This is a genomic window from Agrobacterium rosae (genome assembly GCF_002915175.1).
GTDB lineage: Bacteria > Pseudomonadota > Alphaproteobacteria > Rhizobiales > Rhizobiaceae > Agrobacterium > Agrobacterium rosae.
This window is the reverse complement of sequence record NZ_NXEJ01000008.1, coordinates 1-115,343: the sequence shown is the minus strand read 5'-3', so window position 1 is coordinate 115,343 and position 115,343 is coordinate 1. Positions and strand designations below refer to the sequence as shown.

Genomic DNA, 115,343 nt, shown 5'->3' with positions numbered 1-115,343 from the left:
GAACTGATTGAGGGGAAAAGTGGCTGAGTGAATGCGATATCCCGGAGGTAGTATTATGAAAACGCATGGCACCGTATGTGCCATGCGTTTCCATCGTTTTACTTACCTTGCTGTGCGCAGCTGCAGGCGCGATACGCCAGCTGCTACATTCAGGCCAAGGCCAGCCTCGGCACTTAGTGGCTGCAAACCGAAGTTCTTGTTGTTGCCTCCAACGAGTGCGTTGGCTCCAAGGCCGACGCCAACCGAAGCGCGGGCAGATGCACCGACATAGGTGCCTGCAAGGCTGCCCTGACCGATTGTTGTCGGTTCGGTGTTGACGACGATCCAGCTGAGATAGGACTTGCCGGTGACGCCGACGTCAAGGCCGAGCTTGCCGATTGTGCCGGTGTAGCGTTCCACCTTACCGGTGCGCTGCTTGAACTGGCAGTCAACCGCGCGGCTGGAGCCGACCAGAAGGCCGATGCCGCCTGCGACTTCGCACGACAGTGTGCCAAGGCGCTGCTTCGGCTGTGAGACCACCTTTTCAGCAGGCTTGCGGTTGTGATGCATGCTGGCAGCAGAAGCGGCAGAAGTCATGGCCATTGCGCCAGCAAGCGCGAGGATGAGTGTCTTTTTCATTTTGTGTCTCTTTTCATGTGAATAATTTTGCCGGATGTCTTTCGATCCTTTTTGAGGTCGAAGGCAGGCGGTATGGGTGGGGTCAGGCAAGTCTCGCGCACATCGATGTCGCTGAAGACGGGCCTTGATGAGACGTCGGCGGCAATCCCTATCGCCTTGTCCACGGCGGCGTTGCATGATGCTTTGCCGGTGAGTGTGACGATACCAAAGGATACCTCAACGTCGATCTGACAATCTTCTAGACCGTGTGCGTAGGCCAATAACGATTTGATCGCGGCACTGGTTGCACACTGGCCAGAAGATGGTGCTGATGGCGCTGAGACGACGGGAAAAAACATTGCGGGATTGCCTCCTATGATCCGACCTGCCAGCGGTGGCAGGCCGGATTGGTGGATTAACGCTTACTTCAGCGCGCCCTTGACGGCATCGACGCCCTTGCCAACGGTGCCCTGCACTTCGCCAGCGAGTTTTTCGCCCCGGCCCTCGGCTTCTAGCTTCTTGTTGCCCGTCAGCTTTCCGGCTGCCTGCTTGATCGTGCCCTTCAGTTCCTTGGCGGCACCTTCGATACGGTTCTTATCCATGATGTATCCTTCCTAAGACTGTGTTCTTAATCATCCGGCGTCGGTGGGAGCCAACGCCATGCCACAGGAGATACAGCCGCAAACCAAGCTTTTGCAGAGCGGGAAGTACTATTCGAATTGGTAGAAAATGACCTTTTTACCGAATTCTGTCTAATTTTAGATTATTTTTTAGTCTTGGCCTTGGCTTCCGTCACTCCGGTGAAGCCTCGCTCGCGCGCCCAGATCACTGCCGCAGCGCGCCGGTTAACGCCGATCTTGCCGTAAAGGGACGCGATGTGATTGCGGATGGTGTTCTTGGAAAGATGCAGCGTCTCTCCCATCTCAGCGTCACTTTGTCCGTTGCAGATAAGGCCCAAAATTTCCCGCTCTCGGTCGCTCAGTTCCATCAATTGCGCCGTGGGTGCCGCCGTTGACTGGTGTTTGAGTGTTGCCAGGCGATCGACGATGGAACGGCTGAACCACGACGTGTCGGCCATTACACTCTCGATGGCTTCTACCAATTGCGCTTCGCTACGCCTGCGTTCGGTCACATCCTGAAGCGCCCAGATGACGCATTGCTCGTCATTGATTTCAACCCGTTCGGCGGAAACAAGGCAATCGGCCATGCCGCCATCCTTCTGACGCATGCGCAGGGTTTCGTTGCGAACGAAAATATTGTCGCGCAGCTTTTCCTCCAGAGCGCGGCGTGCAGCCACATCTTCCCACAGGCGAAGATCGCTTGCCGTGCGGCCGGTAATCTCGGTCGCGCTGTAACCGGAGACTTGCAGAAACGCATCGTTGACTTCGGTAAAGACGAAGTCGTCCAACCTAGAAACGGCAGCAGGTGCTGGTGAAAGCTTGAAGGATTTGGAAAAGCGTTCCTCGCTCTGGCGCAGGGCATTTTGCGCTTTTCGCCGGGCATCGAGATCGGCGAAAGTGAAGAGCATACAAGGCTCTTCGACCACGGAGATCGGTTCGCCGGCCACGATGACCAGTCGGTCGCCGCCATCCGGTAGCGGCACCAGCGCTTCGCGATGGCGGATAACCCGGCCTTCCACCAGCTTGGTCAGTGCATCCTCGCCGGTGTCGCAGTTCGAAAACAGACCGATCGCCTCCACGGTCTTGCCAACCACGTCTTCCTTGGAAAACCCCGTCATCTCAAGGAAACCCTCATTGACGCGGATGAAACGGTGGTCATCCAAGCGGCAGATGAGGCCCGGCGCAGGGTTGGCATTGAACGAGCGCTCGAACCTCTCCTCGGCTTCAAAACGCGGCGTCTCGTCTCGCAGGATCAGTGCCAAAACGTCTGGCTTGTCGGTGCCGTCGGAAATGATCATGCTGCGTACGGTGTGCACCCAAACCAGATCGAGATCGTTTGCAGGCGAGATTTCCACCGTTACGTCGTCTATCGTCTCACCCGACAGCAAACGCTCAAGCGGGTACTGGCCTTCTTCCAGAAGATGGTTGTTGCGGTAGCGTAGCGTGAACCGTCGGCGGTACTCCTTGGCATCCGCCCCCAGCGCTTCGATGCGATCGACGCGGTGCATTCCGAGCGCTGATTCATTGGCCCAGGCGATATCACCAGTCGGCTCCAGAAAGATGATTCCGTCGCTCAAGCCCGCAATCAATTCCTGAAGACTGCCTCGGTTGATCCTGGGGGGCTTGGGAGCGTCGTTCATGTCACCTCAGAAAGGTTGTGATTGAAGATCTTACATCAATACAAGCTTAATCCCTTATAATCTAATGTTCGGAAAAACAACGGACAGAGAGAGTTTACCAATGCCGACACAATGCGATGGTTGCCGCGATGGCGCGGCGTTCAATGTGCCATTTTCAATGGCGTTTCAGCCCATTGTCGATATCACGACCGGCGCTGTGTTTGCACATGAGGCATTGGTGCGTGGGCCGAATGGCGAAGGAGCCGGTTCGGTTCTGGGGCAGGTGAGGGATGACAATCGCTACGCCTTTGATCAGCAATGTCGAGTCAAGGCGATTGAACTGGCTTCCAGCCTCTACGACCCGGCTGACAATGTGAAACTCTCGATCAACTTCATGCCGAACGCCGTCTATGAGCCACGGGCCTGCATTCGCCTGACACTCGCAACCGCCATGAAAACCGGATTTCCGCTGGATCGCATCATCTTCGAGTTCACGGAAAACGAAGTGCTCGATACCAAGCATGTGCTTCATATCTTGAGAACATACCGGGATATGGGGTTCAAGACCGCAATCGACGACTTTGGCGCGGGTCATTCGGGATTAGGCCTTCTCACCCATTTTCAGCCTGATATCGTCAAGCTCGACATGGACATGATCCGCGGCATTGATACCGATCCTGTTCGGCGCACGATCGTCAAACACACGTTGAATATGCTGGAGGATTTGTCAATTGTGCCGTTATGTGAAGGTGTTGAGACGGTTGATGAGCTCGCAGCTTTAAAAGACCTCGGCGTATCCCTCATTCAAGGCTATGTGCTGGCAAAGCCAAGCTTTGAAACTTTGACAGTCACTGTTGCGCCGACAACGCTTCTTCCCCAAGTCGCGTGAGTTGGCGTTCCGCTGCTCGTAGCGTGATAGCGTCGCTCACGGATACTGCGCACCCGTGGCTGCCACATAAATCGAGTAGAGCGACTTCGTCGCCGTGATGAACAGCCTGTTCTTACGTGGGCCGCCGAAGGTGAGATTCGCCACGGTCTGCGGTATCTTGATCTTGCCCAGCAACGTGCCCTCGGGTGAGAAGCAGTGCACGCCGTCCCCTGCACTTGTCCAGAGATTACCGGCGACATCCAGACGAAAACCGTCCGGCAGGCCATTGTCCAGAGCGCAGAATTCCCGCCCGCCCGTCAGACGCTTGTCATCGACAACATCGAAAACGCGGATATGGCGTGGACGGGTAATATCGTGACTGGATGAGGAATCGGCGATGTAAAGTTTGGTTTCATCGGGTGAGAAGGCAAGTCCGTTGGGTTGGCCGAAATCATCGACCATGATCTCGATTTCACCTGTCGAAGGATCAAGCCGGTAAACGTTGCGCGTTTGCTGTTCGGGTTCGGATTTGTATCCCTCATAATCGGAAAGGATGCCGTAGGTCGGATCGGTGAACCAGACGCTACCATCGGAACGGACGATGACATCATTGGGCGAATTCAGCCGCTTTCCGCGATAGCTATCCGCGAGCACGGTGATTGAACCATCCACCTCCGTGCGTGTCACGCGCCGTGTGCCATGTTCGCAGGAAACTAGCCTGCCCTGCCGGTCGCGCGTGTGGCCATTCGCGAAATTGGAGGGCTGGCGAAACACCGAAACGCCGTCTTCCGGCACCCAACGTAATATCCGCTGATTGGGAATATCGCTCCACAACAGGCAGTTGAGATCGGAAAACCACACGGGACCTTCGGCCCAGCGGCAGCCGGAATGCAGCTCTTCAAGCTCGGCATTGCCGACAATGAACTGGCGGAAACGTTCGTCGCGAATGTCGTAAAGCGATGATGTGTCTGTCGGCATGGGTCTATTCCGAAAATGAGGGTTCGCGTTCAGCGCAGCTTTTTGGGGCCGCTTGCCAGAAGAATGACGGAGATGATGATGAGGCCGGTAAGAATGAGGCGGATGCCCGCACCGAAACCGTAGGTGTTGAGCATAGAAACAACGAGGAACATGAAGAGCGATGCGCCCCAAATGCCGGGCACGTTGGAATCACCACCCGCAACAGCCGTTCCGCCGATAACAACCACTGCAATCGACATCAGCAGATATTCCGCGCCCATATTGAGAGCGGCACCACCGGAGAAGCTGGCCAGTAGATAACCGGCTATGGCGGCCAAGACGGCGCACAGCAAATAGGTGATGAACCGCGTGCCATCCACAGGGATGCCGGTCATTCTGGCTGCGAAAGTGCTCTGGCCGATGGCGGATATCCAACGTCCGTAAAAGCTGCGGTCGAGAAGAAGCCATGCGATTGCTGAGAGAAGGAGTGCGACCAGCGCGACGTTGGGAATGCCGAAGGTGCTGGAAATGGCGAAATCGGCCAGCATTTGCGGCGGTTTGACGCGCAGGCCACGGTTGGTCCAAATGGCTGTGGATTGCACGATGAAGCTCATCGATAAGGTTGCGATGATGGGCGGAATGCGCAGGAGCTTGATGAGCGCATAGTTGCCGATGCCGACCGCCACACCGATACCGATGGCGACCAGCAGGCCCGGTAGGATAAGATGATCCGACACATCCATGAATTTCAGCGCAATGGTGCCAGACAGCGTCATGGTGGCGGGGACGCACAGGTCGATATTGCCAGGCCCAAGCGTGATAACGAACATCTGGCCGATGCCAACGATGACGGAGAAGGCCGCGAATGTCAGTGCCGCATGCGAAAGGCCAAAGGAACTGGCACCACCGGTGAACAGGACAGTGATGATCCATACCGAAATGGTGGCGACAAATGACCATATCCACGGTTTCTTCGAAAATCTCTGCAAGGCACTCATTGGTTTTTCTCCCGCTTTTCGAGGCGGTTCAGGAGCAGGCGAAGGCCAAGCACGACGATCAAGATCGCGCCCTGCGCGCCAATTTGCCAATCCGGCGAAATGCGCATGAAGGATAGGAAGGAGCCGGCAAGCGTCAGCGTCAAAGCACCGATGACGGCACCGATCGGCGATACGCGACCGCCGACGAACTCTCCGCCGCCAAGAATGACGCCGGCAATCGACAGCAATGTGTAACGCAATGCGATATTGGCGTCGGCAGAGGTCGTCAGGCCGACCAGCGCAATACCTGCCAATACCGCGAAGAAACCGGCAAGAGCAAAGGTGGCGGCGCGAATGCCGATGACGGACCAGCCGGAACGCTCAACGGACCGGAAGTTACCGCCCACACCGCGCATCAGCACGCCAAAAGAAGAGCGCATGACGACGTAATGCGCGACCGCTGCAATCACGATGCTGGCGACGATGGCCATGGGAATGAAAGGAGGCTTGGCGATCATGATGGCGCGGATCCAGCCCGGAGCTTCACCGCCCGGTGATGGCAGCAGCAAAACCGCAAAGCCGCCCCAGACGAAGCTCATGCCAAGGGTGACGACGATGGACGGCAGCGCCCGGATGTGAATGATCGCCCCCATCGCGGCATAAACTGCAATCGCGGCCGCGAAAATGAGAATTCCGACCAGCGGCGAACTTTGCAGGAAGGTCGCGGTGACGCAGGCGCAGAAACTGACGAAGGTTCCCATGGACAGATCAAGATCGTTGACTGACATGATCAGCATCTGGGCAATGGTGGCGAGTGCAATGGGAACGGCCAGATTGAACAGCAGGTTGAGGCCCGTATAACCCATGGCGCGGGGCTGCATGTAGAAGACCGCAATCAACAGAACCGCAAGCGAAGCTGCCGGAATGATGAGGCGCAGGGTGTTTGACGATAGCTTCATGTGCGCGCGTCTCCGGAAAAAGATGCAGCAAGCACTGCCTGTTCGTTGATCTGATCGCCGGTGAGTTCGGCCTGGATGATACCATCGCGAAAAACATAGACGCGGTCGCACAGGCTGATTTCATCCATTTCGGTCGAGTACCAGATGAAGGTGCGGCCACTGGCGGCTTCGGTGCGCAGAATTTCGTAGACCTCCTGTTTGGTGCCGATATCGACGCCGCGCATCGGGTCATCCATCAGAACCGTCTTGGCGGTTGTTGCCAGCGCACGGGCAAACAGCACCTTCTGCTGGTTACCTCCGGAGAGAGACAGGATCTTGTTGCCGAGATCGGGCGTGCGGATTTCGATGCGCTTCTTCCAGCTGGCGCCGAGTTCGTCTTCTATGGCGCGATTGACTAGGCCGGCCGGTGAAAGATCGCGCAGCGACGCGATGCTGAGGTTTTTCAAGATGCTCCATAGCGGGAATGTGCCGTTGAGGCTTCGGTCTCCGGCAACGAAGGCGATATCCTTATGCCGGGTTGGAAACCAGGCGCTGTTTCGTGAGAGATAGAGGTCAAGCAGCGCTTCGGTCTGCCCGTGACCACCCAGGCCGGCAAGGCCGATGATCTCGCCGCGATAGGCTTCGAAGGGTAATCCTTTGCCTTTACGAGACGGCATGGAAAGAACTTTGGGCCCGGTCTTGCGCTCCACTGACCGCTTGCCACGCTGTTCTTTCACCACGCTGCCCATGGCTTCGACGAGAGTTTTGTTGGTGAATTCCGCTGCCGGACGGTTGGCCACCACCCTGCCGTCCTTCATCACCACCACGCGGGTGGCTGTGGACAGGATTTCACCGAGAATATGGGAAATCAGCAGCACCGCGCCACCTTTGCGCACAAAGCGGCGCACATAATCCATCAACTGCTCGGCAAGACCGGCATCCAAAGAGGATGTCGGCTCATCCAAGATCACGAGTTTCGGCTCTTCACCGACCCCGGCAAAATTGATGGCAATTTCCACCATCTGCCGTTCGGCGATAGACAGGTCTGAAATGGTTACGTCGCAATCGATGCCGTGGCCGGGAAATATCTCGTCCAGCTTGGCCGCGATCAAAGTCAACGCACGGGCGCGCCAATTGCTGCCCTTCATCTCGGTGTGCATGATGCGGACGTTTTCGTTGATTGTCAGATTGGGACACAGTGACAGCTCCTGAAAGACGCAACGTACGTCGCTGGCACGTGCTGCCGCAATGCCATAGGTGCTGGGCTTTCCGCCGTAGGAAACGGACCCTTCATGGGGTGTCAGGCCACCATTGATAACATTGACGATGGTGGATTTTCCCGCACCATTGTGTCCGACAAGGCCAAGGCATTCGCCGGAGCGGATAACGAGGTCGGCACCATCCAGAGCCTTGACGGCACCGAACACCACCTTCACGCCGCGCGCTGCGACAACTTCCTGTGTGGATATCACTTCGTTCATGAGCAGTTACGCCAGTTTTGCGGCCTTGCGCCACGGCTTCACATCCATCGCAGCGCCGTTAAACGGCACTGCGATGTCATGGTGTTGTGGAGGCTCGACGCTTACTTGGCGGCGGCGATGACGTTCTGTGCGTCTTCCAGACTGTATTCGACGTTTGCAACGCCACCCTTCTGAGTGTTCTTGAGGTTGTCCTCAAGATTGGCTTGATCGATGCGAAGGAAAGGGACCGTGAGGTCCTTCTTCACATCCTTGCCATCCAGAATCTGCTGTGCGACCCAGAAGGCGAGCGTGGAGACGCCGGGTGCGATGGAAACCGACATGGTCTCATACCCGCTGGCATCCTTCTGCTGCTTCCACCACTGCAACTCGTCTTCACGGTTGCCCATGACGATGGTTGGTGTCGGGCGCTTGGCTGCGGCAAATGCCTGTGCGGCACCATAACCATCACCACCCTGCGTGACGACGGCCGCCACTTCCGGCAAGCTTGGCAGAATGCCGGCGACAGCACGCTGAGCGACGTCCTGCGCCCAGTCACCATTCACCGAACCGACGATCTTGAACTGCGTGTTCTTGGCGACACCAGCGGCAATACCTGCGTGGATTTCGTCATCGACGGACACGCCGGCCAGACCTCGAATCTCAAGCAGATTGCCGCCCTTCGGCATCTTCTTGGCGAGGTAATCGATCTGGCTTTCGCCCATGGCCTTGAAATCGACCGCGATGCGCCATGCGCAAGGTTCGGTCACGGTGCCGTCGAAGGATACGACGGTAATGCCCGCGTCACACGCTTCTTTGATCGCGCCGTTCAGCGCAGTCGGTGAAGCGGCGTTGATGACGATTGCATCATAGCCTTGCAGAATAAGGTTCTGGATCTGAGCCGCCTGTTCGGTTGCCTGGTTTTCTGCCGTCGTGAACGGGTCGGCAGCGGCAACGGTGCCAGCCTTGACGGCGTCCTTGGTGATCTTGTCCCAGCTTGTCAGCATGGCCTGACGCCATGAATTGCCTGCGTAATTATTCGAAAGCGCAATTTTTTTGGCGGATGTATCCGCATGTGCAGTCATCGGTAACGTCGCACACGCGACCGCAACCGATGCCAGAAGCATCTTCCTGATAGCCATTGATTTTTCCTCCCTAGTGGCCCACCCGTCTCCGGGGAAAGGAACCTTTGCCGCGTCTCCTCGACGTTCAGCCCAGTTTCCCGTTGCACTGAGGCTCCTTTCCCCAGTACTAATTAAGCATGAACGGGAAAGTCGTTGCTGTATAGGCTATTCCGAGCAATCTGTTTGCGGGTTCCCGCAGAATTTATGCGGGTTTCCGCAGGACGTAGCCACTGCTACGGCGCAAGATACGCAAGGCTGACGCCGACACCGAATGTCAGTCTTATTGCAGACGCTTGGGAGGGCGTCCGCCAATGCTCGACACACCAAGATCCTCGCTTTTTCACCACTATTTGGGCATTTCGAGACTGCTAGCCGGTCAGCTGGAATTCAATTCCATCATTCAGGCTGTGGCCACCGAAATCACCCAGATTATCCCGCATGACCATCTGGATGTCTGCATCAAGCTCATCGATGGCAAATATCATATTGCCTATGAAAGCGGCATGGATAGCGCGTGGAGCCAGCAGCCGCCAGCACTACTGACCGGAAGCCCCATCCGCTCGCTTCTGGCAGGAGAGGTGGATTTCCTGTTGAGCGGCGATGCCTGCTCCGATCCGCGGTTCCATTTCGAAGGCTCCTTCTCCAGCCCCATCATCGAACTTGGCCTGCACAGCCGTCTGCATGTTCCCATGAAGGTCCATGGCGATATCATCGGCGCGCTCAGTTGCTCGTCGCTGGAAGCCGATGCCTACACCATGGAGGATGTGGCCAACGCGCGCGCCGTGGCTGATCTGCTGGCACCCTATTTCTTCGCCATCCGCGCCGCCGATCAGGCCAAGCGATCCGCCATCGTTGAGGCCGAGGCCCATGCCCGTGAAGAAGGGCTGCGCCTAGGTGCGCTGAAACTGACGCAGGCGCTGGAGGCAGAGCGCCAGCGCATCGGCATGGATCTGCATGACCAGACCCTTGCCGATCTGACCCGGCTGGCGCGGCGCATTGAGCGGATGACCCATATTTCCGATCTCTCCGGCGAAATGCTGGAGCCACTGGTGCGAAGCCTCCAGCATTCCATGCAGGACTTGCGGCAGATCATCGAGGAGGCAAAGCCCTCGATCCTTCAACTGTTCGGGGTCGTTCAGGCGATCGAGAACGATCTGGACCGCTCGGTGCGCGACAGCGGCCTTGCCATCGACTGGTCGGTGATCGATGAAACGGATGGCCGGGTGGAAGCGCTGGAGCTGACGGTGGCAACGTCGGTTTTCCGCATCGTGCAGGAAGCCGTCAACAATGCGATCCGCCACGGACAGCCGCAGAATATCACGGTCACGATACGCCATATCGACAGTCATCTGCGCATCGTCGTCAGTGATGACGGGAGCGGGTGCGGCAAGCACACCTCCATGCACGGCCATGGCATAGGAAATATGAAGACCCGTGCACGATTGATTTCCGCCCGCTTTGAAATGGGGCACAACCGAACCGGTCCTGGGACGTTTGTTAGCATCACTTTGGCCGATAGCACGCAGATATTCTAGGAGATGTGAGATGGAAGTTCTGATCGTGGAAGACGACGTTCTGCACCGCTCCTACCTGAATGAAGCGGTGCGCGCCGCACTTCCGGAATGCAATCATGTTATCGAGGCAGAAAACGGCAAGGTCGGCGAAAAGCTCGCACGCGAAAACCGCTCTGCCCACATCGTCATGGATTTGCAGATGGGAGAGCGCAATGGCATCGAGGCCGCTCGCACCATCTGGAAAGAACGCCCCGACACCCGCATTCTCTTCTGGTCGAATTATTCGGACGAAGCCTATGTGCGCGGTGTCTCCCGTATCGTGCCTGATGGTGCGGCTTACGGCTATGTTCTGAAATCCGCTTCCGACGACCGCCTGCGCCTTGCATTGCGTAGTATCTTCATCGAGGCGCAATGCGTCATCGACCGCGAAGTGCGCGGGATGCAGGAGAAAAGTCTGGGCCGGGTCAGAGGTATGAGCGATTCCGAATATGAAATCCTGATCGATGTTGCACTCGGCTTGACGGACAAAACAATTGCGCGCCGTCGAAATTTATCGCTCAGAAGCGTCCAGAACCGCCTTCAAAGCCTGTATGAGAAACTGAACGTCTACCAGGCTTTGAGGGATAGTGACTCTGATGGTCAGTATAATCTGCGCACGCGTGCGGTAACGGTCGCCTTTCTGCGGAAACTCCTCAATCACAGCGCTTTAGAGCGCGCTGAGCAGGAACTCGCCAACTGGACCGCCGGACGCTAAGTCGATCCCTGACGATGTACGCGTTGCCTCGTTTTCCATCATTTTGTAAGTTGCCGAAAAAAGTGGCTTGACCAAGCGGTATCAAAGCGCTTCATTGAACCAATTGTAAATTGGTACGAACCATTGGACCAGAGTTCAACACCTCCGCCTTTTGAAAACTCCAACTACGCTCTTGAGCGGCTGCGTGAACTGTTCAGTGTCACGACGCTTGCAGTAGATGGGAAATTGCCGACAGAACGCGCTCTTTCGGAACGCTTTGGCGTTGGCAGGCGGGAAATCCGGCGCGCATTGGAAGTTCTAGAGGCGGAAGGTTTGATCTGGCGCAAGCAGGGCGCGGGTACGTTTCTGGGGCAGAGGCCAGATAGCTGGAGCGATCACGCAGCCACTCTGGTGACGGGAACCAATTTCATGGAAATCATGGAAGTGCGTTTGCGATTGGAGCCGCAGCTTGCGCAATTGGCTGCGTTGCGCGCCAAAGACTCCGATATCGACCGCATGCGAGATTTGCGAGACAAGATTTACGAGCGTACCGATGCTGACTGGCGCGAGCTTTGGGATGGGTCTTTGCACCGGTTGATCGCCCAGTCTGCCGGCAACCAGCTTTTCTTGTCGCTTTTCGACGTCATCAACCGTGTCCGGCAGGACCCGGCCTGGCAATTGGTACGCGAACGGGCGCGCAGGCAACACAAGACAATTCAAGAATCACGAGACCAGCACACTGACATCATCGAAGCCATTGCTTCGCGAGACCCGGCGCGGGCGGGAGAGGCCATGCGCACCCATCTTCTGACGCTTCAGGAACGGTTGATACGCCAGACATCGATGGACCAAAGCGACCAGTCTGCACCCATTGAGGAAACCGCCAAGATCTAGCCTTGCCTACAACACGAAAAAAAGACCGGAAAACCGGCTTGTTTAAAAATCACCAGAGGAACGAACATCATGACACGATTGACGAAACTTTCCGGACTTCTTTTTATCAGCTCTTTGATGGCGACATCAGCTTTGTCCGCTGACTTGCGGATCGGCCTGATGGACGATGCCGACGTGCTTGACCCCGCACAGTCACGCACATTCGTGGGCCGCATCGTCTATACCAGTCTTTGCGACAAGCTGGTTGATCTCGACAATAATCTGTCGGTCATTCCGCAGCTTGCGACCAAGTGGGCATGGGGCGACAATGGCGGCACATTGACGATGGATCTGCGCGAAGGTGTGGTGTTCCACGATGGTACGCCGTTCAATGCGCAAGCGGTTGTCTACAATATCGACCGCAACATGACGCTGCCGGAATCCCGTCGCAAGAGTGAACTGGCATCTGTGGCCAAGGTTGAAGCGACCGGTGATTATCAGGTCAAGTTTACGCTGAAGAGCCCCGATGCCAGCCTGCTGGCCCAGCTTTCCGACCGTGCCGGGATGATGATTTCGCCGACCGCTGGCAAGGAGTTGGGCGCGAACTTCAGCAAGAAGCCGGTGTGCTCCGGTGCCTTCAAATTTGTCGAGCGTATCCAGCAGGACCGCATCGTTCTTGAGAAGTTTGCCGATTATTGGAACAAGGATAATATTTTCATCGACAAAGTCACGTTCCTGCCAATCCCTGATACGACCGTGCGCCTAGCCAACCTGCAATCGGGCGATCTCGATCTCGCAGAGCGCATTTCCGCGTCCGATGCGGCTACCGTCAAAGCGGATCCGAAGCTCAATTACGGCGAGATCGTTGGGCCTGGATACATGGCGATGTATGTAAACATCGGCAACGGCGCGAAGGCCGATAATCCTTTCGGCAAGGACAAGCGTCTGCGCCAGGCCTTCTCGCTGTCCATCGACCGGGAAGCGATCAATCAGGTGGTGTTCGAAGGCACCGCCATGGCTGGCAACCAGGCATGGCCTCCAACCAGCCCATGGTACAACAAGGATATTCCCGTTCCTGCTCGTGACGTGGAAAAGGCAAAGGCCCTGATGAAGGAAGCCGGTTTCGACAAGTACGAAATTGAACTTCAGCATGCCAACAACACCACACAGACGCAGGCGATGCAGGTTATCCAGTCCATGGCAGCCGAAGCCGGATTTGACGTGAAGCTGAAGGCTACCGAGTTCGCAACGCTGTTGTCCGAGCAGACAGCAGGCAACTACGTCCTTTCGCGCTCTGACTGGTCCGGTCGTTCCGACCCGGATGGTAACATCCACCAGTTCGTGACCTGTAAAGGTGGCATCAACGACACCAAATATTGCAACCCTGAAGTCGACAAGCTGCTGAACGAAGCCCGCGCGTCCACCGACAACGCCGTTCGCAAGGTCAAATATGATGCCGCGACGAAAATCCTGGATGAGGATTTGCCGCTGATCTACCTCGGTCATCAGGCTTATCTCTATGCCTATTCCAAGAAGATCACCGGTTTCACCCCCTCCGGTGACGGTATGATCCGCCTGACAGGCGTCAAAAAAGAGGACTAAACCTGTCCTGCGCACTTTGTGGGGCGCACCTCTACGCGTCCCGCAACCCTTACTCGAAGCATAGCCCGTATAAGGACCTGCTTTCATGCATATCTACATCGCCAAACGGCTGCTGGTCGCAATACCGACGCTGCTGATCATATCCGTTTTTGTCTTTTCGCTTCAAAAGCTCCTGCCGGGCGATCCCATTCTCGCCATGGCGGGGGAGGAACGGGATCCGGCCGTCATCGAACTGCTGCGTGAGAAATACAGGATGAACGATCCGGTCGTGTATCAGTATTTCTACTGGCTTGGTTCCGTGGTGCAGGGAGATTTCGGGGTATCGCTGCGCACCAATCAACCGGTTTTGGAACTGGTTGCCGAAAAGCTTCCGGTGACAATCCAACTGGCTTTGATGTCGATGTTTTTCGCCTTCGCGATCGGTGTGCCGATGGGCATTCTGGCGGCTGTGAAGCAAAACACGTGGATCGATTATCTTGCCAATATCGTCGCACTATCTGGGCTTTCCATCCCCAATTTCTGGCTGGGTATCATGCTCATCCTGCTGGTTTCCGTTCAACTCGGATGGCTTCCGGCCTCGGGTTACGAATCGATCTTTGTCGATCCCGTGCGCTCGCTGCAAACGATGATCATGCCATCCTTCGTACTGGGTACGGGACTCGCGGCAACCCTCATGCGGCATACGCGCTCATCCATGCTTTCGGTGATGAAGTCTGATTATATCCGCACCGCACGCGCCAAGGGACTGTCCACCCGCGAAGTTGTACTCAGCCATTCCTTCCGTAATGCGCTCCTACCGGTGATAACGCTCACCGCGCTGCTGTTCGGCGAACTGCTGGCCGGTGCCGTTCTGACCGAACAGATTTTCACCATTCCCGGCTTCGGCAAGCTGATTGTCGATGCGGTTTTCAATCGTGATTATGCGGTGGTGCAGGGTGTTGTGTTGTGCACGGCTGTCGGTTTCATCTTCATGAACCTGCTCGCAGATGTCGTGACCGTTCTTCTCAACCCGCGCATGAGGGCAGCCATATGAGTATGCCTGCACAGGCCGTTCCTGCCGAGAAGCCAAAGGCACGCCAAAGCCGCGCCTGGAAAAAGATGAAGCGTAATCGCAGCGCGATTGCTGGCCTCATCATCATCGCTTTCTTCACGCTGCTGGCGGTTGCCGCACCGCTCTTGCCGCTGGCCGATCCGCTCGCCACGAGCTGGGGTGCTATTCGCAAAGCCCCCTCGGCAGCTCATTGGTTGGGCACCGATGACATTGGTCGTGACGTTCTTTCCCGTATGATCTGGGGCGCACAGGCTTCTTTGATGGCCGGTGTCGTTTCCGTTGCCATTGCCGCATTGCTGGGTGTCCCTTTTGGACTCATCTCCGGCTATTTCGGTGGTTGGGTCGATCAGGTCATCTCGCGCGTCACCGAAGCGTTTCTCGCCATGCCGTTCCTCATCATGGCGATCGCCTTGGCCGCCTTTCTCGGGCCGAGCCTGACCAATGCGATGATTGCCATCGGCCTCTCTGCCATGCCGATCTTCGTGCGGCTCACCCGTTCCCAGGCGCTGTCCGTCAAGACGGAGGATTACATCGAAGGTGCCCGCTCCATCGGGCTTGGCCACGGCGATATCATGCTGCGTTACATCCTTCCCAATATCGTACCGCCGATCATCGTACAGGCCACGTTGACGGTCGCCACCGCCATCATCGCAGAGGCAAGCCTGTCCTTTCTCGGGCTTGGCCAGCAGGCTCCGGCTCCAAGCTGGGGTTCGATGTTGAACGTGGCCAAGAACTTCCTAACGCAGGCACCATGGATGGCGATGTGGCCCGGTGCTGCCATCTTTTCCGTCGTGATCGGTTTCAATCTGCTTGGCGACGGTCTGCGCGATGCGCTCGATCCACGCGAAAACTAAGAATTCCAAAGGATACTGCAATGACCACTTTCACAACCCGCCCTGAAATTCTTGGTACGTTCGGCGTCGTCACATCCACGCACTGGATTGCCTCGGCTGTCGGCATGAGCATTCTCGAAAAAGGCGGCAATGCTTTCGATGCCGCCGTCGCGACCGGTTTCGTGCTGCAGGTTCTGGAGCCGCATCTGAACGGTCCCGGTGGTGACATGCCCGCCATCATCTATTCGAAAAAGAAAGACAAGGTCGAAGTCATCTGCGCGCAGGGTACCGCACCGGCAGCGGCGACCATCGAACATTACACGGCAGAAGGTATCGATCTCATTCCGGGCGATGGCTTGCTGGCCACCGTCATTCCCGGTGCCTTTGACGGCTGGATGCTGATGCTGCGAGATTACGGCACCATGACCGTTCGCGATGTGCTGGAACCCTCCATCTACTATCTCGAAAACGGTCATCCGATGCTGCCGCGCGTGTCCGCGACCATCAAGGGGCTGGCGGATTTCTTCCAAAAGGAGTGGCCGACTTCCTATGAGACGTGGTTGCCGGGCGGTGCAGCACCGGAATCGCTTTCAAGCTTCAAGAACCCGGTTCTGGCTGAAACGTGGAAGCGCATCATTTCCGAAGCAGAGGCGAAACCCGGCCGTGAGGCTGGCATCGATGCCGCACGTGACGCGTTTTATCGCGGCTTCGTTGCCGAGGCGATCGGCGACTATCTCAAGACCGCAGAGGTCATGGATGCCAGCGGCAACCGTCACAAGGGCGTGCTGACGGCACAGGATATGGCCAATTGGCAAGCCACCATCGAAGAACCTACGACCTATGATTATCATGGCTGGACCATCGCCAAGACCGGGTCCTGGGGGCAGGGCCCTGTTCTGCTGCAATCGCTGGCTCTGCTCAAGGGCATCGATATCGGTTCGATGGACCCGGCGGGCGTGGATTTCGTCCACACCGTTGTGGAAGCCATGAAGCTTTCCTATGCCGACCGCGAAGTCTATTACGGCGATCCGGAATTCTCGCAAATCCCGATCCAGACCCTTCTCTCGGATGGATATAATGACGAACGCCGCAAGCTAATCACCGACAAGGCTTCGATGGACCTGCGCCCCGGCAGAATTCCCGGTTTCGATGCACAGCATGACCTTACCATTGGTATGCTCAATTCCATGGCAGGCATCGGTGCCGTCTATGAGCCGACCATGTCGCACCTTACCGAGAAGCGCGGCGATACCGTGCATATCGATGTCATCGACCGCGAAGGCAATATGGTATCGGTTACGCCATCCGGTGGCTGGTTGCAGTCTTCGCCCATCGTGCCGGGCCTTGGTTTCTGCCTCAATTCTCGTGCGCAGATGTTCTGGATGAAGCCGGGCCTGCCTACATCTCTGGCACCCGGAAAGCGCCCCCGCACGACGCTGACGCCCTCGCTTGGCCTGTTCGAGGGCAGGCCGACGCTTGCTTTCGGGACGCCCGGCGGTGATCAGCAGGACCAGTGGCAACTAGCTTTCTTCCTGCGCTATGCACATTTCGGCATGAATTTGCAGGAGGCAATCGATCTGCCGCTGTTCCATACGACGCACTTCCCCGGTTCGTTCTATCCACGCACTCGCCAGCCCGGCAATGTGATGATCGAGCGCAGCATTGGTGATGCTGCACTTTCCGCTCTCCGGGCGCGTGGACATGATATCTCCGAAGCCGACCCGTGGACAGTTGGTCGCCTGACCGCAGCGCGGCGAGATGCCGATGGTCTTCTGCGTGCCGCAGCAACCCCGCGCCTGATGCAGGCCTATGCGGTTGGAAGGTAGTTCCATGACCGAACCTGTCAAAACATCGTCAGATACCGTTCTCTCGGTAAAAAATCTTACCACGTCGTTTCTGGTGGATGGTGAATGGAAGAGCGTCGTTCGTGATCTGTCGTTCGATGTGAAGGCCGGTGAAACGGTGGCTATCGTCGGTGAAAGTGGATCGGGCAAAAGCGTTACCTCGCTCTCTATCATGCGCCTACTCGAAGCACGCTCCAGCCGCATCGAAGGTAAGGTTTTGCTGGGTGGGAGAGATATTCTGGGCATTTCCGAAAAGGAGATGCGGACCGTGCGCGGCAACGATATGGCGATGATTTTTCAGGAGCCGATGACATCGCTCAACCCTGTCTTCACCATTGGTCGGCAGATTTCCGAAGTCCTGACGCGTCACAAGGGCATGAATAAAGCGCAGGCACAGGTAGAGACTATTCGGCTTCTGGAGAAGGTTCGCATTCCGAACGCTGAGAGCCGCTTCGATGAATATCCGCACCAGTTTTCCGGGGGAATGCGCCAGCGTGTTATGATCGCCATGGCGCTGGCGTCCAGACCGAAGCTTTTGATAGCCGACGAGCCGACAACCGCGCTCGACGTCACAATCCAGGGCCAGATCCTCGACCTCATCAAGCAGTTGCAGGAAGAAGAGGGCATGGCCGTTCTTTTCATCACGCACGATATGGGTGTCGTTGCTGAAATCGCCGACCGCACCATCGTCATGTTCCGTGGCGACCAGGTCGAGACCGGTGAAACGGCCGATATTTTCCATCGCGGACAGCACCCCTATACCCGCGCCTTGCTTGCAGCCGTGCCGAAACTCGGCTCCATGGAAGGGCGCGAATGGCCGCTCCGGTTCCCGCGAGTGGATATGGCTAGTGGCGAGATTTCCGAGGCAAAAGAGGTGCCGAATACCGTCGAGGGGGGCAAGACGCCCGTTCTTTCAGTTAAGAATCTCGTGACACGTTTTGATATTGGTTCGGGCCTTTTTGGCCGAACGACCGGTGCCGTCCATGCCGTAGAGAATGTTTCCTTTGATCTGTTTCAGGGCGAAACCCTGTCTCTTGTCGGCGAATCCGGCTGTGGAAAATCCACCACTGGTCGCTCCATCGCCCGTCTGGTGGAGCCACGCAGTGGAAACGTGACCCTTGACGGTTTCGATGTTCTGAAGCTGGATCAAGTCGCGCTCCGCAACATGCGCCGCAGCGTGCAGATGATCTTTCAGGATCCTTTCTCCAGCCTCAATCCCCGCATGACTGTAGGTTACGCGGTGGCGGAACCGATGATCAAGCACAAGATTGCCACCTCATCGGAGGCAAAGCAGATGGCTGCCGATCTGCTGGAACGCGTGGGCCTCTCCGCCTCGATGATGGACCGCTATCCGCATGAATTTTCCGGCGGCCAGCGCCAGCGTATCGCTATTGCCCGCGCGTTGGCACTCAATCCCAAGGTCATCATAGCCGATGAAAGCGTGTCGGCTCTCGATGTGTCGATCAAGGCGCAGGTATGCAATCTGCTGCTCGATTTGCAGGAGCAGTTCAAGATCGCCTTCCTGTTTATCAGCCATGACATGGCTGTGGTGGAGCGGGTGAGTCACCGGGTGGCGGTCATGTATCTGGGGGAAATCGTGGAGATCGGTCCGAGGGCTTCGATCTTTGCAAACCCGCAGCATCCTTACACCAGAAAACTGATGGCAGCGGTGCCTGTACCCGATCCTGCGCGAAGAGGCTTCCGCCGTAACGCCCCAATCGATGAACTCCAGAGCCCCATTCGACTGACCGGGTATGTCCCGCCCCGACGGACCTATCAACTGGTATCGCCGGGACATGAAGTTTTGATCTGACAGTCTGGTGGTGGGGCACCCAATCACGATTTGCATCAAGATGCGTATTTGTTAGGCAATGACAGAAAATTGTTCAACAGTATGGACATTATTGTCCTACTTTAGTAGCGTCTTTGTCAGAAGCTAGGGTCTGTTGCGTCAAGTCTGAAGCGTTAAGTGCGGGGGCAATTGCATCCCTTGTTCGACCGTCGATCGACAGCGCGACACTTGCCTAGGCCAGACTGCGCAAGCGCCGACGGAGACGCACACATGATGAACGCAATTGACAAACCCACGCCGCTTCTTTCGGTCGAAGGGTTGAGTGTCGAGTTTGGCAGCAGTCGCGTCGTTGATGATCTTTCCTTCTCGGTCGCCGCAGGAAAAACCGTCGCTGTCGTGGGTGAGTCGGGGTCAGGGAAGTCGGTAACATCGCTTTCGACCATGCGCTTGGCCGATATGATGGGCGCAAAATTTCCCAGCGGCCGGATCATGTTCGGTGACAAGAATTTGCTTCAGGTCTCGCAAAAGGACATGCGTTCCATCCGTGGTAAAGACATTGCCATGATTTTTCAGGAGCCGATGACCTCGCTCAATCCTGTTTTCACCATCGGTGATCAGATTTGCGAGGTGCTCATCCTTCACGAGAAGATGGGCAAAGCGGCCGCCTCGGCAGAGGCGCGCAGGCTTCTCGATATGGTGCGCTTGCCAGATTCTGCCGCACTTCTGGATCGCTATCCGCACCAATTGTCGGGTGGAATGCGACAGCGCGTCATGATTGCCATGGCGCTGGCCTGCCGCCCGAAGCTCCTGATTGCAGACGAGCCGACCACGGCTCTCGACGTCACCATCCAGGCGCAAATCCTCAACATCATGCGTGACCTGCAAAAAGAACTTGGCATGGCCATGGTCTTCATCACGCATGACATGGGTGTCGTTGCCGAAATGGCCGATGACGTCGTCGTCATGTGGAAAGGCAAGAAGGTCGAGGAAGGCCCTGTCGGCCAGATATTTGCCAACCCGCAACACCCCTATACCCGCATGCTTCTCTCAGCCGTGCCACGTCTTGGCAGCATGACGGGCGAAGATTTCCCCAAGCGCACGCCGCTGACGGTGCTGGAAGATGGCAAGCCAAAAATAATTGGAGATGAGCGGGTTCAGGACACTGCAAAGTATGACCAAAAGCCGCTTCTGTCGGTCAAGGATTTGCTGGTTCGGTTCGATGTGAAGAAGAACCTGTTTGGCAAGGCGACCCACCGTCTTAGTGCCGTCCAGAATGTTAGTTTTGACATTCATCCGGGGGAGACATTGGCACTGGTTGGTGAATCCGGCTCCGGCAAATCGACCATCGGTCGCACGATCCAGCAGCTTCAAACGTCGATGGGCGGCGAGATCGCCTTTGCCGGGCGGACATACTCATCCATGTCGGCAGCGGAACGTTTTCGCATGCGACAGGAAGTCCAATACATTTTCCAAGACCCATTTGCCTCGCTCGATCCGCGCAAGACGATTGGTTTTTCGATTGCCGAGCCGATCAACACGCACGGCCTGATCTCCGGCAGCAAGGCCGTTCGTCGTCGGGTCGACGAACTCCTCGAACGCGTTGGCCTGAGCTCCGCCGTGGCCGAGCGCTACCCTCACGAGTTCTCGGGTGGCCAGCGCCAGCGCGTCTGCATCGCGCGTGCATTGGCATCTGATCCGAAGCTGATTATCGCCGACGAAGCGCTATCTGCGCTCGACGTGTCCATTCAAGCGCAGATCATCAACCTGTTTATGGATTTGCAGGCCGAGCGCGGTCTCGCCTACCTGTTCATCAGCCATGACATGGCTGTGGTTGAGAAGATCAGCCACCGCGTTGCCGTCCTCTATCTCGGCCAGATCATGGAGCTGGGCAGCCGCCGACAGGTCTTTGAGACACCGACGCATGATTACACGCGCCGGTTGCTGTCGGCAGTGCCGGTCGCTGATCCCGCAGCCGTCAGGCAAACGGCAATGATCGAGGGCGAAATTCCCAATCCAGTCCGTCGCGTTGGCGATGAACCAGCCATTCTCGTTCACGAGGAAATCAATCCAGGCCACTTCGTTGCAAGAAGCGCCTGAAAAACCGCGAAAAATCGCATCTATCTGAGAGGAACAGATCAATGACCAGAACAAACAGGGGGCTGACGGCCTTCGTGGCGCTTGCCCTGTCAAGCGTGGCTTTTGCTGCCGCACCGGCACTCGCAGCCGGAAAAATGACGATTTCCACGCCACAGGACCCGGGCAGCTGGGACCCCATCGATACGTTTCTGGTCCAGTGGGCTGCCGTTGCCACCAACATTTTCGATGGCCTGACCTATCGCGGCCCTGACCTGAAGCTCGTACCGGGTCTTGCTGAGTCTTGGGAAGAGCTGGACGAAGGCAAGCGCATTCGCTTCAAGCTTCGCCAGAACGTTAAGTTCCACAATGGCGAGCCATTCAACGCTGAAGCTGTCAAGTTCACCTTTGATCGTCTGCTTGGCGAACAGGGTGCGAAGGGTCCACAGCGTTCCAACTATACCGCCATCGAAAGTGTCGAGATCATCGATGAAAACACCGTGGACATGAAGCTGAAGGCTCCTGATCCCGTTCTTTTGACCAAGCTTGCCGGATACGGTGCCATGATCGTGCCGCCGAAATACATCCAGGAAAAGGGTGAAGACAACTTCAACACCAATCCGGTCGGGACAGGTGCGTTCAAATTCGTGTCCTATGCGCCGAAGGTGAACATCAAGCTCGAAGCCAACCCCGATTACTGGGGCGGCGCACCGAAGCTTTCTGAGCTCGATTATCGCTTTATCTCCGAACCGGCGACAGCCGTTGCCGAGCTTCAGGCTGGCCGTGTCGATCTCGTCATTCCGCCGACAATCCCTATTGGCATGCTGCCGGTCATTCAGGGCGATTCCAATCTGGAAATCGTGAGCGTTCCCGGCCCAACCGTCGACGCCCTGCGTTTCAACACGCGTGATGGCATTACTGCCGACCCGAAGGTTCGCAAGGCGATCATTATGGCAGTGGATCGTGCGACCATCGTCAAGTCGATCCTAGCAGGGCAGGGCGCTGAAATCGCAAGCTTCCAGGGCGCACTGTCCTTCGGTTACGACCCCGAACTAAAGCCGCTTCCTTACGATCCGGAAGGAGCAAAGAAGCTTTTAGCTGAAGCTGGCGTAAAGCCGGGTGCAACGGTTCAGATCGATATTCGCGGCAATGATGCGACGATGAACGAGGTTACGCAGGTTATTGCCAGCTATCTCCAGATGGTCGGCATTACCGCGACGATCAAGCCTTATGAAACCAACGTTCTGCTGAATGACATCATTCCGCAGGGCAAGACCGGTGCCATGTTCCAGCAGAAGTGGGGTGGCTGGACCTTCGATTACGATAACACCGCTTATTCCATGTACCACTCCGGTGAAAAGTGGAACCCTTACGAAAAGGACGCAGCACTCGACAAGTTGCTGGAATCCCAGCGCCCACTGACGGACCGCGCAGAGCGTGAGCGCATCCTTAAGGAAATCGGCAAAGCGACTGCCGAGAAGGCCCTTGAGCTGCCGCTTTACAATACCAACGCGATCTACGGCGTCAGCAAGAAGGTCAAAGGCTTCATCGCCCCACCGGATAACCGCCTGAAACTGACCGACGTCACCGTCGAGTAAGAATGAATGTTTGACGCCGCTCTCACTGGGCGGCGTCACCGTCCCCATTGCAAGGAAAAGAACGTGGCCGGTTTCCTCATCAAGCGATTGTTGCAGGCGTTATTCGTCGTCATCGCCATCACGCTGCTCGTCTCATTCGCCATTCGCCTGACCGGCGATCCCGCCGTTACTATGTTTCAGGGCGGTGGCAGCATGACGGAAGAAGATTTGATGCGCATTCGTGTCGCGCTGGGCACAGATCAGCCGTTCTTCGTGCAATACATGAACTTCTTAAAAGGCCTTGTCACGTTAGACCTTGGCAAGAGCTTCATCGGTGGCACGCCAGTCTCGCGCCTGATCGGTGATGCACTGCCAGCAACGCTAATGCTGGCCTTCATCTCCATGGTTGTCTCGATTGCGCTGTCGATCCCATTGGGCATCAAGGCGGCGACCTCGAAAGGGAAGGGTATCGATCAGGCCATCAGGATATTCTCGCTTCTCGGCCTGTCCTTTCCAAATTTCTGGCTTGCGCTCATGCTTGTCCTGCTGTTCTCGATCACGCTCGGCTGGCTACCGCCCAGCGGCAAGGGCGGCTTTGTCAGCTACATCATGCCTGCGGTGACGATGGGCGTTATTCTCACAGCCACGAATGTTCGCCTCGTTCGCACAGCAATGCTCGACACGCTGCAATCGCAATACATCATGGTTGCGCGCGCCAAAGGGCTTAGCGAAAGCAAGGTTCTGTACAAACACGCTTTGCGCAACTGCGCTATTCCGCTCATCACCTATTTCGGCCTGCAGTTCGGCGGGTTGCTGGGCGGCATCGTCGTCATTGAGCGGGTGTTCAACTGGCCTGGCATGGGGTCGTTGGCATTCGATGCCGTTGGCGCGCGCGATTATCCCGTGTTGCAGGCCGTCATTACCGTGCTGTCGCTGATGATCGTCGGCATCAATCTTCTGGTCGATATTGCCTATGGGCTGGTCGATCCCCGTATCCGCACGGAGTAAAAGACATGGCAACCAAAACCTTCCGCCTTTCGCGGTTCTACAGCCTTGAATTCGTGCTCGGTGCAACCTTGACCGTCGTCATCTGCGCGGCCGTGCTTCTGTCCGACGTGCTTTTCCCCGGCGGTGCGGAAAAGATTGATCTGATGGCAAGACTGGCAAAACCATTTGCCAGCGCGGCACACCCATTCGGCACTGATCCACTCGGCCGTGATGTTCTGGCGCGTGTCGTGGCAGGTGGCAAGATTTCGCTGCTGGTGGGCTTTACGTCCGTCATCGGTGCCGTCGTGTTTGGCGTTCTGATGGGCCTGATCGCAGGCTACTATCGCGGCTTCTGGGACATGGTCGTCATGCGCTTTGCTGATATTCAGCTTGCCATGCCCTTCATTCTGCTGGCAATCACCTTCATTGCCATTGTAGGCGGCAGCCTCACCAACACCATCATATTGCTGATCGTGTCGCAGTGGGTCCAATATGCGCGCCTCGTGCGCGGCTCGGTGCTCACACTGCGTGAGCGGGAATTCATCCTTTCGGCGCGCGCTATCGGCGTCAAAGACTGGCGCATCATTTTCCAGCACCTGCTGCCAAACCTCGTTGGGCCGGTCATCGTGCTGATGACGCTGAATGTGGCCAACAACATCCTGCTGGAAAGCAGCCTGACCTTCCTCGGCATGGGCGTCGATCCGACCATTCCAAGCTGGGGTGGCATGCTGGCGGATGGTCGCACCTATTTGCAGATTGCATGGTGGGTCAGCGTCTTCCCAGGCCTAGCGATTCTTTTCACGGTGCTTGGTCTCAATCTTTTGGGCGACTGGCTGCGCGATAGCCTCGATCCGACCGGCAGAACTTCGAGGTAAATGCGATGACAGAGATTTTCAGCCAGACATTCGAGCGCACTCTTGATGATTTGGTCGAACAAGCGGTTGCCGGGCAGTCCTTGGAAGCATGGACCTTCGATGACGTGAACAGCAGGCGTGATGCCGAGCGCCGCCTTGCAGAAAGAGGCGTCACGGCACGCATCCGCAGTGCCTACAAGCCGTTGCTCCACAGCTTGCTGGAAGATATCGATCTGGAAGGCGTCGAGAGCATTCAGATCGCATATCCGGTTCACCCCGACGCTCCCGCAAATCGGTTTCGGCTTGAAGCTTATCCGTTGGCCGCTTTGGTCGGAAAGATCAAAATCGACTTTGTGCCGCGTGAAGATGCTGCGTTTTTCTATGACGTTTCTCTGAAACGGGCAGCTGGTACCGAGACACTGAAGGTGCTCGCGCCAAATCGTGTCCATATCGATATTGTTGGAGAAACCAATGTTTCGCCAACCGGCTGGCTGCGCCACGGGGAGCTTAGTGAGCGGCTTGAAACGGACTACGAGCGCTTGTTCGAAAGCGCCATTAACGCAGTCGCAAGACACGATTGGGGAAATGAAGAGCCCTATTTCGATGAGCTCAATATTCGCGTCCTTTATCCTTCCGAGGATCTGTCGCTTGCCATTGGCGATGAGATGGTCAGTCTGCGGGAAGCCCTTCATGAGGATTTGTACTTCTCGCTTCTCGAATTCTTCCAGAAAAAATCCGGTCGTCCACTCGGTGATCGTGGCTTGAAACCCGGCCAGATCGTTCCAGAAGTCATCAAAAGTGATGCGGGAATTTCGGTGCGTATCGAAACCCGGCCATTGGGCAAGGCATTTCTGGATAGCGCGAACCAAGTAATCGAAACAGCCGCTGCCCCGCTATCGACAGATCAGATATCAAATCAGTTGACCGAAATAGGTGGCGACGAGTTCACTGCCCGCGCCAGATCAGGCAGGCAAGTGACGGCACGATATTTCAGCGGAAGCGACGCTGCCGTGATGATCAGTGGCGGACAACACCCGAATGAAACGACAGGCATCGTCGGTGCTCTCCGTGCGGCCCGTGAATTACAGACGAAGGCAGGTGCCCATTTCACCATTTCGCCGCTGGAAAACCCTGATGGTTACGCCATCCATCAAAGGCTTCGCGTCGATAATCCAAGACACATGCATCATGCCGCGCGCTATACCGCGTTGGGAGATGATCTCGAGTACCGGACATTTGAGAATTCGGGAGCGTATCTCAACGAAAAGGAAATCCGTTTTAAAGCGCAGGACTTAAGCGGTGCCACCCTGCACGTCAATCTGCACGGTTATCCCTCGCACGAATGGACCCGTCCGCTCTCGGGTTATGTGCCGCGTAATTTCGCGATGTGGACTTTGCCAAAAGGCTTCTTTCTCGTCGTGCGTCATCACGCTGATTGGACCGAACAGGCCGAGGCCTTGCTCGACAAGGTTACCCGCCATCTTGGTACGATCCCCGGTCTGCTGGAGTATAATGATCGCCAGATCGCGCTCTACGAAATCCACGCCGGCGAGACCGGGTTTCGCATCATCAACGGGTTTCCGTGTCTTTCATCGATTGATGATCGACACACGGTACCAATGACGTTGATAACCGAGTATCCCGACGAGACGATCTACGGAGACGATTTCATCGCCGGTCACACCGCGCAGATGCACACTGTGATGTCTGCTTATGAGGCATGGCAGGAAATTATGGTGTCTATGTCCCTGCCAGTAGGTGTCTAACGCCACGGGTTTCGGCTTGAATGCTTTTAATCGACCTTCGCCCATAGTCGACAATCAAGCCGCGGCAACCGGCTTGATTGTCCTCAATTTTGGATGACCAACTTTCCGCGCGATAGCCACGAGCTTCGTCGGCGTGGTTGGAGTCAACGACAGTTTTGCTGCCTCGTTCAACGACATCGCGACAAAGTCGGCACCTATCTCATCGGCGGCGATTTGCGCGTAGTTCTGGCCGTTCGCGGTGGGTATGAGTATTCCCACCCGTATGGAGGGATTGATGCGTTTGAGACGACGAACGATCTGGCGTGCATGGGATTTGGAGTTGCCATTGAGGAATGAGACGACAGCTGTGTTGACGCCGTCGATATTCAGTTTCAGCGAGGTCCTGACAGCCAGGTCGGCATAACTTGCAGACGTGACTGCGGCTCCCTGCACCTCGATGATTTGCGACAACATCAAGGATGCGGCGTCATCAATGGCTCCGCGACCGCCAAGGCATAAAACCGATTGGCCTTTACCATCGGGCAAATCTGTTTCGTCCGGCAGCGTCGGTGTTATCTCTGCGGTATCGTCCAGCTCTTCGTTTTCCTCCTCATCAGCGATGTCTGAAAGATTTTCGACCAACGTCATGGAACTTGAAGAAAACAATTCGATCTGCGAATCCGACATCACGCCGCGCTGCCGGTCCATCTCGCCGAGAAGAAGAGCAGGGAGCCCTACCTTGTCGTAATAATCGACGAGATATTCCTGCTTGAGATATTCCTCGGCATTGTCGGTAGCTTCATTCGGATCGCCAGCCAAAAGCCTCTGATAGAGTTTTTCATGGAGCTCGAGGACAGGCTCGTTCCCGAGGAGAACGTCAAGAAATCCGAACTGCGGAACGTAGCGACCAAGGACAACCAGGCAGACGGTCAACGGTGTCGATAGCATCAAACCAATCGGTCCCCAGAGCCAGGACCAGAAGATCGCCGAGACGATGATTGCCAGGGGGGACAATCCCGTGTGCGAGCCATAAAGCCAAGGCTCAATGACGTTGTTGCTTACCAGCTCCGTCGTCAAAAACAGAGCCGCGACCCAAGCAACGAGCGACCAGCCCGGGGCAATTGCCAGAGCCAGAAAAAGTGGAAGGATCATACCGATGACCGGGCCGATATATGGGACGAACCGGAGGACCAGCGTGAGAAGACCCCACAGAATCGCATTGGGTATTCCCAGAAGCCACAAGCCAATGGTGATAGGCAGGGCGTAGAGAGCATTGACGACCAATTGCATGAGCAGATATTTGCCCACTCTTTTTCCGGCATCTTGAAGTGCTGCGGTCGTTCGGTGCAGGTCGCTCAAGCCGACAAGCCGAATGAACCTGTCGCGCAGATCTTCACGCTCCAATAGTATGAAGATGACCAGCACAATGACGAGACCTGCCGTCGCGAACGGACTGATGAGGGGCAGGATAAGGTTGCCGAGGGTTTGCAGCGGATTGGTGCGGGAAATGATCTCGACCGGCATAGGCTCCCGAGCCGTGATTTCAGGCGCTGGTGCGTCCTGACTCTCGGTGGCTCTTGTCTGTATCTCAGCGCCGACCTTTTCCACCACCTTGCTGAGATGGTCGAGGATGCCATTACCAGAGCCTGCCTGAGCGAGCAGCTGGACCTTGCTGACGATATTGCGCTGATAGGTGGGAATGTTCTCGGCAAGGTTTGCAACTTGCGTGGCAACGATGAAGCTGAAAATGGCTATGGCACAAAAAGCCGATGTCACGGCGAGAATAACCGCCAAAACTTTTGGGATATACCGCTTTCGGAGGAACGACACGATTGGAGCAAGGGTGAAGGAAAGAAGAAGCGACAGCGCCAGCGGAACAAAGATTTCCTGGCCGACCCGCAAAAGAAAAGCCACGCCGATCAGGATGAGTACGGTTCGACCCGACAGTATGGTGCTCGATGCCGTGTCGGCGCTGGGATAAGTCACCCTCGGCTGCAACGGATTGATTGTCTTTAGACTTGCCATTCTTCTTCCCGCCATTTGACCATCAGGTTCACCATGTGGACAACGGCGACAAAGGGCACCAGCGGATGTGCAATAGCTTTGGCGAGCAGCCTTACTCAGTGAAGCGCATGCAGCTTGAGTGCTGCTGCGACGCGTGAACGCACGTGTTGATATCCAGTTCCTTATATACGCTTATAGGCGAGGTCGTTGATGCATATGGCGTGGTAGTTCAGGCACAGCCCGTGGTCATGAGTTGCGGATAAGCAACGCTAAATGGCAACATTCAACGACAGACGTGAATTTATGCTAAATTACTTAGACATCACGCTCGTCCGGTGACTTCTATAGGGAACGGCGGGGGCCGATTCTTCTGAAAGGTCTACCGAAATGCAAAAAGTCGTTAAATTGGCAGGCTTGCTGGCTCTTCTGGCATCATCCGCAACTGCCGCTGATATCATTCAGAATGAGCCTGTTGTCGTTGCCGATAAAAGCGGTTTTTACCTCGGCTCGGTCAGCAGCCTGACGTTCCCGGATAATACAAATTACACATTTGGCGGCACGTCTTACGACGCTGACTACGATTTTGGTTTTTACAGCGGATTGCGCGCCGGTTACAGCTTCGGATCATACGGTTTTGTTTCTCCGCGCCTCGAGCTTGAAATCGGTTACGGTACAGCAGATGCCGACGAAATCAGCGGTGGTGGCGTAAACTTCGGGTCGGACTCGTTCGGTGACGCGCGTACCATTCAGGGCTTCGTCAACGCCTACCTCGACATCCCCACAAACACCGCTTTTACGCCGTATTTTGGCGGTGGTATCGGTGCGATGAACCTCGAATTGCGTCGACAGGGTGTGTCTACGACTGGCGTGGCAATGGATGACGACGATACGAAATTTGCTTATCATCTTGATCTCGGCGTCGGTATCGATCTCAACACGATCTCGTTCTTCAGAGATAGCACGCTGTTCAGCAATACGACGTTCGATATCGGTTATCGCTACACGGCAGCAGATGACTTCGACTTCACTGCGCGTGATGGCTCAGTATCGAGCACTGATTTCAGCAGCCATGCCGTTGTTGCTGGTTTCAGACGCCAGTTCTAAGTTCAGCCCGATACCTGAAAAAGCCGCTCTCGTAGCGGCTTTTTTGTTTTTACTCTACCGAGCTCTCAATCCGTCCATGACCAGGCGAACAATCCTGTTTGCCCGCTCGCGCCAGTCCGGGCCATCGGGAATTGAGTAAATGCCGAACAGCGCGTTCAAAACGTCTGCCGCTTCTATGTCGCCTTTAATAGACCCGGCCTTGACTGCTTTGTCGAGAAGTTCACCGAACGCTGTATGCAGGATTCTTGATCCGTCGGCAAAAAGAGTGGAATTGGATGTGAAAAGCAGTTTCAAGCTGCTCGCCATGCCGCGCTTGGCGGCCATATACCCGACAAACCGGCTCATCCACTCCTCCAGCGCAACATCTGGCTCTTTCTCCGCGATCAGGTCCGTGGCAGCGGTGGCAATTAGTTCCAGTTCTCGACGGTAAACGACTTCGACCAGATGCTCCCGGGTTGGGAAATGCCGGTAAAGCGTGCCTATGCCCACACCGGTGCGCCGGGCGATGTCTTCGAGTGAGGCGGCTGCACCTTGCTCTGCGAATGCCAATGCTGCGACTTCAATCAGCCTGTCACGGTTTCGGCGTGCGTCGGCGCGCAGTTTGGGCTGGACACCCGATTGCTGTGGTCGCTCCTGCGGCACTTTAAATTCTCTCCACACGAAAAGGCTTGACGAATGATCGCAAGTCACTAGATTAAACGGAGGCTCCTCCGTTTAGTCGGAGAGCTCCTAAATCTTTAGTTCAGATGTGGGGTGGCTGTCATGCCAAATCATATCACATAGCTGATGAATGGCTGTGAAGTCGGAACCAACCGACCGTCTTGAGGTTTAGCGTTTAATTCAGATCGAAAGCAGGAGCCGTTATGACGCAATCGATCCTTCCTACTTTGCAAAACAGCCTCGGCAGCAAATCGTTCCCTCTCTCTCGGCAGGCCTTAACGGCACGGCTTGGCGAAGATAAGCCTGTGCCAAAAAAAGCCCTCTCAACCGACAGCGCAATCGACGTTCTCGATTTCGCTGTTCGAATGGTCGAGGCCGGCTATCAGATGGCGCTGTGTACCTTGGTCGAAATCCGCGGCGGTTCGTCCCGGCCGCTTGGAGCACACATGGCTGTCGCCGATGATGGTCGCTATTGCGGCTATGTGTCTGGAGGCTGCACGGAGGCGGCTATCGCGGCTGAAGCGTTAGAAGCATTTGCCAGTGGTCATGACCGTTTTGTGATGTTGGGGGAAGGGTCTCCTTTTTTTGATATCATCTTGCCCTGTGGGGGCGGCATCACGGTTGCAATCCATATGCTTCGCGACATCGAGCCGATCTGTTCCGTCGTTACGCGAATGAGGAATCGTCAGGAAGCCAGTCTTTCATACGCTTCAGGCAATGAGCAGCTCTCATTCGGTGCCAATGGCCCTCACACCGGATGGGACGGGGATGTCTTCGTGACGTGTTATCGCCCAGCCGTACGCGTTTTGCTGTCCGGGCGGACTTTGGAAGTCGAAGTCGCTGCGCAGGTTGCGGAGGCGGCGGGTTATGAGGTTATCCTTTACGATCAAGCCGGGGTTGGGGGTCTCGACCCATCCATGATCGATGCAGACACGGCCGTTGCACTACTTCAGCATGATATCGAACTGGAAATGCCGGTGCTGAACGCTGCACTCAACGCGAACCCGTTCTACATCGGTGCTCTGGGCAGCTCCCGCACGCACGAAAGACGCGTGGAGCGGTTGCGGGAGATTGGACATTCCAGTGACGTTATCGGGAGGATCAAAGCGCCAATCGGGCTGTTCGGACGGGCGCGCGATGCGCATTCTCTGGCGCTCTCGGTCATTGCGGATATTGCGGCCTGTCGGCAGTCCAGTCTGACGTCGACCTAAAAGATCGCAACGCGAAACGGTTCGATCAGGGCCGTTTGGCACTACAGCAAGCAGACATGTCCTCGCCGGAGGAACAACTGAATCCGCAGGCATATCATGGTCTGCGATCCACCATCACCAATGCGTTTAAGCCAAGGGAGATGTCCTATGCGTTTTACCATCAATGGAGAACAGATCGAGGTGGATGCGGATATCCGCACATCGCTGCTTGATCTTATGCGAAACTATCTGGGGTTTACCGGAACCAAGAAGGGGTGTGATCAGGGTGCCTGCGGTGCGTGTACCGTTCTGGTTGATGGTGAACGCATCAATTCCTGTCTGGCGCTCGCGGTTCAATATCAGGGCCGTAGCATCACCACGGTCGAAGGGCTTGCCGCCAACGGCAATCTTCATCCCTTGCAAAAAGCATTTATCGAACATGATGGTTTTCAATGTGGCTACTGCACGCCGGGGCAACTCTGTTCCGCCGTCGGGATGGCAAGCGAGATCGAACGCAACATCCCGAGTGCCGTGACCTGCGATCTGTCAGCGACCAGTGTTGCGGTTGACGTTACAGAAATCCGTGAACGCATGAGTGGCAATCTCTGTCGGTGCGGTGCCTATAACGGCATCGTCGAAGCGATTTCCGAGACACTGGCCCATCAAGCAGTCGCGCCGACCGAGGGAAGGGCACGGGCATGAACATATTTTCCTACCATCAGGCATCGGATGCCGCTTCCGCCATCACACTCAAGCAAGCTGGTCCTGCCGCCAAATATCTCGGCGGCGGCACCAATCTCGTCGATCTCATGCGTGAGACTGTCGAACATCCGGAAACACTTGTCGATATAACGCATCTACCCGGCACCATCGAGCAGCGCGCCGATGGCAGCCTGCTCATCGGTGCAGGTGTGAAAAACACCGCACTGGCATCCCATGATGCCGTGCGTGCTCATTTCCCGCTTCTGTCCCGAGCTATTCTGGCTGGGGCGAGTGCACAGATCCGCAATGTCGCGACCGTCGGTGGCAACATCCTGCAACGTACCCGCTGCCGGTATTTTTACGACAATGCGGCCCGCTGCAACAAACGCCAGCCACACGCTGGCTGTGATGCAATGGAAGGGTTCAATCGCTATCACGCAATTCTCGGCGCATCTGACGCCTGTGTCGCCACCCACCCTTCCGACATGTGCGTAGCCCTCGTTGCGCTGGATGCCGTTATTCATCTGCAAGGACCGGCAGGCACGCGCAGCATGCCGTTGCGCGATCTGCACCGTTTGCCTGGCGATCGGCCCGATGTGGAAACCGAACTACAACCAGATGAGCTGATTACGGCGGTCGAAATTCCATCGCTCGCCTTTGCGAAACAATCCACCTACCGGAAGGTCAGAGATCGTGCGAGCTACGCTTTCGCACTCATATCCGTTTCCGCGGCGATTGATATTGATGACGCCGGTGTGGTGCGAGACGTGAGGCTGGCGCTTGGTGGCGTTGCCCATAAACCTTGGCGCGCTCTGAAAGCCGAGGCGGCGTTGAAGGGCCAGAAGGCAAGTGCCGACAGTTTCCGGGCTGCTGCTGAGGCTGAACTGGCAGATGCCGTTGGACTGCGAGACAACGCGTTCAAAATCGAACTTGCGAAACGCACCATCGTTGCGGTTCTCGATGAGTTGAAGGGAGAAAACGCATGAGCGCCGAAACCCAAACAAAGCCAGAGGCTAGCAAACCGGGCCGCTGGCAGCCAGCCATTACGGCTGATCCGATGTTGCGCAAACATGGAGCGCTCGGGCAGCCCGTATCCCGCATCGACGGGCCGATGAAGGTTCAGGGAAAGACGCGGTTTGCAGCCGAGTTTCCGTATGAGAACATCAGCTATGCGGCTCTTGTCTTCAGCACCATCGCGCGCGGGCGCATTGTCGATCTCGATGTGAAGGCGGCGGAAGCGGCGTCTGGCGTCGTGCTCGTGATGACCTATCACAATGCGCCGCGCATGAAGGCACCCTCGCTGATGATGTCGTCTCCATCAGCCGCAGGTGCCAGCGATCTGCCCGTCATGCAGACCGATGAAATCCACTGGAACGGCCAGCCGGTCGCGGTCGTTCTGGCGGATACGCAGGAGCAGGCCGATTATGCGGCTTCGCTCGTCAAGGCAACATATGCTTCACTGCCGGCGGTCACATCGTTCGAGGAAGCGAAGAAAACGCCACGACAGCTGGAAACGCTGCTTGGCCAGCCGCCGATCCTTGAAATTGGCGATGCGGAAAAAGCGCTGGCTGATGCCGCAGTCAAGGTGGACGTCATTTACAGGACGCCGCGCCACAATCACAATGCCATCGAGCTGCATGCCGCCACCGTGGCATGGAACAATGACGAATTGCGCGTACACGATGCCAGCCAGCTGTTGGATCTGACAGCAGGCCAGCTCTGTGACATCTTCGGCCTTGAGACCGGCAAAGTCCATGTAACATCGCCCTATGTCGGAGGCGGTTTCGGCGGAAAATGTCTTTGGGACCATCAAATCCTCGCCTGCGCCGCATCCAAGCTCGCTGGGCGGCCAGTGCGTATCATGCTGTCGCGCGAAGGCGTGTTTCGCATTGTCGGTGGTCGCACAGTGACCGAACAGCGTGTGGCACTGGGGGCAAACCCCGACGGCACGCTCGATGCGTTGATCCATACCGGCACGGCAGCGATGACGCTGCACAACTCCTGCCCGGAGCAATTTACTTTTCCGGCCCGTCATCTCTACGCGGCAAAGACCTTCCGTTTGGCGCAGGATGTCGCCGACATGGATATGTTGGTGAACACCTTCATGCGAGCGCCGGGCGAATCCGTCGGCACATTCGCGCTTGAATGCGCACTGGATGAACTGGCCGATAAGCTGGTGATGGACCCCATAGAACTTCGCCGCCGCATCGAACCGGAAAAAGACCCGACGACAGGTAAGCCTTTCTCATCACGCTACCTGATCGAGGCCTATGAAAAAGGAGCCGAGCGCTTCGGCTGGTACCGTCGAAGCCAGACGCCGCGCCAGAGGCGAGAGGGCGAATGGCTGATTGGCATGGGCTGTGCAACCGCAACCTATCCCTACCATCGCTTCCCCGGTGGGGCGGCGAGAATCCGACTGACGGCAGAGGGCCATGTCACTGTTTCCACGGCTGTTCACGATATGGGAATGGGAACAGCCACCGCACAGGCTCAGCATATCGCTGTTCGTCTTGGCGTGCCTTTGGAACACGTCACCTTCGAATATGGCGACAGCAGCCTTCCGCGAGGTGTGATTGCCGGAGGCTCGACGCAGACCGCCTCGATTGGTGGCGCTGTAATTGCGGCAACGGAAGTCTTCGTGGAGGAACTGATCAAGCTTGCGGGTAACGATTCGCCACTGGCGGGGCTGTCGCTTGCCGAAGTCGAGCCGAGAGATGGTGGACTTGGACACATGGAAGATCATAGTCGTTTCGAAAGCTATCAATCCATCCTGCGCAGGGCAGGGCGCGATGAGTTGGTTTGCGAAGCTGAAGGCTCAGCACCTGCAGAGATGGAAGCCTTTTCGATGCATTCCTATGGCGCTCAGTTTTGCGAGGTTCGCGTGAGCGCTATCACGGGAGAAACAAGGGTGTCGCGCTTCCTTGGCTCCTTCGATGCCGGGCAGATACTGAATGCCAAGATGGCGACCAGTCAGTTTAAGGGTGGCATCATCATGGGCATTGGTCTTGCGCTCACAGAAGAAACCAACTTCGATGAACGGACCGGTCGTGTCGTCAACGCCTCACTGGCTGACTACCACGTCCCAGTGCAGATGGACGTTCCGCCGATTGACGTCATGTATACCAACAAGCCGGACCCGCAGGCACCGATGGGCGCGCGCGGCATCGGCGAAATCGGCATTACCGGCGTCGGCGCTGCCATTGCCAATGCCATCTACAACGCAACAGGCGTCCGTATCAGAGATTTGCCCATCACGCTGGACAAGGTGATGGCAGGGCTGGATTGACGTTGGGTAGCGGCGGTTCATCCGGCGCAGACCTCTATGGATGAGCGGGTGAAGTATCGACGTGGGAGGGATCATATCTCCGCCCACGTCGATGTTCGCAACGACGTTTTCTAGGTCAAGTGTGAATGCCTTGACTTTTTGTCAGTCCCCGGACTTGGGTTTTTCGTGATGACCACCGAAGGCAAAGCGCATCGCCGAGAGCATCTTGTCCGCATAAAGAGACTCGCCTTGTGAACTGAACCGCTGGAACAGCGCCGACGAAAGGACAGGTGTTGGCACACCCGTGTCGATTGCCGCCTTGAGCGTCCAGCGACCTTCGCCGGAATCGGAAACCCGACCACCAAACGCTGCCAGTTCGGGATCCTGTCTCAGGGCATCGGCCGTCAGGTCCAGAAGCCAGGAGCTGATGACGCTACCGTGTCGCCACACTTCCGAAACCGCAGCCATATCGATATCGAACTGGTAATATTGTGGCGTTTGCAGCGGGCTGGTTTCGGCATCCACATCCCGGGCCTTTTTGCCGGCATTGGCGGCCTTCAGAATATTCATGCCCTCCGCATAAGCGGCCATCATGCCGTATTCGATACCGTTATGGACCATTTTTACGAAGTGGCCTGCACCTGTTGGCCCGCAATGCAGATATCCAAGATGCGCAGTGCGCAATCCTTCACTCGATGCCTGTGCGTCTGGTGTATTGCCTGGGGCAAGGGTTGCGAAAATAGGATCGAGATGGCGTACGGCATTGTCGGGTCCGCCAATCATCAGGCAATAGCCGCGTTCAATACCCCAGACACCACCGCTGGTGCCGACATCCACGTAATCGATGCCTTTGGCGCGCAGCTGCTCGGCCTTATCGACGTCATCATGGTAATAGGAATTGCCACCATCGATAATGATGTCGCCGGTCGTCATGAGTGCTGCAATCTTGTCGACATTCGCACCCGTGATCGCCGCTGGCAGCATCAGCCAGGCGCAGGCTGGTTTTTGCAGCTTGGAAACGAAGTCCTCGACTGAACTCGCACCAACTGCTCCTTCGGCGACCAAGGCTGAAACGCTTGCTGGGTTGATATCGAAAACGACGCACTCGTGGCCGCCCTTCAACAGGCGCCGGACCATGTTTGCGCCCATCCTGCCCAGTCCCATCATTCCGATCTGCATGTGATTTTCCTTATGGTGAAGTCGATGATTTCTAGATGTTTGGTGTGTTCAGATGTGTGGCCTGTTGGGACAATTTGAGGATTATCCTTTTGGGCGCACTGCTCGTCAGAATAAATCACATATAACCGGCGGAGGTTCCAGCAGCGCTGAATGATACAGTGATCACGAGTTCAAATCTGTGGCTGCCATAAAGCAGTTGAGCCAAACCTCATGAGCAATTGCGGCATCTCCACGGCGCACGTGTCGGACTGTGCGCCGATTTGTCATCCGATAAACAAAGAACACGTGGGAGTGTTGGAACATTTAGTGGTGGGATGCCCTTTTTAACAGTGACGCCGCAACAGCGCGCATGTCGAGGAGTATCCCAATGCCGGATCAATCAACCGTTCCCACTCATAAATCCGTTCCGCCACCGCGTGATCCGCATTTGCGCGAGCTTGCCAATTGTATCAGGTTTTTGTCGATGGACGCCGTACAGCAAGCAAAAAGCGGCCACCCGGGCATGCCAATGGGCATGGCAGATATTGCGACAGTGCTGTTTTCCGAATTCATGACGTTCGATCCGCAGGAGCCCCATTGGTTCGACCGGGACCGCTTCATCATTTCCAACGGTCATGGCTCCATGTTGCTCTATAGCCTGCTGTATCTGACCGGATACGGAGACATGACGCTGGATGAGATCAAACGTTTTCGTCAAATCGACAGCCGAACAGCAGGCCACCCTGAATATCATCACGCGACCGGCATTGAGACCACGACCGGGCCGTTGGGGCAGGGGCTTGCGAACTCTGTAGGCTTCGCCTTTGCCGAGAGAATTATGAATGCCTCCTTCGGAGACGATCTCGTCGATCACTTCACTTATGTTTTTCTGGGTGACGGATGCTTGATGGAGGGTATCAGCCAAGAGGCGATATCGTTTGCTGGCCACCGCAAACTCGGGCGATTGATTGCATTCTTCGACAACAATTCGATTTCCATTGATGGTGCTACCAAGCTTGCGGAATCCGATGACCAAACCGCCCGTTTCCGAGCCTCCAATTGGCACGTAGTGGAAATTGATGGCCACGATACGGATGCCATAAGGGCAGCTATCATCGAAGCAAGAAATGTCACCGACAAGCCAACACTCATCTCCTGCCGGACCATCATTGGTTTCGGGTTCCCAACCAAGGCTGGTACACAGAAAGCCCATAGTGATGCGCCGGGAGAGGAAGAAATTGCGGGTGCCCGCCAGTTGTTGGACTGGCCCTCGCCACCATTCGAAATTCCGCAGCACTTGCTTGATGACTGGCGCAAGATTGGCGCGAAAGGTCGCACAAAGAGGCTTGAATGGTCAAAGCGGGTTGCTGAAACAAAGGGCGAAATCGGTGACGCCTTCAAACGGCGTCTGGAGGGGGAACTCCCTGCGGGATGGCGTGATGCTATAGCGGATGCGAAGACTGAACTTTTACAGAGCGAAAAGGACCTCGCATCTCGTCAAGCCAGCGGTGTCGTGCTCAATCACCTTTTTGATGCGGTTCCAGAGATGCTCGGCGGTTCCGCCGATCTGACGCCGTCCAATAACACCAAGGCAAAAAATCAGATCGAGATCGTGCCAGGAGAATTTTCCGGGTCCTACGTCCATTACGGTGTTCGCGAACACGGAATGGCGGCGATCATGAACGGTATCGCCCTCCATTGTGGTCTTATCCCCTACGGCGGAACATTTCTGACATTCTCGGATTATTGCCGTCCTTCTATTCGTCTGGCTGCCATGATGGAAATCCGCACCATTTTCGTGATGACTCATGATTCCATCGGTCTGGGTGAAGATGGGCCAACGCATCAGCCGATAGAACATCTGAGCGCCCTTCGCGCCATACCGCAACTTGCGGTCTATCGTCCGGGCGACTCGGTCGAGACAGCGGAGTGCTGGGAATCCATTCTCGACGCGCCGAGGCAAGCCGCGCTCATCGCCCTTTCTCGACAGCCATTGCCTTTGCTCAGACAAGACGCGGGACGTGACAATCTTTCGGCTAAGGGCGGATATGTCCTGCTGGATGCGGAGGGTGGTGAGCGCAAACTGACGATTTTCTCATCTGGATCGGAGCTGCAACTAGCCGTGAAGGCCCGGGATATTCTTCAGCAAGAGGGCGTGCCAACCGCCGTCGTGTCCATGCCGTGCAGGCTGTTGTTTGAAAGACAAGACGATGTTTACCAACGCTCCGTCATCGGCAAAACCCGCGCGCGCGTCGCCGTTGAAGCGGCCGTTCAGGATTCCTGGGATCGATATATCGGCCTCGATGGCAAGTTCATCGGCATGCATCGCTTCGGTGCGTCTGGAAAGATAGAAGACGTCTACAAGAAGTTTAACATCACGACCGAAGCGGTTGTTAATGCTGCACGAGATGTCCTCGAGCAGCTGGAAAACTGATTTCACTTCCGCCTCGCCCGTATCGATGGAAACATGGGCGAGGCGGCAGTCATAAGGGCGATGTGAGCTGATAGCGGTTGTTGACCTGGTTTCTCGGTCAGCACGAAGTTTCAGATTTACTTTCCGCGCACCGATCCGCGCCATATCAATTCCGGTGCCAGTTTGGAAAGGTGCTTCGCATCTGCCGGCTCCGCCGACTGGCTGAGCCACGCAACAGCCTCACGGGCGATGACCTGTACCGGCTGCGCAAATGTCGTCATGTCATAGGATTCCCAAGATGCTTGCTCGATGTCGTCGAAGCCGATGACGCAGAGTTCTGACGGGATATCGATCTTGAACTGGTGGCGGGCGGAATCCATGAAGCCGCAGGCCAGAAGATCGGTGGCGCAGAACACGGCATCCGGTCGCTTGGCGCGAGTCATGAAGCGTTGTGCCAGAACAGTGCCGCTCTGGTATGAGGTCGGGCCGAACCGTTCGACGCTGACCACAATGCCGTGTTCAAGACCGGCGGCCACAAAGCCTTCTTCACGCGCCATCAGACTTGGGGTCATCGCCTGCGAATTGGCAAATCCGAACTCGCGGCAACCGGCGCGTAGGAAAGCGGTAAAGGCGCGCCGCGCCGCTTCCCGGTCGTCAAGATTGATGCGCAACGGACCGGCCTGTTCATCGGCGCGGTTGATCAGCACAAGTCTTTGACCATTGCGCAGACAGAGGTCGGTGATCGACTTGTCCGGCATGCCCGAAAGAATGATCGAGGCATCGGCACGGTAGCGAATGGCTTGCCGCAGTGCCAGCTCGACGCTGTCATCCGAGCGGTCAGTATTGATCAGCATCGCAACCTTTGCATTGGCCTGCAACTGCTGGGTCAGAGCCTTGATCAACCCGGCGCGGTAGGGCGTATCGAGTTCAGACACGATTAAACAGACGATGACGCTTTCGTTGCGCATCAGCCCACGGGCGAGGTGGTTAACGTGATAACCAAGCGCCTCTGCCGCCTCTGTCACCTTGCGGCGAGTTTCTTCCGAAACACTGGCACCCGCGGTAAATGTTCGCGACACCGCTGAGCGTGAAACGCCTGCGCGGTCTGCGACATCCTTGGCACTGACAAAAATCTTACGCTCACCCATCACAACCTCGCTTGTGCATTCATTGCACATCATTGCAACTGTGTGCAACAGGGTGATGACAAGCTTATACCCCCAAAATTAGCGATATCGCAGATTATTGGTTGACATTGCAGCCATGATCATCAAGTCTTTGCACACGCTTGCAAAGCGTATGGCGTGGAGGCGTCATTCCAAAACGGGAGGAATAATCATGGGTGCAGCGCATCTTGCAGCGGCTGGCTTTGCGGCTGGTCTAGCCTTTAGTGCATCGACGGCTCTGGCGGCTGGCGATCTGAATCTCATCTGCTCGGCCGACGTGGTCATCTGCGAGCAGATGAAGGATATGTTCGAGAAGGACAACAGCATCAAGGTTAATATGGTCCGCCTGTCGTCCGGCGAGACCTATGCCAAGATCCGCGCCGAGGCTCGCAACCCCAAGACCGACGTCTGGTGGGCAGGAACGGGTGATCCGCATCTCCAGGCCGCATCGGAAAACCTGACGCTGGAATACAAGTCGCCCATGCTCGATCAGTTGCAGGACTGGGCAAGGAAGCAGGCGGAAAGCTCAGGCTACAGGACGGTCGGCGTTTACGCTGGTGCTCTTGGCTGGGGCTACAACACCGAAATTTTCAAGACCAAGGGATACAAGGAGCCCAAATGCTGGGCCGATCTTCTCGATCCTGCCTTCAAGGGCGAGATCCAGATCGCCAATCCGAATTCGTCGGGGACTGCTTATACGGCACTCGCTTCGCTGGCCCAGATCATGGGTGAGGACAAGGCGTTCGACTATCTCGGTAAGCTCAACGCCAATATTTCCCAATATACAAAGTCCGGTTCCGCACCGGTAAAGGCTGCGGCGCGCGGTGAAACGGCAATCGGCATCGTCTTCATGCATGATGCCGTTGCGCAGACAGCCGAAGGTTTCCCGGTCAAGTCGATCGCGCCTTGCGAAGGCACAGGCTACGAGATCGGCTCGATGTCGATCGTCAAGGGTGCGCGCAATCTGGAAAATGCCAAGATCTGGTATGACTGGGCGCTGAAGGCAGAGGTGCAGTCGCATATGAAGGACGCCAAGTCCTTCCAGCTGCCCTCGAACAAGAATGCCGAAATTCCCAAAGAGGCACCGAAGTTCGAGGATATCAAGTTGATCGATTACGACTTCAAGACCTATGGCGATCCTGAAAAGCGCAAAGAACTGCTGGGCCGCTGGGACACCGAGATCGGTGCCAAAGCCAACTAATTGCTGTTCACAATAGCATCACTGCGCGGCCCTGATCTGTGGCCGCGCATCTCCCGACATTGTGCTCAATTGACATCGAAGGATGCGCGACCGCTATGGACAATCGCAACCGAAGGCTGGACCTGACGCTTGCTGCTGGCATTGCAGCGTTCCTCATCCTGCCATGGTACCGGATCGAAGGCGGCTTTCTGTCATTCAAATGGATTGCTGCTTTCTTCAGCGACGCCGCCAATGGCCCCGGCCTGTTGCAGATTTTCAGCCATGGACGGTTATGGCTCGTGGTTGCGCTGTTGGCGCTGCTGGCCGCAATCGCTGCGCGGTTCATTGCCAATCCCATGCTACGCGGAAAAATCCTCGCCCTGGCAGGTGGTACAGGTGTGGTCTTTCTGGCGCTACAAGGCCTAGCAATCGGCTTTTCTGGATGGAACTGGACAATCACCGAAACCCTGTTCGGCACGCTTGCCAATGGTCAGCCGGCGATGGGCGCGGGGGCCATGCTGTCGGCCTTTCTCTTCGTGCTTATCTTTTCGTTCGGTCTTGCGGAACGCGGTGTCATGAAGGGCGATGCCTTCGTGGTTGCCACCATATCACTGCTGGTTTTTCTGGTGGCGATCTTCGTCTTTTATCCGATCGGCAGCATGTTCGTCGGTGGGTTTCAGGATTTCGACGGCTCGTTTAATGCAACGGGTTTCGCGCGCAACATTCAGGATCCGTCCATCTGGAGCTTGAGTTGCGTGATCGGAGGAGATCGCTGCGGTCTGGCCTGGCGCACCCTATGGCTAGCGATCATGACCGCGACGGGATCGACGTTGCTTGGTCTCGCATTTGCGCTTGTCGCCACCCGCACCCGCTTTCCGTTCAAGAAGGGCTTGCGTTTGCTGACCGTGTTGCCGATCATCACGCCGCCTTTTGTGATCGGTCTGGCGCTGACGCTGCTGTTCGGGCGCGCCGGAATGGTGACGATGGGGCTTTCAGACCTCTTCGGAATTGAACCCAGCCGCTGGCTCTACGGCCTGACCGGCATCTGGATTGCTCAGGTACTGTCGTTTACGCCGATCTCGTTTCTGGTGCTGATTGGCGTTGTCGAAGGCGTCAGCCCATCAATGGAGGAAGCATCGCAGACGCTGCGTGCGGATCGCTGGCGCACCTTCTGGCGCGTCTCGCTGCCGCTGATGAAGCCCGGATTGGCTAATGCCTTCCTGATCGGCTTCATCGAAAGCATGGCGGATTTCGGCAATCCGCTGGTGCTGGGCGGCAGCCATGGCGTGCTATCGACGGAGATATTCTTTGCCGTTGTTGGCTCGCAGAACGATCCATCGCGTGCCGCTGTGCTCGCCCTCATTCTTCTGTGCTTCACGCTCTCTGCCTTTCTGGCGCAACGCTTCTGGCTGGCTGGAAAGAATTTCGCCACCGTCACAGGTAAAGGGGATTCCGGATCGCATATCGCGCTGCCGAAATCACTGTCCATCTTTGTCCATGCACTGGTCATTCCATGGATGATCTTCACCGTAGTGGTTTACGGCATGATTGCCTTCGGCGGCTTCGTCAAAACCTGGGGTCTGGACAATTCGCTGACGCTGGACCACTACGCGCGTGCCTTTTCGTTCAGTATCCGCGATGGCGGCATTGCCTGGACGGGCGTTGCCTGGAACTCGTTCTGGACGACGATGGAGATCGCACTGATTTCCGCACCATTGACGGCCGCCGTAGGTCTGGCGACGGCCTATGTCATCGTGCGGCAGAAGTTTGCCGGACGAGGGCTGTTCGAATTCGCGCTGATGATGAGCTTTGCCATTCCCGGCACGGTCATCGGCATCAGCTACATCATGGCCTTCAACCTGCCACCGCTGGAAATGACCGGCACGGCGCTGATCCTCGTCGCCTGCTTCGTGTTCCGCAATATGCCGGTTGGTGTGCGTGGCGGCATCGCGGCCATGAGCCAGCTCGACAAGAGCCTGGATGAAGCGTCGATGACGCTGCGTGCCAACAGTTTCCGCACCATCCGCAAGGTCATTTTGCCGCTGCTGCGCCCCGCCATCACCGCTGCGCTTGTGTATTCATTCGTACGCGCCATCACCTCCATAAGCGCCGTGATCTTCCTCGTCAGCGCGCAATACAACATGGCGACATCCTATATCGTTGGCTTGGTAGAGAACGGCGAGTACGGCGTCGCCATTGCCTATTCATCCATGCTGATCGTGGTGATGATTACCGTGATCACCGGCTTCCAGTTGCTGGTCGGTGAACGCAGATTGCGCCGCGAAAACCGCGTCCACGGCATCGCCGCCACCGCGGCAAGCCCCATCTCAGCCCCGATTGCAACCGCTGCCACGCAGGAGAAAGCCACATGAACCACCGTCCCGGCTCGGTCGTCCTTGAAAATATCCGCAAGCAGTTCGGTGCCTTTACCGCCATCCACGATCTGTCGCTGACCATCGAACCCGGCACGCTCGTGACATTGCTGGGGCCATCCGGCTGCGGCAAGACCACCACACTGCGCATGCTGGCTGGCCTGGAACACCCAACCTCCGGTCGCATTTTGATCGGCGGCAAGGATGTTACCATGCTGCCCGCCAACGAGCGCGATGTCTCGATGGTTTTCCAGTCCTATGCGCTCTTTCCACATATGAGTTCGCTGGACAACGTGGCTTACGGGCTCGAATCCTCCGGTCTCAGCCGCAAAGAAGCGCGGCAGAAGGCGGAAAACGGCCTCGAACTCGTGGGTCTTGCTGGTATGGGACAACGGCTTCCGGCCGAGTTGTCCGGTGGTCAGCAACAGCGCGTCGCTGTTGCTCGCGCGCTGGTTTTAGAGCCGCAGGTGCTGCTGCTGGATGAGCCGCTGTCCAATCTCGATGCGCGTCTTCGCCGCCGCGTGCGCACCGAAATTCGCGAGTTGCAGCAGCGTTTGCAGTTCACCGCCGTTTATGTCACCCACGATCAGGACGAGGCTCTGGCCGTCTCGGATCGCATCATCGTCATGAAGGATGGGTACGTCGCCCAGGAAGGATCGCCACGCGATCTTTACGAAAGCCCGGCGTCGGCCTTCATCGCCGATTTCATGGGCGAGGCCAATGTCGTGCCTTGCACGGTTCTGGGCATCGAAGGTGATCAAGCCGTCATTCGCGTGCAGGATTTGGTGCACCGCGTGCCGAGCCGCGGCGTCAGGCCCGGCCCCGGACAACTGGCGGTGCGACCAAATTCCGTCACTCTCTCGCCAGCGACGAAAGCGGAGTTTCGCGGACGAATTACCAGCGCCGCCTATCTCGGTGACCACATCGAATATGAAGTCGAGACGGATGCAGGTGCGCTATTCATTGTCGATCCTTCGGTGGAGAGGCCGATCAATCCTGCAACGGAAGTCGCGATTGGCTTCAAAGAGCGCGGCATCGCCATCATTTCACAATAGTCCTTAGTTTTGAGAGATCCATTCATGCAATCCACACAACAGGATATCGAGGCCCGGCTGACGCTGGCACAGGAGATGGCGCTGGAAGCGGGTGCCAAGGCGCTCGATTATTTCAACAACCGCGATGCACTGGTGATCGAGACCAAGCGTGACCCGCAAGACGTGGTGTCGATTGCCGACCGCGAAGTCGAAAACCTCATTCGCGACCGTGTTGCGCAGGCGTTTCCCGAAGACGGATTTCTGGGTGAGGAATACGGTCTGATTGCCGGTACATCTTCGTTTACCTGGGTGGTCGATCCCATCGATGGCACCAGCCCCTTCGTCAACGGCATGCCAAACTGGTGTGTTTCGATTGCGGTAATCAGCGGTGGCGAACCCGTGGTCGGTGTTATCAATGCGCCGTGTCACAGCGAAATCTACAGCAGTGCTCTGGGCATGGGCGCGACGTTGAATGGTAAAGCGCTGACGCTCGACAGCACACGCACCATAAGCAATTCGGTCACCGGTATCGGTGCCAATAATTACGTGACGCCAGCTTTCGTTGCGAGCATGATCGAGGACCTGCTGTCTTCAGGCGGCAATTTCATCCGCAACGGCTCCGGCGCGCTGATGCTGGCCTATGTCGCCGCCGGTCGGCTCGTCGGGTATTACGAGCCTTACATGCACGCATGGGATTGCATGGCGGGTTTTTGTCTCGTTCGGGAGGCAGGCGGCTGGTTCCACCCATTCCCAACCGAGGGTGAGAAACTGACCAAGGGTGCCCCGGTCATTGCCGCAGCACCGGGTGCCATTGATGACCTTAGTCGTATCGCGGGGTTGACCGGCAAGGCTGAGGCGTGAAAGTTATTTTCGTCATTGCTCATGGAGACCATGATCGACTACGAAAGAGAAAATGCGGGATCGAGGAGGATTCCGGAGTTGGCAAGCCAGCCGGGCAGACAGCACCGGCGGCATCAAGGGAGGAACTACACGTATGAAACGCCTTTACGCATCCATTTTCGCGACCGCTGCTGCAGCGCTGATGTCATCCACCGCCTTCGCCGCCACGGAAATTCAATGGTGGCATGCCATGACCGGTGCCAACAACGAGGTGGTCGATAATCTGGCCAAGGAATTCAACGAGGGTCAGAAGGACTATAAGATCGTCCCGGTCTTCAAGGGCACCTATCCTGAAACGCTGAATGCCGGTATTGCCGCTTTCCGAGCCAAACAGCCTCCGGCCATCATTCAGGTATTCGATGCCGGTAGTGGCGTGATGATGGGAGCGGAAGGTGCCATCAAACCAGCCGCGGATGTGCTGAAGGCGGGTGGATACGAGTTCGACAAGTCGAAATATTTGGCCGGTATCGTTGCTTATTACTCCAAGCCCGACGGCACCATGCTGTCCTTCCCCTATAATTCGTCGTCACCGATCCTCTATTATAACAAGGATACGTTCCAGAAAGCCGGGCTCGATCCGGCAAACCCGCCAAAGACCTGGCCGGACGTTTTTGCAGCCGCTCGCAAGATCAAGAGCAGCGGTGCCTCCGCATGCGGCTTTACCTCGACATGGCTGACATGGATTCAGACGGAGAACTTTGCCGCCTGGAACAACGTCTCTTACGGCAGCCATGAGAACGGCCTCGGCAGCACGGATGTGAAGCTCGCCTTCAATGCGCCTTTGTTCGTTGAGCATTTTCAGACAATCGCCGATCTCGCCAAGGAAGGTGTGTTCCGGTATGGCGGGCGTACATCCGAAGCCAAGCAGCTGTTCATGTCTGGTGAATGCGGTATCCTGACCGAGTCTTCCGGCGGGCTTGGCGACATCGTCAAGACGGGCATGAATTACGGTATCGGCCAACTGCCCTATTACGAAGGTCACGGACCGCAGAACACCATTCCCGGCGGTGCCAGCCTGTGGGTGTTTGGTGGCAAGAGCGATGCCGAATATAAGGGTGTTGCGGAGTTCTTCAACTTCCTCTCGCAGACCAAGATTCAGGCTCGTCTGCACCAGGTCTCAGGCTACATGCCGGTGACGATCGCGGCTTACGATGAAACCAAGAAATCCGGCTTCTACGACAAGAATCCGGGTCGTGAAACGCCGCTGTTGCAGATGATGGGCAAGCCGCCGACGGAAAATTCCAAGGGTGTTCGCCTCGTCAACCTGCCGCAGGTCCGCGACATCATGAACGAGGAATTCGAGTCCATGCTGGCCGGCAAACAGGACGCGAAAGCCGCCCTCGACAAGGCGGTCGAACGCGGCAACGCAGCCATCCAGCAGGCAATCGGCAAATAACAAAGCTGAAATTCCTTCGCCCGCATCGTAACGATGCGGGCGAAACCGTCCGTCCGTTCAGGAGATCGCCGTGCAAAGCGTTATCTTTCCCAACAAAGTCCTACCGTATTTGCTGGTCGCTCCGCAGATCGTTCTCACAGTCGTGTTCTTTTTCTGGCCAGCCAGCCAGGCGCTCTACCAGTCAACGATGCGCGAAGATCCGTTCGGGCTTTCCAGCAATTTCGTTGGAATGGCGAACTTTTCGGCGGTCCTGTCAGACCCGAACTATCTGCATGCGCTGCGAGTGACAGTGGTTTTCAGTCTGTTCACAGCGCTCGTCTCCATGGGGCTGGCGCTTTTGTTGGCCACCGCCGCTGACCGGGTCGTGCGCGGCAAAGGTTTTTATCGCACGCTCATGATCATGCCCTATGCCGTGGCTCCGGCAGTTGCCGGCATGCTCTGGCTGTTCATGTTCAACCCGGCGATGGGCACATTCGCCTATCTGCTGCGCCGCAACGGTATCGATTGGGATCCGCTGTTGGATGGCAATCAGGCAATGTTGCTGGTGGTGGCTGCTGCTGCCTGGAAGCAGATCAGCTACAATTTCCTGTTCTTCGTTGCCGGTCTGCAGGCCATCCCGAAATCGTTGCTTGAGGCGGCCTCCATTGATGGTGCGCGTGGGAGCCGCCGTTTCTGGACCATCGTCTTTCCGCTTCTGGCGCCGACGACGTTCTTCCTGCTGGTCGTCAACACCGTCTACGCCTTCTTCGACACCTTCGGCATCATCCATTCTGTCACCGGCGGCGGTCCTGCCAAGGCCACGGAAACGTTGGTTTACAAGGTTTACAACGACGGTTTCGTCAACCTGAACCTCGGCTCGTCGGCGGCGCAATCCGTCATTCTGATGATCATCGTCATTGCGCTCACCGCGTTCCAGTTTCGGTTCGTGGAAAAGCGCGTGCATTACGGCTGAGGTGAGACCATGATCGAAAATCGCCCCGTCGCGAAGCTGGTCGCACATCTGATGCTGATCCTCGGCATCGTCGTCGTCGCCTTCCCGATCTACTACACCTTCATCGCGTCATCGATGACCTCCAACGACATCATCCGTCCACCCATGTCGCTGCTGCCCGGCGGGGATCTGGCGGAGAACTACGGTGAGGCCATGTCCACCGGTGTCGAGCGCGTCGTCGGCGTCAGCCTTGAGCGGCTGCTGTTCAACAGCTTCGTCGTTGCGCTGGCAATCGCCATCGGCAAAATCGTCATCTCGTTTCTCTCGGCATTTGCGATTGTCTTCTTCCGCTTTCCGTTCCGCATGGGCTTCTTCTGGATGATATTCATCACGCTGATGCTACCGGTCGAGGTACGCATCCTGCCGACATACAAGGTCATCGTCGATCTCGGCTTGATCGATACCTATGCCGGACTGACCCTGCCGTTGATGGCATCTGCCACCGCGACCTTCCTGTTCAGGCAGTTCTTTCTGACCATACCCGGGGAAATGGTTGAAGCCGCGCGTATCGACAATGCCGGGCCGTTCCGCTTCATGCGCGATATTCTTCTGCCGCTGTCGAAGACCAACATCGCAGCGCTCTTCGTGATCCTGTTTATCTATGGCTGGACCCAATATTTATGGCCGCTGCTGGTCACCAATGACGCCAAGATGAACACGATCATCATCGGTCTGAGGCGCATGGTGGATTTCACCGATGCCTCGACCCCTTGGAACTACGTGATGGTCACCGCGATCCTGGCTGTCATTCCCCCTATTATCGTCGTCGTGCTGATGCAGCGCTGGTTCGTCAAAGGCTTGGTGGAGACCGAAAAATAATGGCAAAAATTGTCCTGAAGGATGTCCGCAAGGTCTATGGCGGTTCTGTCGAGGCCATCAAGGGAGTATCAATGGATATTGCCGATGGCGAGTTGATCGTTCTGGTCGGCCCGTCGGGATGTGGGAAATCGACATTGTTGCGGATGATTGCCGGGCTTGAAAGCATTTCCGGCGGTGAGATTTCCATCGGAGACCGGGTCGTCAACGATCTGGAACCGGCCGAACGCGACATTGCCATGGTGTTCCAGAATTATGCGCTCTATCCGCATATGAGCGTGCGCCAAAATCTTTCCTACGGTTTGAAAAATCGTAACACGCCGAAAGAGGAGATCGACCGGCGCATCGACGAAGCCGCCAAGGCGCTTGAGATCGAACAGTTTCTGGACCGCAAACCCCGTCAACTATCGGGTGGACAGCGTCAGCGCGTGGCGATGGGCCGTGCCATCGTTCGTAAGCCTGCGGCCTTCCTGTTCGATGAGCCACTGTCCAACCTTGACGCCAAGCTGCGGGTGCAGATGCGCGTCGAAATCCGCCGACTTCAGCGGGCGCTTGCCACGACCAGCGTCTATGTCACCCACGACCAGATGGAAGCCATGACGCTGGCCGACCGGCTGGTGGTGCTGAATGCCGGGCGGATCGAACAGATCGGCAGCCCTATCGACCTGTATGAGCGCCCAGCCACGACTTTCGTCGCCACCTTCATCGGCTCGCCGTCGATGAACCTGTTGCCACATGTTACCGGGCAAGCGACCGGTGCCGGATGGTCGCTGGCCGATAGCACGTCACTTCCCGGCAATGCCCGCACGCTCGGCATTCGCCCGGAAGATATCACGGTGGCGGATCCAAGTGCTACAACAAGCGGATTTCGCGGAGAGGTGCGGGTGGATGCGGTTGAACTCGTCGGTGCGGAAAGTTATGTACATGGCGCGTTCTCCGACGGCTCCGTGATCGTTTTCCGCGTTCCCGGCCGTTCGCGTATCCAGATCGGCGAGACGCTGGCCATTTCTGCCGCCTCAAAAGATTTCCATCTTTTCGATGAAAACGGCCAGCGGCTGGATGCGTCGTAATTAAGTTTCTATCGATATGAACGAGTGACATTGAGACGATCATGCCAGACGGTAGCCAACCAATACCCTTGACGAAAACCTACAACGCCTTTCTGTTTGACATGGACGGCACATTGCTCAACTCCATCGCATTGGTGGAGCAGGTTTGGCGGAATTGGGCACATCTGCGTGGTGTCGATGCGGACGAGCTGTTGACGAAAATCCACGGTGTGCGGGCTATTGATGCGATCACGGCACTGAACCTGCCCGGCGTTGATGCCGCAAGAGATTCAACGATGTTGCTTGAGGAAGAAATGTCGACAACCGAAGGCATCTTCGCCATTTCCGGCGTTAGCGCCTTCCTGTCATCACTGCCCCCAGATCGTTGGGCAATCGTGACTTCGGCACCGCGAAAGCTGGCTCTACTGCGCCTTGAGGCTGTTGGAATTCCGTTGCCGAAAGTGCTCGTCACGGCCGAGGATGTCGTAAGCGGCAAGCCAGACCCAGAAGGTTATTGCCTTGGCGCTCAAAGGCTTGGGTTTGATCCTCGCGACTGCCTCGTGTTCGAGGATGCGCCCGCCGGAATTCTCGCTGGTGAACGCGCTGGCTCCGACGTTGTTGTCGTCACGGCGACGCATTCGGTTGATCATGTGACAGGGCATCGAACTGTCTTAAACTATGATGAGCTGGTCGCAGTTGCGACGACAGATGGCGTCGCATTGATGTCCGTCAGATAAGCAGATGCGGCCGGTGAAGCCGCCGGTTGAACTTCAATATTCGCACTATCGCGGTGGCGAAGCTTATCAAGCAGAAGATAGATGACCGGCGTGGTGTAGAGGGTCAATAACTGGCTGACCAACAGTCCACCAACGATCGCATATCCGAGCGGTTGGCGCAGTTCTGACCCAGATCCGTGTCCGATGGCAAGTGGCAAGCCTCCCAGGAGTGCTGCCATGGTCGTCATTAGAATCGGCCTGAACCGCATGTGCGCGGCTTTCAAGATAGCGTCCTCACTGCTGAGCCCTTCGTCCCGCTCGGCCTGGATCGCGAAATCGACCAGCATGATCCCGTTCTTTTTGACGATGCCGATCAGAAGAATGACGCCAATCATCGCCACGAGGCCAAAATCGAAACCCGCCACCTGCAAAGCCAACAGCGCACCAAGCCCCGCAGATGGTAACGTCGACAGGATCGTCAGCGGATGGATCAGGCTTTCGTAGAGCACACCAAGAATGATGTAGACCACCACAAGCGATGCCAGGATTAGAAGGGGAATGGTCCCCAAGGAATCCTTAAACGCCTTTGCGCTGCCTGAAAAACTCGTCTGGAGAGATGCAGGAGGGTGCATGTCCGCCACCGTCGTCTCAATTGCCTGCGTGGCTTGGCCCAGCGCAACGTTGGGGGCAAGATTGAAGGAGATCGTAACTGCCGGGGATTGGCCCTGATGAGAAATCGATACCGGTGCAGTGCCGTCTGTCCTCCACTTGGCAACGACAGAAAGTGGAACGAGCGTTCCATTGCTTGCGCGAACGGATAGTCGATCAAGCGTCGCGATATCGCGTTGCAGACTGGGGAGAATTTCGAGGACGACACGGAATGTGTCGGTCTGGGTTGAGAAGGAGGCCACCTGTCGTTGCCCGAACGCGTCATACAGGGTCTCATCGATCGTTGATGGAAGAACGCCGTAAAGCGTTGCGGCAGCTCGGTCGATTTTGATGGTGAGATTGGGAGCCTCTGCCTGCTGATCACTTCCGACATCACGCAGTTCGGAAAGCCCTTGAACCTTGCTTGTGACTTTGGCGGACCAGTCACTCAGTTCCGATATGTCGGCATCCTGAAGCGTAAACTGGTACTGCGTTTTCGCCGGACGCGCTCCGATATTGATATCCTGCGCCGACTGCATGAAGAGCTTGATGCCCTGCTGGGCCTTCAGAGCAGTACCGATCCGATCTATGACCGTTTTTGCGCTCGCGTCCCGATCTTCCAGCGGCTTGAGCGTTATATTGACGTGCCCCTCATTGAGGGCGTTTCCGCCATTGCCGCCGCCCACGTCCATGAACACGCTGTATACAGCTGGGTCTTTCATGATGATTTCACTGACCCGCTCCTGCAGTTTGGCCATTTCAGTGAAAGAGATGTCTGGAGATGCCTGCGACAGACCGGCGATGAAACCGGTATCTTGCTCTGGGAAGAAGCCTTTCGGAGCGATAATGAACAGGTAGGCGGTCGCAGCTATGGTCGCGAGAAAGACACCCAACGTCAAGAAACGATGTCTGATTACGGGCTTTAAACTGCGCATGTAAAGGGATGATAGATAATCGAAAAAAGCTTCACCGGCTTTGTAGAAACGTCCGCGTTGATCTTCCTTTATTGGTCGAATGAATTTCGACGCAAGCATCGGCGTGAGTGTCAGCGACACGATCGCTGAGATGATGATGGCAACCGTCAGCGTTACCGCAAACTCTCGGAACAGCCGACCGACGATGCCGCCCATCAGCAGGATAGGGATCAGGACGGCAATCAGAGAAAGGCTGATTGAAACAATCGTAAAGCCAATTTCCCTTGCGCCTATCAACGCCGCTTGGCGTGGCTCGACTCCATCCTCAATGTGACGCGAGATGTTTTCGAGCATGACGATTGCGTCATCAACGACAAACCCAACTGCAACGACGAGCGCCATGAGAGACAGATTATCGAGGCTGAAACCGAGAAGCCACATGGGTGCCAGCGAGCCGACGAGCGCGATCGGTAAGGTCAAAACCGGAATGATGGTCGCGCGAACATTTCGCAGGAACAGGAATATAACGACGACGACGAGGCCGATCGTCAACATCAGCGTAAACTGCACGTCATCGACCGATGCCCTGATCGTGGTTGTGCGGTCGGTCACCAATTCAAGTTTGACGGATTTGGGCAGCGATGCCTGTAGCGCTGGCAGCTGCTCCTTCACGGCATTTACAACGGCAATGACATTCGCGCCGGGTTGGCGGAAAACATCCAGCGCTATGCCGCGCTCGCCGTTTGTCCAATGGGCCATCTTGTTATCTTCGGCACCATCCGTTGCTTGACCTATATCGCGGATGCGGACAGGGCCGCCGTTGCGGTAAGCGATGACGGCGTCGTTCCACTCGGCACTACTGCCGATCTGGTCGTTGGTGTAGATCGGAAACGTCCGTGTCGGGTCATCAATGTTGCCCTTCGGCGCACTTAAGCTGAGATTGCCGATTGCCGCTCTGACGTCTTCCAAAGCCACATCGGCCTGAGCAAGACGACCCGGATCGACGGCAATCCTGATTGCGGGTTTCTGTTTGCCGCCAATATTGACGAAGGCCACCCCTGAAACCTGGCCAATCTTGGAGGCGACGTTACGCTCGATATACTCATCGAGTTGCGGCAGCGTCAGAATATCGGAACTGGCGGATAATTGCATGATCGGGGCATCGGCGGGGTTCGCTTTGCGCACAGTCGGCAATGAGGTCATGTCTTTGGGGAGTTGTCCCGCCGCCTCGCTGATAGCCGTCTGAACATCACTGGCTGCGGTTTGGATATCCTGATCCAACCCGAACTGGACGGTAATCGACGTTGTCCCAAGCGAACTGTTGGATGTCATCTCGGTAATGCCGCTGACGCGCGACAGAGCCTCCTCGATAGGCTGGGCAACGCTCGAGGCCATCGTCTCCGGCGACGCGCCGGGAAGGTTTGCGGCAATCTGGACCGTCGGGAAGTCGATCTGGGGAAGCGCGGAGACGGGCATGAAGGGATAACAGATGGCACCGACGAGGAAGATGCCTGCCATGATCAGGCTTGTTGCCACCGGGTGCACGATAAAAAAGTCGAAGAAACCGGAGGTCTTCGCTTCGCTTTGGGGATGGTTCTCGGTCATGGCGCGGCTTTCTCAGCAAGCTCGCCGGTCGGCAATCCGGTCCATGGTGTCACCGAAACTTTCATGCCGTCACCAATCCGCGATTGACCGTCCATGACGACCTGCTCGCCCTCTTGGATACCATCGGTTACCAGCGCCCGCGCCGCCGTCACGAACGCCGTTTTGACGGCACGTTTCTCAACCTTGTCGCCTGCACCGACGACGTAGGCGTAGAGGCCGTCCCGCCCTCGGGCGAGAGCCTTGTCCGGCACGACGACGCCCTGTCTCTGTTCGACAGTCAGAATGGTCGCGACAGGTAATCCAGGCCATAACGCGCCATCCGCATTGTCGAATGTCGCTCTGAGATGGATGGAGCCGTTCGCGGCATCAACGGCGTTATCCATTGTCGTGAGTTTGCCCTTCGCCAGGGTGCGAGTGCCATCGGTCGTGACGAGCGTCACTTGAGCGACACTGCGATTCAGTGCTTCGCGGATTTCGCCGAATGTGTCCCCCGGTGCGACGAAAGATACCGCGACCGGATCCATCTGCGTAATCGTGACGATCCCATCCGTCGAGCTTGCGCTGACGACACTCCCGACATCGACTTGCTTGAACCCGGTTCGTCCGGATATGGGCGCAATAACCGTGGCAAAGCCCAGCTGTGTCTCTGCGCTTTTGATCATCGCCTCATCATACTGAACCGCCGCAGCGTATTGCTCGCTTGCTGCGGTTTTCTGTTCGAGTGTGGACGCTGAAGCAACGCCCTTTTCCGCCAATGTCGCGTAACGCTGTGCATCAGTGCGTGCGCTCCTGAGTTGGGCCTCGTCCTGCGCTTTTTTAGCCTTGGATGAAGCTAAGGCCGATGAAAGTTCGCGGTCGTCGAGCTTGAGCAGGACACTGCCTTTCTCTACCATTTGCCCCTCCACGAAGTCGATCTCTGTGACTTGACCGTCGATCCTAGGGCGCACGGTCACGGTTTGCAGTGGAGAAACGGTGCCTATTCCATTGATGACACGATTGATGGTTTCGATCTGCGCCTTGTAGGCGGTAACAGGGATTGCCGGCGCGTCATCTGCGGCCGAAGCCCCGGTCTGGATTGCGAAAAAACTGCAAAAGGCAATGCTGCAAAACTGCGTCCCAGTGGAGGCAAGCCACTGAACCCAAGGTCTTCTCATGCCTGCCACTCCCCAAATTTAGCAGAATAACGCACGCCGAAGATTTTAGTTCAGAGGCTCTGTTTTTGCGCGGAGCCATCGGTGCTCATGACCGCTTTACGTCCTCCGGCTCCGATCGTCGCGTCCTTGTCAGATACATTTCGACGCCAGCCCGCGTCAGAAATGATGCCAGTCCAATGGCGATAGCGACGATCCTTATCCGAAGTTCATCGGATTCAACCTCAGCCTGCCGGACCTGCAACAAACTGCGTTCATGGACGGTAATGTCGCCGATGACGTCGCGAATACGATCCATCGTCGCCTCTGCCATATACTTGCTCTCCTGCGCACGCGCGGCATCGGCATCAGCGGTATCGTGGAGCGTGATGGATTGGCTTAATTCGCCCAGCTTTCTATCGATCAGCACACCGAGCTGCTTGACCCTGGTCACTTGGACCTTGTTGTCGGATATTCTGGTCAGCAGATCGGCTCGCAGCGTTTGTAGTCGGCCCAGTGCTTTTTCGTAGGGCGCGAGGTACTGCCGGTCACTGCTGACCAGATAGCCCCTTTGCCCGGTCTCTGCATCGTCAAGAGCGATGAGGATATCCTTCGTCGTATCGATTGCCTCGTAGGTATGAACGACCATATCCTGGTGGTTACTAAGAAGCGTGTGGGTCCATGTCGTCGCGAGAACCCCCGCTGCGATGACGATACCGACGGGTATCGAGCGCAACAGAGTAGGAATCGTCAGATAGTTCCGACGTAGAGATTCCCAGGACCATCCATTTTTTTGGTTCATCGAAGGTGCTGCCATTCCCGATCACTATATTCGGACCGAACCGAACCGAAGCCAAGGACAGGGTCAACATCGCACGGAATGGACGGTGCTGCCAAGCACAGTTGCGGCTGCTGCGCCGCACGGTGAAACCTCGCTCCTTCATGCGGGTGGCAGCGCAGTCCAGGTGTCAGTCATGTCGCCTTAATAGAATGTACGAGCCATAGAACTGCTGTAATATTGCTTCGCTCTGGGTCGGACGGAAAAAGGCGAAACCATCGAACGTCAGCGTAATGCCCTTCGGAAAGGCTGTCATTTGCTGACTGGATGAAGGCCCCCACACGAGCTCATGTAAGAGAAATCGGTCGTGCCGAGAGACCTTTGGTCCTTCTCGACTGCGCCATTGCCGCACTCGACGTCGATAGGGTGACGGCGGACGACCGATCCTCGTCCGAAGCCGTCGGCTGCTTATCGAACGGGGCCCTAACATATTGCCTACGTAACGGCGTGCGATACGGCTACCCAGCTTTATCACCGCGCCGCAGACAATCGGACGGCCTCCGTACGCGAGCGCATTGAAGGGTTTCTGTCTGTTGGTGAGAAGGCAGGGATCTAAAATCTTAATCAATGGGTTCGGCCTGGTGCAAACAGACCTGGACGCCACCTAACGATCGAACTGCTCACGGGCAATATCCAGCCAAGCGCCATCATAGCATCCGATAGTCTGATTGCCCTTGAAATCTCCAAGGTTGCGCGTGAATTAAGCGTAGAAACACCCGCTGCCCTGACTCTTCTTACATTTCACGATGCGGCCTGGTCTGCCGTAACGTCACCCCCGGTTAGAGTCATTCGACAGCCGGTAAATGAACCGGGGGAGGCCGCAGCGCATATGTTGATCGAGAGATTACATGGCGAAAAATGTCCTGCCCACCATGCCATTCTACCTACCCAGCTTATCGAGCGCGGTTCGATCGCAACGCTTGATCTATTGATTCAGGTTTTATCATTTTATCGCGAAAGATTTCGTCTGAGTCTGGTCCGAGCAGAAGTCCCACGATTTCCATATCATCCAAGCCAGAGATCAATCGGTTAGCGGGACACGCTCAACAGGAAGTGTTCAATGCCCGCCTGGGCGCATTGGGTATCCTGCGACGGCGTTCCGGAGCTTAGGCCTATGCCGCCTACAACCTCACCGTCGATGATTACGGGTAGACCGCCGCCCACCACCATGAGGCGTCCACCAATCGCCGAATTGATGCCAAATGCAGGGCTGCCAGGCTGGCTGGCGACGCCATAGCTTTCTGTGGTTCGTTTTGCGCCAGCTGCCGTGTAGGCTTTGTCCTGTGCAATAATCGTACTTGTTATCTTGCCGCCGTCCATCCTTTCAAATGAGATGAGTTGCCCAGATTCATCGGTGATGGCGATGCACATCGGAACGCCGATCTCCTGCGCTTTGGTGCGAGCGCCGTCTATCAGCACACGTGCATCATCAATGCTAAGTCGATTAATTGTCAGCATTTTCTGTCATTCCTGATTTAATGGGTTTGGCTTTGAAAAGCGTGGGATTGAGCAGTTTGCAAGCGCGAGGCTGGTATTTGCCAATAGATGAAAGCCGGTATCGAGAATGTTTCAAAGGACAGCTTACTCATTGATGATGAGGTGCATCCGGGCAAAAACAATCAGGCTCTCAATATGCGCTTTCGTCGCATTAAAGGCCGCGTCCGAATCTTTGCGCTGCAGGGCATCGATTATAACAAGATGTTCAGTCGAGTCCGGCTTCAGGCGGTCTTTTAGCTGGCCGATCTCGAACAGCCGTGTCGTGGCGCGCAAATTGCGTAAGACGCTGGCCATGACCTCGTTGCCGCAGTGGTCGATTATAAGATTGTGCAGGTGATCGTCGGAAAACCAGTGTGCATCGGTGTGATAGGCGGTAGCGTCCATCAGTTCGTCAATCTCGCGGCGGACTTCTATGAGCTTACGGCCGGGAATGCTGGGCATGGCCTGAACAGCCGCCTCGGGCTCGATCAGAAGACGCAGTTTAAGGCTCTGGATATATTCACCGATATCGACGTTTCTCACCACGTAGTTGCGCCCTTCGCCCTTGTGGACGAGGCCTTCGCCCTCAAGCCGCTGTAACGCTTCACGCAAGGGCGTGCGTGACACACCAAGCATTTCGGCAAGCTGTGCTTCGATGATCACATGTCCGCCACCGAGGCGGCGGTGTCGGATCATGTCCGAGACGGCGTTATAGGCGAGTGCCGCGAGCTTGTGGCCCGCTTCCTTGTGCGTCTTGCCAATGGCGGAATTAATGTCTGTTTGTGTCAAGGTGCATCGGTCTCCCCAGCTGTCTTAGCTCTATTCTCGGGCAATATCACCAGAAAGGCTTTTCTTGTTTTCAGCCATGGTCCATACCGAGCGACATTGTTAAACACAGCGGAGTCAACGGGATGGAACTTAACGTCTTGGCCGAAAGAAGCCTTGCCGATGAAACCTACCGGGCGCTGCTTGAGGAAATTCTTTCGGCACAACTGGCCGGCGGTGCGGTGGTGCAGGAACGGCGGCTTGCGGCTCGGCTGGGCGTTTCGCGTTCGCCTATGCGTGATGCACTGGGTCGTCTTGAGGGCCAAGGACTTCTCGTCCGTAACGCCAAAGGCGTTCTGACCGTGCGAATTGTCACTCTTGGAGATTATCTCAATAGCGTCGCCATGCGTATGCTCGTGGAGCCAAGCGCAGCGGCGCAGGCATGCAGAGGAATAGCGGTGGAGACCGTTGCTGAACTCTTTGCCATGCTTGAGGTGATTGAGGCGGATCCCGATCCTGACGCCGAGTTCGTATGGAAATTCGATGACGTCTTGCATCAGGGAATTGCTGACGCCAGCGGCAATCCCTTCATGGCGGACACGATTTTGCAGATGCGTCGCTACACCACGATTTTCGAGCGTCAGCGCAAGCTCGCTCAGCGCAAACCGGGTCTCGCCGACCATCGAGGCATCTTGCGCGCGCTCATGGACCGCGATGCGGATGCGGCCCGTACCGCGATGACGCTGCATCTTGATCGGGTGCGTCAAAACGTGCTTTCGACCTACTGATCCACGCCAGCAAATCTCATTCTTCAGACATTTCAATTTTTCGCGGCCTCTGCGGAAAGATGTTGCATGTGGCAAATGATTGTGTATGAAAATGGTATACCAAATGAATGCGAAGATCGCAAGCATCGTTGGTCAGGTCCGCAAGAAGATCGAAAAACCAGAGGGTTCCCATGTCATTCCGCACAATAACGATTGCATCCGTCTTGTTGATGTCCGTTGCAGCATCTGCGTTCGCGCAGGACTGCACGCCCAAGATTGCTGATTCCGAGCTGGTTAAGCCCGGGACGCTGACCATGTCGACCAACCCTACTTTGCCGCCATTGCAGTTTGTGGATTCCACCGGTGAACTGAAGGGCATGCGTGTTGAGCTTGGCACGGAAATCGCCAAGCGCCTTTGCCTCAAACCGGAATATGTCCGGATCGAATTTTCAGCGATGATTCCCGGCCTTCAGGCTGGCCGATGGGATATGATCAACACAGGCATCTTCTTCACCAAAGAACGAGCAGCCATCATGCAGATGATCCCTTACGAGGATCAGGCGATCAGCGTTTCAGTCGCAACCAGCAATTCCGTCGTCAAGGACAAGGACGGCCTTGATGGTCTGCGTATCGGCGTTGAACTAGGCGGTTTCGAAGAAACCAAGACCCGTGCCCTTGATGCCGAACTCAAGGCTGCCGGTAAAAAGGGCCTGGTTATTCAGACTTTCGATAATTTCGCACTTGCATTCCAGGCGCTTCGCGCTGGCCAAGTCGAAGGCGTCGTTTCAATTGATGGCGTAGCGAAGGAATACGATAGCCGTGGCGATTTCCGCCGCGCCGTCAGCGGACTCTATCCGGCACCTGTTGCCGTCGCGTTCAAGAGCGCGCCACTTGCGGACGCCGTTTCCGCAGTCCTCAAAGACATGAAGGCAGATGGTTCACTCGGCAAGCTTTTCGATAGTTATGGCCTGCCGATGATCGCTGGCGATTATTCGGTAAAGGGTCCCAATCGCTGATTTGAACGGTTCACCACTCTGACGGATGCCGGTTTCGGCCGGCATCACAATTACAATAAAGGTCCCACCATGTCGTTCTGGAACTGGTCAGGCTTCTTCGACTATCTCGTCAATCCGTTTATCCTTGGAGGTGTTGTCAACACGATATGGCTGACTTGCGTCTCCCTCGTGTTCGGCCTGCTACTCGGTTTTATCGTGGCGCTGATGCGCCGATCTAAGCTGAGGCTGATGAGATGCATGGGCTGGTTTTATATCTGGCTGTTCCGGGGTACGCCGCTGCTTGTGCAGTTGATTGTCATCTACACGGCACTACCGCAGCTCGGCATCAAGTTTTCTGTTGTCGAGGCGGCATTGATCGGCCTCGCACTGAATGAAGCGGCGTATCTGGCGGAGATCATCCGCTCCGGGATCGAGGCCGTGCCGGAAGGGCAAGCACGTGCTGCAAAGGCCCTTGGCATGACTGAGCGCCAGATTATGCGTTACATCGTCATGCCGCAGGCTTTCAAGGTCATCATTCCACCACTTGGCAACTCGGTGAATGGTCTGCTCAAGACGACCTCGGTGACGTCAGTCATTTCCATGGAAGAATTGTTGCGTCGCACTCAGGTGCTGATCCAGGAAAAGTTCATGGTGCTCGAACTCTTCGCGGTTGCTGCCATCTACTACCTTCTCCTGACGACGGTCTGGGACTTCGTACAACGGCGCATCGAAAGGCGCTTCGGTCAGTCCACGGCACCCATGCAGCATACTGAAAAACGCTGATACTCAATAAAGGACATATTGCATGCTAAAGACATTTCGTGGTGTCTTCACCGTGATGATCACTCCCATCGATGCAGACGGCAAGGTGAACTTGCCAGCGCTGGCAGCCTTTACCGATTGGCAGATTCGTGAAGGCGTGCACGGGCTCATCCCGCTTGGTTCGACAGGTGAATTCCTGTCGCTTTCCGAAAAGGATTGGGATGATGTTGCCCGCACGGTCATTGAAACCGCAGCCCGACGGGTTCCTGTGCTGATCGGAACCGGCGCAGAAGATACCCGCGAAGCCGTTCGCTTGAGCCTTAAAGCCGAAGCGATGGGAGCGGATGGCGTAATGGTCATCCCGCCTTTTTACTCCACGCCAACCGACGGTGAACTGGTAACCCATTACCGTTCCATAGCCGGTTCGATTTCCATTCCGATCATGGTCTATAACAATCCGGCAACTTCCAATGTGGATATGAAGCCGGAGCTTCTGGCGCGTATCGCCGAAATCGACGGCTGCGACTACGTCAAGGAATCGACGCTTGAAGTCACCCGCATTCGCGATATCGTTCGTCTGGCTGGAGACAACATGACGCCCTTCGGCGGCATTCTCGGTTTTGAGTCTTTCGTCATGGGGGCACAAGGATGGGTGGCCGTCGCATCCAACGTGGCACCAGCGGCGATGTCGCGCATCTTCACGCTCGCAGCAGATGAGAAGAAATACGACGAAGCGCGTGCGCTTTATCTCGAGTGGCTGCCGATCATCCAGGCGGTTGGCGGTCAGGCTTATGTTGCCGGTTCCAAGGCGCTGCTGAACCATATGGGATTTGCCGCTGGATCGCCGCTGCCGCCGCGTCTGCCGTTGCCGGTAGAGCAGGATGCCGCGATGAAGGAACTGGTCGAGCGTTTCGGCCTGCGCTTTCACCAGAACTGAACCGGAGAAAGAGATATGCCCGGATCGATCATGCAGGATGCCAGACTGACCGTCCATATTGACGGCGTTGCGCATTGCGTCGATCCGGGCTTGTCTGTGGCCGCCGCGCTCACGGGGCTGGGTCGCCCCGACTTTTCCACTGATGCCGCTGGAGCAAGGCGCGGCCTGTTTTGCGGTATGGGTGTCTGCCACGATTGCCTCGTGACAGTCGATAACCGCACCAGCCAGCGAGCCTGTATGACGCCCGTGCAGGACGGCATGCGTATCGATCGCCAGCAGGCACGTCCCGATATCGCCTCCAACGACCTTGCCGACCTCATGCCAGTCCCAGCAAACCTTGCCGAGTTGGAAATGGATCTGCTCGTTATTGGCGCGGGTCCCGGTGGTCTGGCTGCAGCAGTCGCAGCGGCAGAAGCAGGTGCTTCCGTAACGGTGGTGGACGAGCGTCACACATCCGGTGGCCAGTTCTTCAAGCAGCCCAACACGGCGTCCGCACGTCTGGCCCTGCAGGGTGACCGCCAGGCAGCAGATGGTGCCAAACTTATAGAAAGAGCGCGTTCGCTCGGCGTGACCATCCTTTCACGCGTGACCGTTTGGGGTGCCGCGCATGGTGAGGACCGCAAGCCGGTCATTTCCTGTCTAGGTGCCGACGGTGCTTTCTACTGCCGACCCGCTATGCTGGTAATCGCTACGGGTGCCTTCGAACGACCGTCCGCCATTGCGGGCTGGACGCTGCCGGGTGTCATGACTGCAGGTGCAGCACAAACTTTGCTGCGCAGCTATGGCACACTTCCCGGTCGACGCATTCTGGTTGCCGGGAACGGCCCCCTCAATTTTCAAGTTGCAAGCGAAATCGCCAAGGCGGGCGGTGACGTCGTCTGTCTGGCGGAGCAGGCAAGCGCGCCATGGAGTCGCCCGCTCGAAGCATTGACCGTTTTGCGCCATGATGCGGTGCTTGCCCTCAAAGGCATGAAGGAAATTTCTAGGCTGGAACGGGCTGGCGTCAGGCTCGCTTGGAACGCGCAAATCTTGGATATCAGCGGCAATGGCCGGGTAGAGACTGTTACGCTCTCTACCCCGGGGGGCGAGACGACCATTGCAGTCGATACCGTTCTGCTTGGTGGTAATTTTGCCTCGTCTAACGAGTTGTCGCGGTTGCTCGGTTGCACCCATAGTGTTTCGGAAATTGGCACGCTCAGGGCGGATTGCGCAGAGAATGGCGAGAGTTCGGTGCCTCACATCCATATCGTCGGCGAAGCTGTGCGTTTCGGTGGTGCCCACTTAGCAATGGCCGAAGGCAGGCTTACCGGTCTGGCGATTGCAGCCAAGCTTGGGCTGAAGTCCATGCCCGACACCACGACGCACAAAAAGCTTGCGCGTGCAAAGACCTTTCAGGCCGCACTTTGGCGGTTGTTTGCTCCTGCCACGACGCGGTTGGAGCCTTCAGATGCGGCTCTTGCCTGTCGTTGCGAAAGCGTGGCAATGGGCGCGCTCAGGAATGTCGCTCGCCAAGGTCCACCAGACATTGCAACGCTGAAACGTTTGACGCGCGCCGGTATGGGGCGCTGCCAGAGCCGCTATTGCGGCCGCACCCTGACGGCGCTGACCGGCCGACCGATGAGCGAGACCAATGGGCTTCTTGCTCCTCAGATACCACTCCGGCCAGTGCCACTCGCGGCGCTTGCGGTTGAGAAACCCGAGTGGGGAGGGCACAAAAGAGCACTTCTGCCCGAGCGTTCACCGCTGCCTCATTCCGAACCGTTACCGTTGAAAGAGGCGTCCACCGTAGTCATAGGTGCTGGGATTGCTGGACTTTCATGTGCATTGTTTCTGGCGAAGGCGGGCGAAGATGTCGTTGTGCTGGAGCGTGGTTTTCCCGGCGGACTGGCATCGGGCGGCAACGCCGGCAGCTTGCATGCACAACTGCTATCGTTCGATCATGGAGCCCGCGCAGAAGGTGGCGGTGGGCCAGCGGCGCGAACGCTTGCTTTACAGCGAGATTCCATCACGCTTTGGCAGACGCTGGAAAGGAAGCTTGGTCGCGATTTCGAGATGAAGATCACCGGTGGCCTTATGGTTGCGGAGACCGAAGCTCATATGCGCTTTCTTGAAGAAAAGACGCGGGTCGAACGAGAAAGCGGTATCGAATGCCATGTCATCGGCCGTGATGACCTTCAAAAGCTGGAGCCTGCTCTGTCGCATTTGATGATCGGCGCTTCCTATTGTCCGTTGGAAGGTAAGATCAATCCGCTTGTCGCGACGCGGCACATTCATAATGGCGCTGTGGCTACGGGTGCTAGCGTATTTGACCGCACCGAAGTGCTGTCGATCCGCCGTGACGGATCGGTGTTCGTAATCGAGACCTCGCGAGGCCCTTTGCGGGCGGGACGGATTGTCAATGCGGCAGGCGCTTTCGCCTCGCGTGTCGGCGCCATGCTCGGCCTGGATGTGCCAGTGTTCGGTGCACCGCTACAAATGGTGGTGACCGAAGCTGCAGCACCAGCAATCTCGCATCTCGTTGCCCATGCCGACCGTCACTTGACGCTGAAACAGGCCGCAAACGGCAATTTCCTGATCGGCGGCGGCTGGACGGCCGGTCTGGATCCCGTTCACAGTCATCCGCGCCCACTGTTTTCCAGTCTGGAAGGCAACCTTTGGGTTGCGCAACATGTTGTGCCGGGCCTGCGCAAACTGCACGTCATCCGTAGCTGGGCTGCGATGAACATCAACATCGATGGCGCGCCTATTCTGGGAGAGCATCCCGGTATGCCAGGCTTCTTCAACGCCGTCACATCCAATGGCTATACCCTCGGCCCTCTCATCGGCCAACTGACGGCTGACCTTGTGCTTGGTCGTGATCCCGGGCGGGATTTATCCGCCTTTTCCATCAACCGTTTTCAAGAGGGGCGATCATGATCGAGATCACCGGCATCACCAAATATTATGGCAATTTCCCCGTCCTCAAAAATTGCTCGACCCACGTTTCCAAGGGTGAAGTCGTGGTTGTTTGTGGACCGTCCGGCTCTGGAAAGTCCACGCTGATCAAATGCGTCAATGCGCTGGAGCCAATCCAGGAGGGATCGATCCGTGTCGATGGCATCGAGGTCAATGATCCGGCCACCGACCTGCCAGACCTGCGTTCGCGTGTCGGCATGGTATTTCAGAATTTCGAGCTTTTCGCGCATCTGACGATTGAAGCCAACATCATGATTGCGCAACGCATCGTTCTTCACCGCAGCGAAAGCATTGCCAAAAGACGTTCAATGGATCTTCTGGACAGGGTCGGAATGACAGGGCACGCCCATAAATATCCCGGTCAATTGTCCGGAGGACAGCAGCAACGCGTCGCGATTGCCCGGGCGCTTGCCATGAACCCGAAAGCTATGCTGTTCGACGAGCCAACCTCGGCGCTCGACCCTGAAATGATCTCGGAAGTGCTGGATGTGATGACCGCCCTTGCCCGTGAAGGCATGACGATGATGGTTGTCACCCATGAAATGGGTTTTGCCCGTCGCGTTGCGACCAGGATGATTTTCATCGACCAAGGCGAAATCGTTGAGGATCGACCGACGGAGGAATTCTTTGGCAATCGCCACAATCCTCGCACTGAAGCCTTCCTCAGCAAAATCCTTCATCATTGAGAGTTTGAGATGACCCAATTCGACCTCATCATCACGGGCGGTACGATCGCCACAGCGTCTGACGTCTTTAAAGCCGACATAGGCATCGTTGGCGGCAAAATCGTGCAGATCGGCGAAGACCTCATAGGTGACGCACAGTCAGGTGCTACCCAGATCGTCGACGCCTGCGGAAAATATGTTCTGCCGGGTGGCATAGACAGCCACGTCCACATCTCCCAACCCTCCGGTGACGGCATCGTCATGGCCGACGATTTCGAAAGCGGCACCCGTTCTGCACTCTTCGGCGGCAATACCACGATCATGCCATTTTGCCTGCAGGAGAAGGACAGGTCGATGCGCGAGGCGCTGAACGCCTATCACGAGCTTGCGGAAGGCAACTGCTACACCGATGTCAGCTTCCATCTTATCGTTTCCGATCCGACGGATTCTCTCCTCGGGCAGGAACTGCCGGCCCTGGCTGCGGACGGATATTCGTCTTTCAAGGTGTTCATGACGTATGAGGGTCTCCGGCTCAATGATGCCGAAATCCTGAAGACGCTCGATGTTGCCCGCTCCACCGGTGCCACTGTCATGGTTCACTGCGAAAACGAGGACGCGATCCGCTTTCTCATTGCCAGGCATGAAGCGGCAGGCGATGTTGCGCCGCGAGCTCATGCATCTACGCGACCGGTGGCGGTTGAACGCGAAGCGACGCACCGTGCTCTCACACTGGCCGAAATCGTCGATGTGCCCGTCGTCATCGTGCATGTCTCCAACGGCGAAGCGATGGAGGAAATAGCCCGCGCCCGGGCTCGCGGCATCAAGGTGGTCGGCGAAACCTGCCCACAATATCTGGTGCTGACGGCTGATGATCTTGATGGCATGGATTGGGAGGGCGCAAAATTCGTCTGCTCGCCACCACCCCGCGACACGGTTGCTCAGGAAGAATGCTGGAGAGGTGTCGAAACCGGTATTTTCGAGCTCTTCTCGTCAGATCACTGCCCGTTCCGTTATGACGACGAACGCGGCAAGCGCAGCCCAAAAGGGCTTGAAAGCTTCCGACACATTCCAAACGGCATCCCCGGTGTCGAAACACGTCTGCCAATCCTTTTTTCGGAAGGCGTCATGAAGGGTCGCATTGATTTGCCGCGCTTCGTAGCGCTGTCTGCCACTAATCATGCCAAGACCTACGGTCTCTACCCGGAAAAAGGCACGATCGCGATTGGCGGTGATGCCGACATCGCTATCTGGGACCCGACGGTCAATCGCACGATACGCCATGCCGATCTACACGATGGTGCCGATTATTCGCCCTATGAAGGCATCGAAATTACCGGCTGGCCAACCACAGTCATCCTCGGCGGCCGTGTGATGGTGAGTGACGGCCAACTTGTCGGAAAAAAAGGCGATGGCACCTACCGTTCAGCTCGCACCAAAGGCGCGAAATCGATTTAATCAATCTGGAGATCTGAATTCATGAAACTGAAAATCACCGCTGGCCCGTTCGTGTTCGACGCTGTGTTGGAAACGGAAAAAGCACCGCAAACCTGCAAGGCTTTCATCGAACGTTTGCCCTTCGAAGGTCAGATCGTCCACGTACGCTGGTCTGGTGAAGGCGTATGGATTCCTCTAGGCGACTATAATTTCGGTGTTGGTTACGAGAACCACACCAGTCATCCCGCACCCGGCCACATCATCCTGTACCCCGGCGGCATCAGCGAAACAGAAATCCTGCTCGCTTACGGCGGTGTCTATTTCTCCTCCAAAATGGGCCAGCTCGCAGGCAATCACTTCATTACAATCAGCTCCAACCTCGAAAATTTGTCCGTTCTGGGCAACAAGACGCTCTGGGAAGGTACGCAGCAAATCTGTTTCGAGCTGGCTTAGAAGGCGTTTCACTTTGAACTAACGCAAAGATCGAGAAGCCTAGGAAGGCTCATTTTTTGCTGCTCTGCAGCGCATGATAGTCAATTGAACAATATTGATTGCTGCAATCGGAGTGATGGATCGGGTAAGGCTTTGGACGACGCATGACAATCGCTCTTTCGAAGAGCACTGATTGCCAGTTTACGATGCAGCCGGTCACCCACGCCGCAGGAGCGTCCATCGCCTGATTACGGCCACGACCGATCCAACGCACCATGCGATCTCATGCTGAGTCCGCCCGCTCGTCGGCGCGAGACGTACCATTAGATCTCAAATTCCTTGGCAAAATTCGTTAGCTTCGGCATTCCGCTTTCCTTTCAATTCAAGTCAAAGTGACGGGGTGGTGCGATCGATCAAAGGAATGCCTACCCATTGTTCCAACTGCCGAATGCGACGGCTCAGTGCGGACTGGGTGATGTTTCTATCATGAGCAGCTTGGGTAAAGTTCATGAACCGCGCTAAACTCAGAAAGTCTTCGAGCCATTTTCAGCTCCATCGGCTTTCTCCAATCCGGCGCAATGTCATTGATCAATGAGAGCCGGTAAAAGAGTTATAGAGGGCAACATAACCAAAATGTGCAAAAATCGGCAAGGTTGTGAAAAGTGAAGGTTTAGGGTCCGCAAAAGCGGATCAAGTCAGTCGTCATATATTTATATGTTTCTGAGGATTGCGTGCTTATCGACAAGCAATTTTAATGAGCGGTTTCAAGTTTGTTATAAGTCTTCAGTCACGCAGCACTCTCCCCGATCGTCCCCGCGTTGTCAGCGGAGTGCGAGCTTGTCACTTTTTAACAGCGTCGAGTTTTACTCAACCAAACGCCTGGCTAGCAAGGGCCCAGGTCGTCGGATGCAAACCCTGCTGGCCGCCGCTATCGCGCATCCAAGACCCGCCAAGCGACATGGTGGTAACCGTATCGAAAACGGCTACACCGGATCGCGCGAGATATTGCGGAAATGCGCCGCTTTCCTCTCGCGTATCAAGCCGTAGGAACTGGCCCGCATGATCCACCACATGCGGATGCGTGACGGCGATGGCATCAGCCTCGTTGAAGGCGACGACCGGGCCGATCAATGCGCCGCGCCCGAAACGACGACAGAGAGAGAAAGCCGCGATGCGTTGCTCTCGCATCAGCACGACGCCTTTGGAAACCGGCAGCAATGACTTAAACAGCGTCTTGCGACTGGCACCGAAGGCTTTCTCATCAAGCGTTAGGATTGCATCGACATCGCCTGAAGCCAGCGCGCGCAGGTTAGTGCCGCCTGGAAGTCGAGGGGTAGCGATGGGCGTTGCCTCTCCCTGACACTGAAACACCGTCTTTTCGATCGTAAAACCCATGGACTGGTAAAGCCGTTTGGCGGCACGGGTGGCGTTCAGTCCGAACTGCCGTTTGCCGGCCTGCTGCATAACATGCAGCATCATCCAACTTCCGGCTCCTCTTGCCTGAAGCCGCGGCGGCGTGATGACCATACCGATCGTGGAAAAGCTTTGTCCGAAATCAAACCACATGGCCGATCCTGCAAGCCGCCCAATAGAATCGACAGCAACGACGCCGTTGCCGTTTTCGAGAAGCATCTGCCAGTCCTTGGGGCGGTGAGGCCAGCCAACGCCGACAGACAGAGCATGCAGCTTTTCAATATCGGCAACCGCGATATCCTCAAGCGTCAGTTCAAAAGCTTCAAGCTGTATGGTGTCGTGATGATCCACCGCGCCCCCTTGTACAGGCTCCGTGCGCCAGGAGCGTTCCTGCATGTTATAATTCCGTTTTCCAGAATTACGGCATCGTCACCAAATATTTCAGCCGAATTTGCCAGTCTTTCAGCAGTATCCACTAAAACAGGGAGGATTTCAGCGGCTTCCGGGTCGCAAAGGCTCTATTTTATCTGAAAAGAACATGAGGCTGGGATGACGGAATTCGACATACTTGAACGACTGGTGTCGTTTCCTTCAGTGGTGGTGCAGCCCAATGCGGATATCGTGCAGTGGATTGCCGACTACGCTCGAAGCCAAGGCGCACAGGTGACGATCGCCTTGGGGCCGGAAGGCGACCGCTATAACCTGTTCGCCACCATCGGCCCGCGGGACGTGCCGGGTGTCATTCTCTCCGGCCATATAGATGTCGTTCCGGCTGGCGAAACGGAATGGTCGAGCGACCCCTTCACCTTGCGCGCCGACGGTGACAGGCTTTATGGGCGCGGCACCAGCGACATGAAAGGCTTTCTGGCATGCGCGCTTGCCGCTCTTCCCGCCTATGCCCAAATGCCATTGAAGCGGCCCATACATCTGGCTTTTTCCTATGATGAGGAAGCCGGTTGCAAGGGTGTGCCGCACCTCATTAAGCTCATTCCCACGCTATGTGCTCTCCCAGATATGTGCATCGTTGGCGAGCCGAGTGGCCTGCGCGCCATTCGGGCCCATAAAGGGAAAGCCGCTGCACGGATCACCATCCGGGGACGATCCGGCCATTCGTCGCGGCCGGATCAGGGTTTGAACGCCATCCATGCCATGAGAGAAATCCTGGCCAGTGCCGTGAATGCAGCCAACGCACTGACCCATGGCCCATTCGACAGCGGTTTCGAACCGCCTTACTCATCGCTTCAGGTCGGCAAGATCAGTGGCGGACAGGCAGTCAACATCATTCCCGACCTTTGCGTCGTGGACATCGAGGCAAGGGCGATTTTAGGCGTTTCGCCCGTAAGGCTGCTGGAGCCACTGCGTGACGCAGCCGAGGCGCTGCACACGCATGGCTTCGAGACGACATTCGAGATGTTGAGCGAATATCCAGCGCTATCGCTGGCAGTCAATGCTCCGCTCACCGCCCTCATGCGTGACCTGACCGGTATCGAGCCGCTGGCTGCGGTGAGTTACGGCACGGAAGCCGGGCTGTATCAGGCGGCTGGTATCGACAGCATTATCTGCGGTCCCGGCGATATCGCACGCGCCCACAAGGCAAACGAGTTCATCACCCGTGACGAACTGTCCGGATGTTGCAGCATGCTTTTAAACCTTGGAGCGCGCTTGAGCGCTTGAGCCCGCAAATCGGTCAGATGTGCTGCGATCCACTGTCGCTTCAGTGCATCCTGCCGTGTGAAATACGCCAACTTCAAATGACCGAAGACGAGGGCTGGCGCATGACATTTCTGTTCAATTCCGACGCAGCGCGGGCGAAAATCTTTGCTGAGCTTTTTGCGCAAGAATTACCAGACGTGCCATTTGCGTCCGATGCGGCTTCTGTCGATCCTGAAAGCGTGCATTATTTCATCACATGGACGGCCCCCGCCGATTTTGCACGCTATACAAATCTTGAAATCCTGTTTTCCATCGGTGCCGGTATCGACCAGTTCGATACATCTGTCTTGCCCACCCACGTCAAACTGGTGCGCATGGTGGAAGACGGCATTATCAGAATGATGCAGGAATACGTGACGCTTGGCGTTCTTGCACTCCACCGTCGCTTGCCCGACTATCTGGCGCAACAGTCGAGAGCCGAGTGGAAAGCACAGCCCGTAAAGCAGGCGCATGAGCGGCGTGTCGGCGTGTTGGGCCTCGGTCATCTTGGCAAAGCGGCTCTGGAGCGACTGAAGCCTTTCGGTTTCCCCCTGTCCGGCTGGAGCCGCAGCGCCCACGCAATCGATGGTGTTACATGCCATCACGGGGCAGATCAGCTTGACGGCTTTCTAGCAACAACCGACATCCTCATTTGTCTGCTGCCGCTGACGCCGGAGACGCGCGGGTTTCTGAACGCCAACCTCTTTTCGAAACTGCCATCCGGCGCAGCACTGGTCCACGCTGGTCGTGGTCCGCAGCTCGATCAACTGGCGTTGATCGAAGCTCTCGGCAGCGGTCATTTGTCAGGTGCGGTGCTTGATGTGACCGACCCAGAGCCACTGCCATCAGACCATCCACTGTGGCAGCATCCCGGCGTCATCATCACCCCGCACATCGCCTCCGTGACCCAGCCGGAGACGGCAGCGATGGCCGTCATCGACAATATCCGCCGCCACACAAACGGCCTCGACCCAATCGGCCTGATCGACCGCAGCCGCGGCTATTGACCATTCCAGAAAGGACTTTCCATGTCGCTCATAACACGTATCGACGCCAACCCAAAGACCACGCCGAAAGAAGCGTTGCCTACACCTGAACGGCTCATCTCCGGTAATCCGTCCTTCAAAACCTGGGCTCTGGATGATTGCCGCGATGGCACTGTTCATACAGGCATTTGGGAAGCAACGCCCGGCGAAACGCATTCCATCAAAGGCACGACCTACGAGTTCTGCCACATCATTTCCGGCGTCATCGAGCTCGAAGAAAAAGACGGCGACACCGTTACCTATCGCGCCGGAGACAGCTTCATGATGAAGCCCGGCTTTGTCGGCATCTGGCGCACCATCGAGACGGTTCGCAAGATTTATGTGACCGTAACCGACCCGGCATAAGGGACGACTAGGCAATGACGCTCAGTTTCGATCCAGATACGATTTCGCTTCCGCATTATCATTTCATCGGTGGTGAAAGGGTGGATGCCGGCGAGGGCATTGCCATGCGACGCCCCTCGGACGGCGTTGCATTTGGGGACTGCCCTGTGGCCAGCGCCGATCTGGTGGATCAAGCGGTTCAGACGGCCAACGCTACGCTCAAAAGCAGCAACTGGGGTGGCGTGCGACCGCGCGACCGCACACGCGCCATGCATCGCTGGGCTGATCTCATCGAGCATGATGCCGAGTATTTGGCGAAGTTGGAGGCCGTGTCATCCACCCGACCCGTCGGGCATCTGGTGGCAGGCGATATCGCTGTGACCGCCGAACAAATCCGTTTCTTCGCTGAGTTTGCAGACAAGGAATGCAGCGATTTGGTGCCCACGTCAGACACCAGCCTCGGCATGATCATGACCGAGCCTTTCGGTGTCGTCGGTGCCATCACCCCGTGGAATTTTCCGCTGTCGATGGCAGGTTGGAAGATTGGCCCGGCACTTGCCGCGGGCAATGCCGTGGTGCTGAAGCCATCCGAGATGACGCCGTTTTCGACATTGCGGATTGCCGAGCTTTCGGTTGAGGCCGGTATTCCTGCCGGTCTCATCAACATCGTCTTGGGCGACGGCATGGTCACGGGCAATGCTATTACCGGCCACATGGATATTTCCAAGGTCAGCTTTACCGGCTCCACCGCTGCCGGCGCCGCCATCATGCAGAATGTCGCGCGCACCGGCGTCAAACCGATGACGTTGGAGCTTGGCGGCAAGAGCCCGCAAATGGTCTTTGCCGACGCCGATATCGACAGGTCGGCTAAAGCAATTGCTCAGAGCATTATCTCCAATGCCGGACAAGCCTGTGTGGCAGGCTCACGGCTGATCGTTGCCAAGGAGATTGCAGAGGAGCTGATTGATGCAATTACCATCATCATGCGCCGCGTCGAGACCGGTCCGACATGGGATGAGAAAACCCAGTACAGCCCGATCATTTCGCAAAAGCAGATCGAACGCATCGACGCGATCGTCCGTGCGGCTATCGGTGCAGGCGCGGAGTGCCTGACTGGCGGGCAGATTATGGATCGCGACGGTTACTTTTACGCCCCAACACTGCTTGGCAACGTCAGGCAGGATTCTCCTGCCGTGACCGAGGAAATCTTCGGTCCTGTGCTGACGCTGCAGACATTCGAAGATGAGGACGAGGCTCTCGCCTTGGCCGACCATCCCACCTACGGCCTAGCAGCAGGCGTTTTCACGCGTGATCTTTCGCGGGCCATTCGAGTGACCAGACGGTTGCAGGCGGGTACGATTTGGGTCAATCGTTATGGCCGCTCTCGCGACCATATTCTGCCGACCGGCGGCTACAAAAGCTCCGGCATCGGCAAGGATTTGGGGCGTGAGGCCTATATGGCGAACCGGAAGTCCAAAAGCGTTCTCATCGATCTCTAAGGCGGATAATGCACATGAAAAATCATTCCATCGCACTCATTCCCGGTGACGGCATCGGCACAGCCGTGACCGACGCCGCCTGGGCTGTTTTGCAGGCAGCCGCCAAGAAGAGCGGAACGTTCACGCTGACGGGAAAGACGCTTCCGTGGTCCTGTGCCTTCTTTAAGGAAACGGGCGCGATGATGCCAGCGGATGGAATAGAAACCCTGCGTGGTTTCGATGCCATACTATTGGGTGCCGTGGGTTGGCCAGCCGAGGTGCCGGATTCCGTTTCTCTGCACGGCCTGCTGCTGCCGATCCGTAAAGCCTTCGTGCAATATGCCAATATCCGCCCCCACCGTCTGCTGCCGGGTGTCGAGGGTCCCCTGAGGAAAGAAGACTTCGACATCCTTTGCATCCGTGAAAACACCGAAGGGGAATATTCCGGTGCCGGTGGCCGCGTCCATGTTGGCACACCGGATGAAGTGGCTGTCGAAACCTCGATCTTTACCCGCGCGGGCGTGGAGCGCATTCTGCGTTTCGGCTTCGAGCAGGCACGCTTCCGTCGTAAAAAACTGGCGTCTGTCACCAAGTCCAATGCCCAGAAATATTCTATGGTGTTCTGGGACGAGATGACCGCGAAAATCGCTGCCGAATATCCCGACGTGGAGGTGACGAACTATCATATCGACGCCATGGCGGCACGCATGGTGATGGCACCGGAATCGCTGGATGTCGTCGTCGCTTCCAATCTGTTCGGCGATATTCTGACAGATCTCGGTGCCGCCATTCAGGGCGGGCTTGGCTTTGCGGCATCGGCCAATATCAACCCGGATCGATCAGCCCCCTCGATGTTCGAGCCAGTGCATGGCTCGGCTCCCGACATTGCGCATCTCGGCATTGGCAATCCCATCGCCGCCATCTGGTCCGGTGCAATGATGCTCGATCATCTCGGAGAGAGCCAAGCCGCCGCCGATATTATCTCGGCAATCGAAGCCGCAACCGTCAAGGGCATCGGTACGGTACCCGGTAGAGACAAAACGGACACCATCACAGCCGCCGTGCTGGCAGCGCTGGTTTAAAACGGAGGATACGGCATGAGTTTTCTGAAAGATCAGGATTTGTTTCGGCAGCAGGGCCTCATCGGAGGTCAATGGCTGGATGCGGCATCCGGCAAAACGGTTGAGGTGATAGACCCCGCCACGCAAAAAGCGCTGGGTAGCGTACCGGACATGGGCGGCGATGAAACCCGTGCAGCCATCGATGCCGCCGCAAAAGCCTTTGCGCCATGGAAAGCCAGAACCCATGCCGACCGCGCAGCGCTTCTGGAAAAATGGTACGCGCTGATGATCGAGCAAGAGGACGATCTCGGGCTTCTCTTGACGATGGAACAGGGGAAACCTCTGACCGAAGGCAAAGGCGAAATCCGCTATGGCGCGTCCTTTGTCAAATGGTTTGCCGAGGAGGCCCGGCGCATCAACGGCCACACTATTCCCTCGCCCACCACAGACCGGCGCATTGTGGTGATGAAAGAAGCGGTTGGTGTTTGTGGCATCATTACGCCGTGGAATTTTCCCAATGCGATGATCACCCGCAAGGTCGCACCGGCCCTTGCCGCCGGATGCACTGTTGTCATCAAACCGTCCGAGTTCACCCCCTATTCAGCCCTGGCATTGGGTGTTCTAGCGCAACGGGCCGGTATTCCCGCAGGCGTCATCAACATCGTTACCGGCATGCCAACAGAGATCGGCAACGAGTTGCTGTCGAACGAAACTGTCCGCAAGATTTCCTTTACCGGCTCCACCCGTGTCGGATCGCTTCTGATGCGCGGTGCGGCTGACAGTATCAAGCGCCTGAGCCTTGAGCTTGGCGGCAACGCGCCCTTCATCGTGTTTGACGATGCTGATCTGGATCTCGCCGTTGAAGGTGCTATCGCGTCAAAATTCCGCAACGGCGGCCAGACTTGCGTCTGCTCCAATCGCATTCTGGTGCAGGGCAATGTTTATGATGCCTTCGCGACTAAGCTCTCGGCGCGGGTGTCTGCCATGAAGGTTGGCCGAGGTACGGAATCGAATATCGATATCGGCCCGATGATCAACGCCGCGGCCATCGACAAGATCAAACGGCACATCGAGGACGCACTTTCCAAGGGTGCGGAAATCCTTTCGACTCCACCCAAATTGCCAGAAGGCAATCAGTTCACCGCTCCTATCGTGCTGGGCGGTGCCACGACTGACATGCTGCTGGCGGGAGAAGAAACCTTTGGGCCTGTCGCACCGCTGTTCCGCTTCGAGACAGAAGAAGAGGCGCTCGCCATCGCCAACGGTACGCCGTTTGGCCTTGCTGCCTATTTCTACACGGAAAGCCTGAAGCGTTCGTGGCGCGTGGCGGAAGCACTGGAATTCGGGATGGTGGGGCTCAACACGGGTTCGGTTTCCATGGAAGTCGCCCCCTTCGGCGGCGTCAAGCAATCCGGCCTAGGCCGTGAGGGCGCGCAGTGCGGGATTGAGGAATATCTTGAAACCAAAGCGTTCCATATTGGTGGCCTGAACTGAAACGAAGAGGCCCACAACCTGCTCGTTGCGGGCCTTTCACTTTCACTGAAACTTGTCGAGCATCTTGTAGTAGAAGCCGACCACAGGGAGGAACCACGGTTTGCCGGAATAGCCAGGCACTGCGTTCCAATCCAATCCCTTCAGCGGGTTGCGGTCTGGCTTACCAAGCAGTTTGTCTGCGAGAAGCGTCCCCATATGAATGGACATCTGCGCGCCGTGGCCGGAATAGCCCATGGCGAAGTTCAGGCCTTCGACTTCGCCCGCGCGCGGGAAGCGGTCGCTGGTCATACCGACCAGTCCGCCCCAGCAATAGTCGATATCGACGCCACGAAGCTGCGGGAACATCTCCGCAAGGCCACTCCTGAGAATTTCACCGCTTTTCGCATCTGAACGCGCATCGGACGTCGCAGAAAATCGTGCTCTTCCACCGAAGATCAAACGGTTATCCGGTGATAGCCGGAAATAGTTGCCGATATTCATAGAGGTCACGCAAGTGCGGTTTCCCGGCATCACAGAGGCGACTTCGGCGTCGCTCAGCGGTCGTGTCGCCACGATGAAGCTGCCGACGGGGATAATGCGGCGCTTGAAATAATCGAATGGCCCCGCGGTATAGGCGTTGGTGGCAACGATGACGTTGCGCGCCTCGATAGTGCCGCGCGGTGTGGTCAGCCGATGGATGCCGCCCTGTTCGCTACGATCCGTGACGGGTGCCTTTTCGAAAATGGTCACGCCGTGGCGCACGCAGGCTTGCGCGATGCCATGCACGAAACATCCCATATGCATCATGCCACTTTTCTTCGAGAGCATCGCACCATGGAAATTATTCGAACCGATCTCATTTTTCAGATCGGCCTTCGAAAGAAGCTCGGTATCGGGGTCGATCTCTCGGTTGACAACCTCGAAATTCTTCGCAATCGCATCCATATGGGCGGGCTTCGACGCCAGTTTCAACTTGCCGGCCCGCCTGAAGCTGCAATCGATACCTTCTTCAGCGACAATTGCCTCGATGGTATCCACTGACGCGTCGTAGGCGCGATAGAGCGCGCTGGCACGCTCTATCCCCAAATGTTCCTTTGCAGAGACGAAGCTGTGGGCGATGCCGTTGTTGAGATGCCCGCCATTGCGGCCGGAGCCGCCAAAGCCAACATGCTGAGCCTCCAGCACTACCACTTTCGCGCCGCCCTTCGCCAGGCTGCGGGCAGCGGATAGACCTGTAAAGCCGCCGCCGATAATGGCGACATCGAATGTGCCTTCGACCTGTCCCGTTCCCGCAGGGGTAAAAATTGGAGCCGTGTCGTGCCAGTAGGATTTGAACTGCATCGTCCTCATTACCCTCTCTGAAATACGTTAAAGCCCAACGACGCCCGGCAACCCCGAGATATCCTTGATTTCGGTATAGCCGTAATAGGGATTGGCTGGTTCATGGCCTCTGTTAACCCAGACCTTGTTCTTGATGCCGAGATCATGCGCCGACATCAGATCGTAGCGGAACGATGAGGAGACGTGGAGAATGTCTTCCGGATTGCAGCCCAGCATGTCGAACATATATTCGAACGCCTGGAAACGCGGCTTGTAGGCATTGGCCTGCTGCGCGGTATAGACCTTGTGAAAGGGTGCGCCCAGCTTCTCCACATTGTGCATGATCTGGTCATTCATGGCGTTCGATAGTATGACCAGCGGAATTTCCTTGGCGACCTTTGCAAGCCCGGCAGGCACATCCGCATGCGGACCCCAGCTCGGCACCTGTTCGTAAACGAAGCGGCCGTCGTCGTCCTTGAAGGTCACACCATTCTTGCGGCAGGCGCGTTCCACAGCGTTATGGACAACCTCATTGTAAGGCTTCCAGTCTCCCATAATTTCGTCCAGCCGATAGGCGGCAAAGTTCTTGATGAACTGCGTCATCTGCTGTGCATCCAGTCGGTCGCCATAGAGCGTCTGTGCCGCCTCGGCCATCTGGAAGTTGGTCAGCGTGCCGTAGCAATCGAAGGTGATGTACTTGGGGCGAAACTGGGTCATGTCGTTTGTCCTCATGGATTGGCCATACGGCTACTCTGCTCATGGAGACCATCATAGGCGTCGGAACTCGGCTGCACGCACCGCAATCACCATGCAGCAAAGCAGATTGTTGCGTATAGACGGGCAGCTTTGGCAGAGAGTTGCGCTACGTATAGCGAAATGCACCGCTTAGCGGCCTGCATCTCTAGGTCCACAGCATAAGATGCGGCGCTTGCCGTTCCAGACAGCGCGAACTAATGAAACCTCCATCGAGGTCAGGACGATCTACTTTCTATGAGCGGCTATGAATAAGAAAAGCAAACTGCCGCGAGGGAAACGCCATGCTGGCGAGCCAGATCGATCTCGTTGAATTGACAGCCAACCATCTAGAGGGTGCATTGGCGCTCTCACAGCAGGCGCAATGGCCGCACCGGATCGAAGACTGGGCCATGGCTCTTGCGCTCAGCAAAGGCGTAGCCGCCGTTCATAAAAGTCGTGTTCTCGGAACAGCCATGACCACGCTTTATGGGGATGATGCTGCAACCATTAATATGGTCATCGTCGATGAAGCCATGCGTGGGCTTGGCATCGGCAAGCGTCTGATGGATTTTGCGTTAAATGCCGCCAGCGGTCGTGAATGCCGGCTGGTCGCCACGCAAGACGGGCTGCCGCTTTATCAAAAGCTCGGTTTCCGGGAAACGCATCGCATCGTTCAGCATCAGGGTCCTGTTTCCGCCATGCAGCCTAGCGAAGGGGTGGCGTGGACAGGTGCGAAAGACGCGGCAGAATGTGCTCGCCTTGACCGCGCGGCCTGTGGCATGGATCGGCGCGATCTTATCACGTATCTCGCCAGCAATGGCCGTCTCGCCGTCATTCATCGCGATGGCCGCGTTGCCGGCTTTGGCGCTATCCGTCGCTTCGGGCGCGGGGAAGTCGTAGGTCCAATCGTCGCAGAAAATACCGTGGATGCGAAAAACTTGCTGTCATTCCTTATGGCTGGCCGTGAGGGGCAATTCCTGCGCGTCGATACGAGCGAGCAAAGCGGCCTCGCATCATGGCTGACGGAGCTTGGCTTGTCCCATGTCGGAGGGGGTATCGCCATGATCCGCGATGGGAAACCCTACTCAAACACTACCGTTCAAACTTTTGCATTGGCCAGTCAGGCCCTTGGTTGATCCTGGAGATCGTTATGCTCAGCAATTCCCTCATCGAACTCGACCGCGCACATCTGGTCCATCCGGTTGCCTCCTACAGAGGCCACGAAAAGCTTGGCGTGCGGGTGCTGAAATCCGCAAAGGGTGCCACCGTCACCGACATGACCGGCCATCAAATGATCGATGGGTTCGCTGGCCTGTGGTGCGTCAATGCGGGCTACGGCCACGAAAGCATCGTTGAAGCCGCTGCCAAGCAGATGCGCGAGTTGCCCTACGCGACGGGCTATTTCAGCCTCGGCTCGGAACCTGCGATCCGTCTGGCATCGGAACTGGCAGATCGCGCGCCAGGCGATCTCAACCATATCTATTTCACGCTCGGTGGCTCCGATGCCGTAGATAGTACGGTGCGGTTCATCCGCTATTATTACCATTCTCTCGGCACGCCGCAGAAAGACCAGTTCATTTCACTCGAGCAGGGCTATCACGGTTCGAGCACGGTCGGTGCTGGCCTCACGGCACTTCCGATATTTCATGCAGGCTTCGGTCTGCCGTTCGACTGGCAGCACAAAATTCCGTCGCATTATGCCTATCGCAATCCCGTTGGCACCGACCCGCAAGCCATTATTGCTTCCTCCGTCTCGGCGTTGCGGACAAAGATCGAAGAAATTGGCGCGGAGCGTGTCGCAGCCTTTTATGTCGAACCGATCCAAGGCTCGGGCGGTGTTCTTGTCCCGCCCGATGGCTGGTTGAAGGCAATGCATGCGGTTTGCAAAGAATTTGATGTGCTGCTGGTCGCTGACGAAGTCATTACCGGCTTTGGTCGTACCGGTCCGCTCTTTGCGTGTTCAGAAGAAGATGTCGTTCCGGATTTCATGACCACGGCAAAAGGCTTGACCTCCGGTTACGTGCCGATGGGTGCTGTGTTCATGTCCGACAGGGTGTACAATGTCATTGCAGATGGTGCAGGCAGCGCCGCTATAGGACACGGTTATACCTATTCAGCCCATCCGGTCAGCGCCGCTGTGGGTCTGGAAGTGCTGAAACTGTATGAAAACGGACTTTTGGATAACGGCGTCAAGGCGGGTGCGCGATTAATGGCCGGGCTTGAGAGCCTTGCAGACCACCCGCTTGTCGGGGATGTCCGCGGTCGCGGAATGCTGGCGGCTATCGAACTGGTGACGGACAAACAAAAGAAAATCCCACTGCCCGCCGCTGCCGACCCATCTCGCCGCATTTTCGACCGCGCCTGGGACAACGGCCTCGTCATCCGCGCCTTCGGTAACGGCGTTCTGGGCTACGCGCCACCGCTCTGCTGCAAGGAAAGTGAGATCGACGCTATCATCGAGCGTACCCGGATGACGCTGGATCAGACGTTGGAAGACCCGGACGTTCGTTCAGTCATGGCTTGAAGGGCTGCGCTGGAAATACCGCTTTGATGCCATATTCGGAATATTGTGCCGCAGGGGTCTGGTCTTTCAGCTGATACCACGAGCGATTGTTGCGATTATAAGCGAAAGACTACGGAATACAGCGATATCGGATAAAAACTGACAGCATAGAATTCTGCAAAGCCCATCCAACACATCCGCGATCCGCATTGAAAAGGAGCACGACATGCCGAAGAGTTTAGCAGACTTCAAATATCTGAGCTTCGATGTGGTTGGAACGCTGATCGATTTTGAGAGCGGGCTTACAACGTGCTTGAAGCAGATCGGCGAAGAGCAAGGTGTTACGATCGATAGCGAGGCTGCGCTGACGCTGTACCGTAAGGCTCGTTATCTGCCTGATGTCGGACTGTTTCCGGATGATCTCGTTCGTGTCTACCTGGTCATTGCGCCGGACCTCAGATTGCCCTCTGAACGTGGTCTCGGTGAACGGCTTCGGGATTCCGCAAAAAGCTGGAAGGCTTTTCCCGATAGCACGCAGGCACTGGCTCAGCTCGCCAAACGCTACAAACTGATCGCGATGACGAACGCCCAGCGTTGGGCTTTCGAATGCTTTTCTGAAGAGCTTGGAAATCCGTTCTACCAGGGCGTCACCGCTGACGACACCGGCACCGAAAAGCCCGACCCTGCCTTTTTCGACTATGTATTCGAATTCGTTCAGTCCGAAGGTAACAGCAAAGACGATATTTTGCACGTTGCCCAAAGCCAGTATCACGACATCGGGATTTCCCGAAAGCTTGGCATGACGAACTGCTGGATTGAACGACGCCACGCTCAAAAAGGCTATGGCGGAACGATAGAGCCTGAAAACTTCACGAAGCCAGACTTCCACTTCACTTCCATGGCCGCACTTGCTGATGCCGCCGAAGAGAAAAGTGACGCCTGAACTGCCCTCAATGGGTAAAGGCGGCGTCATAAGCCGTTCGACCCGCATGAACTCAACAAAAAGGGGAATGAACATGACCGATAATTTCATGATGAACTGGACATCCGCCGACGATGCAATGGTCGAAAATGCCATTCGCCGCGGTGCGAGCCGTCGCGACCTTCTTAAGATGCTGATGGCAGGTGGCATTGCCATGTCCGCCGGCTCTGCCATTCTCGGACGCGCCGGTCAGGCGCTGGCCGCCACACCTGTGTCCGGCGGCTCCCTGAAAGCGGCCGGTTGGTCATCCTCCACCGCCGATACGCTTGACCCGGCCAAGGCATCGCTTTCCACCGATTATGTTCGCTGCTGCGCCTTCTATAATCGTCTGTCGACTATCGATGAGGCAGGCATGACGCAGATGGAGCTGGCTGAAAGCATCGATAGCAAGGACGCCAAGGTCTGGACGGTGAAGCTGCGCAAGGGCGTTACGTTCCATAACGGCAAATCGCTGACGTCTGCGGACGTTGTATATTCGCTTAAGCGTCATCTGGACCCCGCCGTGGGCTCCAAGGTTAACTCCATCGCTAAGCAGATGACCGGCTTTAAAGCCGTTGACGACCTGACGGTTGAGATCACGCTCGAAAACCCGAATGCCGACTTGCCGACCATTCTGGCGCTGCACCACTTCATGATCATTGCCGATGGTACAACGGACTTTGCCAAGGCAAACGGCACCGGCGCTTTCGTGTGCGAAATTTTCGAACCGGGTGTCCGCTCTGTTGCCACGAAGAACAAGAACTACTGGAAGTCTGAGGGGCCTTATCTCGACTCCTTCGAGTTCTTCGCGATTTCAGACGACACGGCTCGCGTCAACGCGCTTCTTGCAGGTGATATTCAACTTGCCGCCGCCGTCAACCCACGCGCCATCCGCTTGATGGAAGGTCAATCGAACGTCGTCATCTCCAAGACGACCTCCGGCAACTACACCAACCTCAACATGCGCCTCGACCTGGCACCGGGCAACAAGGCCGATTTTGTGCAGGGCATGAAATACCTCGTCAATCGCGAGCAGATTCAGAAGTCCGTGCTGCGTGGTCTTGCCGAAATCGGCAACGACCAGCCAGTTTCGCCCGCAAATATGTATCACAACAAGGATCTGAAGCCGAAAGCCTTTGATCCCGATAAGGCGAAGTTCCATTTCGAAAAGGCCGGCCTCATCGGCCAGTCGATCCCGATCGTCGCTTCAGAAGCCGCAGCATCATCGATCGACATGGCGATGGTGGTGCAGGCCGCAGGTGCGCAGCTTGGCATGAAGTTCGATGTTCAGCGCGTGCCGTCTGACGGCTACTGGTCGAATTACTGGCTGAAGGCACCGGTTCATTTCGGCAACATCAATCCACGCCCGACGCCGGATATTCTCTTCTCGCTCCTCTACGCGTCCAACGCGCCTTGGAACGAAAGCCAGTACAAGTCCGAGAAGTTCGACAAGATGTTGGTGGAGGCGCGTGGCCTGCTCGACATCGAAAAGCGCAAGACGATCTACAACGAGATGCAGGTGATGATCGCGGAAGAAGCTGGCACGATTGTCCCGGTTTATATCTCCAACGTAGACGGCATTTCCTCCAAGTTGAAAGGCCTCAAACCCAGCCCGCTTGGCGGCATGATGGGTTACGCCTTCGCGGAACACGTATGGCTTGAAGCCTGATCCCGGACATTTGCCCGTCGCAACACGCGGCGGGCAAATGTCCCGTTTCTCCCATGCATTGCTATCCCAAGCCTTTGACCGGACAATGCGGATGCTGGGAGCAGAGATCGTTTCCGAAAGAGAGGCCGCATGAACAAACATGTTTTTGCACTTGTGGTGAACCGGCTGTTTATCGCGATCATCACCATGCTGATCGTCTCCTTCACCGTGTTTTTCGCCACCGAGATGCTGCCCGGAGATGTGGCGCAGATATTGCTCGGGCAATCCGCCACACCGGAGGCGGTTGCGGGCCTTCGCACCGCAATGCATTTGGATGATCCGGCTATTCTACGGTTCCTGCGCTGGCTGGGTGGCCTCGCCGTGGGTGATCTCGGCAAGTCCTATGCGAACAACATGGCCATTGCCGATCTCATTGGCGGGCGTCTCGCCAATACATTAAAGCTGGCTGCCGTCACGGCGCTGTTTTCCATCCCCATCGCACTGACACTCGGTATTACGGCTGCCATCATGCGCGGCACCGTCTATGACCGCATCGTCACCACGGTCACGATTGCCGTGATTTCTGTGCCGGAATTCATGGTCGCAACCTCTGCCGTTTTGATTTTCGCGGTTTACCTGAAATGGCTGCCAGCGCTTGCTTTTGCCAATGAGGTCCACTCGTTTGGAGAGCTGCTGCGGGTTTTCGCCATGCCCGTCATCACCCTGAGCTTCGTCATATCAGCCCAGATGATCCGAATGACACGTGCTGCCGTGATCGAAACGCTCGATACACCCTATGTGGAAATGGCACTGTTAAAGGGCGCGTCGCGTTCCCGCATGGTGCTGCGGCATGCACTTCCCAATGCGCTCGGCCCAATCGTCAACTCGGTGGCCCTGTCTGTGTCCTACTTGCTCGGCGGTGTCATCATCGTTGAGACCATCTTCAACTATCCCGGCATCGCCAAATTGATGGTGGATGCCGTTTCGACCCGCGACTTGCCACTCATCCAGACATGCTCGATGATTTTCTGCCTCGGCTATCTCGTCCTGATTACCATCGCCGATATCATCGCCATCGTCGCAAATCCGAGGCTTCGTTGATCATGGCCCGTATCGCGCTTTCTCCCCGCAGCTTCGGTTATCGCTTCAATGCCATCGGCATTGCTGCACTGACGGTCATTTTCCTATGGGCGCTGATTGCCATCTTCGCGCCCCTGCTCATTCCCTATCCGGTCGGTGATATCGTCGACTTCGACTATTTCGGCCCCATGTCCGAAAAGTTCATCATGGGTACGGATTATCTGGGACGCGACATCTTCTCGCGGATCCTCATGGGCGCGCGGTATACGGTCGGCATCTCGCTCGCATCGGTCGCCATTGCCTGCTTTTCCGGCGTAACGCTTGGCATGTGTGCGGCGGTGGCGGGTGGCTGGTTTGATCAATGCCTGTCGCGCTTCCTCGATGCCTTGATTTCCATTCCCAGCAAGCTGTTCGGTCTGGTCATTGTCGCAGCGTTGGGACCGTCCATCCCGATTTTGATCATGACGATGGCCATCATTTATATGCCGGGGTCCTACCGATTTGCCCGAGCGCTTGCGGTCAATATCAACACCATGGATTTCGTGACCGTGGCGCGGGCACGTGGTGAAGGGGTCTTCTACATCATCCGTGCCGAAATCCTGCCGAACATATTGGGCCCGGTGCTGGCGGATTTCGGGCTGCGCTTCGTCTTCATCGTCCTTCTCCTCTCCGGCCTGTCCTTCCTGGGACTGGGTGTTCAGCCACCCAACGCAGACTGGGGCGCCCTGGTGCGAGAAAATATCGGCGGCCTGTCCTTTGGTGCACCGGCGGTGATGTTCCCGTCAGTCGCCATCGCCACCCTTACCATCAGCGTCAACATGCTGATCGACAACCTGCCGCAGAAAATTCGTGACCGGAGTGCGTGATGGCCAATCTCGTTGAAGTTCGTGACCTGAAGGTCGAGGCCAAAACCGATACCGGCCGCATCGTGGAGATCATTCGCGGCGTTAGTTTCGATATTGCCAATGGCGAAATCGTCGCCCTGATTGGTGAGAGCGGCTCCGGTAAGACCACGATTGCGCTGACGATGATGGGGCACACGCGTCCGGGCTGCAAAATCGTCGGTGGCTCTGTTCGGGTTGGCGCAACGGATATGGCTGTAGCATCACAAAAATCCTTGTCGAAGCTGCGCGGTACCGATGTTGCCTACGTCCCGCAAAGCGCTGCCGCCGCTTTCAATCCCGCACAACGCATCATGGATCAGGTCATCGAGGTCGTTCGCATTCACGGGCTGATGAGCGATGCGGAGGCCAAAACGAAAGCAGTCGAGCTGTTTCGTGCGCTGGCTCTGCCCAATGCCGAAACGATCGGCGAGCGTTATCCGCACCAGGTCTCTGGTGGCCAATTGCAGCGACTTTCGGCTGCCATGGCGTTGATCGGTAATCCGCGTCTTGTGATTTTCGATGAGCCAACGACTGCCCTTGACGTAACCACCCAGATCGAGGTGCTGCGCGCCTTCAAATCGGTTATGAAGGCCGGTAATCTGGCCGGCGTCTACGTCTCGCATGATCTGGCCGTCGTTGCACAGATTGCTGATCGCATCGTTGTGTTGAAAGGTGGGGAAGTCCAGGAAATCGGCGCGACCGAGCAGATTCTCAACCACCCGGAACACCCCTATACGCAAGAGCTGCTGGCGGCCTTCAAACCCCGAATTCATGCAAGCGCTGCCGACGCAGATGCCACGATTATTAAAAAGCCCCTGTTGGAGGCCCAAGGCATCATCGCGGGTTATGGTCCTATCCAACCAAACGGAATGCCATTGGCATTGGCCCTGAAATCGGTCGACATTTCGCTGGAAGAAGGTCGCAATCTCGGCATTATCGGCGAATCCGGCTGCGGAAAATCCACGCTTGCGCGCGCCATCGCAGGCATCCTGCCACCGGTGTCGGGCCATGTCATTTTTGACGGTCGCGAGCTGGCGCCAAATGCCCGGGATCGTCAGCGCGAAGAACTGCGAAAATTGCAGATTGTTTTCCAGTTTGCCGATACCGCTCTCAACCCGTCAAAGTCGATTTCAGATATTCTGGAACGTCCGCTTGCCTTTTACTATGGCATGGACCGAAGCGGACGCGAGGCGCGTGTGGACCAGTTACTCGACATGGTGCATCTGCCTCGTGCCATGAAGTTCCGGCGTCCTGGTGAATTATCCGGCGGACAAAAGCAGCGCATCAATCTGGCCCGTGCACTCGCTGCTAATCCAAAAATCATTCTCTGCGACGAGATTACATCGGCGCTCGACACAGTCGTGGCTGCTGCCATCATTGATCTACTGAAGGAGCTGCAGCGCGAGTTAAAGCTCTCCTACATCTTCATCAGCCATGACTTGTCGGTGGTGCAAGCGATTTGCGATGAGATTGCGGTCATGTATGCGGGCGAAAAGGTCGAGCAGATGCCTCCATCGGCTATCGGCAATGCTAACGCGCACCCCTATTCCAAGCTTCTATTTTCGTCCGTGCCCAAACTCGACACCGGCTGGCTGGACGGTTTGGAGCGAGACCCAGAATTGGTTCGGGCCTTTGCACAGCGCTAAACGCTTGCTTTGTTACATTGGGAACAGGCTCGTCAGCGGCATATGCGGTTTGACGATGGGCGATTTCAGCACGACGAAGCTGAAATATTTGTCGATGCCGATATCCATGTCGATCAGGCGCTCCATGATCGTCTGATACTCACCAATGCTGCCGGTAACGAATTTCAGAAGATAGTCGTAGCCGCCGGATACCAGGTGACACTCGATAACGGAATCCAGCTTTTCGACGGCGGCCAGAAAGCGCGCGAAATCGATTTGCCGGTGGTTCTTCAAGGTCACTTCGGTAAAGACCGTCAACGTCTGGCCGAGCTTGCCGATATTGATCTGCGCCGAGTAGCTGGTGATGAACCCTTCCGACTGCAATTTCTTGACGCGCATCAGGCACGGGCTCGGCGACAGGTTCACCAGGTCCGCCAGTTCGACGTTGGTAATGCGGCCGTTCTTTTGAAGTTCGTAGAGAATTTTTACATCGATCCGGTCAAGCTTCATAGCGCCAAAAATCCTGCTGCGTTCTCGTCACGCAGCATAATATGCGGCACAATTGACAGCGCAAGTAAAACTACCGGAATGCCAGTGGTTCCGCAGGTGCAACCGCAAATTTGGCAGATAGATGTGGCGGAGCGAGACGCTACAGAATAAAATTCTGTCCGGCTGGCGTCTTGCAGCAGGTGCGAAGAGGCGTTTGGAGTAGTATTGTTGCGTCTTCAGGAGAACGCAATGCCCGCACCGCTATACCGCATCGAGACCACATCACAATTGCCTAAAGAAGCCGATCTTGTCGTCATTGGCGGCGGGGTGGCGGGCGTGTTTTCCGCCTATTATTTGGCACAGCGCGGCTTGAAGGTGGCGCTGGTCGAAAAGGGATTGATCGGTGCCGAACAAAGCAGCCGCAATTGGGGCTGGTGCCGCCAGCAGAACCGGGATGCCCGAGAGTTGCCAATGTCGACGCACAGCTTGGCGCTTTGGGAGCGTTTCGGCCAGGAAACGGGCGAACAGACCGGCTTTCGGCGCTGCGGGTTGCTCTATCTGAGCAACAATGAGGCTGAGCTCGAGGGCTGGGCGCGTTGGCGTGATTTTGCCCGCACCGTCGGTGTAACCACCCATATGCTGAGTGCGAATGAAGCAAAAGAACGAGGCCGCGCCACCAACCGGGATTGGAAAGGCGGCGTATTTTCACCGACAGACGGCATAGCCGACCCATCAAGGGCCGCACCCGTAGTGGCGCGCGCGCTCATTCAACTGGGCGGAACCGTCCATCAGATGTGTGCCGCACGCGGTCTGGAGTTGCAAGCAGGCAAGGTTTCCGGTGTCGTGACCGAACACGGAACGATCGGTACGAAAACCGTGGTTCTGGCTGGCGGGGCATGGGCATCGTCATTCTGCCACCAGCTTGGCGTCCGCTTTCCGCAGGCCGCTATCCGCTCTTCTATTTTATCGGTCACGCCGGGTGCGCAACGTCTGCCTGATGCTTTGCACACGGCGGATGTTTCCATCACCAGCCGTGGCGATGGCGGTTATACACTGGCGATCAGCGGCAGGGCACGGGTCGATCCCACGCCCCAGCAGCTTCGCTTTTCCCGTGAGTTCGTGCCGATGTTTCTCAAGCGCCGCAAAAGCTTGGCCCTCGGTGGGCCGGAAGGCTGGAAGGCGGGCCATGAGACGCTGAAGAAATGGCATCTGGATGCAATCACTCCGATGGAAAAGAACCGTATTCTCGACCCTAAAACAGACCAAGTGCAAATAGACGAAACCTTTCGTCGCGCCCAGGATTTGCTGCCGGAATTGCGAAAGACAACGATTGCCAACAGCTGGGCCGGTTTCATCGATAGCACACCGGATGGCGTGCCGGCGATTGGCGAGGTCGAAACCGTTCCCGGTCTCATTTTGGCGGCCGGGTTCAGCGGCCACGGTTTCGGCATCGGACCGGGGGCAGGGCATCTGGTCGCCGATATCGTGACCGGGGCAACACCCATTGTCGACCCGGTTCCATACCAACCTGGACGGCTGAATACCTCTGTCTGGGGCAAGGTCGCAGAATTCTAAATTGCGCAGGTCAGGCAAGAATTCCTAACGGTGCGGCGCATAATAACTGGGGTCAATTCATGTAACTGAAATTCGCTTTGGAAGATGCCGATTGCCATCACGAAAATCGCCGACGATGGTCGCTGGTTCGAAGCGATGAATACCCCTTGGTTGAAACGGCAACAACTGTTCATTACCCAGTAGCTTCGCAGAAAGCCAAAGAACAGACATCCACATTTCCGTGCCTTGTAATCCGGCAGGATGACCCTCCGCAAAGGCAAATCCCCTTCCTTTTTGCCAGGTTTTACTGGTTCGTCTTATCGTTTCGCGGGCAATGTCTTTTACCTCGTCTTGCCTGTGATCGTTCTGCTTCAGACACAAAAGAAGTGGATGGATCGTATCGAGCAGGTTGCAGGCATTGTAGTCCTTTCCCTGAAACGTGCCATAGGCGTGATAATTGGCGATAACTGAATCGATTGTCGCCTGCGGATAGGGAACGGGCAAGCCGAATTGTGCGTAAGAGCCGCGGGTTGTCCGGTAAAAGCCATTGACGGGTTGCAGCAGACCCTGCGCGGCGGTCGGAGCGCCCCATAGGCCCGTGGTTTTATCGGCATTCATTGCCAGCCACCCGAAAAGAACGGCGAGATTGTTGCCGGAGCTAAAGTAGCGCCTGTTGAAATAATCCGCTGTGGCGAGGGCGTCTAGGGTGGCACCACAGTGCCATGCCCGGCTTCCCCAAGGCAGGGTTTTGAGAAGATGAATGAGCTCGTCAGCACTCATATCCTCAACGAAAGCAATAGGTTTTCTCGGGAAAGCACCGAAACATTCGAGCGCATATCCAACAGCCAAAATATTGTAGAGGACATCCGGGTCCTGTTCCGGCGTCAAAGAATGGCGTTGGTTGGTTGAGAAAAACAGTCCCGTTTCTGTATCCTGCATAGCCTGAAGCTCAGCCACGGTTTTTTCGGCATCAAAAGCGGTCTCTTGTTGCCCGAAAGCAGCGGCGATTTCGATGGCATCGCACATATGCCTGACGCTTTCGACGTCATTCCCGGATGCATCGGCTGAACGATAGATTCCGTCTTTTTCATAGAAGCGAATGACAGCCTGCCAATCACCCGCGATCTCTCCGCCGATTTCACGTAACAGGCGATCGGTTTCTGGCGGTTTGGAGGCCTGCGCTGCTTTCTCTCCACGATGTCTCAAAACGCGGGCGGGGACGCCACCTGCAATGACCATGGCCGGAATGTCCTTCGACACCACGGCACCTGCGGCAATAATCGCGCCGCGTCCTATTTTCACGCCGTCCAACACAACCGCATTGGCACCGATCCAGACGTCATCGCTGATCTCTATGCCAATCGAGGTCAGCGGCTGGCGGTAGATGGGGGTCTCAGTATCGTCGAAGCCATGGTTGAATCCGACAATACTGACATGTGATGCAATACGAACACCATTGCCGATCGTGACCTTTCCCGAAATGCAGGCATAGGGATTAATCGATACGTTTTCGCCCAGTTCAATGTCACCGCGCACGATGGCATGACCGGCAATCCACGACTGCGCGCCCATCGTCAGTCTGTCGGTATGCACCTCGGCTTTGGCGGCGATGTAAACTCCAGACCCGAAATGAGCATTGGCGGAGTGTTTCAAGCCTTGCAAACGTGCCTGATTGTCGGGAGTGTCGATATCCTCCTGTGTCCGTTCCCAGGTCACGATATTCAGCCGATCAGACCTTTGGGAAATCACCGGCGGTTCGTCCGTCATCTGCATCAACCTTCGCGATTTTCGTTGAGGGCGAAGGCTGGAACCCGCCGTCCATCGCGCCTGAATGTCTCTTCCAACTCTGGTACATCAGGAGTAAGGGGCAATGTGGCCAATGCCGATTCCGCTGCTTTGGTGGCGGGTTGCGCCACACAGGCTGTTACAAGAAGCGTCTCGCCTGTCGGGATGGTGCCTCGTAATTGCGGAACAAGGGTTCTGGGGTGAATGAGATTGGTGTTGGCGATTGCCTGATGGCAGAGCCCTGTCCGCCGGATGCCAGTCGATAGATCGAGAATGGCGCTTGTGTCGCTCTGTCCGTAGCAGACGGCACGGCCTTCTCCCTCTTCTGTTCGGTCCCGGTTGAAATCGGCTCGTTCTATGGCAAATCCACCTTCGGATGTGTGCAACGGACGCGGGGTGCGGATGCGGTGCAACCTGATGTGCCAAGGGTTTTGTGGCACGAGCCACGTCTCGATGTCGACATCCGCCCATGGCCTCCACCGCGAGAACAGGAAGTCCCTTGCAATCAACGCCTCTTCCATCGTCTCACGCGTGCGAAAGTGCACACCATCGTCCGAAAGTCCCAGCATTCCGTCGAAACTGGCCGCCGCAAAATGCCTGTCGTCTGCTTCGATGTTGAAGGCATAACGGGTTGAATAGACAAATTTCGAATATTTCTCCTGCGCGCCGCGCATCTTGTCGTGCTGCTGGCCGGAGGAGAGGATGACGACGTTGCCGGGCGTGTGGAACGCGACCATGCCCGGTTGTGGCAAGGGTATCGGTTCGTCAAATGTTTCAGGCTCTTCTTCTTGTGCTGTCCAGAATGGATGGTCGGCGGATAGTGCCAGTGGCAGAAAGAACTTCAGCGCCCAATAGGGCGAGCAGGGGGAATTATAGCTCTCGCTCATCAACAGGTTGGGGTAGCCGTAACCGATTGATAAAACGCCGTCGCGATCACAGATCGGCAGCCTGGCCCACCAACGGATGTGGCGCATATAGTAGCCTTTGACCTGAGACCATGGCAGCGCCTCAAGATCGGCAAAGGCAAGCCCGCCCCAGAAGCCACCCGCTGCGAAACGATAGGCCTGGCTGCGGCCAAAGGCGAGCGAAGCGCCATCCGGGCCGAACCAATGGCGGATATCGCTGGCGAAGCGTTTGGAGCGTAGAAGCAGCCGGGCTTTGCGCGCATCATCGCCCTTGGCCAGCACCGTATAGATCAGCCCGTAGAAATGCATGGCGAAGGGCACGTAATGATCGACCCGCCGCACCGGTCCATCGCGATACCAGCCATCGCCAATGTCGAAAGCCTCGAGCTCATCGAGATAGGCATGCGTTTTGGATGTGTCGAAGGCCACGCCCACCCGTTCTAGACCAAGATCGATCAGAACACGAAAAAACTTCCAGTTATTATCTACGAATTCCCGTTCCCGCGCTGCCAGCAGGTAGGCGGCGACAATCTCTTTGTCGGCCTCGTCCAATGGCTCCCAGATGTGCTGAGGCACCATGGCCAGTGCAAAACCGATGGCCGCCAGTTCTACAAGCCGCTGGTTGCGGTCGGCAACATCGCCCCAATATTCGGCATGATCAGGATTGGTACCATTCGCCAGACCGCGCCGGTACAGGTCCCAATGCGGGAAGTCATATCCGCCAGCTGCCAGTGGAACGATGCCCCAAAGCGGTCTTGCAAATCCCTCCAGTTCCGCTGCCGGATAATCGAAGATCGCACCCGTGGCGCTGAGCCGGACTCGCGCCCCGCCCTCGGAAAAATACGGAAGAAGCGGGTTGAACAAATCCATTACCGCTTTAGCAAGGTCGTCTCTCGTAAGCAGCGGATTGTTGAAAAGCGGGTTGGCCTTGGCGCTATCGTGATGCACGGCATGTCTTCCAAAAACAGATCATAAAAACGGCGGTCGCAAGAGACCTGCGACCGCCTGATGCTTACTTGATGGCTTTGACACCGTCGTCCATGTCCTTGATGCCGTCATCGATGGAGATGTTGTCTGTCATCAGCGCATCATGGACGCGGTTCAGCACGACCTCGATGCGAGCAGCATTCGGATTGACGGCCATTTCCAGATAGGCCTTACCGGCTTTCAGCGCATCCTTGCTGTTCTGGTCCTGCGGAAAGCCGGGAAGAGCGGCAATGGTCTGTGCAACCGTGTCCGATCTCAGCGCCGGGAAGGTCCCGGTCGAGGCGACGATGGCTGCCCCTTCTGGGCCGGTCACGAACTTGATAAAATCAAGCGCCGCTTCCTTATGCGCGGAGTTGGAATTGACCGACAGGCCGGAAATCTGCGCTGCCGTCGTGCCAGCCTCAACGCCATCGGGATGCGGGAACTTGACGATACCCCAATTGGCGCTCTTGGATTCGCCTGACTTTACCTTGGCGATCTGCGTGCCCATGAACCACGTTCCCATCGGCAACATGCCGATGGTGCCATTGAAGAACAGCGCGGAATAATGGGTGTTGGATGTTTTCAGCGATGCATAGGAGGGGATCGCACCGCTCTTTTGCAGTGCGAGCGCCCGCTCGTACCAGGGCTTCAGAAATTCGTATTTGCCATCGACCAGCGTCTGCTTGCCATCCTGAATGCCGGGAAGCTGCACGGTAGAGCGCCATGTGTGCAACAGCGCGCCGTAGGTGCGGTTCTGGCCCATGCCGCCCTTGAGCTTGGTGGCAATCTCATCGAACTGCGCCCACGTCATGTCGTTGGTGGGGTAGGGGACGCTCGCCTTGTCGAAGACGTCCTTGTTATAATAGACGATCCAGAAATCGGAACGGAATGGCAAGGCGTAGATCTTGCCGTCTACCGTCAGTTCCTCGATCAGCCCGCCATAGCTGGCGGGGTCGATCTTCTGATCCTTCATGTAGCTGCTGAGATCGGTGATGTTGCCCGCACGCACGAGGTTGGCGTAACCCGGCACATCCTTGATGGTGACGATGTCGATGTCTTTCGAGCCGCCGGTCAGTTGCGTCGAAATCATCTGCGTGTAGTCCTGCGAACCCAGATCGACAGGCTCGAAACTCACATTGGGGTGCTTGGCTTTGTAGGCATCCATCAGCGGCTTGAAATAGGCACCCTTGTCCAGATCCCACAGCGCCCATTTCAGGGTTACCGGCGCATCGCTTTGCGCAAACGCTGCCCCTCCCATACCTATGGCAAGACCAATGCCTGCGGTGGCCAAAGCGAATGCACGTCGTGTCGTGTTAAAATTCATAGTCGGTTTCCTCCCGGACTGTGTGTGGTTTGTTGATCTTATCGGTAGCGCGTCCCTTTGAGGTCAAAGGTCTCGATATGCCGTGCTGCAAAGCAGATGGCGAAGATGCCAAGCGAAAAATTGATGGTGGCGGGCATGAACACCGACACCGGATAGAACAGGATATGGGCCAGCCAGAGAGCGGCGACGAAAGCCAGTGCTGCCAGCATCGGCAGCGGTTTTACCAGCGCCAGCAATGCCGCTTGCCGAAACAAACTGACAACCGCCACATCACGTGTCACCGTCAGCACGATGGCGTAGGCGGATACAAGGCTGATAAACAGCGTCATCAACAGACTGATCGTCAGCGGCAGGCTGTAGATCAGCGCATCCGGTGCCGCTTTCGCATAGGTGATGACGGCATAGGTGCTGGCACCGATCAGCGTCGCGCAGGCCAGCATCACCACCGTGCCACGCACCGCATAACGCTGAAACGCCTCGACAAAATCGCGCAGCAGATAGCTATTTTCATCCGATACGATAGAGCGCGACACCCGCGCTATGGCGAATGTCGCCGCAGGGATGGTGACCAATGGCAGACTGGCAATCAGGAACAGAAGATTGAGCTTCACCAGCTCCCACCATTCCCGTTTCAGAATATCGAAGAACAGGGCAAGGCCGGTGGGACGCGGGGCATCCTTGTCGATCCCGGCTCCCTCCCTTGTCCACAGTCCTTCAAGCCATTGCATCATGCGCCTCCCAGCAGGTTAGTAGAGAATGGAACGTTCCGTTTCAGGGTCGAACAGCTGCGCGCCGGTCAGGTCGGCGATGAGCGTGATGTCGTCACCAATTTTGCCCTTGAAGCGCGGAGACACGCGCGCAATCAGCGCTTTGCCGCTTGTGACGAGGTTCAAGTGAACCTCCGATCCCATCGGCTCGGCCAGTTCCAGCGTTGCGCTGAACGGCACGGTATTGGCCACGTCGATATCGGCAGGCGCAAACTCGTGAAAATTCTCAGGTCGAATGCCGAGAATGACATCCTTGTTTTCGTAAGGGCGCAGCCGCTCGGCATCGATGCTGGCAGGCAAAGGCATCGGCGTGCCATCGAATACGGCGATGAAGCGCTCGCCGTCGCGCTTTAACGTCACCGGCAGCATGTTCATTTGCGGCGCGCCGATGAAGCCGGCAACGAACATATTGATGGGCCGGTCGTAAAGCTGTTGTGGCGTATCCACCTGCTGGATATGCCCGTCCTTCATGACAACGATACGGTCTGCCATCGTCATCGCTTCGATCTGGTCGTGCGTCACATAGATGAAGGTGGCATTCAGCCGCTTGTGCAGCTTGCTGATTTCCGCCCGCATCGTGCCGCGCAGCTTGGCATCGAGGTTGGACAGCGGCTCGTCGAGGAGGAAGACTTCGGGGTTGCGCACCATGGCGCGGCCCAGCGCCACACGCTGCCGCTGCCCGCCGGAAAGCGCTTTCGGCTTGCGGTTCAACAGGTGCGTGATGTCGAGAATATTGGCGGCTTCCTTCACTTTTTCATCGATGAACTCGCGCGGCGCCTTTCTCAGTTGCAGACCAAAAGCCATGTTCTTGTAAACAGTCATATGCGGGTATAGCGCATAGTTCTGAAACACCATGGCGATGTCGCGGTCCTTGGAGGGCACGTCATTCATCATGTCCTCGCCGATGCGAAGCTCGCCGCCGGAAATTTCCTCTAGCCCGGCAATCATCCGCAACGTGGTGGATTTACCGCAGCCGGACGGGCCGACCAAAATGATGAATTCCTTGTCGGCAATCTCCAGATCGATATCATGGACGACCTTGAGCGCACCAAAGGTCTTGTTGAGTTTTTTCAGCGAAATGCTTGCCATATCGTCCTCACGCGCTCACCAGTAGGAGGCCCAGTTGCGCGACAATCGCGTCAGTGCTTCCAGATAATAATAGTCACCCCAGGACACGCACTCATCGACGCCTTCGCCGCGGCAGGTGTTGTGCGGCGTTTTCTTCGAATACGTGCCGTGCAGAAGCTGACCATTGGAGACAGCAGGGTCCTTGACGGAATAGGAATCGACAAGGCTTTTCACCATGCGTCGGGCTAGGTCGCGATACTGCTCGGCTTTCTCAGGCTCTTCCAGATCGGCCATTTCCAATAGGCCGCAAGCAACGATGGCCGCTGCCGAACTGTCGCGCGGCTCGTTGTCTTTGTCCGTGAAGACGAGGTCCCAGTAGGGCACGAGATCGGGTGGCAGGCGCTGCAGATAGAAGGCCAGTAGCCGCTCGAACGCATCGCGATAGGCGGGCAGGCGCTCATAGCGATAGGAAAACGCCATTCCGGCAATGCCCCAGGCCTGGCCGCGTGCCCAATAGCTCTCGTCGCTATAACCCTGCTTCGTCACGCCACGCACCGGCGCGCCGGTCTCCGGGTCCATGTAGAAGGTGTGGTAGGTGGAATCGTCCGCTCGTACGGAATGGGCAAGCGTCGTGCGAGCGTGGGCCAGCGCAACATCGCGGTAGTCCTCGCGCCCCGTCTGTTCGGCTGCCCAATAAAGCAGTGGCAGGTTCAGCAGGCAATCAATGATGTAGCGATATTCATCCGGGTTGCCCTTGCGGCCCCATGCCTGAATGAACTGGCCTACGGGCTGAAACCGCTCCATCAATTGGTCGGCAGCCATGAGGGCAGCGCGTTTGCCGTCCTCATCTTCCACCAATTTCCACGCAGCGATGCAGGAGGGTGAATAGAGAAAGCCCATATCGTGATGGTCGGTCTCGATGCGGTTTTCGATCCGGTGCAGAAAGCTCTGCACCTGTATCTGCGCCGCGTGCTGAAATACCTTATCGCCTGTATGCTCGAAGGCCAGCCATATCTGCCCTGGCCAGAAACCGGCGGTCCACTGGTCGTTGGCAACGGCTGGATAAAAATTGCCGACGCTGGAATGGTTTTGCGCCTTGTAAGTAAAGTTGGGCAGGTTGCGCCGCACCTGTTCAACAGCCATGACGATGGCCGCATCGACTTCGGCAGAGGTGATCGGATTCGGTTGGATGTTACTAATATTCAGCATGATATCAACCCTTGATCCCTGAGGAAGCGACGCCTTCGACGAAGAAGCGTTGCAGCGCCAGGAAAACGATGAGAACCGGAATCAACGCCACCACGGACGCGGCCATAATCAGCCCGTACTCCGCAGAATATTGCGAAATAAACATGCGGAGCCCAATCTGGATGGTCTTCAGTTCGGTTTTCGTCAGATAGATCATCGGCCCGAGGAAATCGTTCCAGGTCGTGACGAAGGTGAAGATCGTCAGCGTCGAGAGCGCGGGCTTGGATAGCGGCAGCATGATCTTCGCCCATATCTGATACTCGTTCATGCCGTCGATGCGCGCGGCCTCGCACAGCTCGTTGGGTATCGACATATAGAACTGCCGCATAAGAAAAACGCCAAACGCGGTAAAGGCCTGCAGCAGGATCAGCGCCAGATGCGTGTTGTTGAGGCCGAATTCCCGCATCAGTAGGAATTGCGGCACCATATAGACTTGCCACGGCATGGCGATGGTGGCGATGTAGCCCAGAAACAGCGTGTTCTTGTAGGGAAAATGCAGCTTGGCAAAAGCATAGGCCGCAAAACTGGATGTCAGCAACTGCATGATCGTGACGATGATCGTCAACTTGGACGTGTTGTAGATGAAAAGCGCCAGCGGAATCTTCGTCCATATCTCCGTGTAGTTTTCCCAGCGCGGCTGTGCCGGGATCCATTCGATAGGAAAGGCGAAGACATCGCGGCTGAGCTTGAGTGATGCCGACAGCATCCATGCAAACGGCAGCAACATGACGATGGTGATCGCGATGACCGTGGCGTAGACGGCAATCGTTCCAACGGTGACTTTCCGGCCCATGATCCGCATCGCCTCAGTCCTCCCGTTGCCGTTTGAACTGGACGACGGTGACGGCCAGCACGAGGAAGAACAGAACGAGCGCAATCATGCTGGAATAGCCGAGGTCCCAGGAAATAAAGGCTTCATTGTAGATATGGTAGACTAGAACCAGCGTGGACGTGCCGGGCCCGCCCTGCGTGATCATGTAGACCTGATCGAAAACCTTGAACGACTGGATCGTCAGCATCACGGTGACGAAAAACGTCGTCGGTGCCAGTTGCGGCAGCGTGACGTGGATGAACTTCTGCCAGGCATTGGCGCCATCCAGCCCCGCCGCCTCGTAAAGCTCGGAGTTGATGCCCTGAAGTCCGGCGAGATAGATCACCATGTAGTAACCCATGCTCTTCCAGATGCCGAAGAGAATGACGGTGACCATGGCCCAATGCCGGTCCGCCGCCCAGCCGGGCATATCCGCCGGGTCCATGCCCAGCGTATAGAGCAGCATGTTGACCGGCCCCATTTCGGGGTTGAAAATCATGTTCCAGACGACAGCCACGGCCACAAGCGACGCGACATAGGGAAAGAACATCGCCGTGCGAAAGAAATCCCGCCCGAGTATTTTCTGATTGAGAAGGACGGCCAGTCCCAGCGCGCAGGCTAGCGTGGCAGGCACGGAAACGACGGTGTAGACGATCGTATTCCAGAAGGCCGAGATGAACGCCTTGTCTTCGAATAGCCGCCAGAAATTATCCAGCCCCGCAAAGCTCATGGCATTGGAGCCATCCCAATGCATGAAGGCCAACGCGAATGCGAAGAGAATGGGGCCGAGCGTGAAGATGGCAAAGCCGAGAAAATTCGGGGCAATGAAGGAATAGGCGATCAGCGCATTTTCGATCCGGCGTCGTCTCTTGGAAACGATCCGCACCTTCTTCTTGCGGTATGGGGCCGCCTGTGTGTCGGACGCGGTCACAATGGCCACGGCATTCCTCCCATTGTCGGCCGGCCGTCGTCATGATCGGCGCAGACCGGCTGCAACATCTCCTGCAATCAGATTTTCACCCGATGCCTCCAGCCGTTTTGATAACACAAAATCTGTATTGGTCAAACAACTTCACCTAAAGTCAGACAAATTATCTGGAGATTTGAAAAGACGTATGATAGGAGGCTTCGTATCGAAGATCGAACGCGCGGGAGGTTAAGGGCGTGTTTGCAAAACTGATACCGCTCCTGCCAGATAGGCTGGGTGATTTTGCAGCCGATGTCACGGTCGAGCGCATTCGTCGCTCCGCGTCGCAGGCCAGTCGCGCGGAGCTGATCGATGCCGCCACACGCGCGCTTGATGAACCGTGGTCCACCATTTTTGCCAGCGATTATCTGGAATACACAAAAAACGGCAACCGCTCGCGCTTCGAAGCGCTCTATTTCGCGCGCCGCCTGAAGCTGAACGCGCTGGTTCTGGGTGAATGTATGGAGGGCGAGGGGCGTTTCTTAGCCGAGATCATCGACGGCCTGTGGCTCATCTGCGAGGAAAGCGGCTGGCAGCTGCCAGCGCATAATTCCCATGTCCGTGGCGGTCCGCGTACTCCGCTGCCGGACCCACAAAAACCGATTATCGATCTCTTCGCAGCCGAGACGGCGGCCAACCTGGCGCTCGTCTCGGACCTGCTCGCCTCCCAACTGGACGCCATCCTTGTGGCACGGATTTCCAGCGAGATCGACCATCGCATCATAAAGCCCTACCTTTCGCGCCACTTCTGGTGGATGGGCAACGGCGATGAGCGGATGAACAACTGGACGGCGTGGATCACGCAGAACGTCCTTCTCTCGACATTCCTGCGCCCGACCGATCAGTCCACCCGTCGTGCCGTTGTCGAACAGGCCCTGAAAAGTCTCGACGCTTTCCAAAAAGACTATGCGGATGATGGAGCATGCGAAGAGGGCGCTCTTTACTATGGCCATGCGACGCTGTGCCAGTTCACAGGACTGGCAGTTCTGGAAGAAGCGGCGCCCGGCGTGACAGGCGCGCTTTTGCGCGAAAACAAGCTCCGCAACATGGCCGAATTCATCCGGCACATGCATGTGGCCGATAACCAGTTCTTCAATTTTGCAGACGCCCCGGCGCGGTTTGAAACCAGCGGCCTTCGTGAGTATCTCGTCGGCAAAACCATTGCATCGCCGTCGCTTCAGGCTTTCGCCGTAGATCGCTGGAAGCGCTCGTCCAAGCATCTGATGCAGGATGAATGGAACCTATGGTATCGTGTGCAAACGGTTCTGGCAGAAAAGGAACTAACCGAGGCTCGTTTTACGCCACCCGCCAAAGTCGATATGTTTTACCCCGGCATAGAACTCGCCATCGCCCGCGACGATATCTTCGATCTCGCCGTCAAGGGCGGCAACAATGGCGAAAGCCATAACCACAACGATGTCGGCAGCATCACGCTCTACAAGCAAGGACGCCCCTTCCTCATCGATGTCGGCGTGGAAACCTATACGGCCAAAACCTTCTCGCCGCAGCGGTACGGCATCTGGACGATGCAGTCGGCGTTCCACACTTTGCCGAGCTTCGGCGGTATGATGCAGAAGGATGGCGAGGGCTTTGCAGCCCGCGATTTCTGCGTCGATTTCACTGAAACGCATGCCGAAATCTCGCTGGAGCTCGGAGGTGCCTATCCGCCCGAGGCCGCTGTGCGAAGCTACACCAGGACCATTAGGCTCATCCGTGGTCAGCATGTTGAGATCATTGATGACTATGATGGCGAGCGCGATGCCGTTTTGTCTCTAATGACGGTCGAAAAACCTCGCATTGCTGGCAACACGCTGGTTCTGGGTGACCTCGGTTCCATCTATATCGAAGGTGCGGAGGTCCCCACCATCGAAATGATTGAGATCGATGATCCGCGCTTGCGCCAATCATGGCCTGACACCATCCACCGAACACTCATTCCGCTCAAGGGCAAGCGCCTTCGCCTCGTCATCCGCTAAGGGAGAATGCCGATGAAGCTCACACTCAAAGTCATCAACGTATCAGGCAAGGTGCTGTCGCAAGCCAGTTCCGACGACGAGGTCTTTCTGGTCTATCGCGATGAATACGCTGAAGGCGACAGGATTGTGGTCGAAGCGGCAGAGCCTGGCCATATCGAGCTCAGCCTTGATGCCGGCGTGCCGCCCGCGCGCGTCTTTATGGCTGGCACGGATTTCTTGCTGCCTGTTCCCTTCGGCCTAACGCGCAAGACTTATCCGCCGCAGGCATTTCTGGGAAATCTCCACCGCATCTCCGCCTGTCGCGCCCACCCGGATGAGGCTTTGACGCGCCGAAACCTGGCGTTCAATCCCTTCGATCACCACGACAATACGACGCTATTTCCCCATGCGAAAGCCAATGTGGAAACGCGCGGCGAGGCCGTCTTTGCAGCCCGCAACGCCATAGATGGTGAGAAGGCCAATACGGATCACGGCTTCTGGCCCTATACCAGCTGGGGCATCAATCAAGACCCGGCGGCAACGCTTACTCTGGCATTCGGGCGACACGTGCTCATTGATCAGGTCACGCTGTATCTGAGGGCAGATTTTCCCCACGATTCCTGGTGGGACGAGGCTAGCATGACGTTTTCAGATGGCTACGTGCTGACAATCCCGTTGGTCAAATCCGGCGCTGCTCAAGCCTTCGCCATGCCGCCGCGCACTGTGGAATGGGTACGGCTGCATGACCTGAAAAAAGCAAACGATCCATCGCCTTTTCCGGCGCTCACGCAATTAGAGGTCTGGGGTACGGATGTGTTTTAGTTCGCAGCGATGCCGCGCAGATCGCGCATCATCTCGCGGTAGCGGAGTTGACTGCCGCGCAGATGTTCCTGCATGGCAAGCTTTGCCGCCTGATCGTTGCGGTCTGAAATCGCAACGATAATCGCTTCATGCTCTCTGTGGATCAGCTGTCGATAGGTGGTCTGGTCAACCTCCTGCTGCTTGGGAACGAAGCGAGATTGCGGAATGGCCGCCTGCCCATGCAGTTCCAGAAATTGCGTGAACAGAGGATTGTTGGTCGCTGCCGCAATCGCAAAATGAAGTGCCAGATCCGCCTCGCGGATTGACTGATTGTTCTCAATACAGTCCAGCACCTTGGCATGGCAATCGAAGATCACCTCTTCCTGGGACGGCGACCTGCGAAGTGCGGCAAGCCCTGCAGCCTCGATTTCAAGTGGAGTACGAATTTCCAGTACTTCGAGATCCGACGACAATCTCGCCTTGTCGATCTTTACCGAAGAGCGATCTGTTTCTTTTCTAAGAACGAAAATGCCCGCACCCTGACGAACTTCCACCAATCCATCACAACGCAAAGCCGTCACCGCCTCCCGAACGACGGTGCGGCTAACGCCATGAGTTTCCGTCATCTTGATCTCGCTGGGCAAGCGGTCGCCGGGCCCATATTGGCCAGACGCAATAGCCTGTCGCAGGCTCACACTGACTTTGGTGACAAGAGACCCGGATGATTTGCTACGTTTTTGCTTTTCGGGCACGTCGGTCACCATAAATCGAAATCAGCCAAGTGTAGGCCTTGCAAATATGTATGATGAATTTCGATAATGCGCAATGATCATACCAATTCTTTTGCTTGACGCTTCACGCTCAGAAAAAACTTGACTGGAGGCATTCAACCGTCGACCAGGAAGCTGCTCGGAGTGGACGAGCGATCAAGGGAGCTGATTGGGAAGTTTATCAATTCACAAGTTGGGAATTTCGTCGCGCTTGCAAGCGCTTTTTAAACTCCGTCCGCAGCGGCGCGGACAACCGGAGCTTGATAGCCAGGATAGACGTCGAAGCTCGCCTCGTTCCACCCTGCCAGATCACGGAATGCCTTAGTGAACTGCAGGACTGCGTCACGTGTCGTGGTCACGTTATAGAGATTGCACATCGGTCGCTCCTATTTCCACATGCCGCGCATGCGTGCCCCGACATCGATGCGGATCTGCTGGGCACTGCGTTCAGATGCTGCGGCCGAGACCTTCGGCCAAGCCATCGGTTCGAAATATTGCAGCAATGTCGCGGGGATGAACCTGGACCGAGATGCATAAACGTGCCGGTCGCCCTGCGAGTTCTGACCATGTGTGAAAAATCGTTGCGGCGTGATCAGCGACAGGCTGTCCTTGGCCCGCGTCATGCCGACATAGAGCAGACGCCGTTCCTCCTCGATCTCCTGCGTCGTTCCTGTCCCCAGGTCCGACGGTATGCAGCCATCGACAACGTTGAGCATGAAGACGGAACGCCATTCCTGTCCCTTGGCCGAGTGGATGGTCGACAGGATCAGATAGTCTTCGTCGAGCAATGGTACGCCCGCCTGATCGCTGGTGGCATCCGGCGGGTCGAGCGTCAGCTCGGTCAGGAAACGTTCGCGCGAGGGATAGCCGCTGGCTATCTGCTCGAGCTGCAGGAGATCGGCCTTGCGAGTATCGGCGTCTTCATGGATGCGGTCGAGATGGGGTTCGTACCAGAGACGGGCCTGCGCGATATCCGACGGCCAGCCTTCCTGCGTTTTGCGAAGCCCTCCCAGCAATTGAACGAATGATGTCCAGTCTTCGCCTGTCTTCGGTGGTGGTGGAATTTCCGCGAGTGCTAGGAGCGGTTCGGGGTCGGAGGCGATGGTGTCGAGAATGGTGCCAGCTTTTTTGGGACCGATGCCCGGCAACATTTGGAGAAGACGGAAACCCGCAACCCGGTCACGCGGGTTCTGGGCGAAGCGCAGCACGGCCAGCATGTCCTTCACGTGGGCGCTGTCGAGAAACTTCAGGCCACCGAACTTGACGAAGGGGATATTGCGACGGGTGAGTTCGACTTCGAGCGTACCGCTGTGACTGGACGTCCGGAACAAGACCGCCTGTTGTTTCAGCGTCATGCCAGTCTCACGATTGGACAGAACTTGCTCGACAATGAAATTGGCCTGTTCGGTCTCGTCCTTGACGGTCACGAGTTTGGGTCGCTCGAGCGACTCCCGTTCGGTCCACAGGTTTTTGGTGAAACGCTCGCGCGCCAATTCGATCACGCCATTGGCTGCCGCCAGAATGGGCTGGGTCGAGCGGTAATTGCGATCGAGTGTGATGACATCGGCGGCAGGGCTGAAAGATGTTGGAAAGTCGAGAATGTTGCGAACGGTCGCTGCCCGGAACGAATAGATCGACTGGGCATCGTCGCCGACGACGGTCAGGCCACGCCCGCCGGGCTTGAGCGCCATCAGGACAGACGACTGGAGTTTGTTGGTATCTTGATACTCGTCGACCATGACATGGTCGAAGCGATTGCCGATATCGTCGGCGAGATCGGGATCGCTGACCATCTGCGCCCAGTAGAGCAGAAGGTCATCGTAATCGAGCACGTTCTGCGCCTGCTTGGCCTCGACATAAGCTCCGAACAATTCCTTAAATTGTTCTTCCCATGTGGCGACCCATGGATAATGCTGGCGCAGGATCTCGTTCAGCGGCGTCTCCGAGTTGACTGCGCGTGAATAGATCGCAAGACAGGTGCCCTTGGTCGGAAAGCGGCTTTCTGTTTTGGAAAATCCGAGTTCGTGCCGCACGAGGTTCATCAGATCAGCGCTGTCTTCCCGGTCGTGGATTGTGAAGTCCAGGTTGAGACCGATCTGCTCGGCATACATCCGCAGCAGTCTCGCACCGATACCGTGGAATGTACCGGACCAGACAAGGGCGTCTGTCAGGACACCGGCATTGGCACCCAGCACATTGCGGCAGATGCGCTCGACGCGGCGGGCCATTTCCGAGGCGGCTCTGCGCGAAAAGGTCATCAGGAGAATGCGGCGCGGGTCCGCACCATTGACGATGAGATGTGCCACCCGGTGTGCGAGCGTGTTCGTCTTGCCGGAGCCTGCACCAGCAATGATCAACAGAGGCCCTGCCGTGTTGCCCTCAGCCAGCCCAACGCCATGCTCGACGGCCTTGCGCTGCTGCTCGTTCAGTTTTTCCAGAGAGGCAACCGCCATGCCGTTATCCTTGATGTGCGCCTACTTTAAATTCGGTATAGACGAAGCTCCATATACCGCGATGGATGCGTCAAAAATGACCGCGAACAAAGTCAGAACCTATCAGGAGGGTTGGATATTGAAAAGTCTTTGATTAGCGTGACGTGATTGTCGTCGCGTCCACTCTTCGATGCTGTTAAGGTTCGGCATTGCGACGATCCGGTCCTCGCGCATGACCAGAGTCATTCTGTGGAGAACGAGATTGGGTTTGAAAGTCGGCGCAAGTGGTGGATTCGATACAAGCAAATTTCTCGCTGGAATCGCGCGCGGCGTTGCGGGCGCTCTTCTGTTCGCTCTGCCGATGTTTATGACGATGGAAATGTGGGAGCTTGGCTTCTACATGGATCGCACCCGACTGTTGCTGCTTCTTTTGATCAATTTGCCTCTGTTGATAGTCCTGTCTCGCCGCATAGGGTTTGAGCAGACTTCGGGTTGGGGGCAATCTGTCCGAGATGCTGTTATCGCCTATGCATTGGGTATGGTAGCGAGCACGTTGATCCTCTCTTCCATAGGCGTGTTGCGGACTGGTCAAACCTCACATGAGATTGTGGGCATGATTGCTCTGCTAGGGGTGCCGGCGAGCATTGGCGCCATGTTGGGCAGGAGCCAACTGGGCGGCGAATCTGACGATGAAGAAACTGAGGATGACGATGATCCAGTTCAAAATCGCGAGACAAGTTATGGCGGCGAGCTCTTTCTGATGGCGGTTGGTGCGCTGTTTTTAAATCTGAACGTGGCGCCCACCGAGGAGATGATCTTGCTTTCGTTTAAGATGACGCCTTGGCACGGCCTTGTCATCATCGCAGCGTCGCTAATCGTCATGCATGGATTCGTTTACGCGCTGTCATTTCATGGAAGCCACGATCTGGCGGAGGGTACGCCAAGTTGGCATGCTTTTGTGCGCTTTACCTTACCTGGCTACGTGATAGCAGGATCCATCAGCGCCTACTGTCTCTGGACGTTCCACCGCACTGACGACTTGGGTTCCACGCAGGTGCTCATGGCGATCGTCATCCTGAGTTTTCCCGGTGCGATCGGAGCGGCTGCCGCTCGACTTATCCTCTGAGGGTTTCATGACCAAAACAATCGGCGACAAACGTCTCGAGGCAAACCATCCGCACTGGGTCGAGTGGGTCACCGGACTGGTATCCGCAGTAATCGTACTCGTGGTGATTTTCTGGATCGCAAAAGACGCGTTTAAAGATCAGGATACATCACCTGACCTCACCGCAACCGTAGTCATCACTGAACAGCGCAGCAACGGGTTTCAGGTGTCTTTCGAAGTTTCGAATGTTGCAAGCGCAACCGCATCGCAGGTCGCTGTCAACGGCGAGATCCGTGATGGTTCCGATATCGTCGAGAGAGCCAGCACCGTAATGGACTATGTTCCTGGAAGATCAAAGGCGCGAGGCGGCCTGATTTTCAAAAATGATCCCAGAGGCAGGATCATTCTCTATGTTTCAGCCTTCAACGAGCCCTGAAGGTCGTTTTTCCAAAGGGTGGCCGCGGGCGTCGTATGCCATCACTACGGTTGTTGCTACCCGCATAAGCCACGTTACTTGGCGACGTGCGTACATATTCAGTTCTGATAGCGTTAAGAAGGGGGAACTTTGAAGAGTCTCGCATGTTCGGCGTGTGAATTCTTTGGAGGAATACCTAATGATACGTCGTGTTACCGGCGCTGCATCTCTTGTGGCGGCACTTTTTGCGTGCAGTACGTCCTATGCCCAGCAGGGCGATGGAACTGAAGTCCAAATCACCACAAACGTGTTCAAGCCCAACAAGGTCGCACCGACGAGCGAGCGGGTAGGACAATTGAAGGTGCCCGACGGCTTCTCTGTAAAGCCTTTCGCCCAGGGGCTTGGCAACAGCCGCATCCTCGCCGTGTCCGACAAGGGTTTCATTTATGTCAGCCGCCGGGAAGAAGGCGATGTGCTGCTGCTGAAGGACGAAGACGGTGATGGCAAGGCAGATCGGGCACCGATCCAGGTCGTGTCCCGCGCGCAGGCGCATGGATTGGCAATCAAGGATGACAAACTCTACCTTGTGACCGTCAAAGAAGTCTTCGTTGCCGACATCAAGGCCGATGGGACCCTTGGCGAACTTGAGATGATCATCGGCGATCTGCCGGATTCTGGCCAGCATCCAAACCGCGTTCTTTCATTCGGTCCTGACGGGATGCTGTACATCAGCGTCGGCTCCACTTGCAATTCATGCAACGAAAGCAATCCTGAAAACGCAACGATCATTCGCGCGACGCCGGACGGCAAGAGCCGGACGATTTTCGCATCCGGCCTGCGCAACACGATTGGTTACGACTGGCAGCCACAGACCGGTGAACTCTGGGGCCTGGACCACGGTATCGACCTGATGGGCGATGAGGTTCAGGCCGAGGAACTCAACAAGATCGAGCAGGGCAAGCAATATGGCTGGCCACATGTTTATGGCGCGGGTGACATCTATCCACAGTCCACGCCGGTTGGCGGGGTGACGAAGGAACAGTGGCGCGACCAGAGCCAGCCGATGGTGATCGGTTACACGGCCCATGCAGCGCCGATGCAGATGAAGTTCTATCGCGGAACTGCCTTTCCGGCAAAGTTTGCAGGAGATGCCTTCGCCACCATGCGCGGTTCCTGGAACCGCAACCCGGCCTCCGGATATGAAATCGTCCGCATTCACTTTGAGAACGGCCAGCCCAAAACAATCGAGCCATTTCTGACCGGCTTCCTGACGGATGGTGGAAAGACGCATTTTGCTCGCCCTGTCGGTCTTGCCGTCGCTAAAGACGGTTCGCTGCTCATGGCGGATGATGCCAATGGTGTCATTTATCGCATTGCCTATACGGGTGATGCGAAAAAGGCTGAGACGGCTGCCATGGCACCGTCAGATGTCATGGAGGCACAGGCAAAAAAAGGCGCAGATGTGCCGTTGGCTTTGAAGCGTTCCGAGACAGACACACAAGGCAAAATCACGGTCTCCACTGAGGCGTTCTCCAGCAATCAGGCGATCCCAACAAAATACAGCGAATATGCCGATGGCGTTTCGCCGGCGCTTAGCTGGAGTGCCGTGCCCAAGGCGGCGTCCTACGCCATCATCATGGAAGACCCGGACTCTTCGCCGCTCAAGCCCTTTGTCCACTGGTTGGCGTGGAACATCCCAGCGATGGTAACGACGCTTCCAGAGGGTTTGCAGGAGCAGCTTCGCCTGGTCGAGCCGGAGGGCATTTTGCAGGGTCGCAACACATCCGGAACACACGGCTATTTCGGACCGAAGCCACCTCCTGGCGATAAGCCGCACCACTATCATATCCAGATCGTCGCTCTCGATTCCATGATTGATCTTCCACCGACATCTGACCGTGACGCACTTCTGGCTGCCATGTCCGGTCACGTCATTGGCAAGGGTGAACTCGTCGGAACCTACCAGCAAAAGATCGAGCCACCCAAGCAATAACGAAATGTCACACCGCAGTTTCAAAGGAAATCTCATGCCCATCTCACGTTCCATTATTCGTACCGCGAGCCTAGCATTCCTGCTGCTTTCGTCTTCTGCAACCGTATGGGCCCAGCAGCCACCCTCAGCCCAACCGGCTCAACAAATGCAGCAGGCTGAGCAAGCAAAGCCTGATCCCCAAATGCAGGCTGTTCTTGATGCTCTGAAAGGGCTGGATGCCAAACCCTTCTCCGGCCTGACCGTGCCGCAGGCCCGCACGCAGGCAAGTGCCGCCGATGCCGCGCGCACGGTTCAGCGAGACAAGAAGATTTCTCCGATGCCAGAGGCGGGCGTTGCGACGACGGATATCGCCATTCCAAGTGCAGGCGGGGCGTTGCCCGCCCGCGTCTATATTCCCGAAGGCAAGGGGCCATTCCCTGTCGTGCTGTATTTCCACGGCGGCGGTTGGGTTGTGGCGGATATCAATACCTATGAAGCGACACCCAGGGCGCTTGCGCTTGGATCCAAAGCCATCGTTGTGTCTGCCGATTATCATCACGCACCGGAAAGCAAGTTCCCGGCTCAGCATGATGATGCCTGGGCTGCATATACGTGGACAGTTGAAAACATTCACACTTTGAATGGCGATGCCAAGCGGATTGCTGTTGCGGGTGAAAGCGCCGGGGCCAATCTGGCGGCGAACGTTGCTTTGATGGCGAAGGAGAAGAAGACAACGATGCCGGTGCACCAGTTGCTAGTCTATCCCATCGCTGGCAACGACATGAATACGCCATCCTATCAGGAAAATGCCGATGCCGCGCCGCTTGGCAAGGCCGATATGGAATGGTTCGTCTCAAATGTGTTTACGTCAAAGGATGAGACTAAAGATCCTCGCATCAATCTCGTTGGTCGCAACGACCTCAAGGGACTGCCATCTGCAACCGTCATCACTGCGCAGATCGACCCGCTACGCTCCGAAGGCCAGGCCTATGCTGAAAAGCTCAATGCAGCGGGCGTGATGGTCAATGCGCTCAATTATGAAGGCGTAACCCACGAATTTTTCGGAATGGCCAAGGTAGTGGACAAGGCAAAGGATGCTGTCGATGCTGCCAATGCCGACCTCACAAAAGCATTTTCCAAAACGAAGTGATTACCTCACAAAGGACCATGACTATGAAGTTTTCAAACCTATCATACCTGGTATTATCCGTCGCCATGCTTGCCCAGCCTGTTACGGCGCAACAACAGAAGCACAAGCCTGCCGGCGACGCCGCACCCATGATGGTTATGGATCGGCCGACCTTCGTCAGCGTCGTTTCAAGCTCCAACGACTTCGAGATCAAGTCCAGCGAATTGGCTTTGCAGAACGCGGAGTCTGCCGATCTCAAGGATGCGGCAAAGATGATCATCGCCGACCACCAGAAGGCGGGCGAGAAGCTGAAGGGAATACTGGACAAGAAGGGTGAGCCACTGCCGTCCCCAATCGTTCTTGCACCCAAGCAGCAGAAAATGATGGATCAATTGCAGACTGCCAAAGGCAAGGACTTCGACATGCTTTACCTCGACATGCAGGTGCAAGCGCATATGGAGGCGATTGCGCTGTTTCGGACCTATGCGGGGTCCGGTGACGATCAGACCGTCGTTGGCTTCGTGAAGGAAACGTTGCCCAGCCTTGAGACGCATCTGTCCCACGTAAAGATGGTAAGCATCGAGCACTAGGACGCATCGCCAAAGCGCCAATCATTTTGCCTTCGGCGGGCTAGCGATCCGCTTGAAGGCATTTTCTTGGAAACTAACCCGGCGGCAGTGGGTTAGGTCTTCAATCATCACATCAGGAGATATCAGCATGGCTGACGACAGCACCACCACAATCCGAGCAACATTTGACACACGCTCTGCCGCCGATATTGCGGTGGAGCACCTTGTCCAGCAGCACGGCATTTCGCGTCCGGACATCTTTATTCAGTCAGCCACCGCGGAGAACACATCAGGGTCAGTTGCATCTGGTGGCGATGTCTCGAAAAGTGGTGCGGTGCGCGGCGATGCTCCCCTCGAAGGGGAAATCGAAGTGTCCGCAGACATCCCGTCCGACAAGATTTCCGCGGTTCAGCGTAGTCTCGGCGAGGCTGGGGCACTTCGGGTATCGGGCGCTGCATAAGGCGGTTCCGCGTTGGTGAGAAGGGGTGGATGCCATGGCCGACAATCTCAGCAAGTACCGATCCAAACGCGATTTCAAAAAAACGCTTGAGCCAAGCGGAGAGGTCGAGATCAAGGCATCCAACCGTCGCCGCTTCGTCATCCAGAAGCATGACGCGACACGGCTGCATTATGATCTTCGTATTGAGCTCGATGGTGTTTTCAAATCCTGGGCTGTGACCAGAGGTCCTTCTCTCGATCCTGCTGACAAGCGGCTTGCCGTGGAGGTCGAAGACCACCCCCTAGACTATGGCGATTTCGAGGGAACGATACCGAAGGGTCAGTATGGCGGCGGCACAGTCATGCTGTGGGATCGCGGCTACTGGCAGCCCGAGGGGAGCAAGACCCCCGAGGAGGCACTGGCGAAGGGTGATTTCAAGTTTACTTTGGAAGGTGAACGACTGCATGGAAGCTTTGTTTTAGTGAGGATGCGCAACGACCGAGACGGCGGCAAGCGCACCAACTGGCTGCTGATCAAACACCGCGACGATTATGCGGTCGACGAGAACGGAGCAGCGGTACTGGATGACAATCTGACGTCCGTCGCTTCCGGTAGAACCATGGAGGCAATCGCCGCTGGCAAAGGGAAAAAGCCCAAGCCATTTATGACGCAAGGCGATACGGTTGAGGCAGACGCGGTGTGGAACAGCAATGAGGGACTTGCCGCCGAGGAGCGCAAGGCTGGCATGAAGACGTCGCTGAAGAAGAGGTCGGCTCGACCTAAGGCAGCCAAGCCCACCAACGCTGAAACTGCGATGCCGAGCTTTATCGCCCCTCAGCTCTGCGAGAGCTTGACGCGTCCACCCGCGGGCAAAGGCTGGATCCACGAGATCAAATTCGACGGCTACCGGGTGCAAATGCGCGTCGCTGGCGGTGAGGTGACGCTTAAGACCCGCAAAGGTCTGGATTGGACATCCAGATGGCCTGCGATTGCGGAGGCGGCGTCGGTACTCCCTGACTGCATCTTAGATGGTGAAATATGTGCGCTTGACGAGCGGGGTGCGCCTGATTTCGCCGCTCTACAGGCGGCGCTGTCAGAAGGGACGACGGACTACCTCGTATACTTTGCATTCGACCTGCTGTTTGCTGGTGACGAGGATTTGAGAGAGCTTCCCCTGACGGAGCGCAAATCCCGTTTGGAAACACTGATGTCCGATGCGGGCGAGGACGCACGCCTGCGTTTCGTCGAACACTTTGAGACGGGCGGCGACGCCGTGCTGAAGTCAGCATGCCGTCTATCGCTCGAGGGTATCGTCTCCAAGGAGGCAGATGCTTCTTATGCGTCCGGCCGGACGAAGACATGGGCGAAATCCAAATGTCGCGCTGGTCATGAAGTGGTCATCGGTGCCTATGCCAAGACCAATGGGAAATTTCGATCGCTGCTGGTTGGCGTCTTCAGCGGCAAGCACTTCGTCTATGTCGGGCGTGTCGGTACAGGGTATAGCGCGAAGACGGTCCAACAACTTCTGCCGAAGCTTCAAGAGATAGAAGCGGCCAAATCTCCATTCACAGGAATAGGGGCACCGAAGACGTCAGACGATATCGTCTGGCTCAAGCCCGAGCTAGTCGCCGAGATCGAATTCGCCGGATGGACCGCGGACGGCCAGGTTCGACAGGGCGCGTTCAAGGGGCTGCGCGAAGACAAGCCTGCTGCGGAGGTGGAAGCCGAAGAGCCCGCGACGCCATCGGATGTGGATGTCCCTGATCCCGAGACCGAAAAGCCACCACCCAAGCGTTCCCGGAGGGGCGCAAAGGAAGAGGTCATGGGCGTCATGATCTCAAGCCCCAACAAGGCGCTCTGGCCAGACGCGGATGACAAAAAGCCTGTCACCAAGGTTGACCTCGCCCAGTACCACGAGGCTGTCGGAGCGTGGATGATCGATCATATCAAAGGTCGGCCATGCTCGATCCTTCGTTGCCCTGATGGCATTGGTGGCGAACAGTTCTTCCAGCGCCATGCCATGCCAGGAACGTCGAACCTTCTGGAGCTCGTGACGGTCTTTGGCGACAAGAAGGCCTATCTACAGATAGATCGCGTTGAAGGACTTGCCGCCATTGCCCAGATCGGCGGGATCGAACTTCACCCCTGGAATTGCTTGCCGGATCAGCCCGAAGTGCCGGGCAGGTTGGTATTCGATCTCGATCCAGGCCCGAATGTTGAGTTTCCAGCAGTCGTCGACGCCGCGCGCGAGATACGCGACCGGCTAGAAGAACTGGGCCTTGTCAGTTTCTGCAAGACGACAGGTGGAAAGGGATTACACGTCGTGACGCCGCTTGTCGCGTCCAGGGGAAAGAAGCTGAGCTGGGACGAAGCTAAGGGGTTTGCGCATGACGTCTGTCAGGATATGGCGCGAGATAATCCGGACCTTTATCTTATAAAGATGGCAAAGAACCAGCGGGAAGGCCGAATATTCCTCGACTACCTGCGCAACGACCGTATGGCGACGGCCGTGGCACCGCTGTCTCCGAGAGCACGTACCGGAGCGACGGTGTCGATGCCTTTGACGTGGACGCAGGTGAGGGCTGACCTTGATCCAACGCGGTTTACCGTTAGAACAGTCCCAGGCCTATTGAAGAAGAGCACGGCCTGGCAGGATTACCATGAGGGCCACCGGTCGCTGGAGCAGGCGATCAAGCGACTGAACAAAGCCCGGAAGGCGTCTGCCTGACGGGCTTTATTTTGCGCGTGTTTCTGCTGCGACCGATTTCTTGAGCGCGTCCATGATGTTGATGACATTGCTTGGCTTGGAATGGGACGCAGGCGCCTTCGTTTTGGCACGGGTTGGCTTCTTCTGCTGTTTCTTCTTTTCCTTGATGATGTCGAGCAGACGGTCCTGCACAGGATCCACGACCATCTTCGCGTCCCATGGCTTCGTCTGCTTTTTGATGAGCTTTTGGATAAGTGGCATCATGTCGGCGTCGGGCTCTTCATCGGCGATACCATCGAAATAGCTGTCTTCGTCTCGCACCTCGTCACCATACCGCAGGGTCCACAAGACAATTCCTTTGCCGCGGGGCTCCAGCATGACGGCGCGTTCCCTGCGCGAGATCACCAGCCGCGAAATTCCGACCATGTCCTGCGACGCCATAGCGTCGCGGATCACGGAGAAGGCCTCCTGCGCGATTTTCTCATTCGGAGACAGATAGTATGGTGTATCGAGCCATATCCATTCGATGGTGTCTCGTTTCGTGAACGTTGAAATATCAATCGTCCGGGTGCTATCCAGTGCAACGTTTTCGAGCTCTTCGTCTTCAAGGATGACGTAGTCGTTTTCGCCACGTTCGTAACCCTTGACCTCGTTTTCTTCCTTCACGTCCTTGCCTGTAACGGAATCCACGTAGTGACTGACCACGCGATTGTTGGTGGCGCGGTTCAGCGTGTGAAACCGCACCTTCTCGCTTTCCGACGTCGCGGGCATCATCTGAACGGCGCAGTTGACGAGGGACAGCTTCAGGTAACCCTTCCAATAGGGGCGGACAGCCATGATGATCTCCTCTTAACCGGCGCGACGGGTCGGTGCGAGCGTCGCCTTTGCTTTGGTCGCTGCCTTTTTAGGTTTTGCAGTTTCTTCGCCAGCGTTGGCGTTGGCAGCGGTCCGTTTTGACTTGTTTTTCTTGGCGTCGAGGCCCGCGCTCTGACGCAGGGCCTGCAATAGATCGACGGACTTGGCGGCCGGTGCGGCTTTCTTCTTTGGAAGCGATCGCCCCTCAATCTTCGCCTTGACGAGTTCTGCTACAGCCTCCTCATACCGATCATCGAAGGTGCTGGCGTCGAAGCTGCCCTTCTTTTTTGCGATGATCAGTTCAGCAATCTCGAGCAATTCGGGATCGCTTTTGACATCCGGCTGATCCTCGAAGGCTTCCTGCGACGATCGAACCTCGTAGTCGAAGTTGAGAGTGGAAGCGATGAGGCCCTTGCCATGTGGGCGGATGAGGACGGTGCGGAGGCGGCGGAACAGAACGGTCCGTGCGATAGCCGCAACCTTGGCCTCCTTCATGCCGTCGCGAAGCAGAACATAGGCTTCCGTACCCATCTTGTCTGGCGTCAGATAATAGGGCTTGTCGAAATACACTGTGTCGATGTCAGAACAGGGAACGAAGGATTCGATCGTTAGCGTCTTGTCGCTATCGGGGACGGCGGCCGCGACTTCCTCCGGTTCAAGAACGATGTATTGTCCGTTCTCGGTCTCATAGCCTTTGACCTGGTCTTCCCGTTCGACGGGGTCTCCGGTTTCACCATCGATGAACTCGCGCTTGACCCGATTTCCGGTCGCTCTGTTGAGCGTGTTGAAAGCGATACGGTCCGACGCCGATGCTGCGGTGTAAAGCGCCACCGCGCATGACACTTCGCCGAACTTGATGAAACCTTTCCAGTTTGCTCTCGGGGAACTCATGATACGCGCACTCCTCACACAACCAACGCGATTCAACCGAATCAGTGAGCGAATCGTTCCTTGCTAAAACGAATCGTTTTTCAATGACTTAGGCGCACGTGGTCTCCCGTTTTGCGAGTCTGTCTTAGGTCGCTGATTCGAATGCATCTTTAGACAGCAGCGCGCGTTTTCCTTGGACAGCAACCAAAAGGGAGATCTGTGATGACCAAGCGCGAATTGATCGATACCGGCACTGACAAGCGTTACGTACGCCGCGATGAAGACGGAAAGTTCAAGGAGAGCGTCGATGTCTCTCGTTCGCTTTCAGCCGATGCGCGCCATGACGCAAAGAATGATACCAAATCAGGCGAGGGCGACAAAGGTGATCGCAAGCGCTGACATATGTCGGTGAAACTCGCCACCTTTAACGTAAACGGCATCAACGGTCGCCTCGACATCCTCCTTCGTTGGCTGGACGAGGCACGACCTGATGTCGTCTGTCTGCAAGAACTGAAGGCACCGTCCAATAAATTTCCGCGCAAAGAGCTGGAACGCGCAGGCTATGAAGCGATATGGCATGGCCAGAAATCGTGGAACGGTGTCGCGATCCTTGCACGCGGTCAGGAGCCGCTTGAGACGAGACGTGGGTTGCCCGGCGGCGAGCACGACGACCAAAGTCGTTACATAGAGGCTGTCATCGACGGAATGGTTGTCGGATGCCTCTACCTGCCAAACGGCAATCCGGTCCCAGGTCCGAAGTTCCAATACAAACTAGACTGGTTTCGGCGACTGCATTCCTACGCGGAAGAACTGTTCGAGCTCGGAGTACCTGTAGCCCTCGTTGGCGATTTTAACGTCATGCCGACCGATCTCGATGTCTACAAACCGGAGCGCTGGATAGACGACGCGCTGTTTCGGCCCGAGGTCAAAGCGGCTTATGCAAATCTGGTGGCTCAAGGTTGGACAGATGCGTTACGGCATCTCCATCCGAACGACCGGCTCTACACCTTCTGGGCATATTTTCGGAACGCATATGCGCGCGACGCTGGTCTACGGATCGACCACTTTTTGCTGAGCCCGGATCTCGTCGAAAAGCTCGTGAAGGCCGAGGTCGATAAGC

The 115,343-nt window shown here is 56.5% G+C and carries 99 protein-coding genes and 2 pseudogenes (1 of these 101 running past the window's edge); 64 read left to right on the top strand and 37 right to left on the bottom strand.

The window, feature by feature from the left end; all coding sequences use genetic code 11:
• Nucleotides 1–27: the 3' end of a LacI family DNA-binding transcriptional regulator gene (locus tag CPJ18_RS16425; RefSeq protein WP_077105951.1), read on the top strand. 990 nt of this gene lie to the left of the window's left edge; the window shows 27 of its 1,017 coding nt (coding positions 991–1,017); its start codon lies beyond the left edge, outside the window; it ends in the stop codon at nucleotides 25–27.
• Between the two features lie 75 nt (nucleotides 28–102).
• Here the strand turns inward: CPJ18_RS16425 and CPJ18_RS16420 are convergent, their stop codons facing one another.
• The 4 genes from CPJ18_RS16420 to CPJ18_RS16405 all read right to left on the bottom strand — a co-directional run bounded on the left by CPJ18_RS16420 (nucleotide 103) and on the right by CPJ18_RS16405 (nucleotide 2,857).
• Complete coding sequence (locus CPJ18_RS16420; protein WP_077105950.1) at nucleotides 103–618, bottom strand: DUF992 domain-containing protein; 516 nt, start codon at nucleotides 616–618, stop codon at nucleotides 103–105.
• Nucleotides 615–956, bottom strand: coding sequence for a BON domain-containing protein (locus CPJ18_RS16415; protein WP_103659413.1), 342 nt, complete (start codon nucleotides 954–956; stop codon nucleotides 615–617). Before CPJ18_RS16415 ends, CPJ18_RS16420 begins: the two co-directional genes overlap by 4 nt.
• A gap of 63 nt (nucleotides 957–1,019) precedes the next feature.
• Nucleotides 1,020–1,199 carry a CsbD family protein gene (locus CPJ18_RS16410; protein WP_077105948.1) on the bottom strand — a complete coding sequence of 60 codons (180 nt, stop codon included), beginning with the start codon at nucleotides 1,197–1,199 and terminating at the stop codon, nucleotides 1,020–1,022.
• 161 nt (nucleotides 1,200–1,360) lie between these two features.
• Nucleotides 1,361–2,857, bottom strand: coding sequence for a helix-turn-helix transcriptional regulator (locus tag CPJ18_RS16405; RefSeq protein WP_103659412.1), 1,497 nt, complete (start codon nucleotides 2,855–2,857; stop codon nucleotides 1,361–1,363).
• Between the two features lie 100 nt (nucleotides 2,858–2,957).
• Here CPJ18_RS16405 and CPJ18_RS16400 point away from each other — a divergent pair, with 100 nt between their 5' ends.
• On the top strand, nucleotides 2,958–3,725 hold the full coding sequence (locus CPJ18_RS16400; protein ID WP_103659411.1) for an EAL domain-containing protein: 768 nt from the start codon (nucleotides 2,958–2,960) through the stop codon (nucleotides 3,723–3,725).
• Nucleotides 3,726–3,761: 36 nt separating this feature from the next.
• On the opposite strand, the gene CPJ18_RS16395 is transcribed toward CPJ18_RS16400, so the two are convergent.
• From CPJ18_RS16395 to CPJ18_RS16375, 5 genes are all read right to left on the bottom strand, one after another.
• On the bottom strand, nucleotides 3,762–4,682 hold the full coding sequence (locus CPJ18_RS16395) for an SMP-30/gluconolactonase/LRE family protein (RefSeq protein WP_077105945.1): 921 nt from the start codon (nucleotides 4,680–4,682) through the stop codon (nucleotides 3,762–3,764).
• A 29-nt stretch (nucleotides 4,683–4,711) separates the two neighbouring features.
• Nucleotides 4,712–5,659 carry an ABC transporter permease gene (locus CPJ18_RS16390; RefSeq protein ID WP_103659410.1) on the bottom strand — a complete coding sequence of 316 codons (948 nt, stop codon included), beginning with the start codon at nucleotides 5,657–5,659 and terminating at the stop codon, nucleotides 4,712–4,714.
• Nucleotides 5,656–6,597: an ABC transporter permease gene (locus tag CPJ18_RS16385; RefSeq protein ID WP_077105943.1), complete on the bottom strand. Its 942-nt coding sequence runs from the start codon at nucleotides 6,595–6,597 to the stop codon at nucleotides 5,656–5,658. Before CPJ18_RS16385 ends, CPJ18_RS16390 begins: the two co-directional genes overlap by 4 nt.
• Nucleotides 6,594–8,057 carry an ATP-binding cassette domain-containing protein gene (locus CPJ18_RS16380; RefSeq protein ID WP_103659409.1) on the bottom strand — a complete coding sequence of 488 codons (1,464 nt, stop codon included), beginning with the start codon at nucleotides 8,055–8,057 and terminating at the stop codon, nucleotides 6,594–6,596. Before CPJ18_RS16380 ends, CPJ18_RS16385 begins: the two co-directional genes overlap by 4 nt.
• A 101-nt stretch (nucleotides 8,058–8,158) precedes the next feature.
• Entirely contained in the window at nucleotides 8,159–9,175 is a 1,017-nt protein-coding gene (locus tag CPJ18_RS16375; protein WP_103659408.1) for an ABC transporter substrate-binding protein, read from the bottom strand.
• Nucleotides 9,176–9,468: 293 nt separating this feature from the next.
• Here CPJ18_RS16375 and CPJ18_RS16370 point away from each other — a divergent pair, with 293 nt between their 5' ends.
• From CPJ18_RS16370 to CPJ18_RS16310, 13 genes are all read left to right on the top strand, one after another.
• Nucleotides 9,469–10,692, top strand: a complete 1,224-nt coding sequence (locus CPJ18_RS16370) for a GAF domain-containing sensor histidine kinase (protein ID WP_103659407.1) — start codon at nucleotides 9,469–9,471, stop codon at nucleotides 10,690–10,692.
• 10 nt (nucleotides 10,693–10,702) lie between these two features.
• Nucleotides 10,703–11,425, top strand: a complete 723-nt coding sequence (locus CPJ18_RS16365; protein WP_103659406.1) for a response regulator transcription factor — start codon at nucleotides 10,703–10,705, stop codon at nucleotides 11,423–11,425.
• A gap of 123 nt (nucleotides 11,426–11,548) precedes the next feature.
• On the top strand, nucleotides 11,549–12,298 hold the full coding sequence (locus tag CPJ18_RS16360) for a FadR/GntR family transcriptional regulator (protein ID WP_083716543.1): 750 nt from the start codon (nucleotides 11,549–11,551) through the stop codon (nucleotides 12,296–12,298).
• 117 nt (nucleotides 12,299–12,415) lie between these two features.
• Nucleotides 12,416–13,879 (top strand): ABC transporter substrate-binding protein, encoded by a 1,464-nt coding sequence (locus CPJ18_RS16355; protein WP_245445439.1) that lies wholly within the window; start codon nucleotides 12,416–12,418, stop codon nucleotides 13,877–13,879.
• Between the two features lie 85 nt (nucleotides 13,880–13,964).
• The gene (locus CPJ18_RS16350; protein ID WP_077105936.1) at nucleotides 13,965–14,912 is read left to right on the top strand and encodes an ABC transporter permease; all 948 of its coding nucleotides are present in this window, start codon (nucleotides 13,965–13,967) and stop codon (nucleotides 14,910–14,912) included.
• Between the two features lie 2 nt (nucleotides 14,913–14,914).
• Nucleotides 14,915–15,784, top strand: coding sequence for an ABC transporter permease (locus tag CPJ18_RS16345; RefSeq protein ID WP_103659404.1), 870 nt, complete (start codon nucleotides 14,915–14,917; stop codon nucleotides 15,782–15,784).
• Between the two features lie 20 nt (nucleotides 15,785–15,804).
• Nucleotides 15,805–17,589, top strand: a complete 1,785-nt coding sequence (locus CPJ18_RS16340) for a gamma-glutamyltransferase family protein (protein ID WP_103659403.1) — start codon at nucleotides 15,805–15,807, stop codon at nucleotides 17,587–17,589.
• Nucleotides 17,590–17,593: 4 nt separating this feature from the next.
• Nucleotides 17,594–19,420 carry an ABC transporter ATP-binding protein gene (locus tag CPJ18_RS16335; RefSeq protein ID WP_103585780.1) on the top strand — a complete coding sequence of 609 codons (1,827 nt, stop codon included), beginning with the start codon at nucleotides 17,594–17,596 and terminating at the stop codon, nucleotides 19,418–19,420.
• Between the two features lie 249 nt (nucleotides 19,421–19,669).
• On the top strand, nucleotides 19,670–21,496 hold the full coding sequence (locus CPJ18_RS16330; protein WP_407026441.1) for an ABC transporter ATP-binding protein: 1,827 nt from the start codon (nucleotides 19,670–19,672) through the stop codon (nucleotides 21,494–21,496).
• Between the two features lie 41 nt (nucleotides 21,497–21,537).
• Nucleotides 21,538–23,070: an ABC transporter substrate-binding protein gene (locus CPJ18_RS16325; protein ID WP_103659402.1), complete on the top strand. Its 1,533-nt coding sequence runs from the start codon at nucleotides 21,538–21,540 to the stop codon at nucleotides 23,068–23,070.
• A gap of 63 nt (nucleotides 23,071–23,133) precedes the next feature.
• Nucleotides 23,134–24,057, top strand: coding sequence for an ABC transporter permease (locus CPJ18_RS16320; RefSeq protein WP_103659689.1), 924 nt, complete (start codon nucleotides 23,134–23,136; stop codon nucleotides 24,055–24,057).
• A 5-nt stretch (nucleotides 24,058–24,062) separates the two neighbouring features.
• A complete protein-coding gene (locus tag CPJ18_RS16315) occupies nucleotides 24,063–24,911 on the top strand; it encodes an ABC transporter permease (protein WP_103659401.1) in 849 nt (282 codons plus the stop codon).
• A gap of 5 nt (nucleotides 24,912–24,916) precedes the next feature.
• Nucleotides 24,917–26,656, top strand: coding sequence for a M14 family metallopeptidase (locus CPJ18_RS16310; protein ID WP_103659400.1), 1,740 nt, complete (start codon nucleotides 24,917–24,919; stop codon nucleotides 26,654–26,656).
• A gap of 54 nt (nucleotides 26,657–26,710) precedes the next feature.
• Here the strand turns inward: CPJ18_RS16310 and CPJ18_RS16305 are convergent, their stop codons facing one another.
• Nucleotides 26,711–28,660 (bottom strand): AI-2E family transporter, encoded by a 1,950-nt coding sequence (locus tag CPJ18_RS16305; RefSeq protein WP_103659399.1) that lies wholly within the window; start codon nucleotides 28,658–28,660, stop codon nucleotides 26,711–26,713.
• 366 nt (nucleotides 28,661–29,026) lie between these two features.
• Here CPJ18_RS16305 and CPJ18_RS16300 point away from each other — a divergent pair, with 366 nt between their 5' ends.
• Nucleotides 29,027–29,743 carry an outer membrane protein gene (locus tag CPJ18_RS16300; protein WP_103659398.1) on the top strand — a complete coding sequence of 239 codons (717 nt, stop codon included), beginning with the start codon at nucleotides 29,027–29,029 and terminating at the stop codon, nucleotides 29,741–29,743.
• A gap of 54 nt (nucleotides 29,744–29,797) precedes the next feature.
• Here the strand turns inward: CPJ18_RS16300 and CPJ18_RS16295 are convergent, their stop codons facing one another.
• Nucleotides 29,798–30,385 (bottom strand): TetR/AcrR family transcriptional regulator, encoded by a 588-nt coding sequence (locus CPJ18_RS16295; protein ID WP_167397924.1) that lies wholly within the window; start codon nucleotides 30,383–30,385, stop codon nucleotides 29,798–29,800.
• A gap of 221 nt (nucleotides 30,386–30,606) precedes the next feature.
• Between CPJ18_RS16295 and CPJ18_RS16290 the strand changes: the two genes are divergently transcribed.
• From CPJ18_RS16290 to CPJ18_RS16275, 4 genes are all read left to right on the top strand, one after another.
• Nucleotides 30,607–31,614 (top strand): XdhC family protein, encoded by a 1,008-nt coding sequence (locus tag CPJ18_RS16290; protein ID WP_103659397.1) that lies wholly within the window; start codon nucleotides 30,607–30,609, stop codon nucleotides 31,612–31,614.
• Nucleotides 31,615–31,761: 147 nt separating this feature from the next.
• Nucleotides 31,762–32,295, top strand: a complete 534-nt coding sequence (locus CPJ18_RS16285; protein WP_103659396.1) for a 2Fe-2S iron-sulfur cluster-binding protein — start codon at nucleotides 31,762–31,764, stop codon at nucleotides 32,293–32,295.
• A complete protein-coding gene (locus tag CPJ18_RS16280; protein ID WP_103659395.1) occupies nucleotides 32,292–33,281 on the top strand; it encodes an FAD binding domain-containing protein in 990 nt (329 codons plus the stop codon). Before CPJ18_RS16285 ends, CPJ18_RS16280 begins: the two co-directional genes overlap by 4 nt.
• Entirely contained in the window at nucleotides 33,278–35,581 is a 2,304-nt protein-coding gene (locus CPJ18_RS16275; RefSeq protein ID WP_103659394.1) for a xanthine dehydrogenase family protein molybdopterin-binding subunit, read from the top strand. Before CPJ18_RS16280 ends, CPJ18_RS16275 begins: the two co-directional genes overlap by 4 nt.
• Before the next feature lie 141 nt (nucleotides 35,582–35,722).
• On the opposite strand, the gene gnd is transcribed toward CPJ18_RS16275, so the two are convergent.
• Nucleotides 35,723–36,739, bottom strand: a complete 1,017-nt coding sequence (gnd, locus tag CPJ18_RS16270) for a phosphogluconate dehydrogenase (NAD(+)-dependent, decarboxylating) (RefSeq protein ID WP_103585765.1) — start codon at nucleotides 36,737–36,739, stop codon at nucleotides 35,723–35,725.
• A gap of 367 nt (nucleotides 36,740–37,106) precedes the next feature.
• Here gnd and tkt point away from each other — a divergent pair, with 367 nt between their 5' ends.
• Nucleotides 37,107–39,152 carry a transketolase gene (tkt, locus tag CPJ18_RS16265; protein ID WP_103659393.1) on the top strand — a complete coding sequence of 682 codons (2,046 nt, stop codon included), beginning with the start codon at nucleotides 37,107–37,109 and terminating at the stop codon, nucleotides 39,150–39,152.
• A gap of 116 nt (nucleotides 39,153–39,268) precedes the next feature.
• Here the strand turns inward: tkt and CPJ18_RS16260 are convergent, their stop codons facing one another.
• On the bottom strand, nucleotides 39,269–40,279 hold the full coding sequence (locus CPJ18_RS16260) for a LacI family DNA-binding transcriptional regulator (protein WP_103659687.1): 1,011 nt from the start codon (nucleotides 40,277–40,279) through the stop codon (nucleotides 39,269–39,271).
• Nucleotides 40,280–40,469: 190 nt separating this feature from the next.
• On the opposite strand from CPJ18_RS16260, the gene CPJ18_RS16255 reads away from it, so the two are divergent.
• The 9 genes from CPJ18_RS16255 (at nucleotide 40,470) to CPJ18_RS16215 (ending at nucleotide 50,772) form a co-directional block, all read left to right on the top strand.
• A complete protein-coding gene (locus CPJ18_RS16255) occupies nucleotides 40,470–41,498 on the top strand; it encodes an ABC transporter substrate-binding protein (RefSeq protein WP_103659686.1) in 1,029 nt (342 codons plus the stop codon).
• 95 nt (nucleotides 41,499–41,593) lie between these two features.
• A complete protein-coding gene (locus CPJ18_RS16250) occupies nucleotides 41,594–43,849 on the top strand; it encodes an ABC transporter permease (protein ID WP_103659392.1) in 2,256 nt (751 codons plus the stop codon).
• Complete coding sequence (locus CPJ18_RS16245; RefSeq protein WP_103585759.1) at nucleotides 43,846–44,904, top strand: ABC transporter ATP-binding protein; 1,059 nt, start codon at nucleotides 43,846–43,848, stop codon at nucleotides 44,902–44,904. The genes CPJ18_RS16250 and CPJ18_RS16245 overlap by 4 nt, the downstream gene beginning before the upstream one ends.
• A gap of 24 nt (nucleotides 44,905–44,928) precedes the next feature.
• The gene (locus tag CPJ18_RS16240; protein WP_103659391.1) at nucleotides 44,929–45,744 is read left to right on the top strand and encodes an inositol monophosphatase family protein; all 816 of its coding nucleotides are present in this window, start codon (nucleotides 44,929–44,931) and stop codon (nucleotides 45,742–45,744) included.
• Between the two features lie 133 nt (nucleotides 45,745–45,877).
• Nucleotides 45,878–47,179, top strand: a complete 1,302-nt coding sequence (ugpB, locus tag CPJ18_RS16235; RefSeq protein ID WP_077122145.1) for a sn-glycerol-3-phosphate ABC transporter substrate-binding protein UgpB — start codon at nucleotides 45,878–45,880, stop codon at nucleotides 47,177–47,179.
• A 70-nt stretch (nucleotides 47,180–47,249) separates the two neighbouring features.
• Nucleotides 47,250–48,131: a sn-glycerol-3-phosphate ABC transporter permease UgpA gene (gene ugpA, locus CPJ18_RS16230; protein ID WP_045232773.1), complete on the top strand. Its 882-nt coding sequence runs from the start codon at nucleotides 47,250–47,252 to the stop codon at nucleotides 48,129–48,131.
• Nucleotides 48,132–48,140: 9 nt separating this feature from the next.
• Nucleotides 48,141–48,989 carry a sn-glycerol-3-phosphate ABC transporter permease UgpE gene (ugpE, locus tag CPJ18_RS16225; RefSeq protein WP_103659390.1) on the top strand — a complete coding sequence of 283 codons (849 nt, stop codon included), beginning with the start codon at nucleotides 48,141–48,143 and terminating at the stop codon, nucleotides 48,987–48,989.
• The gene (locus tag CPJ18_RS16220) at nucleotides 48,989–50,056 is read left to right on the top strand and encodes a sn-glycerol-3-phosphate import ATP-binding protein UgpC (RefSeq protein WP_103659389.1); all 1,068 of its coding nucleotides are present in this window, start codon (nucleotides 48,989–48,991) and stop codon (nucleotides 50,054–50,056) included. Before ugpE ends, CPJ18_RS16220 begins: the two co-directional genes overlap by 1 nt.
• Before the next feature lie 41 nt (nucleotides 50,057–50,097).
• Nucleotides 50,098–50,772 carry an HAD family hydrolase gene (locus CPJ18_RS16215; RefSeq protein WP_103659388.1) on the top strand — a complete coding sequence of 225 codons (675 nt, stop codon included), beginning with the start codon at nucleotides 50,098–50,100 and terminating at the stop codon, nucleotides 50,770–50,772.
• Here CPJ18_RS16215 and CPJ18_RS16210 read toward each other — a convergent pair.
• The 3 genes from CPJ18_RS16210 to CPJ18_RS16200 form a co-directional block, all read right to left on the bottom strand.
• Nucleotides 50,712–53,918: an efflux RND transporter permease subunit gene (locus CPJ18_RS16210; RefSeq protein WP_103659387.1), complete on the bottom strand. Its 3,207-nt coding sequence runs from the start codon at nucleotides 53,916–53,918 to the stop codon at nucleotides 50,712–50,714. The genes CPJ18_RS16215 and CPJ18_RS16210 overlap by 61 nt on opposite strands.
• Nucleotides 53,915–55,072, bottom strand: a complete 1,158-nt coding sequence (locus tag CPJ18_RS16205) for an efflux RND transporter periplasmic adaptor subunit (protein WP_103659386.1) — start codon at nucleotides 55,070–55,072, stop codon at nucleotides 53,915–53,917. The genes CPJ18_RS16210 and CPJ18_RS16205 overlap by 4 nt, the downstream gene beginning before the upstream one ends.
• An 85-nt stretch (nucleotides 55,073–55,157) precedes the next feature.
• Nucleotides 55,158–55,850 carry a CHASE3 domain-containing protein gene (locus tag CPJ18_RS16200; RefSeq protein ID WP_167397923.1) on the bottom strand — a complete coding sequence of 231 codons (693 nt, stop codon included), beginning with the start codon at nucleotides 55,848–55,850 and terminating at the stop codon, nucleotides 55,158–55,160.
• Nucleotides 55,851–56,496: 646 nt separating this feature from the next.
• Between CPJ18_RS16200 and CPJ18_RS27640 the strand changes: the two genes are divergently transcribed.
• Nucleotides 56,497–56,919 (top strand): substrate-binding domain-containing protein, encoded by a 423-nt coding sequence (locus CPJ18_RS27640; RefSeq protein WP_103659384.1) that lies wholly within the window; start codon nucleotides 56,497–56,499, stop codon nucleotides 56,917–56,919.
• On the opposite strand, the gene CPJ18_RS16190 is transcribed toward CPJ18_RS27640, so the two are convergent.
• Both CPJ18_RS16190 and CPJ18_RS16185 read right to left on the bottom strand, forming a co-directional pair.
• Nucleotides 56,916–57,344 carry a GlcG/HbpS family heme-binding protein gene (locus CPJ18_RS16190; protein WP_103659383.1) on the bottom strand — a complete coding sequence of 143 codons (429 nt, stop codon included), beginning with the start codon at nucleotides 57,342–57,344 and terminating at the stop codon, nucleotides 56,916–56,918. The two genes, CPJ18_RS27640 and CPJ18_RS16190, sit on opposite strands and share 4 nt — an antisense overlap.
• Nucleotides 57,345–57,467: 123 nt before the next feature.
• Nucleotides 57,468–58,151 (bottom strand): GntR family transcriptional regulator, encoded by a 684-nt coding sequence (locus CPJ18_RS16185; protein WP_244910302.1) that lies wholly within the window; start codon nucleotides 58,149–58,151, stop codon nucleotides 57,468–57,470.
• Nucleotides 58,152–58,273: 122 nt separating this feature from the next.
• On the opposite strand from CPJ18_RS16185, the gene CPJ18_RS16180 reads away from it, so the two are divergent.
• The 8 genes from CPJ18_RS16180 to CPJ18_RS16145 all read left to right on the top strand — a co-directional run bounded on the left by CPJ18_RS16180 (nucleotide 58,274) and on the right by CPJ18_RS16145 (nucleotide 67,095).
• Nucleotides 58,274–58,915 (top strand): GntR family transcriptional regulator, encoded by a 642-nt coding sequence (locus CPJ18_RS16180; RefSeq protein WP_103585740.1) that lies wholly within the window; start codon nucleotides 58,274–58,276, stop codon nucleotides 58,913–58,915.
• Nucleotides 58,916–59,085: 170 nt separating this feature from the next.
• On the top strand, nucleotides 59,086–59,910 hold the full coding sequence (locus tag CPJ18_RS16175) for an ABC transporter substrate-binding protein (RefSeq protein ID WP_103585739.1): 825 nt from the start codon (nucleotides 59,086–59,088) through the stop codon (nucleotides 59,908–59,910).
• 69 nt (nucleotides 59,911–59,979) lie between these two features.
• Nucleotides 59,980–60,672, top strand: a complete 693-nt coding sequence (locus CPJ18_RS16170; RefSeq protein ID WP_103585737.1) for an amino acid ABC transporter permease — start codon at nucleotides 59,980–59,982, stop codon at nucleotides 60,670–60,672.
• Nucleotides 60,673–60,694: 22 nt separating this feature from the next.
• Nucleotides 60,695–61,588: a dihydrodipicolinate synthase family protein gene (locus tag CPJ18_RS16165; RefSeq protein ID WP_103585736.1), complete on the top strand. Its 894-nt coding sequence runs from the start codon at nucleotides 60,695–60,697 to the stop codon at nucleotides 61,586–61,588.
• Between the two features lie 15 nt (nucleotides 61,589–61,603).
• A complete protein-coding gene (locus CPJ18_RS16160) occupies nucleotides 61,604–64,504 on the top strand; it encodes an FAD-dependent oxidoreductase (RefSeq protein ID WP_103659382.1) in 2,901 nt (966 codons plus the stop codon).
• Nucleotides 64,501–65,229 carry an amino acid ABC transporter ATP-binding protein gene (locus tag CPJ18_RS16155; RefSeq protein WP_103659381.1) on the top strand — a complete coding sequence of 243 codons (729 nt, stop codon included), beginning with the start codon at nucleotides 64,501–64,503 and terminating at the stop codon, nucleotides 65,227–65,229. Before CPJ18_RS16160 ends, CPJ18_RS16155 begins: the two co-directional genes overlap by 4 nt.
• A 9-nt stretch (nucleotides 65,230–65,238) precedes the next feature.
• The gene (hydA, locus tag CPJ18_RS16150; protein WP_103585721.1) at nucleotides 65,239–66,663 is read left to right on the top strand and encodes a dihydropyrimidinase; all 1,425 of its coding nucleotides are present in this window, start codon (nucleotides 65,239–65,241) and stop codon (nucleotides 66,661–66,663) included.
• Nucleotides 66,664–66,684: 21 nt separating this feature from the next.
• Entirely contained in the window at nucleotides 66,685–67,095 is a 411-nt protein-coding gene (locus CPJ18_RS16145; RefSeq protein ID WP_103659380.1) for a DUF3830 family protein, read from the top strand.
• Between the two features lie 49 nt (nucleotides 67,096–67,144).
• On the opposite strand, the gene CPJ18_RS27635 is transcribed toward CPJ18_RS16145, so the two are convergent.
• The 3 genes and pseudogenes from CPJ18_RS27635 to CPJ18_RS16135 all read right to left on the bottom strand — a co-directional run bounded on the left by CPJ18_RS27635 (nucleotide 67,145) and on the right by CPJ18_RS16135 (nucleotide 68,883).
• Nucleotides 67,145–67,351 carry a hypothetical protein gene (locus CPJ18_RS27635; RefSeq protein WP_146258693.1) on the bottom strand — a complete coding sequence of 69 codons (207 nt, stop codon included), beginning with the start codon at nucleotides 67,349–67,351 and terminating at the stop codon, nucleotides 67,145–67,147.
• 122 nt (nucleotides 67,352–67,473) lie between these two features.
• A pseudogene (locus tag CPJ18_RS16140) lies at nucleotides 67,474–67,620 on the bottom strand (helix-turn-helix domain-containing protein); the annotation flags it as partial.
• Nucleotides 67,621–67,941: 321 nt separating this feature from the next.
• On the bottom strand, nucleotides 67,942–68,883 hold the full coding sequence (locus CPJ18_RS16135; protein ID WP_103659378.1) for a GNAT family N-acetyltransferase: 942 nt from the start codon (nucleotides 68,881–68,883) through the stop codon (nucleotides 67,942–67,944).
• 153 nt (nucleotides 68,884–69,036) lie between these two features.
• Between CPJ18_RS16135 and argE the strand changes: the two genes are divergently transcribed.
• The 6 genes from argE to CPJ18_RS16105 all read left to right on the top strand — a co-directional run bounded on the left by argE (nucleotide 69,037) and on the right by CPJ18_RS16105 (nucleotide 75,582).
• Nucleotides 69,037–70,161, top strand: a complete 1,125-nt coding sequence (argE, locus tag CPJ18_RS16130) for an acetylornithine deacetylase (protein ID WP_103659377.1) — start codon at nucleotides 69,037–69,039, stop codon at nucleotides 70,159–70,161.
• 101 nt (nucleotides 70,162–70,262) lie between these two features.
• Nucleotides 70,263–71,186, top strand: coding sequence for a 2-hydroxyacid dehydrogenase (locus tag CPJ18_RS16125; RefSeq protein WP_103659685.1), 924 nt, complete (start codon nucleotides 70,263–70,265; stop codon nucleotides 71,184–71,186).
• A gap of 21 nt (nucleotides 71,187–71,207) precedes the next feature.
• Nucleotides 71,208–71,570 carry a cupin domain-containing protein gene (locus CPJ18_RS16120; protein ID WP_103659376.1) on the top strand — a complete coding sequence of 121 codons (363 nt, stop codon included), beginning with the start codon at nucleotides 71,208–71,210 and terminating at the stop codon, nucleotides 71,568–71,570.
• A 14-nt stretch (nucleotides 71,571–71,584) separates the two neighbouring features.
• Entirely contained in the window at nucleotides 71,585–73,048 is a 1,464-nt protein-coding gene (locus tag CPJ18_RS16115; protein WP_103659375.1) for an aldehyde dehydrogenase family protein, read from the top strand.
• Between the two features lie 14 nt (nucleotides 73,049–73,062).
• Entirely contained in the window at nucleotides 73,063–74,109 is a 1,047-nt protein-coding gene (locus tag CPJ18_RS16110) for a tartrate dehydrogenase (protein ID WP_103659684.1), read from the top strand.
• A 15-nt stretch (nucleotides 74,110–74,124) separates the two neighbouring features.
• Nucleotides 74,125–75,582, top strand: a complete 1,458-nt coding sequence (locus CPJ18_RS16105) for an NAD-dependent succinate-semialdehyde dehydrogenase (RefSeq protein WP_103659374.1) — start codon at nucleotides 74,125–74,127, stop codon at nucleotides 75,580–75,582.
• Between the two features lie 42 nt (nucleotides 75,583–75,624).
• Here CPJ18_RS16105 and CPJ18_RS16100 read toward each other — a convergent pair whose 3' ends face one another.
• Together CPJ18_RS16100 and CPJ18_RS16095 are read right to left on the bottom strand one after the other, a co-directional pair.
• Entirely contained in the window at nucleotides 75,625–76,902 is a 1,278-nt protein-coding gene (locus tag CPJ18_RS16100) for an NAD(P)/FAD-dependent oxidoreductase (RefSeq protein ID WP_103659373.1), read from the bottom strand.
• Between the two features lie 27 nt (nucleotides 76,903–76,929).
• The gene (locus CPJ18_RS16095) at nucleotides 76,930–77,598 is read right to left on the bottom strand and encodes a haloacid dehalogenase type II (RefSeq protein ID WP_103659372.1); all 669 of its coding nucleotides are present in this window, start codon (nucleotides 77,596–77,598) and stop codon (nucleotides 76,930–76,932) included.
• A 320-nt stretch (nucleotides 77,599–77,918) separates the two neighbouring features.
• Between CPJ18_RS16095 and CPJ18_RS16090 the strand changes: the two genes are divergently transcribed.
• From CPJ18_RS16090 to CPJ18_RS16060, 7 genes are all read left to right on the top strand, one after another.
• The gene (locus CPJ18_RS16090; RefSeq protein ID WP_103659371.1) at nucleotides 77,919–78,752 is read left to right on the top strand and encodes a GNAT family N-acetyltransferase; all 834 of its coding nucleotides are present in this window, start codon (nucleotides 77,919–77,921) and stop codon (nucleotides 78,750–78,752) included.
• Between the two features lie 14 nt (nucleotides 78,753–78,766).
• Nucleotides 78,767–80,140, top strand: a complete 1,374-nt coding sequence (locus tag CPJ18_RS16085) for an aspartate aminotransferase family protein (protein ID WP_103659683.1) — start codon at nucleotides 78,767–78,769, stop codon at nucleotides 80,138–80,140.
• A gap of 205 nt (nucleotides 80,141–80,345) precedes the next feature.
• Nucleotides 80,346–81,062, top strand: coding sequence for an HAD-IA family hydrolase (locus CPJ18_RS16080; protein ID WP_103659370.1), 717 nt, complete (start codon nucleotides 80,346–80,348; stop codon nucleotides 81,060–81,062).
• A gap of 73 nt (nucleotides 81,063–81,135) precedes the next feature.
• The gene (locus tag CPJ18_RS16075; RefSeq protein ID WP_103659682.1) at nucleotides 81,136–82,749 is read left to right on the top strand and encodes an ABC transporter substrate-binding protein; all 1,614 of its coding nucleotides are present in this window, start codon (nucleotides 81,136–81,138) and stop codon (nucleotides 82,747–82,749) included.
• A gap of 129 nt (nucleotides 82,750–82,878) precedes the next feature.
• Entirely contained in the window at nucleotides 82,879–83,829 is a 951-nt protein-coding gene (locus CPJ18_RS16070) for an ABC transporter permease (RefSeq protein WP_103659369.1), read from the top strand.
• Between the two features lie 2 nt (nucleotides 83,830–83,831).
• A complete protein-coding gene (locus tag CPJ18_RS16065) occupies nucleotides 83,832–84,674 on the top strand; it encodes an ABC transporter permease (RefSeq protein ID WP_103659368.1) in 843 nt (280 codons plus the stop codon).
• The gene (locus tag CPJ18_RS16060; protein ID WP_103659367.1) at nucleotides 84,674–86,338 is read left to right on the top strand and encodes an ABC transporter ATP-binding protein; all 1,665 of its coding nucleotides are present in this window, start codon (nucleotides 84,674–84,676) and stop codon (nucleotides 86,336–86,338) included. Before CPJ18_RS16065 ends, CPJ18_RS16060 begins: the two co-directional genes overlap by 1 nt.
• A 12-nt stretch (nucleotides 86,339–86,350) precedes the next feature.
• Here CPJ18_RS16060 and CPJ18_RS16055 read toward each other — a convergent pair whose 3' ends face one another.
• Nucleotides 86,351–86,827 carry an Lrp/AsnC family transcriptional regulator gene (locus CPJ18_RS16055; protein ID WP_103659366.1) on the bottom strand — a complete coding sequence of 159 codons (477 nt, stop codon included), beginning with the start codon at nucleotides 86,825–86,827 and terminating at the stop codon, nucleotides 86,351–86,353.
• A 228-nt stretch (nucleotides 86,828–87,055) separates the two neighbouring features.
• Between CPJ18_RS16055 and CPJ18_RS16050 the strand changes: the two genes are divergently transcribed.
• Complete coding sequence (locus CPJ18_RS16050; RefSeq protein ID WP_103659365.1) at nucleotides 87,056–88,381, top strand: NAD(P)/FAD-dependent oxidoreductase; 1,326 nt, start codon at nucleotides 87,056–87,058, stop codon at nucleotides 88,379–88,381.
• A 57-nt stretch (nucleotides 88,382–88,438) separates the two neighbouring features.
• Here CPJ18_RS16050 and CPJ18_RS16045 read toward each other — a convergent pair whose 3' ends face one another.
• The 8 genes from CPJ18_RS16045 to CPJ18_RS16010 form a co-directional block, all read right to left on the bottom strand.
• Nucleotides 88,439–90,127: an acyltransferase gene (locus tag CPJ18_RS16045; protein ID WP_103659681.1), complete on the bottom strand. Its 1,689-nt coding sequence runs from the start codon at nucleotides 90,125–90,127 to the stop codon at nucleotides 88,439–88,441.
• Nucleotides 90,128–90,132: 5 nt separating this feature from the next.
• Nucleotides 90,133–91,998: a DUF2264 domain-containing protein gene (locus tag CPJ18_RS16040; RefSeq protein WP_103659364.1), complete on the bottom strand. Its 1,866-nt coding sequence runs from the start codon at nucleotides 91,996–91,998 to the stop codon at nucleotides 90,133–90,135.
• 64 nt (nucleotides 91,999–92,062) lie between these two features.
• The gene (locus CPJ18_RS16035; protein WP_103659363.1) at nucleotides 92,063–93,343 is read right to left on the bottom strand and encodes an ABC transporter substrate-binding protein; all 1,281 of its coding nucleotides are present in this window, start codon (nucleotides 93,341–93,343) and stop codon (nucleotides 92,063–92,065) included.
• A 38-nt stretch (nucleotides 93,344–93,381) separates the two neighbouring features.
• The gene (locus CPJ18_RS16030; RefSeq protein WP_103659680.1) at nucleotides 93,382–94,071 is read right to left on the bottom strand and encodes a DUF624 domain-containing protein; all 690 of its coding nucleotides are present in this window, start codon (nucleotides 94,069–94,071) and stop codon (nucleotides 93,382–93,384) included.
• 18 nt (nucleotides 94,072–94,089) lie between these two features.
• Nucleotides 94,090–95,199 carry an ABC transporter ATP-binding protein gene (locus tag CPJ18_RS16025; protein WP_103659362.1) on the bottom strand — a complete coding sequence of 370 codons (1,110 nt, stop codon included), beginning with the start codon at nucleotides 95,197–95,199 and terminating at the stop codon, nucleotides 94,090–94,092.
• A 15-nt stretch (nucleotides 95,200–95,214) separates the two neighbouring features.
• Nucleotides 95,215–96,387 (bottom strand): glycoside hydrolase family 88 protein, encoded by a 1,173-nt coding sequence (locus tag CPJ18_RS16020; RefSeq protein WP_103659361.1) that lies wholly within the window; start codon nucleotides 96,385–96,387, stop codon nucleotides 95,215–95,217.
• A 4-nt stretch (nucleotides 96,388–96,391) separates the two neighbouring features.
• Complete coding sequence (locus tag CPJ18_RS16015; protein WP_045231938.1) at nucleotides 96,392–97,228, bottom strand: carbohydrate ABC transporter permease; 837 nt, start codon at nucleotides 97,226–97,228, stop codon at nucleotides 96,392–96,394.
• Nucleotides 97,229–97,232: 4 nt separating this feature from the next.
• The gene (locus CPJ18_RS16010; protein WP_045231937.1) at nucleotides 97,233–98,177 is read right to left on the bottom strand and encodes a carbohydrate ABC transporter permease; all 945 of its coding nucleotides are present in this window, start codon (nucleotides 98,175–98,177) and stop codon (nucleotides 97,233–97,235) included.
• Nucleotides 98,178–98,401: 224 nt separating this feature from the next.
• On the opposite strand from CPJ18_RS16010, the gene CPJ18_RS16005 reads away from it, so the two are divergent.
• Complete coding sequence (locus CPJ18_RS16005; RefSeq protein WP_103659360.1) at nucleotides 98,402–100,180, top strand: heparinase II/III domain-containing protein; 1,779 nt, start codon at nucleotides 98,402–98,404, stop codon at nucleotides 100,178–100,180.
• Nucleotides 100,181–100,192: 12 nt separating this feature from the next.
• The gene (locus tag CPJ18_RS16000) at nucleotides 100,193–100,981 is read left to right on the top strand and encodes a DUF7402 domain-containing protein (RefSeq protein ID WP_103659679.1); all 789 of its coding nucleotides are present in this window, start codon (nucleotides 100,193–100,195) and stop codon (nucleotides 100,979–100,981) included.
• Here the strand turns inward: CPJ18_RS16000 and CPJ18_RS15995 are convergent.
• The 3 genes and pseudogenes from CPJ18_RS15995 to CPJ18_RS15985 all read right to left on the bottom strand — a co-directional run bounded on the left by CPJ18_RS15995 (nucleotide 100,978) and on the right by CPJ18_RS15985 (nucleotide 104,183).
• Nucleotides 100,978–101,724, bottom strand: a complete 747-nt coding sequence (locus CPJ18_RS15995) for a FadR/GntR family transcriptional regulator (protein ID WP_077105882.1) — start codon at nucleotides 101,722–101,724, stop codon at nucleotides 100,978–100,980. The two genes, CPJ18_RS16000 and CPJ18_RS15995, sit on opposite strands and share 4 nt — an antisense overlap.
• Before the next feature lie 236 nt (nucleotides 101,725–101,960).
• Nucleotides 101,961–102,107 (bottom strand): annotated as a pseudogene (locus CPJ18_RS15990) (SOS response-associated peptidase); the annotation flags it as partial.
• A gap of 9 nt (nucleotides 102,108–102,116) precedes the next feature.
• Nucleotides 102,117–104,183, bottom strand: a complete 2,067-nt coding sequence (locus CPJ18_RS15985) for an ATP-dependent helicase (protein ID WP_103659359.1) — start codon at nucleotides 104,181–104,183, stop codon at nucleotides 102,117–102,119.
• Nucleotides 104,184–104,394: 211 nt separating this feature from the next.
• On the opposite strand from CPJ18_RS15985, the gene CPJ18_RS15980 reads away from it, so the two are divergent.
• The 7 genes from CPJ18_RS15980 to ligD all read left to right on the top strand — a co-directional run bounded on the left by CPJ18_RS15980 (nucleotide 104,395) and on the right by ligD (nucleotide 112,519).
• The gene (locus tag CPJ18_RS15980) at nucleotides 104,395–105,288 is read left to right on the top strand and encodes a TIGR02587 family membrane protein (protein ID WP_083716545.1); all 894 of its coding nucleotides are present in this window, start codon (nucleotides 104,395–104,397) and stop codon (nucleotides 105,286–105,288) included.
• 7 nt (nucleotides 105,289–105,295) lie between these two features.
• The gene (locus CPJ18_RS15975) at nucleotides 105,296–105,703 is read left to right on the top strand and encodes a TIGR02588 family protein (protein ID WP_077105879.1); all 408 of its coding nucleotides are present in this window, start codon (nucleotides 105,296–105,298) and stop codon (nucleotides 105,701–105,703) included.
• Between the two features lie 178 nt (nucleotides 105,704–105,881).
• Nucleotides 105,882–107,675 carry a YbhB/YbcL family Raf kinase inhibitor-like protein gene (locus CPJ18_RS15970; protein WP_103659358.1) on the top strand — a complete coding sequence of 598 codons (1,794 nt, stop codon included), beginning with the start codon at nucleotides 105,882–105,884 and terminating at the stop codon, nucleotides 107,673–107,675.
• Between the two features lie 34 nt (nucleotides 107,676–107,709).
• A complete protein-coding gene (locus CPJ18_RS15965; protein ID WP_197710903.1) occupies nucleotides 107,710–108,804 on the top strand; it encodes an alpha/beta hydrolase in 1,095 nt (364 codons plus the stop codon).
• A gap of 23 nt (nucleotides 108,805–108,827) precedes the next feature.
• The gene (locus tag CPJ18_RS15960) at nucleotides 108,828–109,373 is read left to right on the top strand and encodes a DUF4142 domain-containing protein (RefSeq protein ID WP_167397922.1); all 546 of its coding nucleotides are present in this window, start codon (nucleotides 108,828–108,830) and stop codon (nucleotides 109,371–109,373) included.
• Between the two features lie 127 nt (nucleotides 109,374–109,500).
• Nucleotides 109,501–109,812 (top strand): hypothetical protein, encoded by a 312-nt coding sequence (locus CPJ18_RS15955; protein WP_077104555.1) that lies wholly within the window; start codon nucleotides 109,501–109,503, stop codon nucleotides 109,810–109,812.
• Nucleotides 109,813–109,846: 34 nt separating this feature from the next.
• The gene (ligD, locus tag CPJ18_RS15950) at nucleotides 109,847–112,519 is read left to right on the top strand and encodes a DNA ligase D (protein WP_103659356.1); all 2,673 of its coding nucleotides are present in this window, start codon (nucleotides 109,847–109,849) and stop codon (nucleotides 112,517–112,519) included.
• Nucleotides 112,520–112,525: 6 nt separating this feature from the next.
• On the opposite strand, the gene ku (CPJ18_RS15945) is transcribed toward ligD, so the two are convergent.
• Both ku (CPJ18_RS15945) and ku (CPJ18_RS15940) read right to left on the bottom strand, forming a co-directional pair.
• Nucleotides 112,526–113,335: a non-homologous end joining protein Ku gene (ku, locus tag CPJ18_RS15945; protein WP_103659355.1), complete on the bottom strand. Its 810-nt coding sequence runs from the start codon at nucleotides 113,333–113,335 to the stop codon at nucleotides 112,526–112,528.
• Nucleotides 113,336–113,347: 12 nt separating this feature from the next.
• Nucleotides 113,348–114,244, bottom strand: coding sequence for a non-homologous end joining protein Ku (gene ku / locus CPJ18_RS15940; protein WP_077104559.1), 897 nt, complete (start codon nucleotides 114,242–114,244; stop codon nucleotides 113,348–113,350).
• 201 nt (nucleotides 114,245–114,445) lie between these two features.
• Here ku (CPJ18_RS15940) and CPJ18_RS15935 point away from each other — a divergent pair, with 201 nt between their 5' ends.
• Nucleotides 114,446–114,622 (top strand): hypothetical protein, encoded by a 177-nt coding sequence (locus CPJ18_RS15935; RefSeq protein WP_080803337.1) that lies wholly within the window; start codon nucleotides 114,446–114,448, stop codon nucleotides 114,620–114,622.
• Between the two features lie 9 nt (nucleotides 114,623–114,631).
• A partial coding sequence (xth, locus tag CPJ18_RS15930; protein WP_103659677.1) for an exodeoxyribonuclease III occupies nucleotides 114,632–115,343 on the top strand: 712 nt, incomplete at its 3' end.

Bases quoted from the DNA above. Each gene is read 5' to 3' on its own strand.
- CPJ18_RS16420 (WP_077105950.1), bottom strand. From the start codon at position 618: ATGAAAAAGACACTCATCCTCGCGCTTGCTGGCGCAATGGCCATGACT.
- CPJ18_RS16415 (WP_103659413.1), bottom strand. From the start codon at position 956: ATGTTTTTTCCCGTCGTCTCAGCGCCATCAGCACCATCTTCTGGCCAG.
- CPJ18_RS16410 (WP_077105948.1), bottom strand. From the start codon at position 1,199: ATGGATAAGAACCGTATCGAAGGTGCCGCCAAGGAACTGAAGGGCACG.
- CPJ18_RS16405 (WP_103659412.1), bottom strand. From the start codon at position 2,857: ATGAACGACGCTCCCAAGCCCCCCAGGATCAACCGAGGCAGTCTTCAG.
- CPJ18_RS16400 (WP_103659411.1), top strand. From the start codon at position 2,958: ATGCCGACACAATGCGATGGTTGCCGCGATGGCGCGGCGTTCAATGTG.
- CPJ18_RS16395 (WP_077105945.1), bottom strand. From the start codon at position 4,682: ATGCCGACAGACACATCATCGCTTTACGACATTCGCGACGAACGTTTC.
- CPJ18_RS16390 (WP_103659410.1), bottom strand. From the start codon at position 5,659: ATGAGTGCCTTGCAGAGATTTTCGAAGAAACCGTGGATATGGTCATTT.
- CPJ18_RS16385 (WP_077105943.1), bottom strand. From the start codon at position 6,597: ATGAAGCTATCGTCAAACACCCTGCGCCTCATCATTCCGGCAGCTTCG.
- CPJ18_RS16380 (WP_103659409.1), bottom strand. From the start codon at position 8,057: ATGAACGAAGTGATATCCACACAGGAAGTTGTCGCAGCGCGCGGCGTG.
- CPJ18_RS16375 (WP_103659408.1), bottom strand. From the start codon at position 9,175: ATGGCTATCAGGAAGATGCTTCTGGCATCGGTTGCGGTCGCGTGTGCG.
- CPJ18_RS16370 (WP_103659407.1), top strand. From the start codon at position 9,469: ATGCTCGACACACCAAGATCCTCGCTTTTTCACCACTATTTGGGCATT.
- CPJ18_RS16365 (WP_103659406.1), top strand. From the start codon at position 10,703: ATGGAAGTTCTGATCGTGGAAGACGACGTTCTGCACCGCTCCTACCTG.
- CPJ18_RS16355 (WP_245445439.1), top strand. From the start codon at position 12,416: ATGGCGACATCAGCTTTGTCCGCTGACTTGCGGATCGGCCTGATGGAC.
- CPJ18_RS16350 (WP_077105936.1), top strand. From the start codon at position 13,965: ATGCATATCTACATCGCCAAACGGCTGCTGGTCGCAATACCGACGCTG.
- CPJ18_RS16345 (WP_103659404.1), top strand. From the start codon at position 14,915: ATGCCTGCACAGGCCGTTCCTGCCGAGAAGCCAAAGGCACGCCAAAGC.
- CPJ18_RS16340 (WP_103659403.1), top strand. From the start codon at position 15,805: ATGACCACTTTCACAACCCGCCCTGAAATTCTTGGTACGTTCGGCGTC.
- CPJ18_RS16335 (WP_103585780.1), top strand. From the start codon at position 17,594: ATGACCGAACCTGTCAAAACATCGTCAGATACCGTTCTCTCGGTAAAA.
- CPJ18_RS16330 (WP_407026441.1), top strand. From the start codon at position 19,670: ATGATGAACGCAATTGACAAACCCACGCCGCTTCTTTCGGTCGAAGGG.
- CPJ18_RS16325 (WP_103659402.1), top strand. From the start codon at position 21,538: ATGACCAGAACAAACAGGGGGCTGACGGCCTTCGTGGCGCTTGCCCTG.
- CPJ18_RS16315 (WP_103659401.1), top strand. From the start codon at position 24,063: ATGGCAACCAAAACCTTCCGCCTTTCGCGGTTCTACAGCCTTGAATTC.
- CPJ18_RS16310 (WP_103659400.1), top strand. From the start codon at position 24,917: ATGACAGAGATTTTCAGCCAGACATTCGAGCGCACTCTTGATGATTTG.
- CPJ18_RS16305 (WP_103659399.1), bottom strand. From the start codon at position 28,660: ATGGCAAGTCTAAAGACAATCAATCCGTTGCAGCCGAGGGTGACTTAT.
- CPJ18_RS16300 (WP_103659398.1), top strand. From the start codon at position 29,027: ATGCAAAAAGTCGTTAAATTGGCAGGCTTGCTGGCTCTTCTGGCATCA.
- CPJ18_RS16290 (WP_103659397.1), top strand. From the start codon at position 30,607: ATGACGCAATCGATCCTTCCTACTTTGCAAAACAGCCTCGGCAGCAAA.
- CPJ18_RS16285 (WP_103659396.1), top strand. From the start codon at position 31,762: ATGCGTTTTACCATCAATGGAGAACAGATCGAGGTGGATGCGGATATC.
- CPJ18_RS16280 (WP_103659395.1), top strand. From the start codon at position 32,292: ATGAACATATTTTCCTACCATCAGGCATCGGATGCCGCTTCCGCCATC.
- CPJ18_RS16275 (WP_103659394.1), top strand. From the start codon at position 33,278: ATGAGCGCCGAAACCCAAACAAAGCCAGAGGCTAGCAAACCGGGCCGC.
- gnd (WP_103585765.1), bottom strand. From the start codon at position 36,739: ATGCAGATCGGAATGATGGGACTGGGCAGGATGGGCGCAAACATGGTC.
- tkt (WP_103659393.1), top strand. From the start codon at position 37,107: ATGCCGGATCAATCAACCGTTCCCACTCATAAATCCGTTCCGCCACCG.
- CPJ18_RS16260 (WP_103659687.1), bottom strand. From the start codon at position 40,279: ATGGGTGAGCGTAAGATTTTTGTCAGTGCCAAGGATGTCGCAGACCGC.
- CPJ18_RS16255 (WP_103659686.1), top strand. From the start codon at position 40,470: ATGGGTGCAGCGCATCTTGCAGCGGCTGGCTTTGCGGCTGGTCTAGCC.
- CPJ18_RS16250 (WP_103659392.1), top strand. From the start codon at position 41,594: ATGGACAATCGCAACCGAAGGCTGGACCTGACGCTTGCTGCTGGCATT.
- CPJ18_RS16245 (WP_103585759.1), top strand. From the start codon at position 43,846: ATGAACCACCGTCCCGGCTCGGTCGTCCTTGAAAATATCCGCAAGCAG.
- CPJ18_RS16240 (WP_103659391.1), top strand. From the start codon at position 44,929: ATGCAATCCACACAACAGGATATCGAGGCCCGGCTGACGCTGGCACAG.
- ugpB (WP_077122145.1), top strand. From the start codon at position 45,878: ATGAAACGCCTTTACGCATCCATTTTCGCGACCGCTGCTGCAGCGCTG.
- ugpE (WP_103659390.1), top strand. From the start codon at position 48,141: ATGATCGAAAATCGCCCCGTCGCGAAGCTGGTCGCACATCTGATGCTG.
- CPJ18_RS16220 (WP_103659389.1), top strand. From the start codon at position 48,989: ATGGCAAAAATTGTCCTGAAGGATGTCCGCAAGGTCTATGGCGGTTCT.
- CPJ18_RS16215 (WP_103659388.1), top strand. From the start codon at position 50,098: ATGCCAGACGGTAGCCAACCAATACCCTTGACGAAAACCTACAACGCC.
- CPJ18_RS16210 (WP_103659387.1), bottom strand. From the start codon at position 53,918: ATGACCGAGAACCATCCCCAAAGCGAAGCGAAGACCTCCGGTTTCTTC.
- CPJ18_RS16205 (WP_103659386.1), bottom strand. From the start codon at position 55,072: ATGAGAAGACCTTGGGTTCAGTGGCTTGCCTCCACTGGGACGCAGTTT.
- CPJ18_RS16200 (WP_167397923.1), bottom strand. From the start codon at position 55,850: ATGAACCAAAAAAATGGATGGTCCTGGGAATCTCTACGTCGGAACTAT.
- CPJ18_RS16190 (WP_103659383.1), bottom strand. From the start codon at position 57,344: ATGCTGACAATTAATCGACTTAGCATTGATGATGCACGTGTGCTGATA.
- CPJ18_RS16180 (WP_103585740.1), top strand. From the start codon at position 58,274: ATGGAACTTAACGTCTTGGCCGAAAGAAGCCTTGCCGATGAAACCTAC.
- CPJ18_RS16175 (WP_103585739.1), top strand. From the start codon at position 59,086: ATGTCATTCCGCACAATAACGATTGCATCCGTCTTGTTGATGTCCGTT.
- CPJ18_RS16170 (WP_103585737.1), top strand. From the start codon at position 59,980: ATGTCGTTCTGGAACTGGTCAGGCTTCTTCGACTATCTCGTCAATCCG.
- CPJ18_RS16165 (WP_103585736.1), top strand. From the start codon at position 60,695: ATGCTAAAGACATTTCGTGGTGTCTTCACCGTGATGATCACTCCCATC.
- CPJ18_RS16160 (WP_103659382.1), top strand. From the start codon at position 61,604: ATGCCCGGATCGATCATGCAGGATGCCAGACTGACCGTCCATATTGAC.
- CPJ18_RS16155 (WP_103659381.1), top strand. From the start codon at position 64,501: ATGATCGAGATCACCGGCATCACCAAATATTATGGCAATTTCCCCGTC.
- hydA (WP_103585721.1), top strand. From the start codon at position 65,239: ATGACCCAATTCGACCTCATCATCACGGGCGGTACGATCGCCACAGCG.
- CPJ18_RS16145 (WP_103659380.1), top strand. From the start codon at position 66,685: ATGAAACTGAAAATCACCGCTGGCCCGTTCGTGTTCGACGCTGTGTTG.
- CPJ18_RS27635 (WP_146258693.1), bottom strand. From the start codon at position 67,351: ATGGTGCGTTGGATCGGTCGTGGCCGTAATCAGGCGATGGACGCTCCT.
- CPJ18_RS16135 (WP_103659378.1), bottom strand. From the start codon at position 68,883: ATGCAGGAACGCTCCTGGCGCACGGAGCCTGTACAAGGGGGCGCGGTG.
- argE (WP_103659377.1), top strand. From the start codon at position 69,037: ATGACGGAATTCGACATACTTGAACGACTGGTGTCGTTTCCTTCAGTG.
- CPJ18_RS16125 (WP_103659685.1), top strand. From the start codon at position 70,263: ATGACATTTCTGTTCAATTCCGACGCAGCGCGGGCGAAAATCTTTGCT.
- CPJ18_RS16120 (WP_103659376.1), top strand. From the start codon at position 71,208: ATGTCGCTCATAACACGTATCGACGCCAACCCAAAGACCACGCCGAAA.
- CPJ18_RS16115 (WP_103659375.1), top strand. From the start codon at position 71,585: ATGACGCTCAGTTTCGATCCAGATACGATTTCGCTTCCGCATTATCAT.
- CPJ18_RS16110 (WP_103659684.1), top strand. From the start codon at position 73,063: ATGAAAAATCATTCCATCGCACTCATTCCCGGTGACGGCATCGGCACA.
- CPJ18_RS16105 (WP_103659374.1), top strand. From the start codon at position 74,125: ATGAGTTTTCTGAAAGATCAGGATTTGTTTCGGCAGCAGGGCCTCATC.
- CPJ18_RS16100 (WP_103659373.1), bottom strand. From the start codon at position 76,902: ATGCAGTTCAAATCCTACTGGCACGACACGGCTCCAATTTTTACCCCT.
- CPJ18_RS16095 (WP_103659372.1), bottom strand. From the start codon at position 77,598: ATGACCCAGTTTCGCCCCAAGTACATCACCTTCGATTGCTACGGCACG.
- CPJ18_RS16090 (WP_103659371.1), top strand. From the start codon at position 77,919: ATGCTGGCGAGCCAGATCGATCTCGTTGAATTGACAGCCAACCATCTA.
- CPJ18_RS16085 (WP_103659683.1), top strand. From the start codon at position 78,767: ATGCTCAGCAATTCCCTCATCGAACTCGACCGCGCACATCTGGTCCAT.
- CPJ18_RS16080 (WP_103659370.1), top strand. From the start codon at position 80,346: ATGCCGAAGAGTTTAGCAGACTTCAAATATCTGAGCTTCGATGTGGTT.
- CPJ18_RS16075 (WP_103659682.1), top strand. From the start codon at position 81,136: ATGACCGATAATTTCATGATGAACTGGACATCCGCCGACGATGCAATG.
- CPJ18_RS16070 (WP_103659369.1), top strand. From the start codon at position 82,879: ATGAACAAACATGTTTTTGCACTTGTGGTGAACCGGCTGTTTATCGCG.
- CPJ18_RS16065 (WP_103659368.1), top strand. From the start codon at position 83,832: ATGGCCCGTATCGCGCTTTCTCCCCGCAGCTTCGGTTATCGCTTCAAT.
- CPJ18_RS16060 (WP_103659367.1), top strand. From the start codon at position 84,674: ATGGCCAATCTCGTTGAAGTTCGTGACCTGAAGGTCGAGGCCAAAACC.
- CPJ18_RS16055 (WP_103659366.1), bottom strand. From the start codon at position 86,827: ATGAAGCTTGACCGGATCGATGTAAAAATTCTCTACGAACTTCAAAAG.
- CPJ18_RS16050 (WP_103659365.1), top strand. From the start codon at position 87,056: ATGCCCGCACCGCTATACCGCATCGAGACCACATCACAATTGCCTAAA.
- CPJ18_RS16045 (WP_103659681.1), bottom strand. From the start codon at position 90,127: ATGACGGACGAACCGCCGGTGATTTCCCAAAGGTCTGATCGGCTGAAT.
- CPJ18_RS16035 (WP_103659363.1), bottom strand. From the start codon at position 93,343: ATGAATTTTAACACGACACGACGTGCATTCGCTTTGGCCACCGCAGGC.
- CPJ18_RS16030 (WP_103659680.1), bottom strand. From the start codon at position 94,071: ATGCAATGGCTTGAAGGACTGTGGACAAGGGAGGGAGCCGGGATCGAC.
- CPJ18_RS16025 (WP_103659362.1), bottom strand. From the start codon at position 95,199: ATGGCAAGCATTTCGCTGAAAAAACTCAACAAGACCTTTGGTGCGCTC.
- CPJ18_RS16020 (WP_103659361.1), bottom strand. From the start codon at position 96,387: ATGCTGAATATTAGTAACATCCAACCGAATCCGATCACCTCTGCCGAA.
- CPJ18_RS16015 (WP_045231938.1), bottom strand. From the start codon at position 97,228: ATGCGGATCATGGGCCGGAAAGTCACCGTTGGAACGATTGCCGTCTAC.
- CPJ18_RS16000 (WP_103659679.1), top strand. From the start codon at position 100,193: ATGAAGCTCACACTCAAAGTCATCAACGTATCAGGCAAGGTGCTGTCG.
- CPJ18_RS15995 (WP_077105882.1), bottom strand. From the start codon at position 101,724: ATGGTGACCGACGTGCCCGAAAAGCAAAAACGTAGCAAATCATCCGGG.
- CPJ18_RS15985 (WP_103659359.1), bottom strand. From the start codon at position 104,183: ATGGCGGTTGCCTCTCTGGAAAAACTGAACGAGCAGCAGCGCAAGGCC.
- CPJ18_RS15980 (WP_083716545.1), top strand. From the start codon at position 104,395: ATGACCAGAGTCATTCTGTGGAGAACGAGATTGGGTTTGAAAGTCGGC.
- CPJ18_RS15975 (WP_077105879.1), top strand. From the start codon at position 105,296: ATGACCAAAACAATCGGCGACAAACGTCTCGAGGCAAACCATCCGCAC.
- CPJ18_RS15970 (WP_103659358.1), top strand. From the start codon at position 105,882: ATGATACGTCGTGTTACCGGCGCTGCATCTCTTGTGGCGGCACTTTTT.
- CPJ18_RS15965 (WP_197710903.1), top strand. From the start codon at position 107,710: ATGCCCATCTCACGTTCCATTATTCGTACCGCGAGCCTAGCATTCCTG.
- CPJ18_RS15960 (WP_167397922.1), top strand. From the start codon at position 108,828: ATGAAGTTTTCAAACCTATCATACCTGGTATTATCCGTCGCCATGCTT.
- CPJ18_RS15955 (WP_077104555.1), top strand. From the start codon at position 109,501: ATGGCTGACGACAGCACCACCACAATCCGAGCAACATTTGACACACGC.
- ligD (WP_103659356.1), top strand. From the start codon at position 109,847: ATGGCCGACAATCTCAGCAAGTACCGATCCAAACGCGATTTCAAAAAA.
- ku (WP_103659355.1), bottom strand. From the start codon at position 113,335: ATGGCTGTCCGCCCCTATTGGAAGGGTTACCTGAAGCTGTCCCTCGTC.
- ku (WP_077104559.1), bottom strand. From the start codon at position 114,244: ATGAGTTCCCCGAGAGCAAACTGGAAAGGTTTCATCAAGTTCGGCGAA.
- CPJ18_RS15935 (WP_080803337.1), top strand. From the start codon at position 114,446: ATGACCAAGCGCGAATTGATCGATACCGGCACTGACAAGCGTTACGTA.